General features: G+C 73.4%; 94 protein-coding genes, 5 tRNA genes and 4 pseudogenes (2 of these 103 running past the window's edge). 50 read left to right on the plus strand and 53 right to left on the minus strand.

The features are described from left to right. The 5 genes and pseudogenes from GA0070623_RS09660 to GA0070623_RS09680 form a co-directional block, all read right to left on the minus strand. Positions 1-1,876, minus strand: partial view of a phosphatidylinositol-specific phospholipase C domain-containing protein gene (locus tag GA0070623_RS09660; RefSeq protein WP_172898385.1) — the 5' portion only. The gene continues 851 nt to the left of window position 1, outside the view; 1,876 of the gene's 2,727 nt are visible here — the first part of the coding sequence; its start codon is at positions 1,874-1,876; the stop codon falls past the left edge of the window. Positions 1,877-2,339: 463 nt separating this feature from the next. Next, positions 2,340-2,450 (minus strand): annotated as a pseudogene (locus tag GA0070623_RS30345) (DUF397 domain-containing protein); the annotation flags it as partial. A gap of 125 nt (positions 2,451-2,575) precedes the next feature. Next, positions 2,576-2,803, minus strand: a complete 228-nt coding sequence (locus GA0070623_RS09670) for a DUF397 domain-containing protein (protein WP_089003987.1) — start codon at positions 2,801-2,803, stop codon at positions 2,576-2,578. 125 nt (positions 2,804-2,928) lie between these two features. Beyond that, complete coding sequence (locus GA0070623_RS09675; RefSeq protein WP_089003988.1) at positions 2,929-3,156, minus strand: DUF397 domain-containing protein; 228 nt, start codon at positions 3,154-3,156, stop codon at positions 2,929-2,931. Beyond that, positions 3,153-4,016, minus strand: a complete 864-nt coding sequence (locus GA0070623_RS09680) for a helix-turn-helix domain-containing protein (protein WP_067314839.1) — start codon at positions 4,014-4,016, stop codon at positions 3,153-3,155. Before GA0070623_RS09680 ends, GA0070623_RS09675 begins: the two co-directional genes overlap by 4 nt. A gap of 435 nt (positions 4,017-4,451) precedes the next feature. Here GA0070623_RS09680 and GA0070623_RS09685 point away from each other — a divergent pair, with 435 nt between their 5' ends. Beyond that, positions 4,452-4,709 (plus strand): DivIVA domain-containing protein, encoded by a 258-nt coding sequence (locus GA0070623_RS09685; RefSeq protein ID WP_067314837.1) that lies wholly within the window; start codon positions 4,452-4,454, stop codon positions 4,707-4,709. After that, positions 4,703-4,981, plus strand: coding sequence for a hypothetical protein (locus GA0070623_RS09690; protein WP_067314834.1), 279 nt, complete (start codon positions 4,703-4,705; stop codon positions 4,979-4,981). The genes GA0070623_RS09685 and GA0070623_RS09690 overlap by 7 nt, the downstream gene beginning before the upstream one ends. A 55-nt stretch (positions 4,982-5,036) precedes the next feature. Here the strand turns inward: GA0070623_RS09690 and GA0070623_RS09695 are convergent, their stop codons facing one another. Together GA0070623_RS09695 and GA0070623_RS09700 are read right to left on the minus strand one after the other, a co-directional pair. Further along, a complete protein-coding gene (locus tag GA0070623_RS09695; RefSeq protein WP_067314832.1) occupies positions 5,037-5,813 on the minus strand; it encodes a DeoR/GlpR family DNA-binding transcription regulator in 777 nt (258 codons plus the stop codon). A 40-nt stretch (positions 5,814-5,853) separates the two neighbouring features. Then, positions 5,854-7,901: pseudogene (locus GA0070623_RS09700) on the minus strand (beta-galactosidase). Positions 7,902-8,182: 281 nt separating this feature from the next. On the opposite strand from GA0070623_RS09700, the gene GA0070623_RS09705 reads away from it, so the two are divergent. From GA0070623_RS09705 to GA0070623_RS09720, 4 genes are all read left to right on the plus strand, one after another. Continuing rightward, positions 8,183-9,508 carry an ABC transporter substrate-binding protein gene (locus GA0070623_RS09705; RefSeq protein WP_067314827.1) on the plus strand — a complete coding sequence of 442 codons (1,326 nt, stop codon included), beginning with the start codon at positions 8,183-8,185 and terminating at the stop codon, positions 9,506-9,508. A 22-nt stretch (positions 9,509-9,530) separates the two neighbouring features. Next, positions 9,531-10,490 carry a carbohydrate ABC transporter permease gene (locus GA0070623_RS09710; protein ID WP_067314825.1) on the plus strand — a complete coding sequence of 320 codons (960 nt, stop codon included), beginning with the start codon at positions 9,531-9,533 and terminating at the stop codon, positions 10,488-10,490. Beyond that, positions 10,487-11,407 (plus strand): carbohydrate ABC transporter permease, encoded by a 921-nt coding sequence (locus tag GA0070623_RS09715; protein WP_067314823.1) that lies wholly within the window; start codon positions 10,487-10,489, stop codon positions 11,405-11,407. The genes GA0070623_RS09710 and GA0070623_RS09715 overlap by 4 nt, the downstream gene beginning before the upstream one ends. Before the next feature lie 227 nt (positions 11,408-11,634). Next, on the plus strand, positions 11,635-13,830 hold the full coding sequence (locus GA0070623_RS09720) for an alpha-galactosidase (RefSeq protein WP_089004294.1): 2,196 nt from the start codon (positions 11,635-11,637) through the stop codon (positions 13,828-13,830). Between the two features lie 168 nt (positions 13,831-13,998). Here GA0070623_RS09720 and GA0070623_RS09725 read toward each other — a convergent pair whose 3' ends face one another. Further along, positions 13,999-15,387, minus strand: coding sequence for a cellulase family glycosylhydrolase (locus GA0070623_RS09725; RefSeq protein ID WP_067310042.1), 1,389 nt, complete (start codon positions 15,385-15,387; stop codon positions 13,999-14,001). A gap of 426 nt (positions 15,388-15,813) precedes the next feature. Between GA0070623_RS09725 and GA0070623_RS09730 the strand changes: the two genes are divergently transcribed. Beyond that, the gene (locus GA0070623_RS09730; RefSeq protein ID WP_067310045.1) at positions 15,814-16,776 is read left to right on the plus strand and encodes a TIGR03557 family F420-dependent LLM class oxidoreductase; all 963 of its coding nucleotides are present in this window, start codon (positions 15,814-15,816) and stop codon (positions 16,774-16,776) included. A 478-nt stretch (positions 16,777-17,254) separates the two neighbouring features. Here the strand turns inward: GA0070623_RS09730 and GA0070623_RS09735 are convergent, their stop codons facing one another. The 6 genes from GA0070623_RS09735 to GA0070623_RS09760 form a co-directional block, all read right to left on the minus strand. Further along, the gene (locus GA0070623_RS09735) at positions 17,255-18,175 is read right to left on the minus strand and encodes an endonuclease/exonuclease/phosphatase family protein (protein WP_067310048.1); all 921 of its coding nucleotides are present in this window, start codon (positions 18,173-18,175) and stop codon (positions 17,255-17,257) included. A 10-nt stretch (positions 18,176-18,185) separates the two neighbouring features. Further along, positions 18,186-19,679: a phosphatase PAP2 family protein gene (locus GA0070623_RS09740; RefSeq protein ID WP_067310051.1), complete on the minus strand. Its 1,494-nt coding sequence runs from the start codon at positions 19,677-19,679 to the stop codon at positions 18,186-18,188. Between the two features lie 82 nt (positions 19,680-19,761). Continuing rightward, positions 19,762-20,763, minus strand: a complete 1,002-nt coding sequence (locus GA0070623_RS09745; RefSeq protein WP_089003989.1) for a YihY/virulence factor BrkB family protein — start codon at positions 20,761-20,763, stop codon at positions 19,762-19,764. Then, complete coding sequence (locus tag GA0070623_RS09750; RefSeq protein ID WP_067310103.1) at positions 20,756-21,763, minus strand: diacylglycerol/lipid kinase family protein; 1,008 nt, start codon at positions 21,761-21,763, stop codon at positions 20,756-20,758. The genes GA0070623_RS09745 and GA0070623_RS09750 overlap by 8 nt, the downstream gene beginning before the upstream one ends. A 103-nt stretch (positions 21,764-21,866) precedes the next feature. After that, positions 21,867-22,451: a Clp protease N-terminal domain-containing protein gene (locus tag GA0070623_RS09755; RefSeq protein ID WP_231932738.1), complete on the minus strand. Its 585-nt coding sequence runs from the start codon at positions 22,449-22,451 to the stop codon at positions 21,867-21,869. Beyond that, positions 22,448-22,684 carry an HTH domain-containing protein gene (locus GA0070623_RS09760; protein WP_067310060.1) on the minus strand — a complete coding sequence of 79 codons (237 nt, stop codon included), beginning with the start codon at positions 22,682-22,684 and terminating at the stop codon, positions 22,448-22,450. The genes GA0070623_RS09755 and GA0070623_RS09760 overlap by 4 nt, the downstream gene beginning before the upstream one ends. 115 nt (positions 22,685-22,799) lie before the next feature. On the opposite strand from GA0070623_RS09760, the gene GA0070623_RS09765 reads away from it, so the two are divergent. The 4 genes from GA0070623_RS09765 to GA0070623_RS09780 all read left to right on the plus strand — a co-directional run bounded on the left by GA0070623_RS09765 (position 22,800) and on the right by GA0070623_RS09780 (position 27,984). Next, positions 22,800-23,603 carry a PP2C family protein-serine/threonine phosphatase gene (locus GA0070623_RS09765; RefSeq protein ID WP_067310063.1) on the plus strand — a complete coding sequence of 268 codons (804 nt, stop codon included), beginning with the start codon at positions 22,800-22,802 and terminating at the stop codon, positions 23,601-23,603. A gap of 96 nt (positions 23,604-23,699) precedes the next feature. After that, entirely contained in the window at positions 23,700-24,530 is an 831-nt protein-coding gene (locus GA0070623_RS09770) for a universal stress protein (RefSeq protein ID WP_067310106.1), read from the plus strand. Positions 24,531-24,655: 125 nt separating this feature from the next. Further along, a complete protein-coding gene (locus tag GA0070623_RS09775; RefSeq protein WP_067310067.1) occupies positions 24,656-27,058 on the plus strand; it encodes a phosphoketolase family protein in 2,403 nt (800 codons plus the stop codon). A gap of 59 nt (positions 27,059-27,117) precedes the next feature. Beyond that, positions 27,118-27,984, plus strand: coding sequence for a universal stress protein (locus GA0070623_RS09780; protein ID WP_067310079.1), 867 nt, complete (start codon positions 27,118-27,120; stop codon positions 27,982-27,984). 127 nt (positions 27,985-28,111) lie between these two features. Here the strand turns inward: GA0070623_RS09780 and GA0070623_RS09785 are convergent, their stop codons facing one another. Further along, the gene (locus GA0070623_RS09785) at positions 28,112-30,445 is read right to left on the minus strand and encodes a heavy metal translocating P-type ATPase (RefSeq protein WP_067310086.1); all 2,334 of its coding nucleotides are present in this window, start codon (positions 30,443-30,445) and stop codon (positions 28,112-28,114) included. A 187-nt stretch (positions 30,446-30,632) separates the two neighbouring features. Here GA0070623_RS09785 and GA0070623_RS09790 point away from each other — a divergent pair, with 187 nt between their 5' ends. Continuing rightward, complete coding sequence (locus tag GA0070623_RS09790; RefSeq protein WP_067310089.1) at positions 30,633-31,643, plus strand: Acg family FMN-binding oxidoreductase; 1,011 nt, start codon at positions 30,633-30,635, stop codon at positions 31,641-31,643. A gap of 96 nt (positions 31,644-31,739) precedes the next feature. Next, the gene (locus GA0070623_RS09795; protein WP_067310109.1) at positions 31,740-33,410 is read left to right on the plus strand and encodes a sensor histidine kinase; all 1,671 of its coding nucleotides are present in this window, start codon (positions 31,740-31,742) and stop codon (positions 33,408-33,410) included. Positions 33,411-33,438: 28 nt separating this feature from the next. Here GA0070623_RS09795 and GA0070623_RS09800 read toward each other — a convergent pair whose 3' ends face one another. Beyond that, complete coding sequence (locus tag GA0070623_RS09800; RefSeq protein WP_067310092.1) at positions 33,439-34,077, minus strand: response regulator; 639 nt, start codon at positions 34,075-34,077, stop codon at positions 33,439-33,441. 260 nt (positions 34,078-34,337) lie between these two features. Here GA0070623_RS09800 and GA0070623_RS09805 point away from each other — a divergent pair, with 260 nt between their 5' ends. Then, the gene (locus GA0070623_RS09805; RefSeq protein WP_067310095.1) at positions 34,338-35,312 is read left to right on the plus strand and encodes an Acg family FMN-binding oxidoreductase; all 975 of its coding nucleotides are present in this window, start codon (positions 34,338-34,340) and stop codon (positions 35,310-35,312) included. 57 nt (positions 35,313-35,369) lie between these two features. On the opposite strand, the gene GA0070623_RS09810 is transcribed toward GA0070623_RS09805, so the two are convergent. Further along, positions 35,370-36,374 carry an NAD-dependent epimerase/dehydratase family protein gene (locus GA0070623_RS09810; RefSeq protein WP_067310099.1) on the minus strand — a complete coding sequence of 335 codons (1,005 nt, stop codon included), beginning with the start codon at positions 36,372-36,374 and terminating at the stop codon, positions 35,370-35,372. Between the two features lie 412 nt (positions 36,375-36,786). On the opposite strand from GA0070623_RS09810, the gene GA0070623_RS09815 reads away from it, so the two are divergent. Then, positions 36,787-37,311: a hypothetical protein gene (locus tag GA0070623_RS09815; protein ID WP_089003990.1), complete on the plus strand. Its 525-nt coding sequence runs from the start codon at positions 36,787-36,789 to the stop codon at positions 37,309-37,311. A gap of 61 nt (positions 37,312-37,372) precedes the next feature. Here GA0070623_RS09815 and GA0070623_RS09820 read toward each other — a convergent pair. The 7 genes from GA0070623_RS09820 to GA0070623_RS09850 form a co-directional block, all read right to left on the minus strand. After that, a tRNA-Val gene (locus GA0070623_RS09820) sits at positions 37,373-37,447 on the minus strand. 9 nt (positions 37,448-37,456) lie between these two features. After that, positions 37,457-37,529: transfer RNA gene (locus GA0070623_RS09825), tRNA-Gly, on the minus strand. A gap of 145 nt (positions 37,530-37,674) precedes the next feature. Continuing rightward, on the minus strand, positions 37,675-38,850 hold the full coding sequence (locus GA0070623_RS09830) for a hypothetical protein (RefSeq protein ID WP_157517687.1): 1,176 nt from the start codon (positions 38,848-38,850) through the stop codon (positions 37,675-37,677). 295 nt (positions 38,851-39,145) lie between these two features. Next, positions 39,146-41,578 (minus strand): tetratricopeptide repeat protein, encoded by a 2,433-nt coding sequence (locus GA0070623_RS09835; RefSeq protein ID WP_231932739.1) that lies wholly within the window; start codon positions 41,576-41,578, stop codon positions 39,146-39,148. A gap of 220 nt (positions 41,579-41,798) precedes the next feature. After that, positions 41,799-41,870 (minus strand) — tRNA-Val (locus GA0070623_RS09840). A 13-nt stretch (positions 41,871-41,883) separates the two neighbouring features. Continuing rightward, positions 41,884-41,954, minus strand: a tRNA-Cys gene (locus GA0070623_RS09845). 36 nt (positions 41,955-41,990) lie between these two features. Beyond that, positions 41,991-42,063 (minus strand) — tRNA-Gly (locus GA0070623_RS09850). Positions 42,064-42,353: 290 nt separating this feature from the next. Between GA0070623_RS09850 and GA0070623_RS09855 the strand changes: the two genes are divergently transcribed. Next, positions 42,354-42,953 carry a TetR/AcrR family transcriptional regulator gene (locus GA0070623_RS09855; RefSeq protein ID WP_067315129.1) on the plus strand — a complete coding sequence of 200 codons (600 nt, stop codon included), beginning with the start codon at positions 42,354-42,356 and terminating at the stop codon, positions 42,951-42,953. 119 nt (positions 42,954-43,072) lie between these two features. Further along, positions 43,073-46,003, plus strand: coding sequence for a M36 family metallopeptidase (locus tag GA0070623_RS09860; RefSeq protein ID WP_084261624.1), 2,931 nt, complete (start codon positions 43,073-43,075; stop codon positions 46,001-46,003). 49 nt (positions 46,004-46,052) lie between these two features. Here GA0070623_RS09860 and GA0070623_RS09865 read toward each other — a convergent pair whose 3' ends face one another. Further along, the gene (locus GA0070623_RS09865) at positions 46,053-46,925 is read right to left on the minus strand and encodes a hypothetical protein (RefSeq protein WP_231932740.1); all 873 of its coding nucleotides are present in this window, start codon (positions 46,923-46,925) and stop codon (positions 46,053-46,055) included. 186 nt (positions 46,926-47,111) lie between these two features. Here GA0070623_RS09865 and GA0070623_RS09870 point away from each other — a divergent pair, with 186 nt between their 5' ends. The 3 genes from GA0070623_RS09870 to GA0070623_RS09880 all read left to right on the plus strand — a co-directional run bounded on the left by GA0070623_RS09870 (position 47,112) and on the right by GA0070623_RS09880 (position 50,994). After that, the gene (locus GA0070623_RS09870; RefSeq protein WP_067315134.1) at positions 47,112-47,780 is read left to right on the plus strand and encodes a class I SAM-dependent methyltransferase; all 669 of its coding nucleotides are present in this window, start codon (positions 47,112-47,114) and stop codon (positions 47,778-47,780) included. 9 nt (positions 47,781-47,789) lie between these two features. Then, positions 47,790-48,962: a cytochrome P450 gene (locus GA0070623_RS09875; RefSeq protein WP_067315136.1), complete on the plus strand. Its 1,173-nt coding sequence runs from the start codon at positions 47,790-47,792 to the stop codon at positions 48,960-48,962. Positions 48,963-49,497: 535 nt separating this feature from the next. Continuing rightward, complete coding sequence (locus GA0070623_RS09880) at positions 49,498-50,994, plus strand: SulP family inorganic anion transporter (protein ID WP_172898386.1); 1,497 nt, start codon at positions 49,498-49,500, stop codon at positions 50,992-50,994. Between the two features lie 29 nt (positions 50,995-51,023). Here GA0070623_RS09880 and bioD read toward each other — a convergent pair whose 3' ends face one another. Further along, complete coding sequence (gene bioD / locus GA0070623_RS09885) at positions 51,024-51,728, minus strand: dethiobiotin synthase (RefSeq protein ID WP_067314986.1); 705 nt, start codon at positions 51,726-51,728, stop codon at positions 51,024-51,026. A gap of 61 nt (positions 51,729-51,789) precedes the next feature. Further along, positions 51,790-52,944 carry an 8-amino-7-oxononanoate synthase gene (locus GA0070623_RS09890; RefSeq protein ID WP_067314984.1) on the minus strand — a complete coding sequence of 385 codons (1,155 nt, stop codon included), beginning with the start codon at positions 52,942-52,944 and terminating at the stop codon, positions 51,790-51,792. A 407-nt stretch (positions 52,945-53,351) separates the two neighbouring features. Between GA0070623_RS09890 and bioB the strand changes: the two genes are divergently transcribed. Genes bioB through GA0070623_RS09905 form a run of 3 tightly spaced genes read left to right on the plus strand, consistent with a single transcriptional unit; the run spans position 53,352 to position 55,111 of the window. Beyond that, positions 53,352-54,347 (plus strand): biotin synthase BioB, encoded by a 996-nt coding sequence (bioB, locus tag GA0070623_RS09895; protein WP_067314980.1) that lies wholly within the window; start codon positions 53,352-53,354, stop codon positions 54,345-54,347. A 16-nt stretch (positions 54,348-54,363) separates the two neighbouring features. Next, positions 54,364-54,600 (plus strand): biotin synthase auxiliary protein BsaP, encoded by a 237-nt coding sequence (gene bsaP, locus GA0070623_RS09900; RefSeq protein ID WP_067314977.1) that lies wholly within the window; start codon positions 54,364-54,366, stop codon positions 54,598-54,600. 4 nt (positions 54,601-54,604) lie between these two features. Then, complete coding sequence (locus tag GA0070623_RS09905; protein WP_067314975.1) at positions 54,605-55,111, plus strand: GNAT family N-acetyltransferase; 507 nt, start codon at positions 54,605-54,607, stop codon at positions 55,109-55,111. 69 nt (positions 55,112-55,180) lie between these two features. Here GA0070623_RS09905 and GA0070623_RS09910 read toward each other — a convergent pair whose 3' ends face one another. Both GA0070623_RS09910 and GA0070623_RS09915 read right to left on the minus strand, forming a co-directional pair. Continuing rightward, positions 55,181-57,646, minus strand: a complete 2,466-nt coding sequence (locus tag GA0070623_RS09910) for a non-reducing end alpha-L-arabinofuranosidase family hydrolase (protein WP_089004296.1) — start codon at positions 57,644-57,646, stop codon at positions 55,181-55,183. A gap of 208 nt (positions 57,647-57,854) precedes the next feature. Continuing rightward, a complete protein-coding gene (locus GA0070623_RS09915) occupies positions 57,855-60,827 on the minus strand; it encodes a glycoside hydrolase family 9 protein (protein WP_067310868.1) in 2,973 nt (990 codons plus the stop codon). A gap of 342 nt (positions 60,828-61,169) precedes the next feature. On the opposite strand from GA0070623_RS09915, the gene GA0070623_RS09920 reads away from it, so the two are divergent. Continuing rightward, positions 61,170-61,574, plus strand: coding sequence for a VOC family protein (locus tag GA0070623_RS09920; protein WP_067310865.1), 405 nt, complete (start codon positions 61,170-61,172; stop codon positions 61,572-61,574). A 247-nt stretch (positions 61,575-61,821) separates the two neighbouring features. On the opposite strand, the gene GA0070623_RS09925 is transcribed toward GA0070623_RS09920, so the two are convergent. Beyond that, positions 61,822-62,946, minus strand: coding sequence for a GNAT family N-acetyltransferase (locus tag GA0070623_RS09925; protein ID WP_067310861.1), 1,125 nt, complete (start codon positions 62,944-62,946; stop codon positions 61,822-61,824). A 90-nt stretch (positions 62,947-63,036) separates the two neighbouring features. Next, positions 63,037-63,738 carry an ACT domain-containing protein gene (locus GA0070623_RS09930; RefSeq protein WP_067310857.1) on the minus strand — a complete coding sequence of 234 codons (702 nt, stop codon included), beginning with the start codon at positions 63,736-63,738 and terminating at the stop codon, positions 63,037-63,039. 152 nt (positions 63,739-63,890) lie between these two features. On the opposite strand from GA0070623_RS09930, the gene GA0070623_RS09935 reads away from it, so the two are divergent. Further along, positions 63,891-64,970: a phosphotransferase family protein gene (locus GA0070623_RS09935; RefSeq protein WP_067310876.1), complete on the plus strand. Its 1,080-nt coding sequence runs from the start codon at positions 63,891-63,893 to the stop codon at positions 64,968-64,970. Then, complete coding sequence (locus GA0070623_RS09940) at positions 64,970-66,181, plus strand: acyl-CoA dehydrogenase family protein (protein ID WP_067310854.1); 1,212 nt, start codon at positions 64,970-64,972, stop codon at positions 66,179-66,181. Before GA0070623_RS09935 ends, GA0070623_RS09940 begins: the two co-directional genes overlap by 1 nt. Before the next feature lie 109 nt (positions 66,182-66,290). On the opposite strand, the gene GA0070623_RS09945 is transcribed toward GA0070623_RS09940, so the two are convergent. The 6 genes from GA0070623_RS09945 to GA0070623_RS09970 form a co-directional block, all read right to left on the minus strand. Then, positions 66,291-67,337: a LacI family DNA-binding transcriptional regulator gene (locus GA0070623_RS09945; protein WP_067310851.1), complete on the minus strand. Its 1,047-nt coding sequence runs from the start codon at positions 67,335-67,337 to the stop codon at positions 66,291-66,293. A gap of 92 nt (positions 67,338-67,429) precedes the next feature. After that, positions 67,430-68,863, minus strand: coding sequence for a GH1 family beta-glucosidase (locus GA0070623_RS09950; protein ID WP_067310847.1), 1,434 nt, complete (start codon positions 68,861-68,863; stop codon positions 67,430-67,432). Then, the gene (locus tag GA0070623_RS09955) at positions 68,860-69,702 is read right to left on the minus strand and encodes a carbohydrate ABC transporter permease (protein ID WP_067310844.1); all 843 of its coding nucleotides are present in this window, start codon (positions 69,700-69,702) and stop codon (positions 68,860-68,862) included. Before GA0070623_RS09955 ends, GA0070623_RS09950 begins: the two co-directional genes overlap by 4 nt. Before the next feature lie 10 nt (positions 69,703-69,712). Beyond that, a complete protein-coding gene (locus GA0070623_RS09960; RefSeq protein ID WP_067310841.1) occupies positions 69,713-70,681 on the minus strand; it encodes a carbohydrate ABC transporter permease in 969 nt (322 codons plus the stop codon). Between the two features lie 115 nt (positions 70,682-70,796). Beyond that, positions 70,797-72,089, minus strand: a complete 1,293-nt coding sequence (locus GA0070623_RS09965) for an ABC transporter substrate-binding protein (RefSeq protein ID WP_067310838.1) — start codon at positions 72,087-72,089, stop codon at positions 70,797-70,799. A 262-nt stretch (positions 72,090-72,351) separates the two neighbouring features. Next, a complete protein-coding gene (locus GA0070623_RS09970; RefSeq protein ID WP_067310872.1) occupies positions 72,352-72,897 on the minus strand; it encodes a plasmid pRiA4b ORF-3 family protein in 546 nt (181 codons plus the stop codon). A gap of 150 nt (positions 72,898-73,047) precedes the next feature. Between GA0070623_RS09970 and GA0070623_RS09975 the strand changes: the two genes are divergently transcribed. After that, positions 73,048-73,833 (plus strand): pyrimidine reductase family protein, encoded by a 786-nt coding sequence (locus tag GA0070623_RS09975; RefSeq protein WP_067310834.1) that lies wholly within the window; start codon positions 73,048-73,050, stop codon positions 73,831-73,833. Between the two features lie 205 nt (positions 73,834-74,038). On the opposite strand, the gene GA0070623_RS09980 is transcribed toward GA0070623_RS09975, so the two are convergent. Beyond that, on the minus strand, positions 74,039-75,577 hold the full coding sequence (locus GA0070623_RS09980; RefSeq protein ID WP_067310831.1) for a M4 family metallopeptidase: 1,539 nt from the start codon (positions 75,575-75,577) through the stop codon (positions 74,039-74,041). Positions 75,578-76,021: 444 nt separating this feature from the next. Here GA0070623_RS09980 and GA0070623_RS09990 point away from each other — a divergent pair, with 444 nt between their 5' ends. The 9 genes from GA0070623_RS09990 to GA0070623_RS10030 all read left to right on the plus strand — a co-directional run bounded on the left by GA0070623_RS09990 (position 76,022) and on the right by GA0070623_RS10030 (position 87,351). Next, positions 76,022-77,782: an ATP-binding protein gene (locus GA0070623_RS09990; RefSeq protein ID WP_067310825.1), complete on the plus strand. Its 1,761-nt coding sequence runs from the start codon at positions 76,022-76,024 to the stop codon at positions 77,780-77,782. 13 nt (positions 77,783-77,795) lie between these two features. Beyond that, positions 77,796-78,944 (plus strand): exonuclease SbcCD subunit D, encoded by a 1,149-nt coding sequence (locus GA0070623_RS09995; protein ID WP_067310822.1) that lies wholly within the window; start codon positions 77,796-77,798, stop codon positions 78,942-78,944. After that, on the plus strand, positions 78,944-81,418 hold the full coding sequence (locus GA0070623_RS10000; RefSeq protein WP_089003992.1) for an AAA family ATPase: 2,475 nt from the start codon (positions 78,944-78,946) through the stop codon (positions 81,416-81,418). The genes GA0070623_RS09995 and GA0070623_RS10000 overlap by 1 nt, the downstream gene beginning before the upstream one ends. 253 nt (positions 81,419-81,671) lie before the next feature. Then, positions 81,672-82,640, plus strand: coding sequence for a hypothetical protein (locus GA0070623_RS10005; protein ID WP_067307500.1), 969 nt, complete (start codon positions 81,672-81,674; stop codon positions 82,638-82,640). A gap of 52 nt (positions 82,641-82,692) precedes the next feature. Next, a complete protein-coding gene (locus GA0070623_RS10010; protein ID WP_067307498.1) occupies positions 82,693-83,550 on the plus strand; it encodes a spermidine synthase in 858 nt (285 codons plus the stop codon). An 82-nt stretch (positions 83,551-83,632) separates the two neighbouring features. After that, positions 83,633-84,337, plus strand: coding sequence for a sigma-70 family RNA polymerase sigma factor (locus GA0070623_RS10015; RefSeq protein ID WP_067307495.1), 705 nt, complete (start codon positions 83,633-83,635; stop codon positions 84,335-84,337). After that, a complete protein-coding gene (locus tag GA0070623_RS10020; RefSeq protein ID WP_067307491.1) occupies positions 84,334-85,116 on the plus strand; it encodes an anti-sigma factor family protein in 783 nt (260 codons plus the stop codon). The genes GA0070623_RS10015 and GA0070623_RS10020 overlap by 4 nt, the downstream gene beginning before the upstream one ends. A 208-nt stretch (positions 85,117-85,324) precedes the next feature. Next, positions 85,325-85,993: a COG4315 family predicted lipoprotein gene (locus GA0070623_RS10025; protein ID WP_067307488.1), complete on the plus strand. Its 669-nt coding sequence runs from the start codon at positions 85,325-85,327 to the stop codon at positions 85,991-85,993. A gap of 437 nt (positions 85,994-86,430) precedes the next feature. Next, positions 86,431-87,351 carry a DNA-3-methyladenine glycosylase family protein gene (locus GA0070623_RS10030; protein WP_067307484.1) on the plus strand — a complete coding sequence of 307 codons (921 nt, stop codon included), beginning with the start codon at positions 86,431-86,433 and terminating at the stop codon, positions 87,349-87,351. A 112-nt stretch (positions 87,352-87,463) separates the two neighbouring features. On the opposite strand, the gene GA0070623_RS10035 is transcribed toward GA0070623_RS10030, so the two are convergent. The 3 genes from GA0070623_RS10035 to GA0070623_RS10045 all read right to left on the minus strand — a co-directional run bounded on the left by GA0070623_RS10035 (position 87,464) and on the right by GA0070623_RS10045 (position 88,750). Then, complete coding sequence (locus tag GA0070623_RS10035) at positions 87,464-87,961, minus strand: DUF1990 family protein (RefSeq protein ID WP_067307481.1); 498 nt, start codon at positions 87,959-87,961, stop codon at positions 87,464-87,466. Between the two features lie 70 nt (positions 87,962-88,031). Beyond that, on the minus strand, positions 88,032-88,454 hold the full coding sequence (locus tag GA0070623_RS10040) for an SRPBCC family protein (RefSeq protein WP_067307477.1): 423 nt from the start codon (positions 88,452-88,454) through the stop codon (positions 88,032-88,034). Between the two features lie 86 nt (positions 88,455-88,540). Continuing rightward, entirely contained in the window at positions 88,541-88,750 is a 210-nt protein-coding gene (locus GA0070623_RS10045; RefSeq protein ID WP_067307473.1) for a hypothetical protein, read from the minus strand. Between the two features lie 135 nt (positions 88,751-88,885). Here GA0070623_RS10045 and GA0070623_RS10050 point away from each other — a divergent pair, with 135 nt between their 5' ends. Both GA0070623_RS10050 and GA0070623_RS10055 read left to right on the plus strand, forming a co-directional pair. Then, positions 88,886-90,001 (plus strand): ATP-dependent DNA ligase, encoded by a 1,116-nt coding sequence (locus GA0070623_RS10050; protein ID WP_067307469.1) that lies wholly within the window; start codon positions 88,886-88,888, stop codon positions 89,999-90,001. Between the two features lie 32 nt (positions 90,002-90,033). Then, positions 90,034-91,614, plus strand: coding sequence for an alpha/beta hydrolase (locus GA0070623_RS10055; RefSeq protein ID WP_067307466.1), 1,581 nt, complete (start codon positions 90,034-90,036; stop codon positions 91,612-91,614). A gap of 126 nt (positions 91,615-91,740) precedes the next feature. On the opposite strand, the gene GA0070623_RS10060 is transcribed toward GA0070623_RS10055, so the two are convergent. Continuing rightward, entirely contained in the window at positions 91,741-92,238 is a 498-nt protein-coding gene (locus tag GA0070623_RS10060; protein ID WP_067307463.1) for a potassium channel family protein, read from the minus strand. Between the two features lie 74 nt (positions 92,239-92,312). On the opposite strand from GA0070623_RS10060, the gene GA0070623_RS10065 reads away from it, so the two are divergent. Then, entirely contained in the window at positions 92,313-92,765 is a 453-nt protein-coding gene (locus tag GA0070623_RS10065) for a GNAT family N-acetyltransferase (protein WP_067307460.1), read from the plus strand. Positions 92,766-92,810: 45 nt separating this feature from the next. On the opposite strand, the gene GA0070623_RS10070 is transcribed toward GA0070623_RS10065, so the two are convergent. The 4 genes from GA0070623_RS10070 to GA0070623_RS10085 are packed head-to-tail and all read right to left on the minus strand — an operon-like array spanning position 92,811 to position 100,455. Next, the gene (locus GA0070623_RS10070) at positions 92,811-93,551 is read right to left on the minus strand and encodes an ABC transporter ATP-binding protein (protein ID WP_067307457.1); all 741 of its coding nucleotides are present in this window, start codon (positions 93,549-93,551) and stop codon (positions 92,811-92,813) included. Next, a complete protein-coding gene (locus GA0070623_RS10075; protein WP_067307454.1) occupies positions 93,548-94,546 on the minus strand; it encodes an ABC transporter ATP-binding protein in 999 nt (332 codons plus the stop codon). Before GA0070623_RS10075 ends, GA0070623_RS10070 begins: the two co-directional genes overlap by 4 nt. Before the next feature lies 1 nt (position 94,547). Next, positions 94,548-97,232: an FtsX-like permease family protein gene (locus tag GA0070623_RS10080; RefSeq protein WP_067307451.1), complete on the minus strand. Its 2,685-nt coding sequence runs from the start codon at positions 97,230-97,232 to the stop codon at positions 94,548-94,550. A 43-nt stretch (positions 97,233-97,275) separates the two neighbouring features. Then, on the minus strand, positions 97,276-100,455 hold the full coding sequence (locus tag GA0070623_RS10085; protein WP_067307448.1) for an FtsX-like permease family protein: 3,180 nt from the start codon (positions 100,453-100,455) through the stop codon (positions 97,276-97,278). A gap of 147 nt (positions 100,456-100,602) precedes the next feature. On the opposite strand from GA0070623_RS10085, the gene GA0070623_RS10090 reads away from it, so the two are divergent. Both GA0070623_RS10090 and GA0070623_RS30940 read left to right on the plus strand, forming a co-directional pair. Then, positions 100,603-100,896: a hypothetical protein gene (locus GA0070623_RS10090; protein ID WP_067307445.1), complete on the plus strand. Its 294-nt coding sequence runs from the start codon at positions 100,603-100,605 to the stop codon at positions 100,894-100,896. A 130-nt stretch (positions 100,897-101,026) separates the two neighbouring features. Further along, a pseudogene (locus GA0070623_RS30940) lies at positions 101,027-101,110 on the plus strand (helix-turn-helix domain-containing protein); the annotation flags it as partial. 412 nt (positions 101,111-101,522) lie between these two features. Here GA0070623_RS30940 and GA0070623_RS29900 read toward each other — a convergent pair. Continuing rightward, positions 101,523-101,711, minus strand: coding sequence for a hypothetical protein (locus tag GA0070623_RS29900; protein ID WP_157517526.1), 189 nt, complete (start codon positions 101,709-101,711; stop codon positions 101,523-101,525). A 154-nt stretch (positions 101,712-101,865) separates the two neighbouring features. Between GA0070623_RS29900 and GA0070623_RS30945 the strand changes: the two are divergent. Next, positions 101,866-102,084 (plus strand): annotated as a pseudogene (locus GA0070623_RS30945) (hypothetical protein); the annotation flags it as partial. 211 nt (positions 102,085-102,295) lie between these two features. Here GA0070623_RS30945 and GA0070623_RS29905 read toward each other — a convergent pair. Continuing rightward, positions 102,296-102,451 carry a hypothetical protein gene (locus GA0070623_RS29905; protein ID WP_157517525.1) on the minus strand — a complete coding sequence of 52 codons (156 nt, stop codon included), beginning with the start codon at positions 102,449-102,451 and terminating at the stop codon, positions 102,296-102,298. 283 nt (positions 102,452-102,734) lie between these two features. Beyond that, positions 102,735-103,766: a non-homologous end-joining DNA ligase gene (ligD, locus tag GA0070623_RS10105; protein ID WP_067307441.1), complete on the minus strand. Its 1,032-nt coding sequence runs from the start codon at positions 103,764-103,766 to the stop codon at positions 102,735-102,737. A gap of 47 nt (positions 103,767-103,813) precedes the next feature. Between ligD and msrB the strand changes: the two genes are divergently transcribed. Then, positions 103,814-104,224, plus strand: a complete 411-nt coding sequence (gene msrB, locus GA0070623_RS10110; RefSeq protein WP_067307437.1) for a peptide-methionine (R)-S-oxide reductase MsrB — start codon at positions 103,814-103,816, stop codon at positions 104,222-104,224. 46 nt (positions 104,225-104,270) lie between these two features. On the opposite strand, the gene GA0070623_RS10115 is transcribed toward msrB, so the two are convergent. Next, the gene (locus GA0070623_RS10115) at positions 104,271-104,546 is read right to left on the minus strand and encodes an isoamylase early set domain-containing protein (RefSeq protein WP_067307434.1); all 276 of its coding nucleotides are present in this window, start codon (positions 104,544-104,546) and stop codon (positions 104,271-104,273) included. A 157-nt stretch (positions 104,547-104,703) separates the two neighbouring features. Here GA0070623_RS10115 and GA0070623_RS10120 point away from each other — a divergent pair, with 157 nt between their 5' ends. From GA0070623_RS10120 to GA0070623_RS10130, 3 genes are all read left to right on the plus strand, one after another. Then, complete coding sequence (locus GA0070623_RS10120; RefSeq protein ID WP_067307431.1) at positions 104,704-104,961, plus strand: Prokaryotic metallothionein; 258 nt, start codon at positions 104,704-104,706, stop codon at positions 104,959-104,961. 163 nt (positions 104,962-105,124) lie between these two features. After that, positions 105,125-105,571, plus strand: coding sequence for a GNAT family N-acetyltransferase (locus GA0070623_RS10125; RefSeq protein WP_067307428.1), 447 nt, complete (start codon positions 105,125-105,127; stop codon positions 105,569-105,571). Positions 105,572-105,793: 222 nt separating this feature from the next. Further along, a complete protein-coding gene (locus GA0070623_RS10130; RefSeq protein WP_067307425.1) occupies positions 105,794-106,909 on the plus strand; it encodes a lytic polysaccharide monooxygenase auxiliary activity family 9 protein in 1,116 nt (371 codons plus the stop codon). Positions 106,910-107,120: 211 nt separating this feature from the next. Here GA0070623_RS10130 and hemQ read toward each other — a convergent pair whose 3' ends face one another. Genes hemQ through hemE form a run of 3 tightly spaced genes read right to left on the minus strand, consistent with a single transcriptional unit; the run spans position 107,121 to position 110,344 of the window. Continuing rightward, entirely contained in the window at positions 107,121-107,834 is a 714-nt protein-coding gene (gene hemQ, locus GA0070623_RS10135) for a hydrogen peroxide-dependent heme synthase (RefSeq protein WP_067307422.1), read from the minus strand. Continuing rightward, complete coding sequence (gene hemG, locus GA0070623_RS10140; protein ID WP_067307418.1) at positions 107,831-109,243, minus strand: protoporphyrinogen oxidase; 1,413 nt, start codon at positions 109,241-109,243, stop codon at positions 107,831-107,833. The genes hemQ and hemG overlap by 4 nt, the downstream gene beginning before the upstream one ends. 3 nt (positions 109,244-109,246) lie before the next feature. Then, a complete protein-coding gene (hemE, locus tag GA0070623_RS10145) occupies positions 109,247-110,344 on the minus strand; it encodes a uroporphyrinogen decarboxylase (RefSeq protein ID WP_067307414.1) in 1,098 nt (365 codons plus the stop codon). Between the two features lie 156 nt (positions 110,345-110,500). Between hemE and GA0070623_RS10150 the strand changes: the two genes are divergently transcribed. The 4 genes from GA0070623_RS10150 to GA0070623_RS10165 all read left to right on the plus strand — a co-directional run. Next, the gene (locus GA0070623_RS10150) at positions 110,501-111,073 is read left to right on the plus strand and encodes a DUF3000 domain-containing protein (RefSeq protein ID WP_067307411.1); all 573 of its coding nucleotides are present in this window, start codon (positions 110,501-110,503) and stop codon (positions 111,071-111,073) included. A 248-nt stretch (positions 111,074-111,321) separates the two neighbouring features. Further along, a complete protein-coding gene (locus GA0070623_RS10155; protein WP_067307407.1) occupies positions 111,322-112,638 on the plus strand; it encodes a ribonuclease D in 1,317 nt (438 codons plus the stop codon). A 212-nt stretch (positions 112,639-112,850) separates the two neighbouring features. Continuing rightward, positions 112,851-114,047 (plus strand): thiolase family protein, encoded by a 1,197-nt coding sequence (locus GA0070623_RS10160; RefSeq protein WP_067307404.1) that lies wholly within the window; start codon positions 112,851-112,853, stop codon positions 114,045-114,047. After that, on the plus strand, positions 114,044-115,343 hold the 5' portion of the coding sequence (locus GA0070623_RS10165; protein WP_067307401.1) for a 3-hydroxyacyl-CoA dehydrogenase NAD-binding domain-containing protein. Its footprint extends 767 nt past the window's final position; only the first 1,300 of its 2,067 coding nucleotides appear in the window; the start codon lies at positions 114,044-114,046; the stop codon falls past the right edge of the window. Before GA0070623_RS10160 ends, GA0070623_RS10165 begins: the two co-directional genes overlap by 4 nt.

The raw sequence follows: 115,343 nt of genomic DNA on the forward strand, positions 1-115,343 counted from the left end.
GCCACCCCTCACCGAGCGCGGTGATCCCGGAATCGGGGTCGCTGTCGCTCGGGTCGTCACAGGTCGAATCGGTGTTCTCGGGGTCGTAGTCGCGGATCCAGCCGAGATCCTTCGCCGTCACGATACCGGCGTAGAAGTCCCGCCCGAGCTTGTCGTAACCCTCGTCGTCGGGGTGGGAGTCGTTCTCCAGACCGTCGTCGATCGTGAGATCATCGGTGTCCACGAGAACCACCCGCTTGCCCGCCGCGCGCAACTCGTCGACGATACGCGGCAACTGGGCGTTGAAGGCGTCGATGCGCGGTTGCAGGCCGGCCTTACCGGTCGGGATCAGCTTCGCGACGACGACCACCGCCTTCGGCGAATCCTGCAACGCCTGGCTGATCAGGTTCTTGAGCCGCTGGGGTGCCTGGGCCAGGTTGAAGTCCTGGTTCATGTCGTTCGTCCCGGCGTGCAACGTGATCACGTTCGGCTGGTACTGGGTCGCCCAGCAGACGGCAGCCGTCGCGATCTGATCGATACGCCAGCCACGGTGACCTTCGTGGGCGTTCTCGACCATCGAGCCGGTCTTCACCGAGCCGACGAAATCCACCACGTTGCTTCTGACGTGCAGCTTCTCGTAGAGCTTTCGGCGGTAGCCGTTGCCGTCCGTACTCTGCTCGCCGTAGGTGATGGAATCACCGAGCGGCATGACCCGCAGCGGCGGGAACTGGACGCCGGCGGGGGGCCAGTCCCGGTTGTAGGCGAGGATCTCGTCCAGCAGCTTGCCGCCGGGAAAATCCATCATCAGAATGCCGAAGCGCTTGAGTGCCGGCTGGCCGCCGAAGCTGTCGGGCCGGCCGGGATAGAACTCCGGGCACCGGCCGTCGGTCCCGTGCAGGCACTGGATGAGGAACTCGTTGACCCCGGTGACGCTGCCGCCCTCGGCGACGGTCCTCGGCCAGACGCTACCGCTCTTGCCGCTGGCGCTCAGGTAGTTCAGGTAGAGCGCGTCCGGCTGGTAGGGGTACTCCTTCTCGCCGGGTCGCTGCTGGTCCCAGACGCCATTGGTCCTGCGCAGGTGCGTGCGTACCTTCTCCCACTTCTCGTCGATGTCGAACATCGTGTCGATTTCCCAGTCGTCCTGGATGTACTCGTTGCCGCCATTGTTGTTGGGGTACAGGGCCTGCAATCCGTACCCGCTGAAGAGGCTGCCGTTCTTGTTGCGGAACCCGGTGAGGACGACCTTGCCGCGCACGTCGCCCAGGGTCGGGGTGGCGGCCCGGCCGTCGGCGTCGACCGACTCGTCGTAGAACAGGTCCCGGTAGGACGTGCCGGGGATGGTGTCGTTCCCGACACCGGTATAGGTCTTCCCGTCCAGATATCCCTGGAAGATCCTGGTCGCCCACGTGTCGCCGGGATAGCCGCTGGCGTCGGAACACGAGGTGCTCCCGCCGAGGCACTCGGCCTTGAGGTTCAGCAGGATCGTCTCGCCCGGGTTGGCCGCCAGGAAGTCACGGGTCCTTCCGAGTACGTCGTCGAAGTTCGCGTACTGGTAGTAGGGACCGTGGTGGACGGTGAACTTCAATCCCCCGTCGCTCTTGTCGACGCGTACCCGGATGTCGATGGCCCGGATGCCGGCGTTGTACTGGGTCGTGAGGGTCTCGCCACTCCAGCCGTGGAACTCCTGCGTCTTGGTGATCCCCGTGCTGATCGGGTCACAACTGGGGTCGATCGGGGCCGGCGGGTTCGAGCTGGACGACGAGCCGCACATCGCGAGACTGTCGTGGGTGCCCGGGATCGACATCCAGGCCAGGTTGGTCGAGCTGGGCAGCTCGGTCATCCACGTCCGGTTGGCGGGTGACGCCTCGGTGATGTCCCCCGCCCAGTCGCTTGCCATCGCCGGCCTGCCGGGGACCACCGCCACCGTCGTGGCCAGGGACAGGACAGCAACCGAGCACACGCTCATGGCCCGCGCGTACGAGCGCGATCGTGGCCGGAACCTGGCAACCGACGATCCCCGGGGATGGCGTTGTCGTGGGTGGAATGGGCCTGTGGCATGGCTGAACATGCCGGCAAATCGTGCGGTCGACTGGTTCACGGCCGCGAGGGTACGGCACCCCTCCGCCATCGCGATCTCTACTGTGGATGACGACGCGGTTAAATGCCGGATGGCCGGCCAGGCCCCGGTGCTGGCGAGGTTCGGCACTCTGCGGCAATGAGATCCCGGTCGCCTGCCCACGCTGGGTCGGTGGGTGGCCGACCACACCCGCAAGGTCGTCCCATTCACGCCAGCTTCGTGGGCTGGCCTGACCGAGCACGGCTGCCGGACGGCCGGCGGCGGCAATCGTCAAACGTTCACCTGCCACCCGGCCGGAACCATTGAGCAGTGGCCCCGCCTCCACGCAACTCCCACCGTTGCTGTCGCTCTTGGTGCTGATGTGCCAGGCGACCTCGGGCATAGCGTCGTTCATGCCAACTCCTCTGCAACGCCGTAAAGACGATCGACATGTCAACGACAACCGGCGCGGAGAGATCTTGGAAGCAAACGGCCCCCAGGAGGGCCGAAATCCTCCAAGATCTCCCCGACAGCCGACACTCAGCGAGAAGGGGCGGTGAAGTCGAACTCGCCGTCCTTGACACCGCCGACGAACGCCGTCCACTCGTCGGCCGTGTAGACGATCGTCGCCGCATCCCGCGCCTTGCTGTGCCGCACCGCCACCCGACCCGAGCCGTCGAGCAACGGCCCCGCCTCCACACAGCTTCCGCCGTTGCTCGCGCTTTTGGTGCTGATGTGCCAGGCGACCTCGGGCATAGCGTCGTTCATGCCAACTCCTCTGCAACGCCGTAAAGACGATCGACATGTCAACGACAACCGGCGCGGAGAGATCTTGGAAGCAAACGGCCCCCAGGAGGGCCGAAATCCTCCAAGATCTCCCCGACAGCCGACACTCAGCGAGAAGGGGCGGTGAAGTCGAACTCGCCGTCCTTGACACCGCCGACGAACGCCGTCCACTCGTCGGCCGTGTAGACGATCGTCGCCGCATCCCGCGCCTTGCTGTGCCGCACCGCCACCCGACCGGAACCATCGAGCAACGGCCCCGCCTCCACACAACTCCCGCCGTTGCTGTCACTCTTGGTGCTGATGTGCCAGGCAACCTCGGGCATAGCGTCGTTCATGCCAACTCCTCTGCAATGGCCCCCATCAGGGCGGTCGACTCGTCCTTGCTGAGTGCGGACTTCGACAATCGATCGTACGCATGGAGAAAGCGTTCGGCTTTGGGCGACTCCATGTAGAGCCGGCCACCGAGGGATTCGACGTAAGCAACCGCAGGGTACGGCTCGGGAAGGTGGAAGATCCAGAACGTGCCGTCGAGCCCTTGGTGGAGGGCGACCGAGGACGGCATGATCTGGATACGAACCTGCGGTAGGGCCTGGAGTTTTACCAGGTGTGCGAGCTGGTCCCGAAGAACATTGGGACCACCTACCCGGCGACGCACGACGGATTCGTCGATGACGACATTGATCGTGAGCGGTCGCTCCTTGGAGAGCACTTCCTGCCGCGAGAGCCGTAGCTCGACCCAGCGGTTGATCATCGACTCGGACGCCTCCGGATCCGCCGCGTTCCGAATCACCGCCTCGGCATAGGCCCGGGTCTGGAGCAGCCCCGGCACCAGGGTCATGTGGAAGCAGCACACCTTGTCGGCGCGGCCCTCCAGCCACGGGTACTCGATGAAGGACGAGTCGACGACGTCGCCGTAGTCCTCGTCCCAGCGGTCGGTGCGCCACACGTCCTCGGCCAGCGCCAACAGGCGGGCCCGCTCGGCGGCGTGATGGAAGCCGTAGAGGTCGAGCAGTGCGACGACGTCACCCTTGCGGATCGGCCAGTCCGCCCGCTCGTAGCGCCCGAGCGCCGACATGTCACGTTGTAGGTGCTCCGAAACGAGTTTCAAGGTCATTCCGCGTTCTTCCCGGAGGGCACGGAGTTGTTGCCCGAGCCACTGCGCACGCAGGGTCCGTATGAACGGCTTGTGCGGCATGATCCACCTCTCGAAAAAGTTGACGAGGCCCGCGAAGGAACCATTGCTCCAGTTCCAGCCCACTGGAAATGTGGCCTTCGGGTGAGGGTGATCACCGGCCCCCGGGGACGCCCGGTGCAAGCGCAGTAACCGCGGCTGTGCCAACAGCCGAGAAGGTGACGGGAGACGGCCTCGCGGGTGGCAGCCGCATACCGAATCTCGTCGGGTCTCAACATGGAGCCGCATTCGCATTCGTCTGTCGGCTCCGACCGACTTGCTGAATATCTATCACGGCGGCCGGGGTCACCGCGACCCCGTACCGCGCGACGCCTGCACATCCACGGCAGCCCGGCCGCCGTACCCGCCGAATGAGGCTGCGGTCGCCGGGCGGGGCGGCCCTGCCCGGAATTCCCCTCCGCCAGGGCCGCCCCTCCAACACCCACCAGGAGGCGACCGATGATCCGCGACGCCCGCCACGACGGCACCCTGCCGGCCCGGCTGCATCCGAGCCTGGTCCGCGACCACCAGTTCCCCACCGCCGGCTTCGCCCGGCGCGGCTTCGACCCCCGGGAGGTACGCCGGTTCCTGCACCGGCTCGCGCTGGAGTTGGCCAGCCTGCATCAGGAGGTGGCCCGGCTGACCGAGGAGAACACCACGCTCAAACGGCTGCTGCGGGACCGCCGCAGCGCCCGGGCAAACGGGGGTCAATGGTGAGCCAGGACCCGGCACCCAGCCGGGACGACGGTCCACGCTTCGTGCTGCACCTGCCCGTCACGGCCGGGGACCGGGAGCAGGCGTCGCGGTTCGCGTACGCGCTGGCGCGGTCGTTGGCGTTGGTGCCCGGGGTCGAGGTCGCCGGGGCCACCGTGTCCGCCGAGGACGCCCAGCACGTACGACGGTGGGTGTTCTGTGACCGGATGCTGCCGGGCCGGCGGCGCTGCCGGGCGCGGGCCGACCACGACGGGCCGTGCGACCCGGACCGGTGAGCCGGGCAGCCAGGCGGCCAGGCGGCCAGGCGGCCAGGCGGCCAGGCGGCCAGGGTCAGTCGACCTCGACGACGACCAGCTCACCGACCTGTTCGCCGATCTGTCGGCGGGCGTCCGCCGGCAGCCCGGCGTCGGTGATCAGCAGGTCGGCCTCGGCCAGCGGGGCGATGGTGGCGATGCCGATCGTCTCCCACTTGGTGTGGTCGGCCAGCACCACCAGGTGCCGGGCCGCGCCGATCAGCCGCCGGTTGACCGCCGCCTCCAGCAGGTTGGGGGTGGTGAACCCGGTGCGCGGGCTCATCCCGTGCACGCCGAGAAAGAGCAGATCCACGTTCAGGGTACGGATCGCCGCCTCGGCCACCGGCCCGGTCAGCGCGTCCGACGGGGTACGGATGCCGCCGGTCAGCACCACCGTCTGGTCGACGCGCGGGTTCTGGTAGAGCGCGTCGGCGACCGGGATCGAGTTGGTCACCACGGTCAGCCCGGGGACGTCGCCGAGCAGGGTGGCCAGCGCGGCGGTGGTGGTGCCGGCCGACAGCGCGACGGCCATCCCGGGCTCGACCATCCGGGCGGCCCGACCGGCGATGGCCCGCTTCTCGTCCTGCTGGCGGATCGACTTCGCGGCGAAGCCGGGCTCCTCGGCCGACCCCGGACCGGCCAGGGTCGCCCCGCCGTGCACCTTGTCGACCAGTCCCCGCTCGGCGAGCACCTCCAGGTCCCGCCGGATCGTCATGTCCGAGACGCCGAACCGGCTGACCAGGTGACTGACCCGCACCCCGCCGCGCTGCCGGATCAGCTCCAGGATGGCGTTCTGCCGTTGCTGAGCGAGCATCGGACCTCCCAACCGCGCGGACGAGGGAACGGTACGCAGGTCAGGCCGCTGCGGCCGGGGGTGGTTCAGCCGCTGGGACCGCCCCGGTCGCCGCCCGCTCCTCGCGGACCACCGCGACCTCCCCGGCGGGCACCCGCAGCGTGCCGCCGCAGGGCTGGCCGGTGAGCAGGTCGGTGCCGGTCACGTCGAGGGTCGCCTCGGTCTCGGTGTGGTTGACCACGAACAGCCAGGACCGGTCGTCGGCGCGGCGGCGGACCACCTCGACGCCGGCCGGGGCGGCGACCGGCGGCCGGACCCCGGCCCCGGCGAGCAGCCGGGCCACCAGGGCGTCGGTGGCCGGCTCGTCGAGCCGGGTGGCCAGGTACCAGGCGGTGCCGTCGCCGACCCGGTGCCGGGTCAGCGCGGGCACCCCGGGCAGTGGGCCGTCCTCGTAGGACGCCACCACCTCGGCGCCCTCCGGGTGCAGCCACTCGGTCCAGACGTCGGCGGTGGACCCGTCGTCGAGGGTGACCCGGTCGCCGGGCAGCAGCGGGAAGAATTCCTCGGTACGCACCCCGAGCAGCTCCCGGAACGCCCCCGGGTAGCCGCCGAGCCGGATGTGGTCGTGCTCGTCGACGATCCCGCTGAAGTACGTCACCAGCACCGTCCCGCCCCCGGCGACGTACCGGCGCAGCGCCTCGGCGTCGGCGTCGCGGACCAGGTAGAGGGTGGGGACGAGGACCAGCCGGTAGCCGGACAGGTCGGCCGACGGGTGCACCACGTCGGCGGTGACCCCGGCCCGCCACAGCGCGTCGTAGAGCGCCCGCATCCGGTCGGTGTAGGTGACGTCGACGCTCGGGTGGGAGTCCAGCTCGACCCCCACCAGGCTTCCCAGTCGAACAGGATCGCTACCTCGGCCTCGACCCGGCTGCCGCGTACCTCGGCCAGGGCCTTGAGGTCGGCCCCGAGCCGGCAGACCTCGTCGAAGACCTTGGTGTCCGGGCCGGCGTGCGGGACCAGGGCGGAGTGGAACTTCTCCGCGCCGGCCCGGGAGGCCCGCCACTGGAAGAAGAGCACCCCGTCGGCGCCGCGCGCCACGTGGGTGAGGCTGTTGCGGCGGAGCTGGCCGGGGGTCTTGGCGACGTTGCGGGGCTGCCAGTTGACCGCGCTGGTGGAGTGCTCCATCAGCAGCCACGGGTCGCCACCGGCGACGCCCCGGGTCTGGTCGGCGGCGAACGACAGGCCGAGGTGGGCGTTGGGGTCGGTGACGGTCAGGTAGTGGTCGTTGGCGACCAAATCCACGTCGGACGCCCAGGAGTGGTAGTCCATGTGCTTGACGCCCATGCCGACCATGAAGTTGGTGGTGACCGGCTGGCCGACCCGCCGCTTGAGCACCTCCCGTTCGGCGCGGAGCTGTGCCCGCTGCTCGTCGGAGGAGAAGCGCAGGAAATCGAGCTGCTGGGTGGGGTTGGCAAAGGTGGGCGCGGCGCGCGGCGGGTTGATCTCGGCCCAGTCGTGGTAGCGCTGACTCCAGAAGGTGGTGCCCCAGGCGTCGTTGAGCCGGTCGAGGTCGCCGTACCGCTCGCGCAGCCAGCCCCGGAACGCCTCGGCGCTGACGTCGCAGTAGCAGTGCACGTTGTGGCAGCCCAGCTCGTTGGAGACGTGCCACATCACCACGGCGGGGTGCTCGGCGTACCGGTCGGCGACCGCCTCGACCAGGGCGAGCGAGCGCTCCCGGAAGATCGGCGAGCTGGGGCAGTAGCCCTGCCGGCCACCGGGCCACAGCACGGTGCCGTCGGCGGTCCGGGGCAGCGTCTCGGGGTGCCGGTGGGCCAGCCACGGCGGCGGGCTGGCGGTGGCGGTGGCCAGGTCGACCCGGATGCCGCCGGTGTGCAGGACGTCGAGGGCGCGGTCGAGCCAGTCGAACTCGTACCGCCCGGGGGAGGGTTCAAGCAGTGCCCAGGAGAAGATCCCGACGGAGACCAGGTTGACCCCGGCCCGGCGCATCAGGGCCACGTCGTCGGTCCAGACCCGCTCGGGCCACTGCTCGGGGTTGTAGTCGGCGCCGAAGTGGATCCCGTCGCCCTGCCAGCTGCCGTGTTGCCGCATGAGAGCAGAGCGTGCCCCTAGCGGACGATCAAGTCAACACTTTCCAACACCGGTCGATTTTCCAACGTTTACCTGTTGGATCGCCTGCCAGCGCTCGGATATCGATCCGGAGCTGCCCTCTTGACAGCGCCGCACGGACGGGTAGCTTCAAGCGCCACCGGGAGTTTGTGTTTGCCCATGTTGGTTCTCGGTGGATCTATGTTGGCATTCCCGAACCACCCTCTCCCACCACCACTGACGGCCCTCGGGCGCAGCGCACCTCTTCATCCGCAGGAGGCACCATGTCCCGTCCCCGCACCCAAGCCGAGTACCTGGCCCGGCTCGTACCGCCCTCCGTCGCCGGCATCGGCCGACGCTCCCTGCTCGCCGGGGCCGGCGCGGGCGCGCTGCTCGGCACCGGGCTGCTCGCCGGCTGCGGCTCCGACTCCGACTCGGGCAGCGACAGCAAAGAGGTGTCGGTCGGCTCCAACCAGTCCGACCCGCAACCCAAGGCGGTCATCGCCAAGGTGATGGACGGGTTCACCACCGCGTCCGGCGTCACTCCCAAGATCAACACGGTGGACCACAACACCTACCAGGAGAACATCAACAACTACCTCCAGGGCAAGCCGGACGACGTGTTCATGTGGTTCGCCGGCTACCGGATGCGGTTCTTCGCCGCCAAGGGCCTCACCGGCGACATCAGCGACGTGTGGGGCAAGCTCTCCGGCTACTCCGACGCGTTCAAGAAGGCGTCCACCGGCGACGACGGCAAGCAGTACTTCGTGCCGTCGTCGTACTACCCGTGGGCGATGTTCTACCGCAAGTCGGTCTGGAAGCAGTACGGCTACCAGGTGCCGACCACGCTCGACCAGCTCACCGCTCTCAGCACCCAGATGAAGAAGGACGGCCTGACCCCGATCGCCTTCGCCGACAAGGACGGCTGGCCGGCGATGGGCACCTTCGACATCCTCAACCTGCGGATCAACGGCTACCAGTTCCACATCGACCTGATGGCCGGCAAGGAGGCGTGGACCTCCGACAAGGTGAAGAAGGTCTTCGACACCTGGAACGGCCTGCTGCCGCTGCACCAGCCGGACAGCCTGGGCCGCACCTGGCAGGAGGCCGCCCAGTCGTTGCAGCAGAAGAAGAGCGGCATGTACCTGCTCGGCCTCTTCGTCGCCCAGCAGTTCGGCGCCGACGAGCAGGACGACATCGACTTCTTCACCTTCCCCGAGATCGACCCCGCGATCGGGGCCAAGGCGCTGGACGCGCCGATCGACGGCTACATGCTGGCCCGTAAGCCGAAGTCCGAGGCCAACGCCAAGAAGCTGCTGGAGTTCGTCGGCTCGAAGGAGGCCGCCGACATCACGGTGAAGAACGACCCGACCACCCTGGTCGCTAACAGCGGCGCGGACACCAGCGGCTACACCGCCCTGCAGAAGAAGGCAGCCGAGCTGGTCGGCTCGGCCACCGAGATCGCCCAGTTCCTCGACCGGGACACCCGGCCGGACTTCGCCTCCACCGTGATCATCCCGGCGCTCCAGCAGTTCATCAAGAACCCCAGGGACATCGACGGGCTGGTCAACAGCATCGAGAACCAGAAAAAGTCGATCTTCACCAGCTGACGGCGAGAGGGGGAGGACCGTCGTGTCCGACCTGCCCCTGATCCAAGCGGATCACGCCGTGACGTCGCCGGCCCCGACCGCCCCCTCCCGGGGTGGTCGCGGCCGGCGGCTACGGCTCCTGTCCCGTACCGACCGCGTGGTCATCACCCTGATGGTGGTCGTGCCGCTGCTACTGGTGGTCGCCCTGGTCTGGCTGCCCGCGCTGGCCACCGTGGCGCTCTCCGGCACCGACTGGGACGGCATCGGCCCGCTGGGCGACATCGACTGGGTCGGTGCCCGCAACTACTCCGACGTGATCAACATCTATCCGCCGTTCGTGCCGGCGATGCAGAACAACCTGCTCTGGCTGGCCGCGCTGTTCGTGGTCGCCACCCCGTTCGGGATGTTCCTCGCCGTGCTGCTCGACAAGGAGATCCGGGGCAGCCGGTTCTACCAGACCGCGCTCTACCTGCCGGTGGTGCTCTCGCTGGCGCTGATCGGCTTCGTCTGGCAGCTCATCTACTCCCGCGACCAGGGGCTACTCAACGCCGTCCTGGGCAGCCAGACCGACTGGTACGGCGACCCGAACGTCAACATCTGGGCGGTGCTGGTCGCGGCCGGCTGGCGGCACGTCGGTTACATCATGCTGCTCTACCTGGCCGGGCTCAAGGGTGTCGACCCGTCGCTGCGCGAGGCCGCCTCGGTCGACGGGGCCTCGGAGACCAGCACCTTCTTCCGGGTGGTCTTCCCGGTGCTGCGGCCCATCAACATCATCGTGCTGGTGGTGACGGTGATCGAGTCGCTGCGCGCGTTCGACCTGGTCTGGGTGATCAACAAGGGGCGCAACGGCCTGGAGCTGATCTCCGCCCTGGTCACCCAGAACGTGGTCGGCGAGGCGAGCCGGATCGGCTTCGGCTCTGCCCTGGCGACCATCATGCTGGCCGTCTCGCTGGTCTTCATCACCATCTACCTGGCCGTCGTCATGAGGGAGAACCGGCGATGAGCGCGTCGACCACCACCCGTGCACCGGTGTCGGAGCCGGCGGCGGAGCCTGCCCCGCGCCGTCGGCCTTTACGTCCCGCCCGGGTGGTGCTGCACCTGTTCCTCGGCGCGGTCGCCGTCGGCTGGCTCTTCCCGATCCTCTGGGCGGTGCTGACCTCGCTGCGGTCCTACGAGTACACCGCCACCAACGGGTACGTCTCGTTCGGCGGCTGGACCCTCGACAACTACGTCACCGCCTGGCGGACCGCCGAGTTCGGCAAGCACTTCCTCAACTCGGTCTACATCACCGTCCCGGCGGTGCTGCTGACGCTCTTCCTCGCCTCCTGCGTGGCGTTCGTGATCGCCCGGTTCAGCTGGAAGCTCAACATCGTCCTGCTCGGGCTCTTCACCGCCGCCAACCTGCTGCCCCAGCAGGCGCTGCTGATCCCGCTGTTCCGGATCTTCACCGAGGTCCCGCTGCCCGAGTTCATGAGCGACTCCGAGCTGCTCTACGACAGCTACTGGGGGCTGATCCTGGTCAACGTCGCCTTCCAGTGCGGCTTCTGTGTCTTCGTGCTGAGCAACTACATGAAGGCGCTCCCCCGCGACCTGTACGAGGCGGCCATGGTGGACGGGGCGAGCATCTGGCGGCAGTACTGGCAGGTGACCATGCCGCTGTGCCGGCCGGCGCTGGCGGCCCTGGCCACCCTGGAGGTGACCTGGATCTACAACGAGTTCTTCTGGGCCACCGTGCTGATGCGTACCGGCGACAAGTTCCCGGTCACCAGCTCGCTGAACAACCTGCGCGGCGAGTTCTTCACCGACAACAACCTGGTGTCGGCCGGCTCGGTGCTGGTCGCCGTCCCCACCCTGGTGATCTTCTTCCTGCTGCAGAAGCAGTTCGTCAAGGGCCTGACCCTGGGGGCGTCCAAAGGCTGAGCCACCGCCCCCGCCCACACCTGACGATCTCGGTGGCCCCCACCGCCCCCGCCCACACCTGACGATCTCGGTGGCCCCCACCGCCCCCGCCCACCTGTACGCGCGAGAGCGGTATTCCTGACAGGCATAAATATGCCCCACAGGCATACCACTCTCGCGCGCTACCGACACCCCTCGACCTCACCCACAGTGACGGACGCCGGGTGCCCGCATCGGAGATGAGCGCCATGACCGATCCGACCGTGATCCACCTGCGCCGGGGCCGTACCAGCCTGGTACTCGACGCGCGCGGCCCGGGGCTGCCCCGCGTCGTGCACTGGGGGGCCGACCTCGGTCCGGTGCCCGCCGACGACCTGCCGGCCCTGGTCGGGGCCACCGTGCCGCCGGTGGTGCCGAGCAGCTTCGACGCGCCGACCGTGCTGTCCCTGCTGCCCGAGGCGAGCGCCGGCTGGAGCGGTCGGCCCGGCCTCGCCGGCCACCGCCACGGACGGGACTGGTCGACCGCCTTCCGCCTCGACGCGATCGACGTCGATGATCCGCGTGGCGACGTGGGGGACGCGGTGCGCGTAGCCCATGAGGAGGATGACCGGGGTGGAGTCGGCGCGGCGCGGGTGAGCGTGCGGGCGACGGACCCGGGCGTCGGGTTGACCCTGACCGTCGAGATCACCCTCGACCCGGTCGGGGTGCTGACCGTGCGGCACCGGCTGCGCAACGACGCCGACCAGCCCTACGAGGTACGCGAGCTGACGCCGGTGCTGCCGGTGCCGGCGGTCGCCACCGAACTGCTCGACCTGACCGGGCGGTGGTGCCGCGAGCGCGCGCCACAGCGGCACCCGTGGCCGCTGGGCGCCTGGGTCCGGGAGGGCCGGCACGGCCGCACCGGGCACGACGCCACCCTGCTGCTGGTCGCCGGCACCACCGGGTTCGGCTTCGGCCACGGCGAGGTGTGGGCGGTGCACACCGCGTGGAGCGGCGACCACGTGACCGCCGCCGAACGCCGCCCGACCGGGGAGTCCACCCTCGGCGGCGGGGAGCTGCTCGCCCCGGGCGAGATCGTCCTCGGCCCCGGCGACGAGTACGCCACCCCGCTGCTCTACGCGGCGCACTCCAGCACCGGGCTGGACGGGCTCAGCGACGTGCTGCACACCCATCTGCGCGCCCGCCCGCAACACCCGCGCACGCCGCGCCCGGTCACCCTGAACGTGTGGGAGGCGGTCTACTTCGACCACGACCTGGACCGGCTGCGGGCGCTCGCCGACCGGGCCGCCGAGGTGGGGGTGGAACGGTTCGTCCTCGACGACGGCTGGTTCACCGGCCGCCGGCACGACCGGGCCGGCCTGGGCGACTGGCAGGTCGACGCCGACGTCTGGCCCACCGGGCTGGGGCCGCTCGTCGACCACGTCCACGGGCACGGCATGCAGTTCGGGCTCTGGGTCGAACCGGAGATGGTCAACCCCGACTCCGACCTGTTCCGCGCCCACCCCGACTGGGTGCTCACCGCGCCCGGCCGGCTGCCCCTGCCGTGGCGGCACCAGCAGGTGCTCGACCTGACCAACCCGGCGGCGTACGCGCACCTGCTCGACCGACTCGACGCTCTGCTGACCGGGTACCCCGGCATCGACTACCTCAAGTGGGACCACAACCGGGACCTCACCGAGGCCGGGCACGCCGGCCGGCCCGGGGTGCACACCCAGACCCTGGCGGCCTACCGGCTCTTCGACGAGCTGCGCGCCCGGCACCCGCACCTGGAGATCGAGAGCTGCTCGTCCGGCGGCGCCCGGGTCGACCTGGAGATCCTGCGGCGTACCGACCGGGTCTGGGCCAGTGACTGCAACGACGCGCTGGAACGGCTGTCGATCCAGCGGTGGACCGGCCTGTTGCTGCCCCCGGAGCTGATCGGCACGCACATCGGCCCGGGCCGCTCGCATACCACCGGTCGGGTGCACGACCTGGGTTTCCGGGCGGTCACCGCGCTCTTCGGCCACCACGGGATCGAGTGGGACATCGGCGCGATCAGCACCGCCGAGCGGGCCGAACTGGCCGCCTGGGTGGCCCTGCACAAGCGGCTCCGGCCGCTGCTGCACACCGGACGGGTGGTCCGGCTCGACCACCCGGACCCGGCCGTGCAGGCGCACGGCGTGGTGGCCCGCGACCGCTCCCGCGCGGTGTACGCGGTGTCCCGGCTGGCCACCTCCGTCGCGCAGACCCCCGGCCCGGTCCGCCTGCCCGGCCTCGACCCGACCCGGCGGTACGCCGTCCGCCCCGCCGAGGGGGTGCCGGAGCCGGCCACGTTGCAGATCACCGCCCCCGGCTGGCTGCCCGCCGTGACGCTGGCGGGTGCGGTGCTGGCCGCGGTGGGCCTGCACCTGCCGGCCCTGCACCCCGAGCAGGCGCTGCTGTTGGAGGTCGACGCCGTCGACTGACCGGCACGGGGCGCTTGATCGACTCATCCGGGACGAAATTGCGGCATCCCCGATGGTCGGTACCGCTACCTCGCCCCGATTACCTCGCCCCCGATGAGTCGAATGAGTCGGTCACGCACGGGCGGTGGCCGGGCCCCGCAGTGCCCGGCCACCGGTAGGGCGGGGTGGTCAGCTCGCGGTGCAGGTCACCGTGGGGACCGGGTTGCTGCCGTTCCAGCTGCCGATGAAGCCGAAGGCCGTGCTGGCCCCGGCGCCGAGCCGACCGTTGTAGTCGACGTTGCGGGCGGTCACGGTGCTGCCGCTGCTGCTCAGCGAGGCGTTCCAGGCCTGACTGACGGTCTGGCCGTTGGCATAGGTCCACTTCGCGGTCCAGCCGTTGACGCCCGCGCTGCCGGCGGTCACCTTGACCTCACCCTGGAACCCGCCCTGCCACGAACCGATGACCGTGTACGTCGCGGTGCAGCCACCGGTCGCCGGCGGGGTCGTGACCGGCGGGGTGGTCGGCGGCGGGGTGGTGGTCGGCGGCGTCGTGGGCGGCGTGGTCGGCGGGGTCGTGGGCGGCGGGGTGGTGCCGGAGTAGACCGACGCCTCCTTCGCGGTCGACTTGATGCCGTTGACGCCGTTGAAGATCCGCTGGCCCCAGGTGGTCAGGGCGGCCGGGTTGAAGTTGGTGGTCATGTCCAGGTACTCCACGCCGCCGCCGTTGCCGCTCCACGACCAGCCCAGGTAGCCGATCCCGTTGGCCTGGGTGTACGACAGGATGGTGTCCTCGTCGGGGTTGCCGTCGGAGTGGTCGAAGCCGAACTCGCCGACCACGATGGGCAGCTTGGCGGTGCGGAACCGGCCCAGGTAGTCGCTGATCTCGGCGGCGGTGTCGAAGACGCCGTACATGTGGATGGAGAAGACGGTGTTCTTCTGCGGGTCGGCGGCGAAGACCCCGGCCGCGTTGTCCCGCATGGTGAACGACCAGTCCTGACCCCAGTTCGGCGCGTCCACCATGATCGTGTGGGTGAGCCCGCCGGCCCGCAGCCGCTTGATCGCGTTGGCGTTGTCGGTGGCCCAGGTGGCGTAGCCCTGGTTGCCGTACGGCTCGTTGCCGATGTTGACGATGACGTACCGCTCCTGGCCCTGCAGGGCGCTGGCGATGCTCAGCCAGTAGTCGACCGCCCGGTCCAGGGTGATCGCCCCGGCCTGCTCGCCGTAGCCGGTGGTGTCGTGCACCTCCAGCACACAGATCAGCTTGTTGGCCTTGCAGAGCGAGATGACGTTGCTGACGTCGGCAGCGGTGTTCTTGGTCCAGCGGTCGCCGCTGGCCAGAACCACCCGCACGGTGTTCGCGCCGAGCGCCTTGATGTTGGCGAAGGAGGTGGTCTGCTGCGGGTACCAGGTGTGGGCGTGGTTGACGCCACGCATGACGAACTCGGTGCCGTTGGCGTCGTAGAGCTTGCCACCGGAGACCGAGAAGCCGGCCGCGGCCTGGGCCGGCTGCCCGAAGGCGAACACGGCGGTGAGCACGGTGAGCAGGGCGACGGCGGCGACGGAGAGTCGCTTCTTCATGGGTTTCCTCAGGAAGGGTCGACCCCGTTGCCCTGGCGGGGTGGCGATGCTGGTGACGGTGGCGCTCGGCTGCAGCCCGACAGCCGCCGCCGGACTCCCTGGCCGCGTGCGGATCAGCGTAGGCCGATGGGATCGCGAAGGCAACCGGTTAAGTTGCTGGGCTGTTTCCGCCAGATCCGGTGGCGACCCACGCCGGACGCGGGTCGCCACCGGCGGCAGTCATCCCCACCACAGGATGTGACACCACCAGCCTGAACCGGTTAAGTCGGAGGCTAGACGGTGGCATCGACACCGTCAAGAGCGGCCCGCCGGACCGGTGGGCCGCCGCCGGTGGGCACCCCGTCGGGTGACGCGGCGGTAACCGAGGTTGACCGGTAGTGGGCAGGGGTATCCGGTGACGATCGTCTCCCGGAAGGAGAAACCAGGATGGTCAGCGTCGGCTACACCCTGATGTGCGAACAGACCGGTCCCAAGCAGTTGGTCGACCACGCGGTACGGGCGGAGGCCGCCGGCTTCGACCAGCTGGTCATGTCCGACCACTACTACCCGTGGCTCGACGCGCAGGGCCACTCCCCCTACGCGTGGTCGGTGCTGGGCGCGGTCGCCCACGCCACCAGCCGGGCCGAGCTGATGTCCTTCGTGACCTGCCCGATCCGCCGCTACCACCCGGCCGTGGTCGCGCAGAAGGCCAGCACCATCGGGGTGCTGTCCGACGGCCGGTTCACCCTCGGCCTCGGCGCCGGGGAGAACCTCAACGAGCACGTGGTCGGCGGCTGGCCCCACGTGCAGCAACGGCACGAGATGTTCTCCGAGGCGCTCCAGATCATCCGTCCCCTGCTCAACGGCGAGACGCTGACCTTCTCCGGCAACCACTTCGACGTCCCCGACGCCTTCGTCTGGGACCGGCCGGAACGCCCCGTCCCGATGGCCGTGGCCGCGTCCGGGCCGTCGTCGGCCGCGCTCGCCGCCGAGTACGCCGACGGCATCGTCGCCACCGAACCCGACTCCCGGATCATCCAGCTCTACGACGACGCGGGCGGCGCGGGGCAGCCCCGATACGGCCAGGTGGCCATCTGCTACGGCCCCGACGAGGCCGAGTGCCGCAAGATCGTGCACGACCAGTTCCGCTGGTTCGGCAACGGCTGGAAGGTCAACGCCGACCTGCCCGACCCGGACGCCTTCGCCGCCGCCACCCAGTTCGTCCGGGAGGAGGACGTCGCCGACGGCGTCCCCTGCGGCCCCGACGTCGACCGGCACGTCGAGGCGTTCCGCGCCTTCGTCGACGCCGGCTTCACCCACGTGGCGATCGTGCAGGTCGGCGGGGACAGCCAGCCGATGTTCCTGGACTGGGCGCAGGAGCAGCTGCTGCCCCGACTCCGCGAACTGTGACCACGGTGGCCGGTCGGGACGGGTCGACCGCCCTGACCGGCCTGGTCAACCTGGTCCTCTGACGAGAAGAACCGGGTCGGGTGCCGGCTGGGCACCCAGCCAACCCGAGGACCACCCCCACCATGCCTCACGGGAGCCGATGTAGCGCCGTAGGGCGGGACCAGACACCCCCACCTCGCCGACCTTGAGTGGATCTACCCAGCGAGACGGGCCAGGACGCCATCCAGGAGCCGAACCATGATCACATTGCGATTTTGTACACGACACGCCGAGGCGAGTACGCAAAATCGCAATGTGATCATGGCGGCCCAGCGGAAGCAGCGACCACCCCGGCAACAGTGCCGGCGGAGTGCCCCACGGTCATGGGAACGGGGAAGAACCCGTCACCAGGCGTAGCACAGTCCGTGCCGGTACGACCTCTACCCTGAAGCAGGTATGCCCGTCTGTCATATTCATGCCTGAGCGGCATGAAGACGTGTCACGGTTCCCCCATCGGGGCCGGGTCGAGGTCCAGTTCGGCGACGACCGGGTAGTGGTCGGAGGCGTATTCGGCGTCGCCGCCGCGGACCACCCGGACGGCCCGCAGTCGGGCGGCGAGCGCCGGGCCGCCGAACAGGTAGTCCAGCCGCATGCCGGAGAACTCGCCCCCGCCGCCGTACCGGGTCGGCGCGGTCAGCCCGGCCTCGCCCGACGCGGCCGCACCGCCCCACCCCGCGGTATCGGTCGGGGCGGGCGCATCGGTCGGGGCGGGCGCATCGGTCGGGGCGGGCGCATCGGTCGGGGCGGGCGGGCCGGCGGCGTGGGTCCAGAGGTCGACCAGGCCGGCGGCGAGCAGCCGGGCCACCGCCCGGGTGTCCACGGTCCGCCCGTCGCGGCGCAGGTGCCGCCGCCGGTACGCCGCCGGCAGCCGGGCCACCCGGTCGGTGTGGTCGGTGCCCGGGTCGAGGGTGTTCAGGTCACCGGCGAGCAGGGCCAGCTCCCCCGGCGCGCGGCGCACCGCCCCGACGAGCCAGCCGGCCTCGATACGCCGCCGCAGCCCGGTGTACGGGTCGAGGTGCGCGCTGAGCACGGTGAGCGGGCCGGCGGTGGTGCCCAGCTCCACCCGTTGCGCCGCGTGGTGGAACGGCCGGCGGACCGGCCCGGCGGACCGGGTCGACCACGACGGGCGGACCAGCACGGCCACCGGCTGGCCGAAACAGCTGCGGGCCAGGTGTGCTCGCATCCCCACCCGGTCGGCGAACCCGGCCAGCACGCCCGGCCGGTCGAAACCGCGCAGCTCCTGCACGGCCAGCACGTCGGGGGCCTGCGCGGCGACGACCCGGCACACCAGGTCCCGCCGGTCGGGCCCGGTACGGTCCCGGCCGCCGGTCCTGATGTTCCAGGTCATCACCCGCAGCACGGCTGACAGCTCACTCCGGCCGACCGGCCTTGGCCAGCTCGTCGTCCAGCTCGTCGACCTGCTCCGACTCGATCTCCGGCCGGTTGCCCTGGTAGACGTCGGCGTTGGGCCGGATCACCCAGTAGAGCAGGCCGATCCACAGGCCACTGAGGATGAGCGCGCCCATGAAGTCGGTCGGGTGGTGCATCCCCCGGTACATCCTGGAGACCGCCACCCCGACCGGCATGATCACGGCCAGCGCCACGAAGAGCCACCGCCACCAGCGGTCGGTCCGGACGAACACGATGATCGCGATGGCCAGCCAGAGGCAGGTGGTCGCCGCGATGTGCCCGGACGGGAAGGACGAGGTGGGCATCTGCCCGTCCAGGTTCTCCACCGCCGGGCGGGGCCGGTCCACCACCCGGGCCGAGGCGAGGAAGAGGCTCAGCTCCCCGATCAGCGCCAGTACCACGAACAGCACCGGCCGCCAGCGCTTCCAGACGGCCAGCACCAGTGGGCAGAAGACCAGCGAGACCATCAGGATGGCGTGGGTGTCGCCGAACTTGCTCCACCACCAGCTCAGCTCGGTGAGGAAGTCGGTGTGCCGGGCGGCGAACCAGCGCGGCACCTCGGTGTCCATGGTCTCGAAGACGGTGCCCTTGGCGTGGTAGCTGACGTAGCTGCCGAAGGCGTAGAGCGCGCCGAAGACGATCACCCAGCCGACCAGCAGCTCGGCGACGGACGAGCGGGGGTGCTCCAGCACGTGCTCCTCGGCCGGGGCCGGGGTGATCTTGTCACCGGCCTCCGGCTCCAGCCCCTCGGTCAGCGGCGGCACCGGCCGACCCCGCTCGCGCCGCCACAGCCGGAACGCGTACGCGGTGACGCCGAGCCAGGCCGCGCCGAGCAGCCAGCCGCCGAGCACGTCGGAGACGAAGTGCACGCCGAGCGCGATCCGGGTCAGCCCGACCAGCGCCACCAGCACGGCGACGATGGCGATCGCCGGCTTACGCCATCGGGGCGCCATGGCCGGCAGGAAGACCAGCAGCAACGCCCCGTAGGCGACGAACGAGCCGAGCGCGTGCCCACTGGGGAAGCTGTTGCCGGGGGCGCTGGCGACCGGCACGTCGACCACCGGGCGGAGCCGGCCGACCAGGGCCTTCAACGACGGATCGAGGATCAGCCCGCCCACCCCGGTCACGATCAGGTAGACCGCCAGCCGGGACTGGCGACGGATCAGCAGGGTCACCACGGCGATGGTGACCAGCCAGATCAGCACCGGTCGGCCGCCCAGGTCGGTGACCGCCTGGAGCACGGTGACCAGCGCGTGGTGCGGCGCGACGAGCCCGTTGAACCACTCGGCCACCTCGTGGTCGGCGTGGTACATCGGGCTCCACCTGAACCGGACGAGCATGAGCAGCAGCCCGAAGGCCACGCCCGCGCCGGCCACGGCCAGCAGGCCGACGACGCTCCGTTCGGCGAAATGGCCGAGCGGCCGTCGGGCCGTCGTGTCCTTGACCGCGGTCAACCCGCACCTCCCTGCGTCGACGTGGCGAGGCGCGCTGTACCCGATTCCGCCGCCGCGTACACGCCCGTCCGGTGTGGCGGGCTCAGAGCGCGGTCATCTCGCCGGTGTCGAGCAGCTCCACCCGCTCGGTCTCGGGCTCCCACAGGTCCGGCTGGGCCGGCTCCGGAGCGCCGATCCGCGTCGCCTCCAACTGGGCCGCGAAGGACAGCCCGCCGAAGAGCGCCATACCGGTGAGGTTGGCCCACAGCAGCAGCGCCATCATCCCGGTCAACGCCCCGTACGTCTGGCCGAAGCCGCCGCTGAACCTGACGTACGCGGCGAGCAGCAGGCTGGCCAGCCACCACAGGACGGTGGCGATGCCCGCGCCGAAGAAGAGCCAGGACAGGCCGGGTTGCTTGCGCCGGGGGGCGTGCCGGAAGATCACCGCCACCGCGACCACGGTCAGCACCAGGCTCAGCGGCCAGCGCACCACCTCCCAGGCACCGGCGGCGAGGTCACCCCACTCGTAGTGCCGCTGCACCGACTCGCCCATCGCCCCGCCGCCGACCAGGATCAGGAACCCGGCCAGCGCGGGCAGGCCGGCGACCACGGCGAGCACCGCCGCCCGCAGGTACTTCCACAGCGCGGGGCGGTCCCGCTCCACGCCGTAGATCCGGTTCGCGCCGCGCTCGATCTGGGCCATCGTGGTGGTCAACGCCACCAGGCCGGTGATCAGGCCGAGGGTCAGCGCCAGCTCGCCGGCGCGCTCGGTGCGGTCGCCGTCGCCGAGGAGGTCCTGTACCACCTGTTCGCTCTGCCCGGGGGTCAGCGCCAGTACGGTGTCGGCGACCACCCGGCCGCCCTCCTCGACGCCCAGGTCGCTGATCAGGCCGGTGAGCGCGATCAGGAACGGGACCACGGCCAGGCAGAGTTGCAGGGCGAAGGCCCGGGAGTGGCTGAACCCGTCGCCGTAGCGGAAGCGGATGAACGCGTCGCGCAGCAGCTGCCAGCCCCCGGGCCGGCGCAGCGTCCGCCAGGCGTCGTCGGCGGAGAGTTCGTCCGACGCCATCAACCGGGTCTCGGGGACAAGTTTGGTGCTACTCACGGCGGGCTTCCTCGACCAGCTTCTCACCGCGCTTCGCTGCGGCGTCGGCGTCGTGGGCCAGGTCCGGGTCCTGGGCCGGGCGCGGCACGCAGAGCCAGAGCGACTCGGGTTTGATCTCGGCGGTCAGGGTGCGCCCCGGCGCGATCAGGTCGCCGTCGAGCTGCCGGGGCTGGGGCCGGTTGCTGGTGATGACGACCCTGCGGGCCCGGTGGACCTCCATCCGGGGGACGCTGCCTCGTCGACGGACCAGTGCCCAGCCCATGGCGAGCCAGTGCCGCACCCGGTTGGGGGTGAGCACCGCGACGTCGAGCCAGCCGTCGTCGGGCTCGGCGTCGGTGAGCAGGCGGACCCCGCCCTGGAGCCGTCCGACGTTGGCGACCAGCACGGTGCGGGCCCGGCGACGCACCGGCGGCCGGTCGTCGATGCGGATGGTGAGCCGCATCGGCCGGTCCCGCAGGTGCTTCGCCGCTCCCATCACGTAGGCGGGCCAGCCGATCCGGGCCTTGGTGGTCTCGGAGGTGTCCGCCAGCATCTGCGCGTCGAAGCCCATCCCGGCCATCACCGCGAAGCACTGGTCGTCGACGACGCCGACGTCCAGCCGGCGGCGTCCGCGCTCGACGGCCACCTGGAGGCCGGCGGCCAGGTCGTTGGAGAGCCCCAGGTTGGCGGCGAGCAGGTTGCCGGTGCCCTGCGGCAGCACGGCGAGCTCGACGTCGGTGCCGGCCAGCGCGGTGACGCAGGCCATCACGGTGCCGTCGCCGCCGCAGGCGAAGACCAGTTCGGCCCCGGCCTCGACGGCCTGCCGGGTCTGGCCCCGGCCGGGGTCCTCGGCGGTGGTCTCGTACCAGGTCGGGGCGGGCCAGCCGGCGGCGGCGAGCGCCTCGTCCACGGTCGCGCGGAACTCGTCGAGATCGGCCACCTTCGTCGGGTTGACCACCACCGCCGAGCGCGGGGCCCGGTCGTCGCCGGCCGCCGTACGCTTCTGCTCTGCACCGTCCACGGCGTCAGTGTGCAGCACCCCGGCCCGGTCAGCGACCCGGCGACGACCGACGTTGCATTGACCGCAAACAGGTTTGAGCGGGCGGGCCGACGACCGGGCTTGCTCAGGCCGCCGTGCGGAGCGCCGACTCGACCCGTCGGCGCAGGTCGTCGAGGTCCGCACCCGCCCCGGTCAGCGCCCGGGCACCCCGGCCGCCACTCTCGCGGAGCAGGCCGAGCAGGATGTGCTCGGTGCCGATGTGACGGTGGCGCAGCCGGACCGCCTCGCGCAGGGCCAGCTCCATCACCTTGCGGGAGCGGGGTGAGAACGGGCCGCCGCCCGGCCGGTGCGTGCGCCACCGGCGGCGGGGGGCCGGGACCGCCTCGCGCAGGGCGTCCGGGCCGAAGCTGTCCTCGATCCGGGCGACGATGGCCGCGAGGTCGATGCCGATCTCGCGCAGCGCGGCGGCGTCCGCCTCGTCGAGCCCGGTCCCGCCGTCGCCGGTGGTCTGCCGCCGGACCCGGGCGCGCACGTCGTCGGGGTCGACGCCGGCCTCGGTGAGCACCCGGCCGGCGAGCCCGTCGCCGTCGTCGAGGACGGCGAGCAGCAGATGTGCGGTGCCGACGGGGCGTCGCCCGTCGGATCGGGCCTGCTCGACCGCGTCGCGGACGACCGCCCGCGCGCGGTCGGTGAACCGTTCGAACATCATTCCTCCCAGGTGCCGCGGACCGCCGGTCGCCCGGCGTGCTTCTTGTGGACCGCCTGCCGGCTGACCTCGAGCGCGTCGGCGATCTCCTGCCAGGACCAGCCCTGTCGTCGGGCGTTGTCCACCTGGACCACCTCCAGCCGTTCGAGGAGCCGGCGCAGGGCGAGCACCGCGCGCAGGCCGACCCGGGGGTCGGTGCTGCCGGCTGCCGCCGCGAGTTCCGTCGCCTGACTCATGGTGTCAATCTACGTTGACAACCTCCGCACTGTCAACCCTGGTTGACGAAACCGACCCGCGCCGACACGACGCCGGACGCCCGGTCCGGGCCGGCGACGGTGCTACCGTCCGCTGGTGTTCCGTCGCCGCACCGCCGACCAGCCCGTCGAGGCCGCCCTCCGGCTGCCCGTCGGCCGGGTCGAATGGGAGGTCGCCGGCGGTTCCGTGGTCGGCCACCGCTATCCGGCCAACTTCGACGTCGTGCACGTCGACCCGGAACTGCCGTTCGTGGCGGTGGTCGACGGCATGGGCGAGGGCGACGGCAGCCGGATCGCCGGCACCATCGCCCGAGACACTCTGCACGAGCTGATCCACGCCGGCTGGCCGGCCGTCGGCCCCCGCGGGCTGCGCGCCGCGGTCACCGAGTCCCAGATCCGGGTACGCCGGGCCGGAGCCGCCCTGGACGAGCTGGCCGGCTGCACGCTGACCGCGCTGCTCGCCGAGCCCGACGGCGAGCTGGCCTGGATCGTCCAGCTCGGCGACTCCCGGGCGTACCGGCTGCGCGACGGGCTGCTGGAGCTGGTGACCGTGGACCACACGATGGCCTGGCTCGGCGTGCTGCACGGCTGGTGGCCGGCGAACTCCCGGGAGGCGGCACACGCCCGCTACCAGCTCCTGCGCTACCTCGGCCACCCCGACCGGCCCGATCCGGACCTGCTCGGGGTGCCGCTGCGCCCCGGCGACACCTGGCTGCTGTGCACCGACGGGGTGAGCGACCAGCTCGACTACCACCGGCTGCGGGAACTGCTCGCCGAGCCGGACCCGACCCGGGCGGTACGCGCCCTGCTCGCCGCGAGCCTGGCCGAGGGTGGCAGCGACAACGCCACCGCCGTCGTGCTGCGCGTCCACCCGGCGACCCGGCCCCGCCCGTCCGACTGACCGGCTCCCGATCGGGCTCCACCGTCCGCCCGGCGCGGCTAGCGTCGGTGGGGACGGCGTGGCCGTACCGCGCGGGACGCCCGGGAGGTGAACCGGATGACCGGATCCACGGGCGGGCCGGTGGTGGTCGGCCTCGGGGCCACGCCGACGGACCTGGGGATGGTCCGGCTGGCCGCCCGGGAGGCCGACACCCACGGCCGGAGCCTGGCCCTGGTGCACGCCTTCAACTGGGAGGCCGCCCTCGCCGGCCCGTCGCTGGCCGGCAGCCGGGACACCGCCGAGGAGCTGATCGCCCGGGCCGCCACGGCCGCGAACGAGGTCGCCCCGGCGGTGCCGGTCAGCGGTGAGATCGTCGAGGGGGCACCCGTCGGCGTCCTGGTCCGCCGCTCCGAGACGGCGTTCCTGGTGGCCATCGGGGACGGCGGGATGACCGGCTGCGGACGGTGTGTCCCGGCCGATGCACCGGCCGTGCAGCTCGCCGCCCGTGCCGGCTGCCCGGTGCTGGTGGTCCGCCCCGAACCACCGCCCCCGGGGCCCGTGCTGGTCGGCGTGGACGGCTCACCCGGCTCCCGGGCCGCGCTCGACTTCGCCTTCGGCTGCGCCGCCCGCCGACCGGCCCGGGTCATCGTGGTGCGGGTGGTCGAGCCGGGACGACCCGACGGCGACGACGACCCGCTCGGCGCGCTGGTCGCCGAGGCCCGCCGGCACCACCCGGAGGTCGCGGCGGAGTGCCACACCGTCCACGGGGATCCCGGGACCGTGCTGGTGGAGCAGTCCCGGTCGGCGCAGGTGGCGCTGGTCGGCGCCCGGGGTGACCAGCCGGGGCGGGGCATGCTGGGCGAGGTGAGCCAGACCCTGCTCTACCACGCGCCGGCTCCGGTCATCGTCGTCCGTGGACTGGTTTCCGCCGTACCGGCCGGGGCATGACGTCCCCAGCGGCCGGGACCAACGGCCCTGACCGGTGAGCCCCCGAACGCGAAGACTGGATCTGCCCGGGGCGAAACGGCGCTTCCGGGTGCAGAACCCCCCGACCCGCGAGAGGCTTTGGCAGCATGGACACCGCTCTCGACCTGCACAGTCCCCTGACCGACGACGAGCTGCGCCGGCTGGACGCCTACTGGCGGGCGGCGAACTACCTGACCGTCGGGCAGATCTACCTGCTCGACAACCCGCTGCTGCGCGAGCCGCTCGCCCCCGAGCACGTCAAGCCCCGGCTGCTCGGCCACTGGGGCACCAGCCCCGGCCTCAACCTGCTCTACGCGCACCTCAACCGGGTCATCGTCAACCGTGATCTGTCGGCCATCTTCGTCACCGGCCCCGGCCACGGCGGCCCGGCCCTGGTGGCGAACACCTGGCTGGAGGGCACCTACAGCGAGCTGTACCACCCGGTCAGCCGCGACGAGCCCGGCATGCAGCGGCTGTTCCGCCAGTTCTCCTTCCCCGGCGGCATCCCGAGCCACGTCGCACCGGAGGTGCCGGGCTCGATCCACGAGGGCGGCGAGCTGGGGTACGCCCTGAGCCACGCCTACGGCGCGGCCTTCGACAACCCGGACCTGCTGGTCGCCTGCGTCATCGGCGACGGGGAGGCGGAGACCGGCCCGCTGGCGGGGAGCTGGCAATCCAACGTCTTCCTCAACCCGGCCCGCGACGGTGCGGTGCTGCCCATCCTGCACCTCAACGGCTACAAGATCGCCAACCCGACGGTCATGGACCGGATCCCCACCGAGGATCTGCTCGACCAGATGCGCGGACACGGCTACCAGCCGTACCTGGTCGCCGGGGACGACCCGACCCAGGTGCACCAGCTCCTCGCCGCCACCCTGGACCGGGCCTGCGACGAGATCGCCGAGATCCAACGGGTGGCCCGCTCCGGCGGCCACGTGGAGCGTCCCCGCTGGCCGATGATCATCCTGCGGACCCCGAAGGGCTGGACCGGCCCGACCCGGGTCGACGGCAAGCAGGTCGAGGGGACCTTCCGCGCCCACCAGGTGCCCATCGCCGAGGTACGCGACAACCCGGAGCACCTGGCCGAGCTGGAGCGCTGGCTGCGCAGCTACCGTCCGGAGGAGCTCTTCGACGCCACCGGCGCCCCGGTCGCCGAGCTGACCGCACTGCCGCCGAAGGGCGAGCACCGGATGAGCGCGAACCCGGTCACCAACGGCGGGCGGGTGCTGCGTGACCTGACCCTGCCGGACTTCCGCGACTACGCCGTCGACGTCAAGCAGCCGGGTGAGCCGGTGGTCGGCGCGGCCGGGGTGCTCGGCACCTGGGTCCGCGACGTGATCACCGCCAACCCTCAGACGTTCCGGCTGTTCGGCCCGGACGAGGTCGCCTCCAACCGGCTCGGTGCCGCGTTCGAGGTCACCGACCGGTCCTTCGACGGCCGGATCGAGACCACCGACGACCACCTCTCCCCCGACGGCCGGGTGATGGAGGTGCTCTCCGAACACCTCTGCGAGGGCTGGCTGGAGGGCTACCTGCTGACCGGCCGGCACGGCATCTTCACCAGCTACGAGGCGTTCATCCACATCGTCGACTCGATGGTCAACCAGCACGCCAAGTGGCTGAAGGTGACCCGGGGCATCCCCTGGCGGGAGCCGATCGCCTCGCTGAACTACCTGCTCTCCAGCCACGTCTGGCGGCAGGACCACAACGGCTTCTCGCACCAGGACCCGGGCTTCATCGACCACGTGGTCAACAAGAAGGCCGAGGTGGTCCGGGTCTACCTGCCGCCGGACGGCAACACCCTGCTCTCCACCATGGACCACTGCCTGCGCAGCCGGCACTACATCAACGTGGTGGTGGCCGGCAAACAGCCCGCCCCGAACTGGCTGACCATGGACGAGGCCGTCCAGCACTGCCGGCGCGGCCTGGGCATCTGGGACTGGGCCAGCACCGACGACGGTCAGGAGCCGGACGTGGTGCTCGCCTGCGCCGGTGACGTGCCCACCCTGGAGACCCTCGCCGCCGCCGACCTGCTCCACCGGCACCTGCCCGAGCTGAAGGTGCGGGTCGTCAACGTGGTCGACCTGATGCGGCTCCAGCCGTCGTCGGAGCACCCGCACGGGCTGCCGGACAACGAGTTCGACACCATCTTCACCCGCGACAAGCCGATCATCTTCGCCTACCACGGCTACCCGTGGCTGATCCACCGGCTGACCTACCGCCGGGCCAACCACGACAACCTGCACGTGCGCGGCTACAAGGAGGAGGGCACCACCACCACCCCGTTCGACATGGTGATGCTCAACGACCTGGACCGCTTCCACCTGGTCATCGACGTCATCGACCGGGTGCCCGGCCTGGCCGCCCGCGCCGCCCACCTCCGCCAGGAGATGGTCGACGCCCGGCAGGCCTGCCGCGACCACACCCGCCGGCACGGCGAGGACGACCCCCGGGTCGCCGAGTGGCGCTGGATCCGGGAGACCCAGCCCGCCCAGCTCGACGCCGAGTGACGCCACCCGACTCCCCCGGCGGGCCGACCGGTCCACCGCCCACCTGAGAGGACGAGACGATGACATCCGACGAGATCCTGGTCGGCTACGACGGCTCCGCCGACGCGGGGGTCGCCCTGGACTGGGCGCTGGCCGAGGCGCAGCGCAGCGGACGGCCCGTCCGCCTGGCGTACGTCTTCGAGTGGCTGACCGTCGCCGGGTGGGTCGGTCCCGGCGTGGCCCCCGGGGTGTGGCCGGACGACGCCGCCCGGCGGCAGGTCGAGGAGCTGGTGCAGCAGGCCGCCTCGGACGCCACCGCGGCCTGGCCCGGCGTCACCGTGCACGGTGGGGTCTTCGACGGCCCCCCCGCGCTGGTGCTGGAGGAGCGTTCCGCCGAGGCCGGGCTGCTGGTGCTCGGCAGCCGGGGCCACGGCGGCTTCACCGGCCTGCTCGCCGGCTCCACGGCGGTCTCGGTGGCCGCCCACGCGCACTGCCCGGTCGTGGTGGTACGGGAGGCGCAGGCCAAGGCCACCGGCCCGGTGGTGGTCGGCTACGACGGCTCCGAGCAGGCCCGCACCGCGCTCGGGTTCGCCGTGGAGCGGGCCGCCCAACGGGACACGGCGCTGCGGGTGCTGCGGGCCTTCGAGCCGCCGGACGACCGCTGGCGGCCCTCCGACCCGGACGCCGAGGCCCGGCTCGCGGCGGACCGGGCCGAGATCGACCAGGCCCTCGCCGGGTGGCGGGAGACGTTCCCCGAGGTGCCGGTCACGGTGGAGATCGCACCGGCCCGACCGGCCGCCGCGCTCGTCGAGGCGAGCCGGGAGGCACAGCTCGTGGTGGTCGGCAGCCGGGGCCGGGGTGGACTGCGCGGGATGCTCCTCGGCTCGGTCGGCCAGCAGCTCATCCAGCACGCGCACTGCCCGGTCGCGGTCGTCCGGGAACGCTGACCGGGCGACCCGGCGGGGCGGGCGGCCGTTGGGCCGATGTGGCGGTGATCCGACGATCTGACACCGCGACATCGGCCCCAGCGCGGGGATCGACACAGGGCGGGTGGATCAACGCGGGGCGGGTGGATCAACGCGGGGCGGGCGGGTCGGGTTCCAGCGCGAGGTAGGTCTCCTCTTCCTGGGCCAGGTGCAGGCGCAGCACCGCGTCCAGCCCGTACAGGCTGGCGAGCAGGTCGGGCACCTGGTCGGGGCGCAACCGCCCGTCCGCCCGGGCCAGGTGACCGCCGATCGCGTCCACCAGCCGGTGGATCTCCACGTGTTCCCGGCTCATCGTGGACGTCACCTCCCCGCCCAGCGGGCCGGTCAACGCCGGGTAGAGCTGCCGTTCCTCGGCGCTGTCGTGCGGCAGCACCTCGTCGGTGAGCCGGCGGTGCGTGTCGCGCAACGCCGGCAGGCACCCCTCGGCGGTCGGCCGGGTCGCCACCAGGTCGGCGGTGTCCCGTACCCGGGCGAGCACGTCCCGTACGCCGGCGTGCTGGCCCGCGTACCGGCCGAGCAGGGCGCGGGCGGCCGGCGGGACGTCCGGACGACGCGGCCCGCCGCGCAGCGCCCGCAGCGCGTTGAGGATCACCAGCACGTCGATGCCCTCCTGGAGGAAGGCGCCCGCCACCGGCGGCAGCCGGCCGGCGGCGGCGGCCAGCATCGCGAGCACCGCCAGCCCCATCCCGACGGCGGCGCTCTGCACCGCGATCCGGCGGGCGTGCCGGGCGATCTCGACGGCGTCGGCGAGCCGGTCCAACCGGTCCACGGTGATCACGGCGTCGGCGACGTCCGCCGAGGCGGTCGCCCCGGTAGCCCCCATCGCCACCCCGACGTGCGCCGCCGCCAGCGCCGGCGCGTCGTTCACCCCGTCGCCGACCATCACGGTGACGGCCAGCCGCGCCTCCTGCCGTACCCGGGCCACCTTCTGCTCCGGGGAGCACCGGGCCACCGCCTCGTCCACCCCCACCAGCCGGGCCACCTGTTCGGCGGTGCGCGGACGGTCCCCGCTGAGCAGCAGCAGCCGGGACAGCCCGGCGTCCCGCAGCCGCCGTACCGTCCGCCGGGCGTCCGGACGGACCGGGTCCTCCAGCAGGATCGCCCCCAGCGGGCCGTGGTCGTCGCTCACCCACACCGTCGACCAGCCGGCCAGCTCGGCCCGCTCCCGGGCCTGCTCCGCCCAGTCGGGCAGGTCGCCGGTGAGCTGCCCGACCCGCACCAGCCGGCCGTCGACCCGGCCGCTGACCCCGCGCCCCGGCTCCTCGGTCACCTCCGTCGGCGTGGTCAGCCGCAGCCGCCGCTCGCGGGCCTGCCGCACCAGCGCCACCGCCAGCACGTGCGGGGAGAGCTGCTCCACCGACGCGGCCAGCCGCAGCACCTCGTCCCGGTCGCCGCCGGGGCCGGCCACCGTCTCCGCCGCCCGGGGCCGCCCGGCGGTCAACGTGCCGGTCTTGTCGACCAGCAGGGTGCGGGCCCGGCCGAGCAACTCCAGCGCACCGCCGTCACGCACCAGGACACCACGGCGGGCCGCCCGGGACAGCCCGGAGACGATCGCGATGGGGGTGGCCAGCAGCAGCGGACACGGCGTCGCCACCACCAGCACGGCGACCGCCCGGACGACCTCCCCCGACCACCACCACGCCACCCCGGCCAGCACCAGGGTGAACGGCACGAACGCCGCCGCGTACCGGTCGGCGAGCCGGACCGTCGGCGCCCGGTGGGCGGTCGCCTCCCGCGCCAGCCGGACGATCCCCGCGTAGGTGCTGCCGGCCGCGTCCCGGGTGGCCCGCAGGCCCACGGCAGCGCCCGCGTTGACCACCCCGCTGGACACCTGCTCCCCGGCGGCCCGGCCCACCAGCTGCGACTCGCCGGTCACCACCGACTCGTCGAGCGTCGCCGGTGCCGCGAGCACCCCGTCGACGGGCACCACGTCCCCCGGCCCGACCAGCAGGTCGTCCCCCACCACGACCCGGTCCAGCGGAACCACCTCGATGCCCCCGTCCGGGGTGCGCCGCCGCGCCTGCCGGGGTGCCCGCGCCAACAGCGCCCGCAGGTCGCGGGTCGCCCGCCCCCGGGCGTACGCCTCCAGCGCCCGGCCGGTCGCCACCATCACCGCGATCACCGCCCCGGCCAGGTACTCGGCGACCAGCAGCGCACCGGCCAACGCCAGCACGGCGATGACGTCCACCCCGAACCGCCGCCGCCACCACTGACGCAGCACCGTCCCGACCGCCGGCACCAGCGCCCCCAGGGTCGCCGTCGCCCACACCGCGTCGGCCGGGCCGCGCCGCCCGGTCAGCCACAGCGCCGCCCCGACCAGCAACGCCCCGCCGAGCAGGGCCAGGGGCGTCCACTCGCGCCAGCGCACCGGACGCCGGTCGACCGGCCGCCGCGGAACACACTCCTGCGGTGCCGCGTCCACCTGCGGATCGTCCCAGCAGGGGGCCGGCGGGGGCCGGGAACCGGGAAACCGCAGGGCCAAAATGCCCCCGAGGGGGGACCTGCGGACCGTGCGCGGGGCCGGGTCGGCGGGCCAGGATGGAACGGTATCCCCGCCCCGGGGCCGACGGGGTGGGGCACGATGGGAAAGAGACGGAAAGGTCGTGCCGATGAGCCACCAGACGCCCGCGACGGACCGCCCGCTGACCACCGCTCTCGCGGAGGCGGCGGCGACGGCAGGTCACGCCCCCTCGGTGCACAACACGCAGCCGTGGCGCTGGCGGGTCCTGCCGGACGCCCTGGAGCTGCGGGTGGTCCGGGAACGGCAGCTCTCGGCCACCGACCCGGAGGGCCGGCTGACGGCGGTGAGCTGCGGCGCGGCCCTGCACCACGCCCGGGTGGCGCTCGCCGCCGAGGGCTGGACGGCGGTGGTCGAGCGGCTGCCCGACCCGCAGCAGCCGGACCTGCTGGCCCGGTTGACCGGCCTGACCCGTTCCGGGGGCGACCCGGAGGCGATGCGCCTGGTGCAGTGCATGCAGGTGCGGCACACCGACCGCCGGCCGGTCAGCGACGAGCCGGTGCCCGCCGGGGTGCTCGACGACATCGTCCGCGCCGCCGACGCCGAGGGTTCCCGGTTGCAGATCCTCGACGCCGACCAGGTGATGGAGCTGGCCGCGACCGCCTCGCACGCCGGCACGGTCGAGGCGGAGGACCCGCAGACCCGCGAGGAGTTGCAGTACTGGACGCACCGGGCCGGCACCGGCACCGGCCTGCCGCCGGAGGTGCTGCCGCACGACCAGCCGCAGACCACCGTCCCGGCCCGGGACTTCGGCAGCCCCGGTGACCTGCCGGTCGGCCCGGGGCACGACAAGGCCGCCGTGTACGGGCTGCTCTACGGCGACGAGGACGAGCCGGCCAGCTGGCTGCGGGCCGGCGAGGCGCTCTCCGCGCTCTGGCTCACCGCCACCCGGCACGGGGCGTCGGTGGTGCCGCTGTCCGGCGTGGTGGAGGTGGCCGGCACCCGGCAGACGCTGCGGCGCCTGCTCAGCGGCCTCGGCTACCCGTACCTGGTGCTGCGGATCGGGATCGCGGACCCGGCGCACGCCGGCCCGCCGCACACCCCGCGGCTGCCCGCCGCCCAGGTGGTCGACACCTCCGCGGTCCGCGACCAGCGGCCCTGACGATCTCGTGTCGGGCGGTCACCGGACGGTAACATCGCCCGCGTGGCCGCCAGCACCCCTGCTTCCCGCAACGAACACCAGGTCCCCTCGCTGGGGCTGAGCCCGTTGTCCCGGGTCCGGCTCGACGAGCTGCTCCAGGAGATGCTGGACCGGGTCGGCGACGTGGTGACCAGCCGGGAACGGCTGCGGGCGCTGCTCGACGCGGTGGTCGGCATCGGCACCGACCTCGACCTGCGCAGCACCCTGCAACGGATCGTGCAGGCCGCCTGTGAGCTGGTCGGGGCCCGCTACGGCGCGCTCGGTGTGATCGGGCCGGACCGGCTGCTGCACGACTTCATCACCCACGGCATCGACGCCGAACTGCACGCGAAGATCGGCGACCTGCCGCACGGGCGGGGGGTGCTCGGGTTGCTGATCGACGAGCCCCGCCCGGTCCGGATGCCGGACATCACCCAACACCCCCAGTCGTACGGCTTCCCGCCGCACCACCCGCCGATGCACAGCTTCCTCGGCGTGCCGGTCCGCATCCGCGAGCAGGTCTTCGGCAACCTCTACCTGGCCGAGAAGCAGGGCGCCCCGGAGTTCACCGAGGACGACGAGGAGATCGTCGTGGCGCTGGCCGCCGCAGCCGGGGTGGCCATCGAGAACGCCCGGCTCTACGCGCTGGCCCACCGTCGGGAACGCTGGCTGGCCGCCACCGCCGAGATCACCTCGGTGCTGCTCGGCGAGGTACGCCGGACCGACGCGCTGACCCTGGTGGCCCGCCGCGCCCGCGAGGTCGCCGAGGCGGAGCTGGCGCTGGTGCTGCTCTACGACGAGGACGCCGGCCAGTTCACCGTCGAGGTGGTCGACTCCGCCGACGGGGACACCGCGGCGCTGGTCGGCGCGCTCCTGCCGGCCGGCGAGACCAGCTTCGCCGGGTCGGTCACCGAACGTCGCCGGGAACTGCTCGACAACCTGGCCGAGGCGGCACCCTGGCCGGTGCCGGTGGTCGCCGGCCCGGCCGTGGTCTCCCCGCTCGCCGCCGCCGACACCCTGCACGGGGTGCTGGTGGTGGCCCACCGGCCCGACGCCGGCCGGGCCGCCGATGCCGACGTCACCCTGCTGGCCAGCTTCGCCGGTCAGGCGGCCCTGGCCATGGAGCGCGCCCGGGGCCAGGAGGAACGGGAGCTGCTGGTGGTCCTGGAGGACCGCGAACGCATCGCCCGGGACCTGCACGACGTGGTGATCCAGCGGCTGTTCGCCACCGGCCTGCAACTGCAGAGCGGCGCAATGCACGCCCGGCCCGACGTCGCCAAGCGGATCAACGCGGCCGTCGACGACCTCGACGCCACCATCCGGGACATCCGCCGCACCATCTTCGAGCTGCGTACCCCGATGAGCGCGGCGCTGCGCACCGAGATCCGGGAGGCGGTCGACGTGGCCGCCGGGTCGCTGGGTTTCCGGCCCGCCGTCGAGCTGGACGGCCCGATCGACAGCGCCGTGCCGGAGCCGGTCCGCCCCGACCTCACCGCCGTGCTCCGCGAGGCGCTGTCCAACGCGGTACGCCACGCCGAGGCCAACCGGGTCGCCGTCGCCGTCCGGGTCGACGCCGGCCGGGTCACCGTGACGGTCACCGACGACGGGGTGGGCTGCGACCCGGCCGCCGCCCGGGGTGGCCTGGTGAACCTGCGCGAACGCGCCGAGCGGCACGGCGGCGAGTTCGAGGTACGCCGGGTCGAGCCGCACGGCACCCAGCTCTGCTGGTCGGTCCCGCTGCGCGACTGATCGGGGCCGCCGTCGGCGCGGCGGTGGGTCAGTGGCGCTGGCCGAGCAGGCGGGTGGCGAGCACGGCGGCCTGGGTGCGGCGTTCCAGGCCCAGCTTGGCCAGCACACTGGAGACGTAGTTCTTCACCGTCTTCTCCGCCAGGAACATCTTGCCGGCGATCTCCCGGTTGGTCAGCCCCTCGGCCACGTACTCCAGGATGCGCCGCTCCTGTTCGGTGAGGGTCTTCAGCTCGCGCGGCTGCTCGACGCCGCTGCGGATGCGTTCCAGCACCCGGGTGGTGATCGCCGGGTCGAGCAGCGACTGCCCGGCCGCGACCCGGCGCACCGCGTCCACCAGGTCGGTGCCCCGGATCTGCTTGAGCACGTACCCCGCCGCACCCGCCATGATCGCGGCGAACAGCGCCTCGTCGTCCTCGTACGAGGTGAGGATCAGCCCCTTGATCGACGAGTCCACCGCCCGCACGTCCCGGCACACGTCGATGCCGTTGCCGTCGGGCAGCCGGGCGTCGAGGATCGCCACGTCGGGCCGCAGGGCGGGAATCCGTCGGGCCGCCTCCTGGGCGGAGCCGGACTCGCCGACCACTTCGATGTCGCCGCTGCTCTGCAACAGGTCGGCCAGGCCACGGCGGACGACTTCGTGGTCGTCGAGAAGGAACACCCGGATCATCCCTCGTTTCTACCCGCCCGGACCGGCCCGCGCACGGGTCGAAGGTCCCTAACCTGGCGCGTCACGCCGCCCTTCCCGGCGCGTCACGCCGGGGAGGGCGGCCCGGCGGGTCGGGACGTCCGGCCCTGCCCGGCCCACCCCCGGGTGGCGGACCGTGGAGGGGAACCACCACCGGGAACCGGGTCGGCGTCGGCCGGCCGGGGCGACGCGTTCCCCGCTCGGGGTGGAGCGGCACGAACCGTCACGGAAGGAGCACGACCATGGGCACCGGGTACACCGAGGCGCAGCTACGGGCCGCCGCTGCGGACGCCGTCCGCGCCCCCTCCCTGCACAACACCCAGCCGTGGCGGTTCCGACTGCGCGACGGCGCGATCGAGGTCTGCGTCGACCCGACCCGCCGGCTGCCGGCCACCGACCCGAGCGGCTGGGGTACCCGGATCGCCGGCGGGGCGGCCCTGTTCAACCTGCGGCTGTCCCTGGCCGTGGCGGGCACCCCGGCGACGGTACGGCTGCGGCCCTACCCGGCCGACCCGGACGTGCTGGCCCGGCTGGTCCCGGACCTGCCGCGCCGCCCCACCCCCACCGAGCAGAGCCTGTACGCGGCCATCGGCCGCCGGTTCAGCAACCGGGCACCGTTCTGGCCCGACCCGGTGCCCGCCGACGCCCGCTGGCGGCTCGGTGAGGCGGCCCGCGCCGAGCAGTGCTGGCTGGAACTGGTGATCGGGGTGAGCGCCGTCAACGCCTTCGCCGAGATCGCCCGCAGCGCCCACCGGGTGCTCGAACGCGATCCCGCCTACCGGGCCGAACGCGCCGACTGGGTGCGTACCGAGCCCGCCCCCGACGGGGTGCCGGCCCGCGCCGGAGGCCCGCAGGCCGAGCCGCAGGACCTGCTGCCGTCGCGCGGCTTCGGCGGCCGGGACCGCGCCCCCGGCCGCGACTTCGAACCGGAACCGCTGGTGGCGGTGCTCGGCGCGGCCGGCAACACGGTCGTCGACCAGGTGCTCGCCGGGCAGGCGTTACAGCGGGTCCTGCTGACCGCCACCGACGCGGGGCTCGCGGTGTCGATGCTGTCGCAGCCGATCGAGGTGTCGGGGGCTCGGGAGGCGCTGCGGCTGTCGCTGGGGCGTTTCGGCACGCCGCAGATGGTGATGCGGATCGGGTACGGCCAGCCGGGGGTGGCCACCCCGAGGCGGAGTGTGGACGAGGTGCTGGAGTTGGCGGTGGCACCGGGCTGACGATGCCGGCCCGACGACGGGTGCCGGCGACGGCACCCGGGCGGCGGTGGCGGTGGATCAGGTCCGCCCGGCGGCGGCCAGCAGGGCGGCCTCGCGTGCCGGGTCCAGGCCGATCGTCGCCCGCACCGGTCGCCCCGCGCGCGGCGGGACCGTCCCCACCCGGTCCAGCCAACGCCAGGTGTCACCGACCGTCCCGGCCACCGGGCGGCAGGTCAGCCCCGCCGCGTACGCCCGCTCGACATCGAGCTCCTGCAACCACCGGTACTCGTGGCCCGGGGGAATCCAGACCGGCAGGTCGTTCCAGGGTTCCACCCCGGCGGCGAGGATGGGCTCCGGGTCGGTCCAGCGCAGCCGGGCATCGGATCCGGTCGTCGCCACCACCTCGCTCAGCAGCTCACCCATGGTGCTGTGCCCCGGACGGCTGACCACGTTGAACGCGCCGCCGACACCCTCGGCGGCCCGGTCCAGCGCGAAGGCCGCCAGGTCGCGGACGTCGACGTACTGCACGGGCAGGTCGGCCGGGCCGGGGGCGAGGACGTCGCCACCCCGGGCCACCCGCCGCAACCACCACGGCAACCGGCCGACGTCCTCCCCCGGCCCGAGGATCAACCCGGCCCGCAGCAGCAGCGCACGCTCCCCGAACACCTCCGTCGCGGCCCGCTCACCGCCCGCCTTGCACCGGGCGTAGTCGTCGTCGCGGGGGTCGTCGGAGGCCGCTTCCACCACCGTCGCCTCCTCCCCCGCCCCGGCCGGCACCGGCATGGCGTAGACGGAGCAGCTGGAGACGTAGGCGTAGTGCCCGGCGGAGCGCAGTGCCCGGGCGGCGTCGCGTACCGCGCGGGGCATGCCGTCCCAGGTGTCGACCACCAGGTCCCAGTCGCCGCCGGCCAGCGCGGCCAGCCCGTCCGGCGCGGTCCGGTCACCCCGCAACCGGTGTACGCCCGGCGGAGGGTCGCCGTGTACGCCCCGGTTGAACATCGTCACCGTCCAGCCCCGGCGTACCCCTTCGGCCACGATGGCGGAGCCGACGAACCCGGTGCCGCCCAGCATCAGCAGTCTCATGCGTCCCACCCTGCCGGCCCGGGACACCGATGGGGCGCCCTGTTCACCGGTAGCGGATCTGCCATCGGCAGAACCCGCCTCCCCGCCGGCCACCGGATCGGCGGGAAAGGTCCGGAGGACGGCTGACTTCTCGGACACCGGTATGCCGCTCAGGCATATTCATGACGCCCAGGCATAAGGCTCTCCGGGCCACCTGACCCACCGGCCCCGCAGACCACACCGGGCCCCGGCGGAACCACCCGCGACCGACGGCCCGGGCAGGGCCTGCTACCAGGCTCGATCCGGCAAGCACCGATGGAATGACCCGGCACCCGCGGTCGTTACACCCTCTGTACGACCGCAGCAGGACCCCGCCCGGCAGGTCCCACCCCCGCACGAGCGCCCGACGTGGTGCCCACGCCCCGACTCCGGCATCGCCGCCGGCCCGCTGAACCTCACCGACACCCCCACCATCGACACCCGGCCCGTGGCCGTGGTGCAGGCCGACAAGCCGGCGATGGACAAGCTGATCCCGCACGGGGTGCAGGGCGACCAGTCCCGCATCGACCTCGACGACGAGCAGACCGCCAACGCCAAGGCCATCATCGCTGCCACCAAGAAGACCGGCATGGACGAACGCGCCGCCGTCGTGTCCATCGCCACCGCCCTCCAGGAATCCAAGCTGGAGAACCTCGGCCACCTCGGCGACCGCAACGACCACGACTCCCAGGGCCTGTTCCAACAGCGCCCCTCCTCCGGCTGGGGCACCGTCGAGCAGATCACCGACCCCGAGTACGCCACCACCGCGTTCCTCAAGGGCCTCAAGCAGGTCGACGGCTGGCAGGACATGCCCCTGACCAAGGCCGCCCAGACCGTCCAGGTCTCCGCCTACCCCGACCACTACGCCCAGTGGGAACAGCAGGCCGCCGACCTCGTCACCCAGCACTGGAACAGCTGACCCACACCGCACCGTCACGACGAAGGCCCCGGCTCAATGAGCCGGGGCCTTCGTCGTGCTCTGGTGGGCGATACTGGGTTTGAACCAGTGACCTCTTCCGTGTCAAGGAAGCGCGCTCCCACTGCGCCAATCGCCCGTGGTCGAGAGCGGACGACGGGATTCGAACCCGCGACCCTCACCTTGGCAAGGTGATGCGCTACCAGCTGCGCTACGTCCGCGTGCCGCCCGGTTTCCCCGGCGACGCCCCGAACTCTACCCGATGGCAAGATCGCTCGTCCGGCGGCCCCACCCCGAAGCGGGACGCGGGTGGAACGCGTCCCGCCCCGGCCGGTCAGCCGCCTGGGCGGTGCCGGGTCAGCCGGTCTAGCGGTACAGGATCAGCGAGACGTTCGCCCCGTACTGGATCGGGTAGCCGAGCGGTATCGACAACGTCTCGCCCAGCAGTGGCGGCGGGGGCGGCGGAGGCGGGCGACGCCACCACCAGAACAGCCACCACCACAGGCCTCTGCCCCACCAGCCCACGAAGAAGTAGTCCTCGGAGGTGAGCGCCGAGATCGGTCCCCCCGGGCTGGCCACACCGGGGCCGGTGGTGACGGAGTCCTGCCACCCGCCGGCCAGGTTGGTCACGATCCGCACGGCACCGGCGGCGTCGGCGAAGAACACGCCGGTCGGGCCGTTGGCGGGACGGGTCACGGTGAGCCGGGCACCGACCGGCACCACGCCGCTCGCGGACACGGCCACCCGGTTCCACGGGTCGGGCAGGCCGCCGCCCGCCGGGGTCACCTGCCAGAGCCGGCCGTCCAGTCCGGCGTAGTACGCCTGCACGTCGCCGTCGGTCAGCGCCGCCACCCCGCTGCCGGCCGCCGCGACACCGGACGGGCCGATGGACGACGTCTGCCAGCTGCCGTTGGTCCGGCCGAGATGGCGCAGCCCGCCGTCGGAGCCGACGAAGAACGCGCCCGGCGCGCTGGACTGCCACGAACCGGCGAGCACCGCGCCCGGCGGGGCGACGCCGGTCGCCGAGAGGCGCTGCGGCCCGCCCCCGGGGCGCACCACCCGGTTGTACGAGGTGCCGTAGACCGCGCCGTCGACACCGACGAAGAAGACGTACACGTAGCCGTCGGGGGCGGTGAACGCGGTCAACCGGGTTCCGGGGGTGGCGAGGTTGCCCGCTCCGTCGCGGTAGACGGAGATGGCGGAGGTCGCGGAACTGGTCACGGCAACGACCAGCCCGCCCTGGGTGCCGACGGTGAACACGGCGGCGTTGCCGTCGGGCTGCCGGACGGCGCTGACGTCGGCATCGGGCGGGGCGACCACCGTGCTGCCGAACGGGGTGACGCCGGTGGCGGACGCCAGGTAGAAGCGACCGTCCCGACCGACGGTGAAGCCTACGACCTGTGACGTCGCCGCCTGTGCCGTCGCCCGGGGTGGCGCGGCCTGCGCCGCCGGTACGCGTGGCACACCGACCGCGGTGGCGACCAGCGCCAGCGCCATGCCGGTGGCCACCACGCGGCGGCGTCCGATTCTGTTGGGGATCACGGTTGTCCTTTCGGTGGACGGGAAACCATCGCCTCCAGGTTCATCGTCCGACGGCCACTTAGACAACGACATCGGTGAATTTAAAAACTATTAGTGAAGTGCGCCGAAAATCGTTGACCCGAGCGCCCGAAGCATGCAGCTCGGGGCATTACGCCTGTTCAAGCCAGGGTAGATCGCGTCCTTTCCGGAGGCTCCCCGGAAGGGGCGCCCGGCACACCCGCGCCACCTGCCACAATTACCTCCGACCCTTTCCGGGTTTCCGGGAATTCGCCGGACAGGAGAATGCGGGGCACCGTTACGGGGCAGGTTGCGCCTCGCCGAGCCGCTGCCGGAGCTGGGCGGCGTCCGGGTGGCCGAGCCGGTCGAGCACGTCGAGGGCCTGTCGCCAGGCGACCCGGGCGGCGGCGTCGTCGGCGGCGGCCCGGTGACTGTCGCCGAGGTGCATCAGGGTGACCGACTCGTAGTACCGTTCGCCGGTCTCCTGCCACAGCGCGAGCGCGTGCCGGTAGCAGTCGAGGGCGTCGCGGTGCCTGCCGAGCTGGTGGTGGGCGAAGCCGAGGCTGTCCCAGGCGTGCGCCTCCCAGTACCGGTTGCCGGTCTGCTGTTGCTGCGCCAGCGCCCGCCCGCAGTAGTCCAGCGCGCGGGCGTGGTCGCCGAGCTGGATGTGGTACCAGCCGATGTTGTTGAGCGCGTTGGCCTGCCCCTGCGCGTGACCGGCGGCGGCGAACAGGCGGTGCGCCCGTTGCGCGTGGTCGAGGGCACGCCGGTGGTCGCCCTGGCGTTCCGCGAGGATGCCGAGGTTCAGCTCGGTACGCCCGCCACCGACCCCGTCGCCGAGTTCGGCGTACAACCGCAGGGAACGCTCCAGGTGGTCATGGGCCTGGTCGTACCCACCCAGCCGCAGGCAGGCGACGGCCCGGTTGCGGTGGGCGCGGGCCTGACCGTCCCGGTCCCCCGCCGCCGTGGCCGCCCGCAGCGCCACCTGCTGGGCGTGGGACTGGTCCTGCCAGGCGCCCACCCGGTCGAGGTAGGTGTTGACGCTCCACGCCAATTGCCAGGCGTGGGTCGGCAACCCGTGCTCGGCGGCCAGGTCGATCGCGGCCAGCAGCGCCCGGTGTTCGGCGGCGAGCCACGCCCACGCCTCGTCCCGGTCGGCCGGTACCACCGCCGCCGTGCCGGGGGACGCCGCCGGCAGCGCGATGTCGTCGCGGTGCTTGTGCAGCAGCAGAGCGGCGGCGTAGGCGGTGTGCAGGTAGTGGTCGAGCAGCCGGCGCAGCGCCGCGTCCCGGAGCCTGGCGGAGTCGGTGGCCGTCGCCAGCTCGACGGCGTACGCGCGCAGCAGGTCGTGCAGGACGTACCGGCCGGGGGTGTGTTCGGTGAGCAGGTTCGCCCGGGTCAGCACCGCCAACGGCCGGCGCACCTCGGCGGTGGACACGGCCAGGAGGCTGGCCGCCGCCGCGACGGACACGTCGGGGCCGGGGTGCGTCCCGAGCACCCGGAACAGGTCGGCCGCCCCCGGTTCCAGCCCCCGGTACGACCAGGACAGCACCGCCCGCACGTCGGCGTTGGCCTCCCCGCTGCTGAAGGCGTCGAGAGCGCCCCGGGTGGCGGTCAGCTCGGCGGCCAGCCGGGCGAGGCCGAACTCCGGGTAGGTGGCGGCCCGGGCGGCCACGATGGCCAACGCCAGCGGCAGCCCGGCCGCCGCGGCGACGATCCGGTCCACCGCCTCCGGCTCCGCCGCCACCCGGTCCCCGCCCAGCCGGCGGGACAGCAGCTCGCGTCCCTCCGCCGGGGACAGCAGGCCCAGCCGCAGCGGGCGGGCCCCCTCGGCGGTCACCAGCCCCGGCAGGTGGTTGCGGCTGGTCACCAGCACCAGGCAGCCCGGTGAGCTGGGCAGCAGCGGACGCACCTGGTCGGCGTCGTGGGCGTTGTCCAGCAGCACCAGCATCCGCCGGTCGGCGAGCAGGCTGCGGTACAGCGCGGCCTGCGCCGCCAGCGCCGCCGGGATGCGCTCCGGGGGCACCGCGAGCGCCTCCAGGAACCCGGCCACCGCCTCGGCCGGGCTCAGCGCGGGCGACTCGGGGTCGTACCCGCGCAGGTCGACGTGGAGATGGCCGTCCGGGAACCGGTCGGCGACCTGGTGTGCCCAGTACACGGCGAGGGCGGTCTTGCCCACCCCGGCCGTCCCGACGATGGTCGAGACGGGCACGGTGCCCGGCGGACCGGGCGGCTCGGTGAGCAGTGCGGTGAGGGCGGCCAGCGGCGCGGACCGGCCGGTGAAGTGCCGTACCGCCGCCGGTAGCTGCCGGGGCACGAACGGAACCGGCCCGCCCGGACCGGCGGCCGGTGCCGCGGACCCGGCGCTGTCCGGCCGGCCCCGCTCGGCGCGGGCGGCGGCGAGCCGGTCGTCGGCCCGCGCCGCGTCCGCCGCCCCCAGCATCCGCCAGTACGCCGCCTCCCAGCGGGTCGGGTCGGTGAGCCCGGGGGGCAGCCGGATGCCGCTCTGTTCGGCGTACGCGACGCAGGCGCCCAGGTAGTCGGCGACGAAGTCCCGGTCGGGAAGCGACTTGGCGTTGAGCTTGTCACTGAGGGTGGAACGGGCCAGCGGCCTGCCCCGGCGGGCGGCGACCGCCACCAGCGTGTTCAGCGACGGACCGCCGGCGAGCTGCCGTAGTCGCCGCAACTCCTCGGCGAACGCGCGCAGCGCGTCCCGACCGGTCTCCCCCACTGCACACCCACCCGGCGTCGCGACGTCCCTCGGCAGAACCGGAGCCAGGATAGACATCGTATCGACGCAGAACGATCGTCTCCCACGAGCCGGGAGGGGCCGCACGGACGGGGTTCCGGCTCCGGCCCTACGAGCGGGTGCCCTCGCCCGGCCGGCGGCGTCGGGAGGGGAGAAGCAGTAGGGCCGCCTCCCGACTCGGGAGGCGGCCCTACTGACCGTGTGGGCGATACTGGGTTTGAACCAGTGACCTCTTCCGTGTCAAGGAAGCGCGCTCCCACTGCGCCAATCGCCCGTGCCTGTTACCGAGGTGGGGACGGGATTTGAACCCGCGTACACGGCTTTGCAGGCCGTTGCCTCGCCTCTCGGCCACCCCACCGAGGTTGCCCCCGTCGAATACGTGGCGGCAGCTCCGAGCGGACGACGGGATTCGAACCCGCGACCCTCACCTTGGCAAGGTGATGCGCTACCAGCTGCGCTACGTCCGCGTACCCCCGGGCTCACCCGGTGACGGATGGAAACTCTAGCCGAGCGGTCGGACCGATGCCAACTCGGGCCGCCCGACGGCGCGTCCGGCCGACGCGCGGGTGTGCGCCACCACCACCCGTAGAGCATCCTAGGAGGTTGGGTCGCCAGCCCGGGCCGCGCCCGCCGGCCCCGGTCGCGGTGGGACACTCCCGACGCGCCGACAGCGTGCTGTCCGGCTTCCGACTCCGACCTGCCCGATCGGGCGGCTCGGTAACTCCCTGTGCTCGTGTTGATAGGTTACCGTAGCGGCGTGACGAGACGTGCCGCCGCCGATGTCCGCCTGGATTCCCTGCTGCGCACCGCGTGTGACGTGATCGTCGAGCGTGGACTCGCCAACACCCGCACCGCCGACGTGGCCGCCGCCGCCGGAGTCAGCCAGGCACTGGTCTTCTACCACTTCGCCACCAAGGAACGGCTGCTCGCCCAGGCCTTCGCGTACGCCGTCGAGCAGGAGCTGGCCCGGCTCGACGCGGTGCTCCGCGCCACCACCCCGCCGCTGACCAAGCTCCGGCGCATCCTGCGCCTCTACACCCCCACCGGCCGCCCCTGGACGATGTGGATCGACGGCTGGGCCGAGTCGCTGCGCACCCCGGAACTGGAGAAGGTCTGTCGCCGGCTCGACCTGCGCTGGCGGCAGGACCTGGCGGCGGTCATCTCGGCCGGGGTGGCCGACGGGACCTTCGACTGCGCCGACCCGGCCGGGGCCGCCTGGCGGATCAACGCGGTGATGGACGGGCTCGCCGTCCAGCTCGCCGTCCACCAGCGGGTCATCTCCCGTCGGCAGTTCGGTGAGTGGATCCGGCTGGTCACCGCCCGGGAACTGGGCCTCGACCCGGTCCAGCTCGTCTGAGTCGGGCACCCCGAGGCCATTGCCTCCGTCGGGCCGGCCTGGTAGTCACGTATTCGCATGCGTACCCACGCCTGCCTCGGGCCGGCGTCGCGCCGGACCCGCTCCCACAAGGAGGTTTCGTGCCCAGACCGGAGTGGACACCCCGAACGAGCCGGCTGCGACGCCGGCTCGTTCCCGTATTGGCGACCACCGCCGTGGTCGCCGCCCTGCTGCCCGGCGGGGGCACCGCCACGGCCGCACCGGGCGGCACCGCGACCCCGGCCCCGGGCCGCTCCGGCTCGTTCGCCGACGACCGCCACCAGGCCGCCGACGTCGACAACCGCACCGGCACCGTCACCCCCGACGCCCGCCAGCGCGGCCTGGCCCGGGCCGCCGACGTCCCGGTGCGGTGGAACCGGTTCGGCACCCCGCACGCGCTCGGCCCGGCCCGGCTCGCCACCGGCCTGCCGGCCGACCCGGAGGCCGCCGCCCGGCGCTACCTCACCACGCAACGTGACCTGTTCGGGCTGGACGCCGACGCGGTGACCGCGCTGGACCGGGTGCTGGTCCGGCGGATCGGCGACGGAGCGGTGGTCACCCTGCGGCAACGCTTCGGGGATCTGCCCGCCGGCCACGACGGCCTGGTGACCGTGGCGGTCGCCGACGGCACCGTGCTCTCGGTCAGCTCCTCGCTCTCCCGCGACTCCTCGGCCCCCGCCCCGGCCACCCGCACCGCCGAGCAGGCGTACGCCGCCGCCCTCGCCGACGCCGGCCTGGACGCCGCCGGGGTGGCCAGCCACCGGGTGCGCCAGGTCGCCGTGCCCACCCCGGTCGACGGCAACCGGGCCGCGTACGAGGTGACCCTGATCGGCCGGGACGGCGACCATCCGGCCGCCTTCACCACCTACGTCGACGGGATCAGCGGGGCGGTGCTGGTCCGCGAGGACCTGGTCGACTTCGACTCCGACAACCCGAGCTGGGCGGTCTACCCGGCCACCCCGCCGCAGGACCTCGCCCCCGGGGAGGACCCCCGGGTCCGCTGGTGCGCCAGCCCCGCACCCGACTGCGTCGCCGCCTTCCGCGACCCGGCGAGCGGGCAGCCCTGGGACGTCGACCTGGCCACCGGGACGCCCACCGGCACCACCCGGGGCAACTCCGCCAACACGGTGGTCTCCTGGGGGGCCGGCAGCCCCATGGTCAACGCCCCCGACCGCCCGGACCGGCGGTACGAGTACCCGTTCACCGACCAGTGGCACCAGTCCCGCTGCAACCCGGCGGCGTTCACCTCCGCCCAGCGCAACGACGCCGACGCCGCCACCGCCAACCTGTTCGCCATGCACAACCGGATGCACGACTGGGCCTGGCACCTCGGCTTCACCGAGGCCACCTGGAACCTCCAGGCGGTCAACGTCAGCGGCGCCGGCCTCGGCTCCGACGCCGAGCAGGGGCGGGCCCAGCAGGGCGCGCTGAGCGGCAACCGGAACAACGCCAACCAGTCCACCCCGCGCGACGGGCTGCCGCCGAGCACCAACATGTACCTGTGGCAGCCGCAGGCCGGTGGGCCGTACCCGCCGTGCGTGGACGGTGACTACGACATGACGGTGATCGGCCACGAGTACACCCATGCGATCACCAACCGGATGATCGCCGGCCCGGACACCGGGATCGGCGGACACCAGGGCGGGGCGATGGGCGAGTCGTGGAGCGACCTGCTCGCCGCCGAGTACCTCTACGAGCACGGGCTGCGCGCCCCCGGCGAGACGCCCTTCGTCACCGGCGGTTACGTCACCGGCAACCTGGTCAGCGGCATCCGCAACTACGACCTGAGCCGCAGCCCGCTCAACTACTCCGACGTCGGCTACAACACCGGCGGCCCGGCGGTGCACGCCGACGGGGAGATCTGGGGCGCGACCAACTTCCGGATCCGCGCCGCCCTGGTCAAGAAGTACGGCCTGGGCACCCCGACGCGGCAGCTCGACTGCGCCCAGGGCCGGGTGGCCGCCGGGAACTGCCCGGGCAACCGGCGCTGGGTGCAACTGGTCTTCGACTCGTTCCTGCTCCAGGCGGCCAGCCAGGTCAGCATGCTCGACATGCGGGACAACCTGCTCACCGCCGACCGGCTGCGCTTCGGCGGGGCCAACCAGGAGCTGATCTGGGCCGAGTTCGCCCGCTCCGGGATGGGCCGGGACGCCGCCACCGTCGGCGCGGCCGACACCGACCCGACGCCCAGCTTCGCCAGCCCGGCCGGGGGCAACGCCACGCTGACCCTGCGCACCCGGGGCGACAGCACGGACGCCCCGGTCCGGCTCTACGTCGGCGACTACGAGGCGCGGGCCACCCCGGTCGCCGACACCGACCCGGCCACCCCGCTACCGGCCACCTTCGAGGCCGTCGCCGGGACGTACCAGGTGCTGGCGGTCGCCCCGGGCTTCGGCCACCAGCGCCTCGAGGTGGTCGCCAAGGCGGGCCAGCAGGGGTACGTCGACCTGCGGCTCAGCCGCAACCTGGCGTCCACCGCGTCGGGGGCGACGATCGCCGGTGACGGGGTGAACCTCGACCGGATCGGTGACGACACCGAGGCCACCAACTGGGCGTCGCTGACCGGGGTCGCCGGCAGGCAGGTCACCGTGACCCTGCCCGGCGGCACGCCGCAGCCGGTGCAACGGGTAAACGTCAGCGCGATGCTCCGCCCGGCGATCACCGGGGACGCCGACCCCGGTGCGCAGAACGCGCTGAGCGCGCTGCGGTCGTTCGCGGTGTCCACGTGCAACGCGACCACCACGGACTGTGCCGACCCGACCCGCTGGACCCGGATCTACACCAGCGCCGACGACGCGTTCCCGGGCGGGAAGTACCGGGCCTACAGCCGGGACATCATCCTGCGGTCGTTCCGGGTGTCCAGCACCGTCGCCACCCACGTCCGGCTGGAGGTGCTGGCCAGTCAGTGCACCGGCGGGCCGGCGTACGCCGGCGAGCAGGACGACGACCCGGCGACCCGGACCGACTGCGCGACCGCCAGCCCGGCGCGTGACCAGGTGCGGATCGCCGAGTTCCAGGTGTTCGGGAAGTGAAACCCGCCGGGGCCGGGTGGTGGCGCCACCCGGCCCCGGCGGCCCCCGATCACCGTCGGACGGTGGTCCAGCGGACCGGGCGACGGACCGGACGGTCGTCGCCGCCCTCCACCCCGTCGGCCGCGGTCCGGGTGAGCTGCCGCAACCGCATCAGCAGGCCGACGCCGAGGAAGAGCAGCAGCCCGCCGAGCAGGAAGGCCGCCTGCACCACCCCGAAGCCGCCGCTCTGGTTGGCCGACCGGTTCGCCGCGGCCGGTGGCGGCACCTCGGCGAGGGCCTCCTCGGTCGGCTCGGCCTCCTCCGTCGGCTCCAGCACCTCCTCGGTCGGCTCCGGCGACGCGGTGGTCGGCTCGGGTGCCGCCGTGGTGGGCGGTGGCGCGGTGCCGACGACCTGCCGGGTGGCGCTCTGTCGGGCGAGCAGCCGCAGGTTCGGGTCGTACGCCTCGGCGGCCATGGTGATCCGGCCGCGGGTGACGTCCTCGGCGAAGGCCACCCGGTAGGTGGCGGTCACCGTGCGGTCCGGGCAGAGGGTGCCCGGGTCGAGCTGCCGGTCGGTCAGCCGGGCCACCGCACCCTCGGTCCGGATCTCCAACGGGAACGACCCGGTCTCCTCCACCCGGTCCATCTTGACCTGGTCCAGTCGCAGCCCCTGCACCGAGAGCACCATCGACCAGCGGACCTTCACACACCCGCCGTTGCCCTTGCGGGACACCACCGCCGAGACCGTTCGTACCTGGTCACCGGCGGTGAACTCGTCCGGCAGGCCACTCAGCTCGGTGGCGAAGCGGTCCGCCGCCGAAGCCGGTGCCGGCCCGGCGAGCCCTGTCCCCGTGAGGCAGGCCAGCACCGCCCCGACCCGTAGCGCGTTCCGCCACACCATCACCACCGCCTCGTCCTCCCGTCGGTCTTGTCCACTCGCCACGCTATGAGGAGGATGGGGAAGCCGGTAGACGGGCGTGTTCGCGCCGATCGGCAAGTGCGGGGCGGGTTAACACCGACAGTGGTGAACCGGTCACGCCCTCCCCACGACACGCCGGGAACCGGTGTGGGGAAGCACCCGTCTGCGGGTGGTGCGGGGGTGCCGGCCGGCGACTGACATCCTGGGCGGGTGTCCGAACTCTCCGCGGCCTTCGTCCGGCTGCACGCCCGGCTCACCCCGGTCGCCTTCGTCCCCGAGGTGCGGTTGCACCAGGCCGACGAGCCGATCGGCCTGTGGGAACTGACCGAGGGCGAGTTCCGCAGCGCCCAGCCGCCGCCGTTCTGGGCGTTCGCCTGGGCCGGCGGGCAGGGGCTGGCCCGCTATGTCAGCGACCATCCGGAGGTGGTCGCCGGCCGCCGGGTGCTCGACCTCGCGTCCGGCTCCGGCCTGGTCGCCATCGCCGCCGCGAAGGCCGGCGCGGCGGCCGTCCGGGCGGTGGAGATCGACGAGCGGGCCGTCGCCGCCGTCGCCCTCAACGCCGAGGCCAACGGGGTACGCGTCGACGCCGAGCTGGCCGACGTCCTCGACGCCGACGCCGGGGACGCCGAGGTGCTGCTCGCCGGGGACGTCTTCTACAGCGAGGCGATGGCCCGGCGGGTGCTGCGTTTCCTGCTGCGGGCCGCCCGGTCCGGTGCCCGGGTGCTGGTCGGCGACCCGGGCCGGGCGTTCCTGCCCCGGGAACGCTTCCGCGAGCTGGCCGCCTACGACGTGCCGGTGCCGGTGGCGCTGGAGAGCGTACGGGTGAAGCGCACCACGGTCTGGGAGCTGGATCCCGCCCCGCCGGGGGCCGCCCGCTAGCGTGTCCGGGTGCTGTTCCGGAGCTGGGAGGCGTCCGACGTCGAACCCTGGCCGGACGTGGCCACGGTGGTCGACCGGGTCGGCGGCGCCCACCTGGTGGTGACCCGGCACGCGCTGGTCCGGCAGGTGCTCGCCGACCCGGTGACCTGGCGGCCCGACAACGCCCTGGACGCGGTGACCCCGATCCCGGTGGCCGCGTTGCGGGTGCTCACCGGGCACCGGTTCCGGTTGCCGCCGACGCTGGCGAACAACGCCGGCCCCAGCCATCCGGAGATCCGCTCGATCGTCGCCGAGGCGCTGCACCCGACCCGGGTGGCCGCCCAGCGGCCGTGGCTGACCGCGCTGGTCCGGGAGCGGACCGCCGGCATCACCGCCGCCCTGGCCCGTGGGGAACCGGTCGACCTGCACGCCCGGCTCGCCGCCGACCTGCCGCTGCTGGCGCTGGCCCGGCTGGTCGAACTGCCGGACGCCCCGGTGAGCGCGGTGAAGTCCTTCGCCCGGGCCGCGCTGGAACTGTTCTGGGCACCCCTGGACGCCGACCGCCAGCAGACCCTGGCCGCCGAGGTGGGCCGGTTCCACGCGGTGCTGCGGGAGTTCGCCGGTGCCGGCGGCGGGTTGGCCGCCCGGCTACGCGCCGCCGGGCACTCCCCGGACGTGGTGGTCGGGGCGCTGTTCTTCCTGCTGGTCGCCGGCCAGGAGACCACCAGTCAGTTCCTCACCCTGCTGCTGCACCGGCTCACCGGCGAACCCGCGGTACGCGCCGGGTTGCGGGCCGGCACCGTCGCCGTCGCCGACGTCGTGGAGGAGGGCCTGCGGCTGGAACCGCCGATCGTCACCTGGCGACGGATGGCCGCCACCGACACCACGCTGGGCGGCACACCGGTGCCGGCGGGCAGCTCGGCGCTGCTGTGGCTGGCCCACGCCGGCCGCGACCCCGAGCTGGTGGCCGACCCGGCCGGGTTCCGCCCCGGGCAGCGCGGGTCGCGCCGGCACCTGGCCTTCGGGGCGGGGGCGCACCGCTGCGTGGGCGCGCAGTTGGCCCGGCTGGAGGCGGCGGTGGTGGTCACCGAGGCGGCACCGCTGCTGGACGAGGTGACGGTGGTCCGCGCGCCGTGGTGCCCGGACAACCTCACCTTCCGGATGCCGGACGCGTTCGTGGTGCGCCGCACCCGCCTGCCCTGAGCCCCGGCCCGCGTTCCGGACGCGTTCGTGGTGCGCCGCACCCGCCCTGAGCCCCCGGGCCGTCTTCCCGCCCGACGGCGGGTGTCCCGTCGATTGCTCCCCGGTCTGCCGATGTTCGCCAATCGCCCCGCCACCTGCCCGGACAGGCGTAACCGCTGCTCACCCCCGAGGGTTGAACCCGACGTGACGCCCCGCGCCACACCACCCGGGAGGTCAGCGTGCACCCCAACCCAACCCCCCGTTCCCCCAGCCCTCTCCCCTCCCTCCCCTCCCTCCCCTCCCTCCCCCCTCCACCCCCGCCCCCGCCCCCGCCCCCGCCCCCGCCCCCGCCCTCCCGAGTTGATCAAGAGGTTTTAGTCAGATCAAAGATCAACAGTGGCCTAAACCTCTTGATCACCGGGGCGAGCCGGGCCGGGGCGAGCCGGGCCGGGGCGAGCCGGGCCGGGGCGAGCCGGGCCGGGGCGAGCCGGGCCGGGGCGAGTTGGGGCGGGGCGAGCCGGGGCGGGGCGAGTTGGGCGGGGGGTGGATCGTGGGGGTGGGGGTGAGGTGGTCGGCGGTTCGGGCCGACCTGCCGGCGTCGCTCGTGGTGTTCCTCGTGGCGTTGCCGCTCTGCGTCGGGATCGCCGTCGCCTCCGGCGTACCGGTCGAACTCGGCCTGGTCACGGGGGTGGTCGGCGGGCTGGTGGTGGGGCTGATGCCGGGCAGCAGTCTCCAGGTCAGCGGGCCGGCGGCGGGGCTGACCGTGCTGGTCGCCGAGGCGGTGGACCGCTACGGTCTGGCCGGTCTCGGGACCATCGTGCTGGTCGCCGGTCTGCTCCAGATCGGGCTGGGCCTGCTGCGGCTCGGCCGGTGGTTCCGGGCCATCACGGTGGCCGTGGTGCACGGCATGCTCACCGGGATCGGTCTGCTGCTGGTCGCCGGCCAGCTCCACGTCCTGGCCGGTGCGGACACGCCGCCGACCGGGATCGCCGGCCTCACCGGGCTGCCGGCCGTGGTCGGTGCCGTCACCGGCTCCGGTACGGCACGGGTGTCCCTCGCCGTCGGTGCGGCCACGCTCGTACTCATGCTGCTCTGGGACAGCATGCCGCGCCGGCCGGGCCTGGTCCCCGGGGCGTTGGTCGCCGTGGTCGCCGCGGCCGGGGTGAGCGCCATCCTACGGCTGCCGGTCGACAGGATCGAGGTGGCGGGGCTGCTCGCGGCGATCGAGCCGTCGTTCGGGCACTGGACGGCCCTCACCGATCCGGGGCTGCTCGCCACCATCGTCACGTTCGCGCTGGTCGCCTCGGCGGAGAGTCTGTTCAGCGCGGCGGCGATCGACCGGATGCACGACGGTCCGCGCACCGACTTCGACCGGGAACTCGTCGCCCAGGGAACCGGCAACACCGTCTGCGGCCTGCTCGGTGCGTTGCCGATGACCGCCGTCATCGTGCGCAGCTCCGCCAACGTGCGGGCCGGCGCGCGGACGAAGGCCTCCCGGGTGCTGCACGGGGTGTGGCTGCTCCTCTTCGTCGCCGCCGTACCCGGGCTGGTCGGGCTGATCCCGATGCCGGCGCTCGCCGCCGTGCTGGTGCACGCCGGGTGCAAGCTGCTGCCGTGGCGGGTCCTGCCCGAGCTGTGGCGGGAGCACCGGGGGGAGGCGGTGGTGCTGGTGGTGACCGCCGCCGCGATCCTCGGCACCGACCTGTTCACCGGCGTCCTCGTCGGCCTCGGGCTGGCGGTGGCGAAGACCGCCTGGGAGACGTCCCACGTGCGGGTCACCGTCCACGACGACGCCGACCCGGTGCACGTGGCGATCAGCGGGAACGCCACCTTCCTGCGGTTGCCCACCATTCTCACCACGCTCGACGGGCTGCCCGACGACCGGAGGGTACGGCTGGACCTGGCTGGCCTGCGGCACGTCGACCACGCCTGCCGGGCCGCCCTGGACACCTGGATCGAGACACAGAACCGCACCGCCGACGTCGGCGTGCAGGTGGTCACCCCCCGGCCGGCGCCGGACGACCGGCCGCGACCGGTACCGGCCGCCGACTGAGGTCGTCCAGCGACGCGGCAGGGGAACGCTCAGCCGGCGTCCTCGGCCCAGGCCCGCCAGTCGTCGAGCACCCCGTGCAGGTCGGGGGTGAGCCAGCCCGGGGCGGACCGGCGGAAGACCCCCGGGTCCATCGCCCCGGCACCGGTCGGCAACGCGCCGAGCAGGTTCGGCACCAGCTCGGTCAGGTTCGCCCAGTGCACCAGCTGCGGCTCCGCCGGCCAGGCGCCGATCACCACCCCGGCGGGGACCGCCCGACGTTCCAACGCCTCCATGGTCAGCGCGGTGTGGTTGAGGGTGCCGAGGCCGGCGCGGGCCACCACCACCGCCGGCGCACCCAGCGACACGGCCAGGTCGGCGACGGTCCACGCCTCCCCCGACGGCCGCAGCCCCATCGGCACCAGCAGCCCGCCGGCCCCCTCGACGAGCACCAGGTCGTGCTTGTCGACCTCGGCCCGGATCGCGTCGACGGCGGTGTACAGCTCCAGCGGCTCCAGCCCGGCGACCCGGGCCGCGGCGAGCGGGGCGAGCGGGTCCGGGTAGCTGGCCAGGGTGCGGCCGGTCAGCGGGGCGGCCAGGCGGGTCACCGCGTCGACGTCGCCGGGATCACCGGTCGCCGTACCCGTCTGGCCCGGTTTGACCACCGCGACCCGGAGCCCGGCGGCCTGCGCGGCGGCGGTGATCGCCGCCGTCACCACCGTCTTGCCGACCTCGGTGTCGGTCCCGGTGACCAGCACCGCGCCCTTCCACCCGCTCACGGGGTCACCCGACCCGGTGAGCGCGGGGCGCCGGTCACGCTCACGGCAGCACCTCCGGCTGCGGGGCACACTCCACGATGGTCTCCAGGGCCTGCGCGAAGGCCTCCCGGGTCACCCCGGCCGAGAGGGTGAGCCGGAGCCGGGAGCGGTGGTCCGGGGTGGACGGCGGGCGGAAGCAGCCGACCGCGACCCCCCGTCCCCGGCAGGCGTCGGCCCAGGCGGTGGCGGCCTCCGGGCCGGGGGCGGTCACCGACACCACCGCGGCGTCGGGGGTGGAGACGGTCAGCCCGGCCGCGCTGAGGCGACGTACCGCGTACCGGGCCCGGTCGGCCAGCTCGGCGCGCAGGTCGTCGGCGGCCCGGGCCAGTGCCACGGCGGCCCGGACCCCGGCGGCGACCGCGGGCGGCGGTGCGGTGTCGAAGATGAAGGTCCGCCCGGTCTCCACCAGGTGCCGGACGAACTCGGCGGGAGCGGCGACCACCCCACCGGCACCGCCGAGCGCCTTGGACAGGGTGGCGGTGACCACCACGTCCGGCGCACCGGCGAGCCCGGCGGCGGCCACCGCGCCGGCACCGGCCGGGCCGGTGACGCCGAGCCCGTGCGCGTCGTCGACCAGTAGCAGCGCGCCGTGCCGCCGGGCGACGGCGTGCAGCCGGGCCAGCGGGGCGAGATCGCCGTCGACGGAGAAGACCGACTCGGTGACCACCACCGCCGGGCGACCCGGCGCGGCGGCGAGCGCGGCGGCCACCGCGTCGACGTCGGCGTGCGCGGTGACCACCGTCTCCGCGCCGGAGATCCGGCAGCCGTCGATCAGCGAGGCGTGGTTGTGGGCGTCGGAGACGAGCAGGGTACGCGGGGAGACCAGGCCCCGGACGGCGGCCAGGTTGGCCAGGTAGCCCGAGGAGAAGACCAGCGCCCGTTCGACGCCCAGCCAGTCGGCCAGCTCGTCCTCCAGCGCGTGGTGGGGGTCGGTGGAACCGCGGACCAGGCGGGAGCCGGTGGCCCCCAGCCCGTAGCCGGAGAGTGCCCCGGCGGCGGCGGCCACCACCGCGGGGTGGGTGGCCAGGCCCAGGTAGTCGTTGCCGGCCAGGTCGACCATCGGATCACCGGCGGCGCGGGGGCGCAGGGTACGGGTGAGCCCCGCCTTCGCCCGCAGCTCGGCGCGGCGGTCCAGGGCCGCCAGCCAGTCCGCCACCGTCATCGCCTCCCTCCACCACTCGTGCCGCCCACCCGGCCGGGTGCGCCACCGTCGGCCGAGCGCCCGCCGGGGCCTACCGTCGACCGACCGGACGGCCCGCCGACGGCCGCCCGGCGCGTGTCGGCGGCGGGCGGCGACGTTGCCGTCGCCGGCGAAATTACCACCCGCCGGGCGGGCACCGGCGTGGCGCGGGCTCGCCGCACCGATGCCCCGGAGCCGGCGACCGGACCGGCCGGCGGACCTCCACCCGCGCCGGCGACCGGACCGCCGCAGTCCGCCACCGGCACCGCCGGAGCCGCCACCTGGCGCCGCCGGGAGGCCGCCGCCGGGCCGGGCCGGGGGTGGGCCACCGCCCGGATGCGCGGGCGTTTCCCGGCCCGCACCGGCCTTGTAGGGTACGAGCCATGCCAGAGATCCTCGACCAGGCCCGGACCCAGGTGCTGGGCGACGGCGTCGGCCTCGACCAGGCCGGTGTCCTCGCCGTGCTGAACCTGCCCGACGAGCACGTCTCCGCCGCCCTCCAGCTCGCCCACGAGGTGCGGATGCGGTGGTGCGGCCCGGAGGTCGAGGTCGAGGGGATCGTCTCGCTCAAGACCGGGGGCTGCCCGGAGGATTGCCACTTCTGCTCGCAGTCCGGCCTGTTCACCTCGCCGGTCCGGTCGGTCTGGCTGGACATCCCGTCGCTGGTCGAGGCGGCGAAGCAGACGGCGGCGACCGGGGCGAGCGAGTTCTGCATCGTGGCCGCCGTGCGCGGCCCGGACGACCGGCTGATGAAGCAGATGCGCGAGGGGGTCGCCGCGATCCGGGCGGCGGTCGACATCCAGGTCGCCGCGTCGCTCGGGATGCTCAGCCAGGAGCAGGTCGACGACCTGGTCGAGATGGGTGTGCACCGCTACAACCACAACCTGGAGACCTGCCGCTCGTACTTCCCGAACGTGGTCACCACGCACTCCTGGGAGGAGCGCTGGGAGACCCTGCGGATGGTCCGCGAATCGGGCATGGAGGTCTGCTGCGGGGGCATCCTCGGCCTCGGCGAGACGGTCGAGCAGCGCGCCGAGTTCGCCGCCCAGCTCGCCGAGCTCGACCCGCACGAGGTGCCGCTGAACTTCCTCAACCCGCGTCCGGGCACCCCGCTCGGTGACCGCCCGGTGGTGGAGGGCCGCGACGCGCTGCGGGCCATCGCCGCGTTCCGGCTGGCCATGCCGCGCACCATCCTGCGGTACGCGGGCGGCCGGGAGATCACCCTCGGTGACCTGGGCACCCGGGACGGCCTGCTCGGCGGAATCAACGCGGTGATCGTCGGCAACTACCTGACCACGCTGGGTCGGCCGGCGACCGCCGACCTCAAGCTGCTCGACGAACTGAAGATGCCTGTCAAGGCGCTCTCCGCCACCCTGTGAGGCGACGATGACCGACGTGGGTGACCCGACCGCCAACGGCCGTGCGGCGGAGTCCGCCGTACTGACGTCGGCCGCGACCTGGTGCGACCGCTGTGGTGCGGACGCCACGGCGGGCCCGCACCCGGGGTGCGCGACGGCCCGGGTGCTGGAGCCGCCCCGCTACTGCGGGCGCTGCCGACGGCGGATGAAGGTGCAGGTGCTGCCGGTCGGCTGGTCGGCGGTCTGCGTCGAGCACGGCGAGATCCGGGGCTGACGGCGTGCTGCGGGGGCGGACGGTCACGCTGCGGCCGGTGACGGAGGCGGACGTGCCCGCCCTGGCCGCGATCCGGGCCACTCCGGAGGTGCGCCGCTGGTGGCGCGGCGACGACGACCTGGCCGCGTCGGTGCGGGCCGACCTGGCCGACGACACACTGGTGGTCTACGCCGTCGAGGACGCCGGCCGGCTGGTCGGGGCGATCCAGTGGTACGCCGAGCCCGACCCGGACTACCGCCACGTCAGCCTGGACGTCTTCCTCGACCCGGCGGTACGCGGCACCGGGCTGGGCGGGGACGCGATCCGCACCCTGGTCCGGCACCTGGTCGACGAGTACGGCCACCACCGGTTCACCGTCGACCCGGCGGCGGCGAACACGGCGGCGATCCGGGCGTACGCGAAGGTGGGGTTCCGGCCGGTGGGCGTCATGCGCCGCTACGAGCGGGGCGCGGACGGGCGCTGGCACGACGCGCTGCTGATGGACCTGCTCGCGGAGGACCTGCCCGACTGAACCGAACGGGCGTGTCCGGCACCCGCAGGTGCCGGACACGCCCCGGTCGTTGCGCGTGCGGAGGTGCGCCTAGCGCTGGAGGGTCAGGACCCCCGGCCGCCACGGCAGCAGGTTGTAGTCGGTGTTCGCGTTCGGGTCCTTGCCCTGGTAGAGCAGTTGCAGGTTGCAGGCGTCGATGGTCTTGGTCTGGTCGGGGTTGGTGCGGACCAGGTCACCGTGGCTGATGTCGTTGGTCCACGTGGCGCCGCTGTTGGCCTTGCCGGCGAAGGGGTTGCTCTCGCTGGTGGCCTGCGGGGTCCACGAGCCGCCCAGGCTGCTGGAGGTGAACGAGCGGAAGTAGCGTTGCCCCTGGCTTCCGATCGCCTCGACGATCATCAGGTACTGGTTCTGGCCCTGCACCTTGTAGACCTCGACGCCCTCGAACAGGTTGTTGGTCGAGTCGGTCATGATCGTCGTGTAGCTCGACCCGAAGCTGCCCGGGAAGTTCCCGATCGGCATGCTCGACCGGTAGATCTTGCCGTTGTCCCCGGCGAAGAACAGGTACATGTTCTGGTCGTCGCCGATGAGGGTCTGGTCGATCACCCCGTACGGGGCGTCCGGCAGGGTGGCGGTGGACAGCGTCTGCGCCGAGGACCAGCCGTTGGCGTTGGTCGGGTCGCTCGACGTCTTGTAGCTGAACGAGGTCGGTCCCCACTGGTACGCCAGCACCCAGATGTTCTTCGGGGCGAAGTAGAACAGGGTGGGCGCCACGGTGCCCTGGCTCATCCCGTTCTGGCTGGCCGAGGCCATGTCGGACCAGTTGGTGAAGGTGCCGAAGTTCATCGAGCTGTACTGGCCGCTGCTGTTGACGTACGAGCCGTAGACCAGGTGCTTGCCGTTGTAGACGACGTTGGTGAAGTCCTTGAGCGAGACCCAGCCGTTCTTCGGGTTGGTCAGCGCGCCGGTCGACGACCACCGGTAGGTCGACGGGAGCGCGCAGCCGCCACCCGGGGGCGGCGTGGTGGTGGGCGGCGGGGTGGTGGTCGGCGGCGGGGTGCTGCCCCCGAAGTCGGTGCGCCACTGCTGGTTGGTCTGCCCGTGGCAGTCGTACAGCTGGACCTGCTGGCCGTTGCCGGTGCCCCAGACGTCCAGGCAGCGGCCGGACTGCACGCCGGTGATGGTGCCGTTGGCGTTGACGTTCCACTGCTGGTTCGCCCCGCTGTTGCAGTCCCAGATGATGATTCCGGTGCCGTTGGCGGTACCCGCGCCGTTCGCGTCCAGGCACTTGGTGCCGTAGACCCGCAGCTGCTTGCCGCTGGTGTACGTCCACTGCTGGTTGGACTGGCCGTTGCAGTCGTAGAGCTGCACCCGGGTGCCGTTGGTCTGGGTGGAGTTCGGCACGTCGATGCACCGGTTCGACGCCACGCCGACGATCCGTCCGGCACCGCCGCTCGGCGGCGGGGTCGTGGTGGGCGGGGGCGTGGTGGGCGGGCCGGTGGTCGGCCCGGAGGTCGGCGGGGCCGCGTTGAGCGCGTTGAGGACCGAGTTGTACGCGGCCTTCTTGTTGCCGCCGCCGTCGAACAGCAGCGGGCTCTCGTTCGAGCGCCAGGAGTCGCTGTCGCGGACGCCCCACACGGTGATGCCGATGCAGCGCGGCACGTTCAGGCAGGCCTGGGTCAGCCCCGCGTACTGGGTGGTCGAGGAGTTCGTGACGTCGACCTCGGTCAGCGCCACGTCCACGCCGAGGGCGGCGAAGCTGGACAGCGTGGTCTGGAAGTTGCTCGGCAGCGAGCTGCCGCCGGTGAAGTGGGTCTGCAGGCCGACGCAGTCGATCGGCACGCCCCGGGACTTGAAGTCCTGGATCATGCGGTAGACGCCCTGCGTCTTGCCGTACGACCAGTTCTCGATGTTGTAGTCGTTGTAGCAGAGCTTCACCGACGGGTCGGCGGCCCGCGCGGTGCGGAACGCCACCTCGATCCAGTCGTTGCCGGTGCCCTGGAGGTTCGACGACCGGCGGCTGCCGTCCTCGTTGAACGCCTCGTTGACCACGTCCCACGCGGCGAGCTTGCCCTTGTAGTGGCCCATCACGCCGTTGATGTGGTCGATCATCGCCTGGCGCAGGTTGCTGCCGCTCAGGCTCTGCATCCAGCCGGGCTGTTGCGCGTGCCAGGCCAGGGTGTGCCCCCGGACCTTCAGGCCGCGCTGGGTCGCCCAGTTGTAGATCTGGTCAGCGGAGTTGAAGTTGAACTGACCCCGCTGGGGCTGGGTCGCCTCCGGCTTCATCTCGTTCTCGGCCGTGATCATGTTGAACTCGCGGCCGGCGATCGTGCTGTACGTCGAGTCGCCGAGCCGGCCGGCAGCGATGGCCGTGCCGAAGTACCGGCCCGACTGCGCGGCGGCGGCGCCCAGCGTGGTCGCGGCGGCGTTCGCCGACGGCATCATCACCGCGACGGCTGCCACCGTCACGACGCTGACCGCGCCGGCGAGCAGCGCCCGGACGGCGGGTGGTCGCCGTCGCCGGCTGCCGCCGTGGTGGACGGACGGGCTTGTTGCCATCGTGGCCTCCTTGCTGGCCAACACCCGGACCGTCGGGACGGGACGGCCGGACGTCTGGGTCGTTAAATCTAGTGCCGTCGATGTTTCCATCAGACACCGGCCTGAACAAAGATGTTTCGGAAAAGTTTCGGAACATTTTTGGTCGGCACGGCCCGACGCGACGTGGCCGGTCACCCAGGGTGGGGTGCCGGCCACGTCACGTGGATGGTCAGGAGACCGTGCAGGCGGCCCCGTTGAGGGTGAAGCTCGTCGGCTTCGGGTTGCTGCCGGTGTGGGTGCCGTTGAACCCGATGCTGGTGGACGCGCCGGGGGCGAGCGCCCCGTTGTAGCTCATGCTGGTCGCGGTCACCGCCGCCCCCGTCTGGGCGAACGTCGCCGACCACCCCTGGCCGACCTTCTGACCGCTGGTCGGGAAGGTGAAGGCCAGACTCCAACCGGTGAGCGCGGTCGTGCCGGTGTTGGTGATGCTGATGCTCGCGGTGAAGCCGCTGGTCCAGTCACTGGTGGTGTAACCGACCTTGCACGACGAGGCGGGCAGGGTCGGGGTGGGGGTGGGCGTCGGGGTGGAGGTCGGCGTCGGGGTCGGCGTCGAGGTGCCCGGCAGGGTCTGCACGGTGACGGTCTTCGACGGGGTGGACGGGTTGCCGGCGGCGTCCACCGCCACCACGTAGAACCCGTACGACGTGTCCGGCGTCAACCCGGTCACCTGCTGGGTGGTGCCGGCGCCCGTGGCGACGACGAGGTGCGCCGGCCAGGAGGTCTTGTAGACCCGGTAGCCGGCGACCCCGACGTTGTCGGTGGACGCGGTCCAGCTCAGCGTGACCCCGTTCGCGCCGATGTTCGACGCGGTCGGGGTGCCGGGCGGCGTCGGCCCGGTGGTGTCCGAGCCGGTGCCGGCCGGGGTGGCCACCGCGAGCGCCGACGACCACAACGAGCTGTTGCCGGCGCCGTCGCGGGCCAGCACCGAGAACCGGTAGTTGCTGGCCGGCGAGAGCGTGGTCAGGGTCAGGCTGTTGGTGGTGGTGCGGAAGGAGGAGCGCACGTCGCTGCCGACCGGCTCCATGGCGACGTCGTAGCCGGCCACGCCGCTGCCACCGGTGTCGGTGGACGCGGGCCAGGTCAACGTCAGGCCGGTGGGCGTGATCGCGGAGGCGACCGGGGTGCCGGGGACGGTGGGCGGGGTGGTGTCGGTCGGCGTCGAGGTCGGCTCGTCACCCCAGACCCGGGTGGTCCCGGCGTACAGCGGCACCTTCGGGTTCGGGCCGGCGGTGGCCTGGTACGACGGGTCGTTTGTCGGATCCCAGGTGCCGCCCTCCGGTACGCCGATCTTGAACTGCACCTCCATCCGGTGCTGCGACTGCCCGGCCGGGGCGATCGTGTAGCCGGTGCAGTCCACCTCGACGTACCAGATGTCGCCGGAGAGCTGCCTGGCGGTCGACGGCGACGGGCACCCCTGGGTGTAGCCGGAGGTGACCTGCACGGCGGTGCTGCCCTCGGGCCGGAAGTAGTAGCGGAACTTCCCGTTGGTCAGCGCCCGCGCCGGGAACGCCGACTTGTTGTAGACGACCGCCTTGAGCCCGGTCGCCCGGGGCTCGGCCTGCATCACCGTGGTCTCCACGGTCAGCTCGGGGATGTCCGGGGTCTCCGCGGTGGGGAAATTGGCGAGCGGGGTGCCGCCGTACTCCTGGGAGAGCCGGGCCAGCGCGGAGGTGAAGCCGGCGTTGTAGTCGGTGGCCACCTCGTTCATCACGTAGTCCGACCGGCTGTCGGTGTAGGCGTCGTTGGCCGCCGACGGGCCGCCGACCAGTGCGCCGTAGAGCACGTGCCGGGTCTCCACCGGCACCGTCTGGCTGTCCCACCAGGAGCCGTGGGCGGTGCGGTGGTGCGGGTTCTTCGGCGCGTTGGCGCCGAACCCGATCATGTAGCTGGACTTGCGCGGGTTGTCACCGAGCGCGTAGTTGACCTGCCGGACGGCGAAGTCGTGGAACCGGGCCTTGCGGGTGGCGTCGGTGGTCTTGTCGCTGTAGACCAGCGCGGCGAAGCTGGTGTTGGCGGCGTACCGCAGCGCGCCCCAGGAGTCGAGGACGGCCATCCCGCCCGGCGAGTAGGGCACCTTCTGGCCGTTGACGCCGACCGTCCAGTAGTCGAGCCACCGGTTGGCGTCGTCGACGTACTTCTGCTTGCCGGTCAGGTTGGCCAGCAGCACGTACGCCCCGAACTGCTTGTTGTCCCAGGCGATCGTCCACTTGTAGGACCGGGTGGTGGACTGCGGCTCGGTGCCGAGCTTGTCGTACTCGCTCTCGGCCTTGGCCAGGTAGGCCGCATCGCCGGTGGCCCGGTACAGCCAGATCGCGCCCCAGACCAGCTCGTCCTGGTACCCGCTCCACGACTTGTAGAAGCTGGTCGCGTCGGTGATGCACTCGTGGTAGCTCTTACGCACCGTGTCGGCGAACGTGTAGAGCTGCTTGGCATGGGTGAGCAGCTTGTCGGCGTAGGCGGCGTCGGTGGGCCGGAACACCATCGACGACGCGGCCATCGCCGCCGCCGTCTCCCCCGCCAGGTCCGCGCCGCCACAGCTCGCATCGATCTTGTACGCGGGCCGCGCCATCGGCAGCACCTCGGCCGGACCCCACCACTTGTGGTCGTCGTCGCCCTTGCCCACCTGCCCGTAGAGCACGTTCGCCGACGGGTGCGCCTTGATGAAGTAGTCGTTGACGAAGCGCAGGTTGTTCAGCAGCGGGGTGAGCTGGCCGGCGGCGACGTACCCGTCGCGGTACTCGACCGCGCCCCAGGCGAGCATGGTGGCGCTGAACGCCATCGGGAAGCCGAACTTCACGTGGTCACCGGCGTCGTACCAGCCACCGGTGAGGTCCACGCCGACGTCGGCGCCGTCGGTGAGCGCGGAGTCACCCCGCCAGGAGACCCGGTTCCAGGACGGCTTCTTGCCGGACTGCTGCGCCTCGTAGAACAGCAGCGACTTCTGCAACGCCTCGGGGTAGTTGAACATGCCGGTGCCCGCGACGTCGGCGCGGTCGGCCGTGGCCGGCGCAGCCCCCGCGAGGGACGGGAGCGTGCTGATGGCGAGGGCCAGACCGCTGGTCAGGGCGGCACCGGCGGCGAGCAGGCGGCGGAGCCGGGGCCGGCCCCCGCCCGACCGGCCGGGCCGGTTCGGGTGCTGCATGGGCGGAACTCCTGTCGATAGGGGGGTGCCTCCGGCGGCCCCACCGGACGCGGGGACGGGGCGTCGCGGTTGGTGGGGCCGCCGGAGGCGGGTGGTGGTGGGGGCCGAAGGAGTCGCGGGAGCGCTCCCATGGACGTGCGCCAATGTAATCACTGTGTCACGGGTTTGTGAAGGGGCCGGGCACGACGAAACCCGGCGGACGCTCGGGCCACCGCGACCCGGTCCCGCACCCGGAGCGCCCGTCGCACCCGGTCACCGGGCGGGTCACCCGGACCAACCCGGGTCGGTCCGGCACCCCCGGTCGTCCGGCCACCGCGCGGTCACGCGGACTAACCTGGGTCGATGTCGATGATCGAACAGGTGTCGTTGGGGGTGGCCGACGACCGCCGCGCCGGCCGGTTCTGGGCCGCCGCGCTGGGCTACGTCCGTCGTCCACCCCGCTACCCGGGAGACGAGTGGATCGTGGTGGAGCCACCGCCCGGCACCGCCGGGGTGGCGCTCGCCATGGACGTCAGCGAGAGTCCGGTGTCCGAGTTCCCCCGCACCCACCTCGACCTGGATGCGGGTGACCGGGACCTCGACGAGGAGGTCGACCGGCTGATCGGCCTGGGTGCCGGTCGGGTCGACTGGCCGTACTACCCGGCCGAACCGGAGCCCGGCCAGCTGCCGTACGTCGTCCTCACCGACACCGAGGGGAACCGGTTCTGCGTCTCCGGGCACCGCCGGGCGGGCACCCTCTTCGGCTGATCACCGCCCCGACCCGGCACACCGGCCACCCGCCGGGCCGCTGGCCGAGCCGGCACGCCGGTCACTCGCCGAGGCAACCCGCCGGCCCGGCCCGCCGGCCACTCGCCGGGGTGGCCCCGCACATGGGCAGGGCCCCCGCACCGGGGGCCCTGCCTGTGCACCGTCCTCCGCATCGGAGTTCGGCCGTGCACCGGATGGAATGCCCCCGCCCGGTGCCGTACGGGTCGTCTTCAGATCTCGGCGGAGGTCAGCGCACCCCACCGCCGGGGTCGGTCCGCCGGGGGCCGCCCACCGTCGCACCGGCCCGTGGGGACGCGTCGGCGACCGGACCCTTGTCGGCGCGGGCGACCAGGGGAACGGTCACGGTGAGCAGCGTGCCGTCCCGCTCGACCGGCGCGGGCCGACCCAGCCGGGCCACCGTCCGGACCATCGGCGTGTTGTCCGCCTGGGTGTGCAGGACCAGCGCCGCGTACCCGGCCCGCTCGGCGTGGGCCAACAGCCGGCGCAGCAGCGCGGTGCCCAGGCCACGCCGTTGCCAGTCGTCCCGGACCAGCAGCGCCACCTCCGCCTCGTCACCCTCGGCGAGCAGGTTGGCCAGCGCGACGACCGACTCCGCCGCCCCGCCGGAGCCGGTCGTCGTGGCCACCAGGGTCAGCCCCCGGGTCGGTGCGAGCAGCCGGCGCAGCCGGCTCGGCGAGGGCAGCGCCGCCCCGCTCAGGTACCGCCGTTGCCGGCTGTGCGCCGAGCAGCCCTCGTGCAGCTCCACCACGCCGGCCAGATCGTCGGCGGTCGCCGGCCGGATGGCCAGCTCCGCCCCGTCGGGCAGCACCAGGGTCACCCGGTCGGCCTCCCGCCGGGTCACCGCCGCCGCCAGCTCCACCAGCGCCTGCGCCCGGGCGTACTCCGCCGGGGTGAAGCTCGGTGCCTGCCGGCGCAGCTCGTACGAGCCACCGGCCGGGTCGGTCAGCAGCATGGTCGTGGTGCCGACCGCGTCGTGCGCGACGGCGGGCGTCGGCCGCCAGGTCACCTCGTCCAGCCCGAGCGTGGTGCGGAGCACCTCCCCGGCCTGCTCCGGATCCCGCACCAGCCGGGTGGCCAGCCCGAGCGCCCGGGTCGGCTGGTCGACCAGGCCGCGCGCCTCGCTGCGCGCCACCCAGCAGTCCCGGCCCCGACCCCGCTCGACGGCGGCGACCAGATCCGCCTCGCCGAGCGCGTCCGGCGCGTCGACGAGGAAGTCGTCCACCGCGCCGACCTCGGTGGTGTGCACCTGCACGGTGAGGATGTTGACCCCCCGCAACGCGAGGCTGGCCGTGAGGACCGACAGGTAACCCGGCCGGTCGTCCACGGTCGCCCGGATCCGCCACAGCGCCATGTCCACTCCCTTCCCTACCGGTGAACCCTGCCCGGCGCCTGTTGCCGTGGCGTTGCCCGGCGGTGTCGCACCGGGAACCGTTCGCCCAGGTCAGGTGACGGTGGTCACCGAACGCGGGCCGACCAGGTCGAGCCGGTCGCCGAGGATCACCGCGCTGGCCCGGACCAGCTGGGCGAGCCGGTCCACCTCGGTGGCGTGGAACCCGGCGGCGGTCAGCGGCTCGGTGTGGTCCCGGGCGACCACCAGCACCAGCCCGGCCCGGCCGAACGGCGCGATCGCGTAGTGCGTGCCGTCGGCCATGGTCAGGGTGCGGGCCCGCAGCGGGGTCACCTCGGGCAGCCGGGGCGGCTCGGGGGCACGCCAGCTGGCGTGCCCGACGGTCGCCGTCCCGCCGCCGGCCCGCGAGGCCCAGTCCACCGGTACCACGGCGGCCACCGCCCAGTCCGCGGCGAGCAGCCCGGGAACCGCGTCGACCAGGGTGGCCACCCCGTCGGTGGGGTTCGCCGCCACCTGGGCGAGCAGCTCGGCGTCCTGGCCCGTGGTGGTCGGGGCGCCGATCGCCCGCCAGACCCCGTCGACGCGCACCCCGGGGATGGCGGCGAGCCCGGCGAGCAGGCCCTCCACCCGGGCGGCACCCGGCCACACCACGGTGAAGTCGTCGACCGCCCGGCCACCGAGCCGTTCCAGCACCACGACCTGGACGATGTCGGCACCGGAGACGCCGAGCGTGCGGGCCACCTGGCCGAGTGTCCCGGGTCGGTCCGGCAGGGTCACCCGAACTCTCAGCAACATGTCTGTCCCTCCGCTCGGCGGACCGGCCGCACACGGCCGGCAGGCTGGTTCCCAGCCTGCCGGTTGACCATTTCGCCCCTGTTGCCGCGGCATGTCCCGGGCGGAAAATCGCTGACCTTGACAACCCGGCTGAGCTGCCATCAACTATGCGGATGACCGAGCCGGCCGACGCTTCCCCCGGCGGCACGGCGCCGGCCGGGTCGCCGCCGGGGCTCGACCTCGACCGGCTCGCCGGCTGGCTGGCCGTCCACCGGCCGGAGCTGGCCGACGGGCCGCTGCGGGCCAGCCTGGTCACCGGCGGCAAGTCCAACCTGACCTACCTGCTGAGCTGCGGTGCGCGGGAGGTGGTGCTGCGTCGCCCGCCGCTGGGGCACGTGCTGGCCACCGCGCACGACATGGCCCGCGAGCACCGGGTGATCTCCGCGCTCGCGCCGACCGCCGTGCCGGTGCCCGAGGCGCTGCTGCTCTGCGCCGACCCGGCGGTGATCGGGGCACCGTTCTACCTGATGCAGCGGGTGCCGGGCGAGGTGCTGCGCAGCCGGGCGCAGACCGACCCGCTCACCGACGCGCAACGCCGCGACCTGGCCTGGGCGATGATGGACACCCTCGCCGCGCTGCACACCGTCGACCCGGCCGGGGTGGGGCTGGCCGACTTCGGCCGCCCCGAGGGCTACCTCGGCCGGCAGGTGCGACGCTGGGCCGGCCAGCTCGACCGGTCCCGCAGCCGGGAGCTGCCCGGGGTGGACGAGCTGCGCGACGCGCTGGCCGCCTCGGTGCCCGACGGGGTGAACGCCGGCCGGATCGTGCACGGCGACTTCCGGCTGGACAACCTGCTCACCACCGCCGACCCGGTGTCGGTCCGGGCGGTGCTGGACTGGGAGATGGCCACCCTCGGCGACCCCCTGGCCGACCTGGGGCTCCTGCTGACCTACTGGGACGTGCTCGGCGACAGCGACCTGGCCGAGGGCAACCCGGTCGCCGACGGGCTCGGCCCCCGAGCGGGTTTCCCCACCGGCCGCGAGCTGATCGACCGGTACGCCGGGCGCAGCGACGTCGACGTGGGGCCGCTGCACTGGCACCTGGCCCTCGGCTGTTTCAAGCTCGCGGTGATCTGCGAGGGCATCCACTACCGGCACACCCTCGGGCAGACCCTCGGCGGTGGGTTCGACCGGATCGGCGACATGGTGCCGCCGCTGGTCGCACACGGTCTGCGCGCGATCGGGGAGCACTGATGGACTTCGGGTACGACGCACGCACCGTCGAGCTGCGCGAGCGGCTCGGCGCGTTCCTCGACGAGTGCGTCCTGCCGGCCGAGCCGGTCCACGCCGAGCAGGTCGCCGCGGCGGGTGACCCGTGGGCGCGCTCCCCGGTGCTCGACGGGTTGAAGGCCGAGGCCCGTCGGCGCGGCCTGTGGAACCTCTTCCTGCCCGACCCGCGCTACGGCGCCGGGCTGACCAACCTCCAGTACGCCCCGCTCGCCGAGCTGACCGGGCGCAGCCCGCACCTGGCCCCCGAGGCGGTCAACTGCGCCGCCCCGGACACCGGCAACATGGAGCTGCTGGCCGAGTTCGGCACCGAAGCGCAGCGCGAGCGGTGGCTCACCCCCCTGCTGGCGGGCGAGATCCGCTCCGCGTTCTGCATGACCGAACCGGAGGTCGCCTCGTCCGACGCCACCAACATCGCCACCCGGATCGTCCGCGACGGCGACGACTACGTGGTCGACGGACGCAAGTGGTGGTCGTCCGGGGCGATGGACCCGCGCTGCGAGATCTTCATCGTGATGGGCAAGACCGATCCGACCGCCGAGCGGCACCGCCAGCAGAGCATGCTGCTGGTGCCCCGGGACACCCCCGGGGTGCACGTCCGCCGGGGGATGACCGTCTTCGGCTACTCCGACGCCCCGCACGGTGGCCACGCCGAGATCGACTTCACCGGCGTCCGGGTGCCGGCCGAGAACCTGATCGGCGTCGAGGGGGCCGGGTTCGCCATCGCCCAGGCCCGGCTCGGGCCGGGCCGGATCCACCACTGCATGCGGCTGGTCGGGATGGCCGAGCGGGCGCTGGAACTGCTCTGCCGGCGGGCCAACCAGCGGGTCGCGTTCGGCCGGCCGCTGGCCGAGCAGGGTGTGGTCCGGGAGTGGATCGCCGAGTCCCGGGTGCGGATCGAGCAGGCCCGGTTGCTGGTGCTCAAGACCGCCTGGCTGATGGACACGGTCGGCAACAAGGGCGCGCACACCGAGATCCAGGCCATCAAGATCGCCACGCCGGCGATGGCCGAGTGGGTGATCGACAAGGCGATCCAGGGGTACGGCGGCGCGGGGGTCAGCCAGGACACCCCGCTCGCCGGGCTCTGGGCCCAGGCCCGCACCCTGCGGCTCGCCGACGGCCCCGACGAGGTGCACCGGTCGTCCCTGGCCAAGCGGGAACTGCGTCGCTGGTCCTGACCCGGCTACCCCGGCCGGTGCGCCGGCCTACCTGTCGGCGCGGTCGGAGCCTGCGGGCGGAGACGGCGGCGGGTGGGGCGAGCGCGCCCGCCGGAGCTGTCGAAGCGCTTCAGGTGGAGGCACGCTGAATCAGCTCGGTGTCCAGCAGCAGGTGCGGGGTGGGCACGTCGTCGCCCCGGATCCGGGCCACCAGCAGCCGGGCCATCTGCCGGCCCATCTCCTCCACCGGCTGGAAGACCGTGGTCAGCGGCGGATCGGCCTGCTGGGCGACCGGGGAGTCGTCGAACCCGATGATCGCCACGTCCTCGGGCACCCGGCGGCCCGCCTCGCGCAGCGTGCGCAGCGCGCCGAACGCCATCAGGTCGGAGGCGACGAAGACGGCGTCCAGCTCGGGGCAGGCGTCCAGCAGCCGCCTCATGCAGGCCGCGCCGCTGCCCTCGCTGAAGTCCCCGTACGCGATCATGCGGGGGTCGAGCCCGCCGATGGTGGCCTCCACGGCCTCCCGGTAGCCGACCAGCCGGGCCAGGCCGACGCCCATGTCCTGGGTGCCGGCGATGGTGGCGATCCGCCGCCGGCCCCGCCGGGCCAGGTGCTCGACGGCCTTGCGGGCGCCACCGACGTTGTCGACGTCGACGAACCAGGACGGCCGGGCGCCGGGGCGCAGCATCCGGGCCGGTCGACCGCCCAGCACGGTGGGCAGGTCGCGCTCCTCCAGCAGGGTCGGCAGCGGGTCGGAGTCGTGCAGCGAGAGCAGCAGGACCCCGTCGACGTGCTGGTTGGTCAGGTGGTTCTCGACCCGTTCCCGTTCGATCGGGGACTGCACCATGGCGAGCCAGAGTTGCAGCGGCGTCTCCAGCAGCCCGGAGCTGACGCCCCGGACGATGCCGGCGAAGAACGGCTCGGTGAAGACCCGCTCCCCCGACTCGGAGACCACCAGGGCCACCGAGTCGGTCCGCTGGGTCACCAGGGCGCGTGCCGCCCGGTTCGGGACGTACCCCAGCTCGGCGATGGCCTGTTGGACGGCGGCCCGCGCCTCCGGACTGACCTGGGGTGAGCCGTTGACCACCCGGGAGACCGTGCCCCGCCCGACACCCGCGCGAGCGGCGACCGCGTCGAGGGTCGGGCGCCCGAGTGACCGGGTGCGTTGCGTTGTCATCGTCTGCTCCTCCGACGTCGGACGGTCCCCGCCGGCCGCCCCCGGGGGCGGGCGGCACGGCGGGGCCGTCCGGAATACTGGCTGGCCTCTGCCTATTGTGCGGCCAGACCGTTGCGTCGGATCACCTCGGCGTACCACCTGGCACTGGACTTGGGGATACGGACCTGGGTGTCGTAGTCGATCCAGACCATCCCGAAGCGCTTGGTGTAACCCCAGGCCCACTCGAAATTATCCATCAGCGACCAGGCGAAGTAGCCCCGCAGGGGCACTCCTGCCGCAATCGCCTCGTGCGAGGCCCGCAGGTGGGCGTCGAAGTACGCCAACCGGTCGACGTCGTCGACCTGACCGTCCTGCACCGTGTCGACGAACGCCGAGCCGTTCTCGGTGACGTAGAGCGGCAGGTCGGTGTACTCCTCGTGCACCCGGCGCAGCGTCTCCACCAGGCCCGGGGCGTCGATCTCCCAGTCCATGTCGGTGACCGGCACCCCCCGGGTGACGAACCGGACGTCCTCGCTGCCCGGCCAGCAGGACGGCGCCCGCCAGTACTTCTCCGGCTCCTCGCCGGGCACCGGCGCGGCCACCACGTGCCGGCTGTAGTAGTTGATCCCGACCAGGTCCAGCGGAGTGGAGATGATCTCCAGGTCGCCGTCGCGGACGTGTCCGAAATCGGTCACCTCGGCCAGGTCGGCGACCAGGTCCTCCGGGTACGACCCCCGCAGCATCGGGTCGAGGAAGAACCGGTTGGCCAGCCCGTCGATCCGGCGGGCGGCGTCCACGTCGGCGGGCGCGTCGCTGGCCGGGGTGACCGGGTAGAGGTTGACCGTGACGCCGAGCTGGGCCTGCGGCAGCGTCGCCCGCAGGGCCTGCACGGCCAGCCCGTGGCCGAGCATGAGGTGGTGCCCGGCCCGGACCGCGTCCGCCCCGTTGGAGCGGCCGGGGGCGTGCGCCCCGGAGCCGTAGCCGAGGAAGGCCGAGCACCACGGCTCGTTCAGCGTGGTCCAGTACTTCACCCGGTCACCGACGGCGTCGGCGACCAGGGAGGCGTAGTCGGCGAACCGGGCGGCGGTGTCCCGCACCGGCCAGCCACCGAGATCCTCCAGCGGCTGGGGCAGGTCCCAGTGGTAGAGGGTGAGCCACGGCTCGATGCCGTTGGCCAGCAGCTCGTCGACGAGCCGCCGGTAGAAGTCCAGGCCCTCCTGGTTGGCGACGCCGGAGCCACCCGGCTGCACCCGGGGCCACGACACGGAGAACCGGTACGACTTGAGGCCCAGCTCGGCCATCAGCCGGACGTCGTCGGGCATCCGGTGGTAGTGGTCGCAGGCCACGTCGCCGGTGTGCCCGCCGACCACCCGCCCCTCGGTGTGACTGAACGTGTCCCAGATCGACGGGGCCCGGCCGCCCTCGGCGGCGGCCCCCTCGATCTGGTACGCGGCGGTCGCCGCGCCCCACAGGAAGCCGGGCGGGAAGGTCGGTTCCGGCCCCTGGTCGAGTACGCCGACGGCGGGCGGGTGGGTCGGGTTGCTCACGACTTGACGGCACCTTCCATGATGCCGCCGATGATCTGGCGGCCGAACAGGATGAACACGATCACCAGCGGCACGGTGCCGATGGCGGTCGCGGCGAACACCTGCGAGTAGTCGGTGTAGTAGGCGTAGGACAGGAACGCCAGCGACACCTGCAGGGTCGGGTTCTCGGGGGTGAGCACGGCGTACGGCCAGAGGTAGGAGTTCCAGGTCTCCATGAAGGTGAGCAGGCCGAGCACGGCGGCGGCGGGGCGCAGCGCCGGCAGCACGATGTTCCAGAAGATCCGGAAGGTGCTGGCGCCGTCGACCCGACCGGCCTCGATCAGCTCGTCGGAGATGGCCTGGATGGCGTACTGCCGCATCATGAACACGCCGAAGGCGCTGACCAGGAAGGGCACGGTCACCGCGAAGAGGGTGTCGTACCAGCCGAGGTCCTGGATCATGCCCCAGAGCGGGATCAGGCCGAGCTGGGTCGGGATCATCATGGTCACGATGATCGTCAGCAGCAGGGCGTTACGGCCCCGGAACCGCAGCTTGGCGAAGGCGAACCCGGCCAGCGAACCGGTGATCACCACCGAGACGGTGACCACCGCGGAGACGATCACCGAGTTGAGCAGACCGGTGAGGAAGTTCGCCGCCGGGTTGTCGAGCACCCGGCCGAAGTTCGCGCCGAACTCGCCGGCCGGGGTGAACGGCGGCGGCACGTCGTTGATCTGGTCGAGGCTACGGGTGGCGATGACCACCATGTAGTAGAAGGGGTAGACCGAGAAGAGCACCGCGACGACGAGCGCGATGTAGAGCAGCGGACTGGTGCGCCAGAGGCGCTGGGATGCCTTGTTCACGGCGTGGTCCTCACTTCACCGAACGGCGGACGAGCAGGAAGTTCACCAGCGAGACCAGGGCGATCATGACGAACATGGCCCAGGCCACCGCGGCGCCGTAGCCGGCGGAGCTGAGGTTCTCGATGCCGAGTTCGTACATGTACATCGCCAGGGTCTGGAACTCGCGCTGGTCGCCACCGATGATGTTGCCGTTGCCGAAGACCAGCGGCTCGGTGAAGAGCTGGAGTCCACCGATGGTGGACAGGGTGACCACGAAGACGAAGGTCGGGGTCAGCATCGGCAGGGTGATCCGCCAGAACTGCTTCCACTGGTTGGCGCCGTCGATCGCGGCGGCCTCGTAGAGGTCCTTCGGGATGGCCTGCATACCGGCCAGCAGGATCAGCGTGTTGTAGCCGGTCCACCGCCAGTTGACCATGGAGGCGATGGCCGTCCAGGAGCTCCACTTCTGGGCGTCCCAGTCGACCGCGTCGACCCCGACCAGGCTGAGCATCCAGTTGATCAGACCGAAGTCGCGCTGGAAGAGCATCCCGAAGACGATCGCCACCGCGGCGACGGAGACCACGTTGGGCATGAAGATGGCCATCCGGAACAGCGTCCGGGCCCGCAGGAAGGTGCGGTTGAGCATGGTGGCCAGGAAGAGCGCCAGGAGCAGCTGCGGGATCGTCGACAGGATGAAGATGCCGAACGTGTTGATCGTGGCGTTCCAGAAGTACTCGTCGGTGAACAGCCGGGTGTAGTTGTCGACCCCGATGAAGGTGTGGTCGCCGATGAGGTCCCAGTCGTGCAGCGACATCCAGGCGGTGCGCAGCATCGGGTAGAACCCGAAGATGCCGAAGACCACGAAGAACGGCGCGATGTAGAGGTAGGGCGAGAGCTTCAGGTCGAGGCGGTTCAGGGTGATCGCCCGGCTGCGCCGCCGGGGAGGTGTGGGGGGTGGTGCGCTGGGCGACGGCGGCGCCGTCGTGGCCGAGAGGCTCATGCGGGGTCCTTTCCCGGCTCCGGCGGGGCCGGTGAGGCGGGCGGTACGCGGAACGGGACGCCATTGGTGGCGCCCGGGACATGCCCGGACGCCACCGCCGGTGGTGGTGCAGTGATCAGAAGGCGCCCTGGGTCTTGGCGTCCTTGAGGAACTGCTCCCAGGCCTTGTCCTTGGGGGACTGCCCGTTCTCGTACGAGCGCAGCGCCGGCTCGAACGCGTTCTCCTTGACCGCCTGGTGCTTCGGGCCGAGGTGCAGCGGCTTGATCTTCTCGACGCTCTCACCGAAGATCTTGCCGGTCGGGGCACCGCTGAAGTACTCGTTGGTGTAGCTGGTGAACTCCGGGTTCTTCAGCGCCTCGAGGTTGGTCGGCAGCGGGCCCTTGAGCTTGAACGCCTCGACCTGGCTCTTCGCGTTGGTCAGGTACTCGGCGAGCTTGGCCGCTTCCTTCTGGTACTTGCTCTGGGCCGGCACGGCGAGCCAGGAGCCGCCCCAGTTGCCCGCGCCGCCGGGAACCGGCGCCAGGTCCCACTTGCCCTTGTTCTCCGGGCCGGAGTTGTCGGCGACGATACCGAGCATCCACGACGGGCAGAAGGTGGCCGCGAAGGTGCCCTGCTTGAAGCCGGCCGACCACTCGGGCGACCAGGTGGCGCTCTTCGCGGAGATCTTCGCGTCGGACATCGCGACGGCGGTGTCCCACGCCGTCTTCACCGCGGCGCTCTTGTCCGCGATGACGTTGTCCTCCTTGTCGTAGAACAGGTCACCACCCTGCTGGACCATGACCGCGCTGGCCGCGGTGGTGGCGGAGTCGATCATGCCCTTGTTGGTGGCCGCCCGGTACTTCTTGCCGGTCTCGATGAAGGCGTTCCAGTCCGGCCAGAGCGCCGCCACCTGGTCCCGCTCGGTCGGCAGACCGGCCTCTTTGAACAGGTCCTTGCGGTAGCAGACGCCGAGGCTGCCGACGTCGGTGGGCAGGCCGATCAGCCGCCCGTCCGCCGCCTTGCCCAGCTCCCACTTCCACGGCAGGTATTCCTTGCTGTGGTCGGCCACCAGCGGCGTCAGGTCGGCCCAGTTGGCCGGGTTGGTCTTGAACTCGTTGAGGATGCCCTCTTCGAGCGCGGTCACGTCCGCCGCGCCCTTGCCGGTGGCCAGCGCCCGGACCACCTTCGGCCGGTACTCGTTGAGCTGCGCGGTCTTGCGCAGCTCCACCTTGATGCCGGTGTCCTTCTCGTACTGCTTGACGATCTCGTCGTAGCCGAACTCACCGAAGGTATCGACGACCAGCTTGCTGGGCTTTTCGCCGGACTGCTTCGGCTCGTCGTCCTTGCCGCAGGCCGCGAGACCGCCGATGGCGGTGACCGCGGCCAGGGCGGCGACCGCGAAGCGGTTACGCCGCGTGGTGACGCTCATCCTGACCCCTTTTCGATGGTGAGGCTGGGTGGTGTGTGGTGGGAGGTACCGCTGCACGTCCCGGGCCGGTCCGACGTCCACCGCCGGTCCGTCGGAGGTGGTCTCGGGTGATCCGCACCACGCCCTTGGGAACGCTCCCATGAGATTGCCGGGAGGTGTCGGGGGTGTCAATAGACCGTTGGGAGCGTTCCCAGATCGTTACCAGCTATGGCGTTTATCCCACTCCGTACGATGACCGGCGTCCGCTCCCGCCCGCGTGGGGTCAGCAGAAGCGGCGCAGCAGGACGGTGGCCCGATCCGGGTCGAAGGCCTCCGGGTCGTACCGTCCGCCCACCCAGTCCCGCATCGCGGCGTGCTCCCGATGGTGCGGATCGGTCAGCGCGGCCAGCAGCAGCGCCTGCCCGGCAGGTCCGCCGACACCCTCCGGCGGACCGGCCCGCTCCCCCGCCGGGCAGCTCGGATAACGCTCGCCCGGGTCGGCGGCGAGAACGTCCTCCACCACCAGCTCGTGCTCCCACCAGTCACCGAAGTCGTAGACGTAGCCGAACCGGCTGCCCAGGCCGGCCACCGCGTCCAGCCGGGTGTCCAGCTCGTCGCGGACCGCCGGCTCGGCGTCCGGGTCGGGCTCGCCGTACGGCACCCCGTCGATCTCGAACGAGTGCAGGCGACAGTCCCGCCAGCCCATGGCGTGCTGCACCACCCGGTGCAGCCGGTCCAGGGTGTACCCGCCGGGGACCAGCACCCGCCGCCAGATCGGCGGGTGGAACCCGGTGAGGGACACCTTCAGCTGGAAGATCCGACGTGGCATGTTGACCCCTCCACCCACCGCATAGGCTGCCCGCATGATCTGTCGAGCGTGCCGACGACAGCGGCACGACGAGTGCCCCGGTCGGCAGTGGTGCGACTGTCAGCACCGTACCCCCGTACCCACCCCGGTGGTCACCGGTCCGGCCGGCGGATGAGCGACGCAACGCCGATCCGGCGGATCTGGCCCGCGCCGGCCAGCGGCCCGCTCGACGACGCCGCGCTGACCGCGCTCTACGCCCGCGCCGACGACCCCCGGTTGCGGGTCAACTTCGTCGCCAGCGCCGACGGGGCGGTCACCCTCGACGGCTACTCCGCCGGGCTTTCCGGGCCGCCGGACAAGCGGGTCTTCGGGCTGCTCCGGATGCTCTGCGACGGGTTGCTGGTGGCCGCCGGCACGCTGCGGCACGAGGGTTACCGGGCGGTGCGGCTGAGCGAACCGCGCCGGGCCTGGCGACGCGCGCACGGTCTGGCCGAGTACCCGACCCTGGTGGTCGTCTCCGGGTCGCTGCGGCTCGACCCGGCCCAGGCCGCCTTCGCCGACGCCCCGGTACGCCCGGTGGTGCTGACCACCGGGACGGCCGTCGCGCCGCCCGGCCTCACCGCCGTCGTCGACCTGGTCCGGGTCGGCCGGGACGCCGTCGACCTCGCCGCCGGCCTGGCCGACCTGCGCCGACGGGGTCTGGGGCAACTGCTCTGCGAGGGTGGCCCACACCTGTTCGGCGCGCTCACCGCGGCGGACCTCGTCGACGAGCTCTGCCTGACCGTCGCGCCGGTGCTGGCCGGGGCCGGTCCGGGACGGATCACGGCCGGTCCCGGCAGCACGCCCCGGTCGCTGCCGCTGCGGCACACGCTGGCCGCCGCGGACGGCGTGCTCATGCTGCGGTACGCCCGCGACGAGCCGGGTCCGCCGCCCGCCGGTGCCGCGCCCGCCGGCTGACGTCGCCGCCGGTGCCCAGGGTCGCGCCCGCCGGCTGACACCGCTGTCGACCGGGCCGACCAGCAGCCCGCCGGGCACGGCTGCGGCAGCCGGCCGACCGCGCCGCACACGGCGAGGGGCGTGGGCACACCGGTCGGTGTGCCCACGCCCCTCGGACGACCGGGCCGGTGCCGACGGAGCAGGAGCCGTCGACACCGGCCGGGGATCAGCTGACGCTCACGGCCGCCCAGGCCGCGGCGACCGCCTTGTACTCGGCGCTGGTGCTGCCGTAGAGGTCGGTGGCGGCCGACAGGGTCGCGGTGCGGGCGCCCTTGTAGTTGGTGGTGGTGGTCATGTAGCGGGTCAGCGCCCGGTACCAGATCGCCCCGGCCTTGGTGTTGCCGATCCCGGCGACCGTGGTGCCGTTGCAGGTCGTGCTGGTGCCGTACGACGAGGTGCCGCTACCCACCGCGAGCAGGTAGAAGAAGTGGTTCGCCACGCCCGAGGAGTAGTGCACGTCCAGCCGGCCGACCGAGCTGCTCCAGCAGTCCGCCGAGCTGCCGTCCTTGGAGGGCTTGTCCATGTAGCGCAGCGGCACACCGCTGCTGCGCAGCTTCTCGCCGATCAGGTAGTCGCCCGGGTCCTTGGCGCTGGCCGCGGAGAACTCGACCAGGGTGCCGAAGATGTCGCTGGTGGCCTCGTTCAGGCCGCCGGACTCACCGCTGTAGCGCAGCCCGGCGGTGTTGCTGGTGACACCGTGGGTCATCTCGTGCCCGGCCACGTCCAGCGAGGTCAGCGGGTACCAGCCGGAGCCGCCGTCGCCGTAGGTCATGCAGAAGCAGGAGTCCTGCCAGAACGCGTTGGCGTAGTTGCTGCTGTAGTGCACCCGGCTGTACGCGCCGACGCCGTCGTTGCGGATGCCGTTGCGGCCGTGCGCGCTCTTGTAGTAGTCCCAGGTCTTCTGCGCGCCGAAGGCGGCGTCGGCGGCGGCGGTCTGCCGGTTGCTCAGGGTGCCGTCACCGAAGACGTTGGTGGTGCTGGTGACCAGCGTCCCGGTGCCGGTGGTACGGCCGTTCAGGTCGTAGGTGCGGTGGTTGCCCCGGGCCGGGTCGGCGAGCTGGTAGGTGCTGCCCGACTGGGTGCTGCCGACCGAGACCGTGCCGGAGTGGAACGTGTTGCCGGTGCCCTCCCGCTGCACCCCCTCCCAGGAGTCACGGACCGCGCCGGTGGTGGCGTCCACCAGCACGTGCAGCTCGCTGGGCGTGCCGTCGGCGTGCGTGCCCCCCACGACCACCTCGTAGGCGAGGACGGTCGCGGTGTCGCCCGCGTCGAAGACGAGCTGGGCGCCGGCGACCGAGCGGCCGGTGGCGGTCGAGGCGGCGTAGGCGATCTTGCCGGCGGCGGCCTCGCTGAGCTTGGCCTTCGGGGCGCGCTGCGGGGCGTCGGCGAGTCGGTGGGTCGCGCCCTGCCAGGAGTCACCCTTGCCCAGGTGGACGACCAGGTCGCCGCCGAGCACGGGCAGGCCGTCGGAGTAGCGGTTGAGCCGGACGTGCTGGGTGCCGTCGGCGTCGGTCACCACGCCGCGCGGGGTGAACGTCTGCCCGTCGGTGGCGAGGCCGGCCTCGGCGTGGGCCTCGAGCTGGGCGACCGCGCGGGCGAACGGGTCGGCGGGGGCGGGGGCGGCGCTGGCCGCGGTGGGCACCGTGACGGCGGTGGCCAGGAGAGCGGCCGTGGCGAGGCCGCTCATCAGGGGGGTTCGACGCATCGGGATTCTGCCTCCACAGGGACAGTCGGGGGGGTGCCGACTGACGGCGACCCGGCGGCGGTGGACCGCGGGTCGGCCACGTGTCCGCAGGTTACGGACGTGGCGACCGACATCGAAGGACAGAAGATCCTCGATGCCGACTGTGGCTATTCTGAGCCCAACCGGCCGCTTTCTGTCACGACCAAGGTGAGGAATTTTTCGGCGAATTTCCGAAGGGGGCCGCCACCTGGCGAAACACTGTCACCGACAGCCGGTGGATGAACCGTCGGTGACCGCCCGCTCCCCGGCGGTCACCGGAAGCGGCGTCGACGTCGCCACCCGCCGGGCCGGCGGTCCGGCCCGGCGGGTGGCGCACGCCGCGTCGCGTGGCAACCTGTCGCACTCCTCGGGCAGGATGCAGGGCGTGCGCCCTGACCGAGACGACCAGCTGACCGGAGCCCGCGGATGACCGACGACCGGATCGACGGCCGGATCGACAGCCCCGGCGAGCCCGTCGGCCGGGTGCTCGGCACCGCCGACGCCACCCCGTTGCAGTTCTGGACGGCCGTCTCCCCCGGCAGCTACCTGCAGCTCGACGACGTGGTGGTCACCCGCCGCGAGCTGCCCGACCGGGAGCCGGTCACCATCGCCGGGGTGGTCACCCAGGTCCGGGCCCGGCACGAGGGTGCCCAGTTCGAGTCGGACGTCTTCGCCATCGCCGACGGCACCCTCCCGGCCCAGGTGCAGGAGGCCGCCGAGATCACCACCACCCGGGTCGACCCCGAGCTGTACGTGCCGCCCGCGCCGGGCGCGACGGTGCACCGGGCCGAGGGCGACGCCCGGGCCCGCGCGCTGCACTTCGACCGGATGGAACGGCGGATCCCGATGGGGATGGGCCGCGACGGCGTACCGGTCTACCTCAACGCCGACTTCCTCGACGGCAGCCGGGGCGCGCACGTGTCGATCTCCGGCATCTCCGGGGTCGCCACCAAGACCAGCTTCGCCACCTTCCTGCTCTACTCGGTCTTCCGCTCCGGGGTGCTCGGCGGCGACGCGGTCAACGCCAAGGCGCTCATCTTCAACGTCAAGGGCGAGGACCTGCTCTTCCTCGACCACCCCAACGCCCGCCTCGACGAGCCCACCCGGGCCGCGTACGCGAAGCTGGGGCTGGCCGCCGGGGCCTTCCCCGACGTGCGGGTGTACGCCCCGCCCCGGGTCGGCGACGCCGCCGGCACCCCCGACGTGAGCAGCCGGCTCACCGGCGTCGACGCCTTCTACTGGACGCTGAGCGAGTTCTGCGCCGACCGCCTCCTGCCGTACGTCTTCGCCGACGCCGACGACGAACGCCAGCAGTACACGATGGTGGTCCACTCGGTCACCGCCCACCTGGCCCGCCACGCCCAGCCCGCCGACGGCGGGGTCAGCGTCGACGGGGTGCGCCTCGGCTCCTACGCCGACCTGGTCGACCACGTCGTCGAGCAGCTCAACGACGACGAGACCCGGGGCGACTGGGCCGGCAGCGCGGTCGGCCTGGGCACGGTCAACGCGTTCGCCCGCCGGCTGATCGGCAGCAAGAAGGACCTCGGCCGGCTGATCCGGGGTGACCTGGCCACCCGCCGCCCGCACGCGATCAACACCGCCGAGAGCGCCCAGGTCACCGTGGTCGACCTGCACAACCTCCCGGACCGCGCGCAGCGCTTCGTGGTCGGTGTGACGCTGCGCGGCGAGTTCGAGCGCAAGGAGAAGGCGGGCACCGCCAAGCCGCTGCTCTTCGTCGTCCTCGACGAGCTGAACAAGTACGCCCCCCGGGAGGGCTCCTCCCCGATCAAGGAGGTGCTGCTCGACATCGCCGAGCGGGGCCGCTCGCTCGGGGTGATCCTGGTCGGCGCGCAGCAGACCGCGAGCGAGGTGGAGCGCCGGATCGTCACTAACTCGGCGATCCGGGTGGTGGGGCGGCTCGACCCGGCCGAGGCGTCCCGCCCCGAGTACGGCTTCCTGCCGCCGGCCCAGCGGCAACGCGCCCTGCTGGCCAAGCCGGGCACGATGTTCGTCAACCAGCCGGACATCCCGGTCCCGCTCTGCCTGGAGTTCCCCTTCCCGGCCTGGGCGACCCGGGTCTCCGAGGCCGGGCGGGCCCCGTCGGAGACGCTGCGTTCGATCACCGGCTCGATCGACCCGTTCGCCGTGGTCGGCTCCGGTGGCGTCGACGACGACATCCCGTTCTAGGGGGCTGGCAGCCATGAAGATCCTGCACACCTCCGACTGGCACGTCGGCAAGGTGCTCAAGGGGCAGTCCCGGGCCGAGGAGCACAAACAGGTGCTGGCCGGGGTGATCGAGATCGCCCACGCCGAACGCCCCGACCTGGTCATCGTCGCCGGTGACCTCTACGACACGGCCGCCCCCGGCCCGGAGGCCACCCGGCTGGTCACCCGGGCGCTGACCGCGCTGCGGCGGACCGGGGCGGACGTGGTGGCGATCGGCGGCAACCACGACAACGGACAGGCCCTCGACGCGCTGCGCCCCTGGGCGGAGGCGGCCGGCATCGTCCTCCGCGGCGCGGTCCGGGAGAACCCGGCCGAGCACGTCATCGACGGCGTGACCGCCGAGGGGGAACGCTGGCAGCTCGCCGCGCTGCCCTTCCTCTCCCAGCGGTACGCCGTCCGCGCGGTGGAGATGTACGAGCTGACCGCCGCCGAGGCCACCCAGACGTACGCCGACCACCTCGGCCGGGTGCTGGCGAAGCTGACCGAGGGCTTCACCGAGCCGGACCGGGTGCACCTGGTCACCGCCCACCTCACCGTGGTCGGCGCGAGCACCGGCGGCGGCGAGCGGGACGCGCACACCGTCCTCGGGTACGCGGTGCCGGCCTCGGTCTTCCCGGGCACCGCGCACTACGTGGCCCTCGGCCACCTGCACCGGTCGCAGCGGGTGATCGGCCCGTGCCCGGTCCGCTACAGCGGCAGCCCGCTCGCCGTCGACTTCGGCGAGCAGGAGAACGTCTGCTCGGTGACCCTGGTCGAGGTGAGCGCGACCTCGGCCGCCCGGATCCGGGAGGTGCCGGTGGCGGCGGCGGTGCCGCTGCGCACGGTCCGCGGCACCCTCGCCCAGCTCGCCGAGGCGACCCCGCCGGAGGGCTGGCTGCGGGTGTTCGTCCGCGAGCAGCCCCGGGCCGGCCTGCGGGAGGAGGTGCAGGAGCTGTTCCCCCGCGCACTGGAGATCCGGATCGACCCGGAACTGCTGCCCGCCCCGGGCAGTGGCACCCGGGTCGCCCAGCGGGCCGGCCGCTCCCCCCGCGAGCTGTTCGCCGACTACCTGGGCAGCCGGGGCCACGACGACGACGGGGTCCGCGACCTCTTCGACGAGCTGCTGGAGGAGGTGGAGCGCTGATGCGACCGATGCGGCTGGACCTGGCCGGCTTCACCGTCTTCCGCGACGAGACCACCGTCGACTTCACCGACGCCGACTTCTTCGCCCTGGTCGGGCCGACCGGCTCGGGCAAGTCGACGGTGCTGGACGCGATCTGCTTCGTCCTCTACGGCTCGGTGCCCCGCTGGGGCGGTGCCCGGGGGCTGGCCAACGCGCTGGCCCCCTCGGCGGTGGAGGCCCGGGTCCGGCTGGTCTTCGAGTCGGCCGGCGACCGGTACGTGGCGACCCGGGTGGTCCGCCGGGACGGCCGGGGCGCGGTCAAGACCGCCAACGCCGGCTTGCAGCTGATGCCGCCCGGGTTCGACATCACCAAGCTGGACACCGGGCTCAGCCCGGAGGACCTGGGCGAGGTGCTCGCCGGCACACCGGCCGAGATGGAGCCGGCCGTGCTGGACGCGGTCGGGCTGCCGTACGAGCAGTTCACCTCCTGCGTGGTGCTGCCGCAGGGGCAGTTCGCCGACTTCCTGCACGCCAAGCCGGCCACCCGGCAGCAGATCCTGGTCAACCTGCTCGGCCTCGGGGTCTACGAGGACGTGCAGAAGCGGGCCACCGAGCGGGCCGGGCAGGCCGAGGCGAAGCTGACGGCGGTCGCCCGGGTGCTCGACGGGTTGACCGACGTCGACGACGCGACGCTGGCCGCCGCGTCCGCCCGGGTCGACCGGATCCGGGAGCTGTCCGGGGCGGTCGCGGCGGCCGTACCGGAGCGGGACCGGGCCCGGGCGGCGGCGCGCGAGGCCACGGCGACGCTGGCCGCGCTCGACGCCGACCTGGCCGGGCTGGCCGGGGTGCGCGCCCCGGCCGGGGTGGCCGAGGTGGCCCACGCGGTGAGCGCCGCCCGGGAGGCGGTCGACGGGGCGGGCCGCGCGGTGGCGCTGGCCGAGGAGCAGGAGGAGAAGCTCCGCGGTGAGCTGGCCGGCGCGGGTGACGAGAGCGCGCTGCGGCTGCTGCTGCGGGCGTACGCCGACGCGGAGCGGTTGACCGGCGAGGCGGACACCGTCCGGGCGGCGCTGGACGCGGCCCAGGCCGACCACGACCGGGCGGTGGCGGCGCTCGGTGCGGCCCGGGAGGCGGCGGTGCGGGCCGAGGCCGAGTTGGAGGCGGCGTTCCGGGCGCACGAGGAGGCCAAGGCCACCGACCAGGCGGTCGCGTTGCGGGCGCACCTGGTCGACGGCGCGACCTGCCCGGTCTGCGAGCAGCCGGTGCCCCGGGTGCCGGCGGTGCCGGCCGGCTCGGCGGTGGCCGCGGCGACCGCCGCCGGCAAGGCGGCCCGCGCGGCCAGCAAGGCCGCCCAGGCGCTGGTCGACGAGCGGGACGCGGCGGCCCGCGAGCGGGACCGGACGCTGGTGCGGATCCGCACCCAGCACGACCAGTTGCGCGGCCGGCTGACCGAGCTGACCGGCCAGCTCGCCGGCGCGGCCACCCCGGCCACCCTGCGCGGGCAGCTCGCCGAGCACGCCCGGCTGCGGCAGGCGTTGGACGAGGCCGCGGCGGCGGTACGCACCGGGCGGGACGCCGCCCGCCGGGCCCGGGGGGCGGCGGACGCCGCCGAGGAGCGGCTGCGGGCCGCCTGGCGGGACTTCGACAGCGCCCGGGACGCGCTGGCCCGGTTCGCTCCGCCGGCCGCCGACCGGGACGACGTGGCCGACGCCTGGACGACCCTGGTCGACTGGGCCGGCGCGCAGGCCCGGCGACGGCAGGCCGAGCGGGACGGGCTGGTCGACGCGGTGCACGCGGCGCAGTCGGCCGCCGGGGCGGTCGAGGAACGCCTCGGTGACCTGCTCGACGCCGCCGGGCTGCGCCCCGCCGACGACCCGGCGCAGGCGGTCGCGGTGGCCGCCGAGCGGGCCGAGGCCGACCTGCGGCGGATCACCGAACGCCGTGCGCAGGCGCACCAGCTCCGGGAACAGCACGCCGAACACGAGCGGCAGGCGCGTACCGCGCGGGCGCTGGCCGGGCACCTGCGGGCCAACAACTTCGAGCGGTGGCTGCTGGCCGAGGCGCTGGACCTGCTGGTCGACGGAGCCTCCCGGATCCTGCGGGAGCTGTCCCAGGGGCAGTACGACCTGGTCCACGACAAGGGCGAGTTCTTCGTCGTCGACCATCATGACGCGGGGCTGCGCCGGGGGGTGCGGACGCTGTCCGGCGGGGAGACCTTCCAGGCGTCGCTGGCCCTGGCGCTGGCCCTGTCCGAGCAGCTCGCCGGGATGTCCACCACGGCGGCCAGCCTGGAGTCGATCGTGCTGGACGAGGGGTTCGGCACCCTCGACGCGGCCACTCTGGACATCGTCGCCGCCACCCTGGAGAGCCTGGCCGCCCGGGGTGACCGGATGGTCGGCGTGGTCACCCACGTGCCGGCGCTGGCCGAACGGATCCCGGTGCGCTTCGAGGTCCGCAAGGACGCCCGCACGGCCCACATCGAACGGACCGGCCGGTGAGCGCGAGGAGTGCAGCGCAGCGGAGCCCCGCAGTTCGCGAACGAACGGACCGACCGGTGAGCGCGAGGAGTGCAGCGCAGCGGAGCCCCGCAGTTCGCGAACGAACGGACCGACCGGTGAGCGCGAGGAGTGCAGCGCAGCGGAGCCCCGCAGTTCGCGAACGAACGGACCGACCGGTGAGCGCGAGGAGTGCAGCGCAGCGGAGCCCCGCAGTTCGCGAACGAACGGACCGACCGGTGAGCGGGGCGGTGACGTGACCGGGCCACAGCTCTTCGTGGACGCCTGGGATCCGTCCTACGGGGCGTCGTTCGAGGCGACCCCGGGTGGGCCGGCGGCACCGAGCAGCACCCAGGTCGACGCCGAGGTGGAGCTGCCGGCGGCGGACTGGCGGGCGATCGGTCCGCGCCCCGGGCTGGCCGCCCCGGACGTGGTGCTGCTCGTCGACGGGGTGCGCCGGATCGACGCCAGCGTGTGGACGGCCGAGGAGGACGGTGCCTCGTACCCGGGGATCGCCGCCTCGTACGCGGCCGGGGTGGTCCGCTGCGACCTGGAACGCGGCGCGGCGGAGCTGGCCGGGGCGCGGGTGGGCCGGGGCCTGTTCACCGCCAGCCCGTCGGCGCAGGAGGTGCGGTGCGGGCAGGTGCGCTACCCGGTGCACCGGGTCGGCGGCACCGGTGAGCTGAGCAAACTGCCGGCGGCGGTGCAGGCCCCGCTGACCGCGTTGGAGGTGGCCGTCTCCGACGCGGTCCGCACCGACGGGGACCTGCTGGTGGTGGACGGTCCACTGCGGGCCCGCCGGCAGTTGCCGCGCACCCTGGGGTACATCAAGACCCAGCACAGCCAGTACCTCGACGCCCGGCTCACCGCCGTGGTCACCGCTCTGGGCTCCGGGCAGCGGTCCCCGGTGTTCCGGCTGGGCACCAGCTGGGGCGGCTGGTCGTGGTACCTGCGGCTGCCGGTGGCGGCGGGCTCCCCGTGGGCCGGCATCGTCCGGCTGGAGTGCTCGCCCGACCTGCCGCCACCCGAGGCGATCGCGCTGGCCGACCTGTCCCTGGTCACCCTGCCCCGGTTCGCCTCCTCGCCGTACAAGGACCCGCGGGCACCGCAGAACCTGGTGCCGATCGCCGGGTTGGAGCGGCGGCTGCGCGGGTTGCTGGGCGACGCCCGACTGTTGCACCGGGCGTTGACCACGGCCACCCGCAGCGGTGGGGCGGCACGCTGATGCGTCATGATCGTGCGACGTCGTCGGGTCACGGTCACCGGGGAGGCTGCTGATGGGCCGCCGCCGTGGCGACGACCGGATCGTGGTGCCGGTGGACACCGGCCGGGCCGAGCTGGTGCCGGATGCGGACCGGCCCAGGTCGTGGACGCTGCTGCTCGACGACGCCCCGCAGTCACACGTGGATCTGGCCGACCCGACGCACCTGGAGTTCGAGTACGTCCGGCGGCTCGGCGCGGCGCTGGACCTGATCGCCCCGCCCGGCGCCCCCCTGCGGGTGCTGCACCTGGGCGGTGGCGCGCTGACCCTGCCCCGGTACGTCCAGGCCACCCGCCCGGGGTCGACGCAACGGGTCGTCGAGGTGGACGGCGCGCTGGTGGAGCTGGTCCGCCGGGAACTGCCCTGGCCGGCCGACCCCCGGCTGCGGGTGCGGGTCGCCGACGCCCGCGTCACCCTGGAGTCGAGCCGGGACGCCGGGTACGACGTGGTGGTCGCCGACGTCTTCGCCGGTGCGCGTACCCCCGCGCACCTGACCAGCGCGGAGTACGCCGGGCAGGTGGCCCGGGTGCTCTCCCCCACCGGCTGGTACCTGGCCAACCTGGCCGACGGGCCGCCGTTGCGGCACAGCCGCGCCCAGGTGGCGACCGTCCGTTCGGTGCTCCCTCGGGCCGCGCTGGTCGGTGACGCGGCCGTGCTGCGCGGGCGGCGGCACGGCAACCTGGTGCTGATGGCGGGGCGGGTGGAGCCACCGGTGCCGGAGCTGACCCGGCGGGCGGCCGGGGACTGGTTCCCGGGCCGGGTGCTGGCCGGCGACGAGCTGGACCGGTTCGTGGCCGGCGCGGCGGTGGTAACCGACGCGGACGCCACCGGCTCGACGCCGCCCCCGCCCGGAATTTTTTCGGTCCGCCGTTGATCCGCCGGCAAGAGCGGTCCGTATCAACGGACGGCGCCCTCCCCGTGGGCCCGCTGATGTCGGTGGACAGCAGGAGGTCTGGATGAGTGCGGTCGCGGCCGGCTTGCACGGAGAACTGGTCAGGCCAGGGTGGATGTTCGCCCGGGCGCAGCCGCAGTCGCGTGCGTCGAGGTCCAGCCGGGGGGTCGACGCCGGCCCCACCGATCGCCAGAATGGCCCGGTGACTCCGCGACCGGCGCCCGGACGGCACCAGGCCCCGGCCACCACGCCGGAGGCGAGCCACTCCGACCAGCTGGTCCGGTTGCTCTACGCTGAGCACGCCGGCCCGTTGCTGATGTTCGTGATGCGGTTGACCGGTGGTGACCGGCAACGCGCCGAGGACATCGTCCAGGAGACGCTGCTGCGGGCCTGGCGCAACGCGCACCGGCTGGGGGTGCAGGGTCAGGGTTCGCTGCGGCCCTGGCTGGTCACGGTGGCCCGGCGGATCGCCATCGACGAGCACCGCAGCGAGCAGGCCCGCCCACCGGAGACGTACGACCGGGATCTGACGGCGTTCGCCGAGGCGGACAGCACCGACCGGGTGCTGCGCACGATGACGGTGGCGGACGCCCTGCGCACGTTGAGCCAGTCGCACCGGGAGATCCTGGTGGCGACGTACTTCCGTGGTCGGACGGTGCCGGAGGCGGCCGAGGAGCTGGGCCTGCCGCTGGGCACCGCCAAGTCGCGGGTCTACTACGCGCTGCGCGCACTGCGCACGGCCCTACAGGAGAGGGGGGTGACGGAATGAGCCGGGCCGATCACATGGACGTCGCCGCGTACGCGCTCGGCGTCCTGGACGTGCAGGACACCGAACGGTTCGAGGAACACCTCGCGACCTGCTGGGCCTGCGCCGCCGAGTTGGAGACGATGGTCCCGGTGGTGGGGCTGCTCTCCGACATCGACGGCGAGACGATGATGGCGATGGAGCAGACCGCGACGGATCCGCGGCTGCTGGACCGTACCCTGGTCGCGGTCCGCACCCACCGGCGCAAGGCGCGGTTCCGGCAGGTGCTGTCGATGGCCGCCGCGGTGGTGGCGGTCGGCGCGCTCAGCGGTGTCGGGGTGGCCACCTTCGGCGGTACGGGCGGCGGTGACGGCCCGGTGATCGCCGAGCCGAGCCGTTCCGCGCCGGTGGACGGGCCGGCGAGCCCGCAGCCGACCCGGACGGGTCCGGCGGTGGGTGGCACCGAGATCGAGGGCGACCAGTTCGACGCCACCGACGGCAGCACCGGGGTGAAGGCCACCATGTGGCTGGACAGCAAGGAGTACGGCACCTGGATCGGGTTCAACCTGACCCGGCTGCCCGGTCCGCGTACCTGTCGGCTGGTGGTGATCCGCAAGAACGACACCACCGAGGTGATCTCGACCTGGGCGGTGCCGGGGACGGGTTACGGCACCACCGCCAACCCGCAGAATCTCCAGCTGGAGGCGTCCACCTCGGCGCCCCGGGGGGAGATCGCGAAGTTGCAGGTGCAGTCGGTGGACGCCAACGGCGTGGCGAGCCCGCTGGTCACCGTCGTCCCCTGAGTCGACGACCGCCGAAACGGCGTCCCACCCGGTCCGGGTGGGACGCCGTTTCGCGTTTCCGGCCCGGGGACCGCCTCTGCTGGCGCATACGTACGGCCCGCCGGAACGGTTCAACGAGTCAAATGTGAAATGGCCCACTGTCGATTGTTCAACCTTGACAGTGGACGCTCCGTACTACTCGGTGAACCGCCAAGAATGAGGAGGGCACGTGGCAAAGATCAAGCGGACGACCGTCATCGTCGCGAGCGCGGTGGTCGCACTTACGGCCTGCGCTCCCGCAGGTTACGACGGGGCGAACTCCAGCGTCGCCGAGCCGGTCGCCGTCGCCGCGGCCGAGCCCACCGCGTCGGTCGAGCCGGACACCTCGGCCTCGCCCGGCGCACCCGGCGCCTCGGGTGCCCCCGCCGCCGACCAGGCGCCGCCGCCGGCCAACGTCCAGTTGACCGACCAGCTCGTCGGGAAGAAGATCGCCCGGATGGGCAAGGTCGTGGTGGACCAGGAGGGCTTCATCCTCTACCGCTTCGACAAGGACTCCGACGATCCGCCGTCGTCGAACTGCGTCGACAAGTGCGCCCAGGTCTGGCCGCCCGCGCTGACCGACGGCAACCCGCAGCTCCAGGGCGTCTCCGACGACAAGGTCGGCACCGTCACCCGCCAGGACGGCACCCGTCAGATCACCATCGGTGGCTGGCCGGTCTACCGCTACATCGGCGACAAGAAGGCCGGGCAGTGGAAGGGCCAGGGCGTCGGTGGCACCTGGTTCGTGGTCGACCCGAACGGCAAGAAGAACCTGACCTGCCTGCCGACCGGCACCCCGAAGGCGGTCGCCCCGCCGGCGGCCGGTGACTCGAGTGGCGGCGGGGACTACACCTACTGATCCGGTAGTCAGCCGAGACACGGTGGCCGGTCGCAGCCGGGGAGGGCGTGACCGGCCACCGTCACGAAACGGGACCGTCGACGTACCGGCAGCGTCCGTACGGTCCGGCCGCGACGCCGGCCCACCGGCCGGCGTCGCGGCACCACCTGCCGGAACCTCCCCCACCAGCCCCCGGAGCGGACGTGGGCGGTGCCGCGCCACACGCCAGCGGGCGCGGCACCGAAGGTCCCCCCAACCCCGCACCCAACGGTCGCTCGGGCGACCGGTCCGTCCCGGGACGGAGACACCGCCGACGTGCAGGGCGTCGGCGGTGTCGTCCGTTTCCGCCCCGGTCGCCGCACCCCGGTCGGCCCGCTCCGGTCGGCCCTGCCCCGGCGGGCACGGGACACCGGCCGGGGCAGGGCCGGTGCCGGCCCGGAGCATGGCACAGTGTCGGGGTGACCTGGGACGAGCCGGCGGCACGCCGGGTGCTGCGACCGCCGGCCGACTACCGGCTCACCGCCTCCGTCCGGGCGCTCACCTTCAGCCCGTACGACCCGTGTGCGCGGATCGCCGCCGGCACCCTCTGGTGGGCCACCCGCACCCCCGCCGGGGCGGCCACCCTGACCCTGCGCCCCGAGGGCGGGGAGCTGATCGCCGAGGGCCACGGGCCGGGCGCCGACTGGGTGGTCGAACGGGCCGACGCGATCGCCGGTCTGCGCGACGACCTGACCGGGTTCGCCGAGCTGGCCGCCGCGCACCCGGTGGTGGCCGAGCTGGCCGCCCGGCACCGGGGACTGCGGATGCCCGCCACCGGTCAGCTCTTCCCCCGGGTGCTCCGGGCGGTCTTCGAACAGAAGGTCACCGGCCAGGAGGCCTACCGGGCGTACGCGGCGACCGTACGACACTTCGCCGAGCCGGCTCCCGGACCGTTCGGGCCGCTGCTGCTGCCGCCCGACGCGGCCAGCGTGGCGGCGACACCGTACTGGGTGTTCCACCGGTTCGGGGTGGAGCAGCGCCGGGCCGACACGCTACGCCGGGCCGCCGCCCTGGCCGACCGGCTGGAACGCTGCGCCGACAGCGCCGAGGCGACCCGGCGGCTCACCGCGATCCCCGGCATCGGCCCGTGGACCGCCGCCGAGGTGGTCCGGATCGGGTACGGCGACCCGGACGCGGTCAGCGTCGGCGACTACCACGTGCCGAACACGGTGGCCTGGGCGCTCGCCGGGGAGGCCCGGGGCGACGACGCCCGGATGCTCGCCCTGCTCGCCCCGTTCCGGGGGCACCGGGGCCGGGTCTGCCTGCTGCTGGCCGCCGCCGGCATCCAGGCACCCCGGTTCGGTCCCCGGATGCCGGTCCGCTCCTTCGCCCGCTTCTGACCCCGGTCTCCCCCACCGCTCCGGGCCGGCCCGGGCCGGCAGCCGGTGGGTCCGGTCGGAGCGGCCACCGGCGGAGCCGGGCCGGGCGGCTACCGGCGGGGCCGGTGACGGGTCACCGGCAGAGCCGGCGCAGGGTGCGGGCCAGCCGGTGGGCGTACCCGTGCTGGACGGCGCGACCGGCCGGGCCGGCGGCGGCCAGGTACCACCGGTCCGGGCGGCTGAACGCGGTGACCTCGAAGCTGACCCCGCCCTCGACGTCGCAGCGGACCAGGAACGCCTCCTCGCCGCGTTCCGGATGGCCGGGCAGGGTGCCGTAGCCGAAGCCGGCCTCCCGGTCGCCCTCGACCGTCCAGACCACCTCGCACGGCCCCCACACCCGCAGCGGCCCCACCCCGAGCCCGGGGGTGACCCGCACGCCGGGCGCGGCCCGCAGCGCGTCGGTACGCATCCGCACCCCGGCCGCCCGGTGCAGCCGCCAGCTCAACACGGCCTCGGCGGCGACCATGAAGCTGCCGGGCGGCATCGGGGCGGTGTGCCGCAGGTGGTGGTAGCCCGCCGGCAGCGGCCCTCGTCGGGTCGCGCCCACCTCGGAGTACGTCAGCTCGGACATCCCACCTCCCTGGGGGTCGCCCCCAGCCTAGGGCCGCCGCTGCCGACCGGCGACCCGGCCGGCCGGCGACTCAGCCGGCCTCGCAGCGCCGCCGGAGCCCGTCGGCCTCCAGCCGGAGGTAGCGGCGCACCAGCCGGCCGCCGAGCCAGCCGGTCAGCCCGGCCAGCGGACCGGTGAGCACCAGGACCAGCTCCACCCGGACCCGGCCGTCGGGCAACGGCACGATCCGGTGTTCGCCCCGGCTGCGTACCCCGGGCGAGGTGGACTCCCAGACGAAACAGCGGGGCGGGTCGAACGCGGTGACCCGCCAGTACGTCGGACGGAGCCGGGGCTGCTCCAGCCGGGCGGTCGCGCCGAGCGCCAGCGGGCCGGCCTCGCCCCGGCGGGCGGTCCGCACCGAGGCGTTCCACTCCGGCCAGCGCTCGACGTCGGTCTGCACCGCCCAGACCGTGTCGATGTCCGCGTCGATCTCGGTCGTGGTCTCGAACCGCATGCCGCCTCCGTGGCTCCACCGGCGGCGCCCGCCGCACCGCCCGGGTCATGACGAGGCTGCCGCAACGATCGTGACCGGTCCACCCTTCAGCCGGTTTCGCGCAGGTCGGCCAGGTCGAGCGGGGTGTGCCGGTGGAGCAGCGCCACCAGCTCGGCGACGGTGGCCGCCTCGCCGAGCACGTTCTTGCCGCCGCCGAAACTGGCCGGGTAGCGGTGCACCAGCCGGTACCGGTGCCGGCCCCGGACCAGCTCGACGGTGACCCGCCAGCGCCCGCAGCATCCACACCGCAACTCCACCCGGCGACGGTAGCTCCGAGCTGCGCGGACACCTCCCGCAGCCGGAGGACGAGCGGGTACGGACGGGACACGCCGGCCGGGCACCGACGGTGATCCGGCTCACCACTGTCGGTGGCGTCTGGTTGACTGGTCGACGTGGACCTGCCGATCAACCCCCCGGTCGAGCCGATGCTGGCCAGGAGCGTGGCCCGCCTGCCCACCGACCCCGGTCTGACGTACGAACCCAAGTGGGACGGTTTCCGCTGCATCGTGTTCCGCGACGGCGACGAGGTCGAGCTGGCCAGCCGGGGCGGCAAGTCGATGACCCGCTACTTCCCCGAGGTGGTGGCGCAGGTCCGGGCGCAGCTACCCGAGCGGTGCGCGGTCGACGGCGAGTTGATCGTGATCCGGCGCGACGGGCCGGGCGGCCAGCCCCGGCTCGACTTCGAGCAGCTCGCCCAGCGGATCCACCCGGCCGCCTCCCGGGTCGCGCTGCTCGCCGAGACCACCCCGGCCGACTTCGTCGCCTTCGACCTGCTCGCCCTCGACGACGAGTCGCTGGTCGACCAGCCCTACCCGACCCGCCGGGAACGCCTGGTGCGGGCGTTGGCCGGGGTCCGGCCGCCGGTGCACGTCACCCAGGTCACCACCGACGCCGAGACGGCCCGGCGCTGGTTCGAGGTGTTCGAGGGGGCCGGGCTGGACGGGTTGATCGTCAAGCCGGCCGACCTGCCCTACCAGCCGGGCAAGCGACTGATGGCCAAGGTCAAGCACGCCCGTACCGCCGACGTGGTGGTCGCCGGGTTCCGCTGGCACAAGTCCGGGCCGGTGGTCGGTTCGCTGCTGCTCGGGCTCTACGACGACGACGGGGTGCTGCACCACGTCGGGGTGAGCGCGTCGTTCACCATGGCCCGCCGGCAGGAGCTGCTCGACGAGCTGGCCCCCTACCGGGAGGGGGTCGACGGGCATCCGTGGGTGCACGGCGACCACGAACGCGGCCAGCGCATCCCCGGCGGGGTCAGCCGCTGGACGGGCACCAAGAACCTCGACTGGGTGCCGCTGCGGCCCGAGCTGGTGACGGAGGTCGGCTACGACGCGATGGAGGGCGACCGGTTCCGGCACACCGCCCGGTTCGTCCGCTGGCGGCCCGACCGCGATCCCCGCTCCTGCCGCTACGACCAGCTCGACCGCCCGGTGCGGTTCGACGTCGACCAGGTGCTCCGGGGCGACCCGGCGGCGACCGTGCCGCCGCAGGGCGGCAGCCCGGCGTAGCCTGGCTGTCACACGATCATGGAGGCTCGCTGGTGACCCGCACTGCCCACCGGATCCGTCGGATCCGGCTCACCCTGGCCGGGCTGCTCGCGGGCGCGCTGCTCGCCACCGGGTGCACACTGCCGGCGTTCGCCCCGCGCGCCGAGGACTCCGCGGCCTCGGCCCCCGGCGACACCCCCGCCTGGCGGGCCTGCCCCGAGGTCGCCGACGACCTGGTCGGCCGGGGCGCTCCGGGCATGCGGTACGAGTGCGCCCGGATCGCCGTGCCCCGCAACTGGGGCACCGGGACGGGGGCGACCGCCGGGCCGGGCAGCGGCGAGACCTTCGAGATCGCGCTGCTACGGGTCCGCTCCAGCAAGCAGCGGGACCGGATCGGCTCCCTGGTGATCAATCCGGGCGGGCCGGGCGGGTCCGGCGTGGACACCGCCGTCTACCTGTCGTTCGGGCCGTCGTTCGGCGGGCTGCCCACCGCGGTCACCGACCGGTTCGACATCGTCGGCTTCGATCCGCGCGGGGTGTCCCGGTCCAGCCCGGTGAAGTGCATCTCCGACGCCGACCTGGACGCCAGCTTCGGCTACGACCCCGACCCGCGCAGCCAGCAGTCGTTCGACGGCTACCAGGCGCTCAACCGGCGGATCGGCCGGGGCTGCGGCGACCGCTACGGCGACCAGCTCCCGCTCTACGGCACCGAGCAGGCCGCCCGGGACATGGACGCCGTCCGGGCCGCCGTCGGCGACGACAAGCTCACCTACCTCGGCTACTCCTACGGCACCCTGCTCGGCGCGACCTACGCCCAGCTCTACCCGCAGCGGGTCCGGGCGCTGGTGCTCGACGGCGCGGTCGACCCGCGGCAGCAGCTGGTGGCCGGGTCGGAGAGCCAGGCCCGGGGCTTCGAGCGGGCGTTCGACAACTTCGACCGGTGGTGCGCGGCGAACGCCGCCCGCTGCCCGATCGCCCCGGACGCCCGGGGCGCGGTGACCTCGGCGATCGACAAGGCGAAGGTCTCCCCGGTACGCGGGGCCGACGGGCGCGAGGCGACCTCGGGCTGGGTCTTCTACGCGGTGATCTCCTCGCTCTACACCGAGTCGGGCTGGCAGGAGCTGGCCCGCGCGATCGACCGGCTCGACGAGGGCGACCCGGCCGAGGTGTTCAAGCTCGCCGACGCGTACGCCGGGCGGGGCGAGGACGGGCACTACTCCAACCTCTTCGACGCCAATCTGGCCGTCAACTGCGCCGACGAGACCGAGAAGCCCTCCGTCGCGCAGATCCGCGACCTGCAGTCCCAGTGGCGGCAGAAGTACCCGCTGTTCGGCCCGGCTCTGGCGGTGGGGATGTTCGGCTGCGTCGAGTGGCCGGGCGGGCGGGATCCCTACCCGACCGGGCCGGCCGTCGGGGCGCCGCCGATCGTGGTGGTGGGCACCACGGGCGACCCGGCCACCCCGTACGAGCAGACCGCCCGGTTGGCCGACATGCTGGGGGTCGGCCGGGTGCTCACCTGGGAGGGCGAGGGACACACCGCGTACCCGCAGACGAGCTGCATCACCGCGGCGGTGGACGCCTACCTGATCTCGCTGACCGTCCCTCGGGAGGGGCTGCGCTGCCCCGCCGGCTGACCGGCGCGGCCGGTGGGCCGCCGGCACCGACCGGTCGGCGAAGGGCGTAGCGGCCGATCGGCGACGCTCGCATCGCCCGGTCGACGGTGGTCGCGACGGCCGATCGGCGACGCTCGCGACGGCCGGTCAACGGCGGTTGCGGCGGCCGCGCAGCCGTTGCCGGACGAGGGTCGCGTGGTCCGGTGGGGCCGGGGCGGGCGGCAGGTCAGGCAGCACGATGCCCTGCCGGGCGGCCAGCTCCTCCAGCAGCGCCCGCATCCGGCGTACGTCGTTCTTCAGCTCCTCCTGCTCGACATGCTCGAACGCGTCGTCGTCGACGATGAGGCGGCTGGCGAAGTGCGCGGTGATCAGCGGGATGACCAGCAGCACCATGGTGGAGATCAGCAACGCGGCCAGGGTACGTCCCTGCCAGCTGGTCGGCGAGATGTCGCCGTAGCCGACGGTGGAGGCGGTGACCACGGCCCACCAGACGGCGTCGGCGGCGCTGCGGTGCTCCACCTGGCCGTAGATCACGCCGGCCACCACGATCATCAACAGGTACGAGGTGATCAGCGTCCGGGGCGAGTTGGCGAAGTACACCAGGCCCCGGTAGACCCACCGGAAGGGCAACAACAACGGCTCCATGCCGCATCATGCTGCCCTCCGGCCGCCACCTCCGCCCATCGATCGACCGGGATCGTTGTGACAGGCTGCCGGCCATGACCGACGTGATCCTCCGCGAGGCGGTCCGGGCCGACCTGCCCACCATCCTCGCCCTGCTCGCCGACGACGTGCTCGGCCGGACACGCGAGCACCCGGAGGTGGACGAGGCGTACGAACGGGCCTTCGCCGACATCACCGCCGACCCGCGCAACCAGCAGGTGGTGGCCGAGCGCGCCGGTGAGGTCGTCGGCTGCCTCCAGGTCACCTACATCCCCGGGCTGGGGCGGCACGGCACGGAACGGGCGCTCGTCGAGGCGGTCCGGGTCCGTGCCGACCTGCGCGGTCAGGGGGTGGGCGAGACGATGATGAGCTGGGTGGTCGACCAGGCCCGTCGGCGGGGCTGCGGATTGGTGCAGCTCACCACCGACAAGTCCCGCACCGGGGCGCACCGCTTCTACCAGCGCCTCGGCTTCGTGGCCAGCCACGAGGGCATGAAGCTCACCCTCTGACGACCCGCGCCGGGCCTGCGGCGACACAGCCCGGTCGGCCCCGGGTCAGCCGTCGACCAGTCGGCCGTCGCGCAGGGTCAGCGTCCGGTCGGCCATCTCGATCAGGGCCGGGTCGTGCGTGGCGACCAGGGCGGTCATCCCCCGGGCGTGTACCACCGCGCGGAGCAGGTCCATGATCGCCCGGCCGGTCTCGGAGTCGAGCTGACCGGTGGGCTCGTCCGCGATCAGCAGGTCGGGTTCGTTGGCCAGGGCACGGGCCACCGCGACCCGCTGCTGTTGCCCACCGGACAGCTCGTACGGGCGCTGTCGGGCGTGACCGCCCAGACCGACCAGCTCCAGCAGCACGGCCACCCGCTGTTCGCGTTCCGCCGCCGCGACCCGGGCCAGCCGCAACGGCACCCCGACGTTCTCGGCCGCCGACAGGATCGGCACCAGCCCGAAGGTCTGGAACACGAAGCCGACCGTCCCCCGGCGCAGCCGCAACAGCTCGGCCTCACCGGCACCGGTCACGTCCTGCCCGGCCACCCGCACCCGGCCGCTGTCCGGCCGGTCCAGGCCGCCGACCAGGTTGAGCAGGGTGGTCTTGCCGGCGCCCGAACGACCCCGCACCGCCACCAGCTCACCCCGGTCGGCGGTGAAGGACACCTCCTGGACGGCGTGCACCGCGTGCCGCCCGCGGCCGAACGTCCGGCTCACCCCCTCGACCCGTACCACCTCGTCGGTGACCGCCCCGGCGGCCCGGACGACCGTCGTGTCGGCCCGGACGGCGGGAACCTGCTCGCTCATACGTCACTCCCCTCCTGCGCCGGCGTCCGGTCGCCGGGGCGGACCTGCACGTGGTCCGGTTCGAGGTCGAGGCGGACCCGGTCCCGCAGCGACAGCGCCGCCACGAAGGAGGCCGGTAGCTGCATCCGGCCGGTCCGGTCCAGCACCGCGTACTCCTCGCTGACCAGCTCGGTGCTGCCGTCGGCGCCGATCCGCGCGGTCCGGCGTACCTCCGAGGCGGTCCGGCCGTCGCGGATCGCCACGGTCCGGCGGACCTGGTCGGCGACGGCGTGGTCGTGGGTGACCACCACCACGGTCACGCCCAGCTCGGCGTTGATGGTGCGCAGCGCCGCGAAGACCTCGGCACCGGTCGCCTCGTCCAGCTCACCGGTCGGCTCGTCGGCGAAGAGCACCTCCGGGTCGTTGGCCACCGCCACCGCCACCGCGCAGCGCTGCTGCTCACCGCCGCTGAGCTGGCCGGGACGCCGGTCCGCGCAGCTCCCCACCCCGACGAGTTCCAGCAGCTCATCGGCCCGTCGCCGCCGCGCCGGGCCGCCACCGCCGCGCCGGGCCAGCCGCATCGGCAGCTCCACGTTCTCCCGGGCGGTCAGGTACGGCAGCAGGTTCCGGCCGGTCTGCTGCCAGACGAACCCGACGGTGTGCCGCCGGTAGCGCAACCGACGGCGGGCGGAGAGCGCCAGCAGGTCGTAGTCGGCCACCCGGGCGATCCCGGCGGTGGGGGTGTCCAGCCCGGAGAGGATGTTGAGCAGGGTCGACTTGCCCGACCCGGAGGCCCCGACGATCGCCACCAGTTCACCGCGGTCGATCACCAGGTCGAGCCCCTGGAGGGCGACCACCTCGACCCCTTCGGTCTTGAAGATCCGGACCAGGCCGTCGCAGACGATGTGCCCCCGCAGCCGGTCCTGCCCACCGGCCCGTTCGGCCGCCCGTTCGGCCGCCCGGCGCTGCAGCTCCGCCAGGTCGGGCACGACGGGATTCTCCGCGGTCGTGGTCATCTCAGTTCTCCTCTCCGAGCCGGAGCACCTCGCCGAGGCGCATCCGACGGTTGTTCAGGGTCTCCACCGCCAGGGCGAAGCCCAGCGCGACCGCGCCGAGCCCGACCGTGGCGGCGACCAGACCGGGCGCGAAGCCCACCCGTACCGCCGCGCCGCTGGTGAACGCGGCGAGCCCGAACAGCGGGGTGAGCAGCACCGGCAGCAACACCCCGACCAGCGCGCCGGTCAGCACCGACACCCCGACCAGCGGGGCCAGCTCCACCAGCAGCAGTCCCCGCCACTGCCGGCGGGACAGGCCCAGGGTGCGCAGCCGGGACAGCACCGCACCCCGGGCGCGGGCCCCGGACAGCACGGTGAAGGCGATGGCGAGCAGCGCCAGCACCCCGCCGGCCACCGCACCGGCGGTGAATCCGAACGCCAGCAACCCGTTCGCACCGCCGCCGCCCAGCCGCAGCCGGGTCTGCGACCAGGTCTCCACCGCCACGCTCCGGGGCCGTTCCCGGCCGGTCACCGCGCCGCCGGTCTGGTAGCGCTGCTGTCCCTCGTCCCCGGCCTGACGCAACAGCCCCACGTCGAGCCGGTCGCCGGCGAGCAGGAAGCCGGTGGGCACCGGTGGACTGTTCCGTGCGGGCAGCGCCTGCCAGGGCAGCACCACGTACCGGTCGGTGTCCGGTCGGGCCAGCGGGAAGTCGGCGACGGTCCGGGCGGGCGTGAACTCGTACCGCTGGCCCTGCACGGTGACGAAGGCGGACCGCAGGCCGGCGGCGGACAGGTCGGCGGCGACCGCCGGGGAGACCACCGCCGGCAGCGGACCGGCGCCCGGTCGGGCGTCGCGCAGCGGGCCGGGCACCGGGACGTCCCGGCCGGCGGCCCGCACGGTGCGGTCCAACCCGGGGCCGTCGACCAGCAGCACGCTGGTGTCGCGCAGCCGGGAGTCGGTGCCGTCGGCATCGGTGGCCAGCCGCTGCGCCGGCTCGTCGGCCAGCCCGGCGACCGCCACGACCCCGGGCAGCCGCTCCAGCGCCGGGCCGGTGTCGGGGGCGAGCCGGTCCCCCCGGATCAGCGCGTCCGCCGGCACGGCCCGGGTGGCGACGTCGTCCCGGGTGCTCTCGATGCCGGTGGCGACCACGGCGCAGAACGCGGCGGTGGCGACCGCGAGCACCACCACGACCAGCGGGGTGGCCGCCGCCGCCCGGCCGGCACGGGCCGTGCCCAGGAAGGCCACACTTCCCCGGGTACGCGCGGCGAGCCGCCCGGCCAGCCGCACCGGCCACGGGTACAGCCGCAGCGCCAGCACCGAGACGGCCACCGCGACCAGCGCCGGCACCGACACCAGCAGGGGGTCGATCTCGCCCGGGGTGAGGCCCCGCCGCCGCAGCAGCACCACCGCGAGCCCGGCCAGCAGCACCAGCGCGGCCTCCGTGGTGGCCCGCCGGGCCGACGGCCGCAGCCGGCCCAGGTCCCGCCGCCCGGTGACCCCGGACGGTACGGTCAGCGTCGCCACCGGCAACGCCAGGGTGACCAGGACGGTCGCGCCGACGGCGAGCGGCCCGGTGCCGCCCGGCGTACCGGGCAGCAGGGTGCCGAGCAGCCAGCCGAGCCCGGCGGCGGGCGGGACGACCAGCAGCGACTCGGCGAGGCTGCGCCGCAGGCCGGTGCCGACCCCGCCGCCCCGGGCGCGGATCAGCACGAACTCGGTGCGGCGGCGGCGCACGGCCGACGCGGCGGCCAGCACCACCAGCCCGGCCAGGGTGGCCAGCACCCCGGCGGCGATGACGGCGAGCACGGTCCGCGCCGAGTCGACCGCCCGGTCGAACGCGCGCAGCGGAACGTCGATCCCCTGGGTCACCTGCGGGAAGGCGTCGGCCCGGGCGAGCCGCTGCACGCCGTCGACGAACCGGTCGATCCGCCGGACGTCGATGGCCGCCGCGTCGAGCCGGTACCGCCAGCTGAACGACACCGCCCGCCCCTCGGCGGCCAGCCGGTCCAGCGCGCCGATGGCGACCACTCCGACCAGGACGAACGGCTCGGCGTCCCCCTCCGGCTCGATCACCTGCAGCACCGCGGGCAGGGCGTCCCAGCTGCCGTCGGCCGGGTCGACGGGACGGAACAGCCCCACCACGGTCAGCGGGACGGCCGGCTTCCCGGGGTCGGGGGCGGCGAGCAGGAGCCGGCTGCCGACCCGGAGCTGGAACCGGGCGGCGAGGTCGGCGGGCAGGACGACCTGCACCGGGGCGTCCCCGGCGGCCGACCCGTCCGGCCAGTGCCCGTCGACCAGGGTGGCCGTCGCCTCGATCCCGGGCATGGCGCGCAGGCCCAGCTCCACCAGGTGGTCGCCCCGGGTCAGGTCGGGGCCGGTGACCTGCTCGGCGGTGGTCTGCGCGGTGTACCAGCGGTCCGCCACGGCGGCCCGGACGTCGGCCGGCATCTGCTGCTGGAGCACGTCGAGCTGGCCCGCCTGGCTGCTCGCCGGTGGAGCACCGAGGAAGGGCGGAACGGTGTACGTGAGGTCGCGGCGGCCGGCGGGCTCGGCGGCGAGGTGCTCCCGCAGCCCCTGCTCGGCCAGCCGGTTGACCACCCTGGGCACCCCGCCGACCAGCAGGACGATCACCACTGTCAACACGGCCAGCAGCAGGAACTGCCCCCGGTGGGCGCGTACCCGGCGGATCACGGCGCCGATGCTCATCGCTGGTCCTCCCCCGGGCGCGGCGGCCCGGTCGTCGGTGTCCTCACCGGTCGTCCCCGCCGCGCAGCCGGGCGACGGCGACCCGCTGCCGCAGGCCGGCGGCCATCACCGCGCTGCCCGCCAGCGCGGCCAGCAGCAGCCCGGCCACGGTCACCCCGATCGGGGTCCAGGCCAGGGCGAACACCGGCTCGGGCACCGGCCGCCCGGCGGCCGGGGTGAGCACCACCAGCGGCGCCATGGTGGCCCCGACGGCCGCGCCGAGCAGCAGGCCGACCCCGACGCCGATCCCGGCCAGGAAGGTCTGCTCGGCGAGCAGCGCCCGCGCCAGCAGCCCGGGTGACGCGCCGAGGGTGTGCAGCACCGCGAACTCGCCGACCCGGTGCCGGGCGGTGGCCCAGACGTCCACCACCAGGCCGACCAGGGCGAGCAGCACCGAGCCGAGGGCGGCGGCGAGCAGCCCCGTCCGGGCGCCCTGCCAGTACGGGTCGGCGGCGGCCACCACGGCGGCCTGCCGGCGGTCCAGCAGGGTCACCGCGGGCAGCGCCGCGGCGGCCCGGGTCGCCTCGGCCCGGCCGGCGGGGTCGACCCGCAGCCACCACTCGGGCACCGGCCGGACGGTGCCGGAGTCGCGGATCAGCCAGTCGGTCGCGGCGGGCAGGTCGAGCAGCACCCCGTCCCCGGCGGTGGCGGGCAGCGCGGTCACCTCGCCGACCAGCCGGACCGGCAGCGACACCCCGGACAGCGCCAGCACCACGGTCTCCCCGGGGCGCACGTTGAGCGCGGCCCGCACGGCCGGGGTCATCAGCGCCGGCACGGCGGCGTTCGGGCCGTCCGGCACCACCGCGAAGCGGGACGACGGCTGGAACGCGTACCGGCCGCCCGCGACGAGCCCGACCTGGTGGTCGGCGGTCAGCCCGGCACCGGTGACCGTGACGGTGCTCTGCTCGGCGGGTTCGGCGGCGACCACCCGCCACCGGCCGGTCAGCGCGACGGGGGTCGACCGGGTGTCCGGGCCGACGGCGCGCAGGTCGCGTACCTGGAGCGCGTATCCGCTGCCGGCCGCGTCCCCGCCGTCGGCCTCGAAGCCGACCAGGCGCAGCCCGCCGCCGGCCGGCAGGTCGACGGTGAACGCGACGGCCCGCCCGTCGCTGCCGGCGCTGGCCGCCGGCAGCCGGTAGGCCAGCCCGTCGTCGCGGGTGAGCAGCACCGCCACCGCGATCCGGTGCGGGCCGACCGGCTGCGCGACGGGGGTGCGGACGGTACCGGCGAGGCGGCCGGCGGCGGCCGGCAGCGGCACCCCGGCGGCCGGTCCCCGGGCGGCGGCCAGCGGGGGGAACAGCTCCCGGGCGGGCCGGTCGGCGAGCCGGTCGCTGAACGTCACCACGTCGGCAGCGTGCGCGGTGTCCAGGCCCAGCACGGTGGCCTGCCGGTCGTCCCGGCCGACCCGGACGTCGTCCCGCCAGGCCGGCAGCGCCCGGTCGATTCCGGGCAGCGCGGCGAGCGCGGCGGCCCGGTCGACGGGGGCGACCCCGGTGCGCTCGACCAGCCGCAGGTCCGCGCCGACGGTGTGGTCGGCCTGGTCCGTCTGGGACCGTTCCCCGGTGGCGACGAGGGACCAGGCCAGGGTGCTGCCGCCGACGGCGAGGGCGAGCAGCAGCACCGGTCCGGCGTGCGGACGCCGACCGGCCTGCCACATCCCGAAGATGGTCGCGGTCCACGGTCGCCGGTCGACGAACCGCTCGGCGAACCGGGTGGCCGGCGGGAGCAGCCGCAGCGCCACCACGGCTCCGGCCAGCACCCCGAGCGTCGGGGCGGCCACCAGCAGCGGGTCGACGCCGAGGTCGTTGCCGGCACCGGCCAGCGGGGAGGAGTAACTCCGCAGCTGCACCCAGGCCAGCACGGCGAAGGCGACCAGGGCCAGGTCGAGGCCGGCTCGGCTGATCGTGCCGGTCCGGTCGGGCCGGGACCGGGCGGCCAGGTCGCCCACGTAGCTGTCCGCGCCCCGCAGGGTGGGCGCGACCATGGCGACGAGGCAGCCGACGGCGGTGGCCAACGCCACCGCCCAGACCCCGCCACGGCCGGCGCCGGCCAGGTCGACCGGACCGTCGGCGGCGAGCCGGTGCAGCGCCCCACCGGCGAGCAGCGGCCCGAGCAGGGCGGCCGGGACGACCACCAGGGTCGCCTCCCGGGCGGCCAGGCCGGCGAGTTGGCGGCGGGCCGCGCCTCTCGCCCGCAGCAGGGCGGTCTGGGCGCGGCGGTCCTCGTGCAGCAGGGCGGCGATCAGCACCAGCGCGTACCCGCCGAGGACCACGATCAGCAGCAGCGGGGTGGCCAGGGCCGAGCGGCCGGCCAGGTCGGCCCGGCCGATCCGGTCGATCAGCCGGTCCAGCGCGGTCACCGCCTGCGCGGAGGAGCCCAGCCCGGCCGCCTCGGGGACCTCGGTCGCGGCGGTGGTGATCGCCCGGCGCAGCGCGGGCAGCCGGTCCGCCCCGACGGCGGCCAGGTCGGGGGCGACCACCCAGGCGGCGGAGACCGAGCCGGGGAAGGTGGCCGCGAAATCGGCCGGATCGAGCACGAACGGCCCGTGGGCGGCGTCGGCCTCCGCGGTGGTGCCGAGCCCGGGGGCGAGCCGCCAGTACGGGTCGGCCGGGTCGCGGGGCCGCCAGGTGCCGGAGATCAGCACCTCGGTACGCCGGTCGGCGCTGCGGTCGCGCATCGGCACCCGGTCGCCGGCCTTCAGGCCCAGCGCACCGGCGGCCCTCTCCGGCAGGGTGGCCTGGAGCGGGCCGGCCCCGGGGGTCGGCCAGCCGCCGTCGACGAGGTCGGCGTGCCGGGGCAGGTCGTCCAGGGTGGCCAGGGTGGCGAAGATCGGGTCGGTTCCGGTGCGGACGACGGGGCCGAGGTCGCCGGTGAGTTCCCGGCCGGTGCCATAGCGGGCGGCGACCACCCGGATCGGAGTGCCCGCGAGGGCGGTGCGGAACCCGTCCCGGACGGCCCGGTCCCGGTCGGCGTACTCGGCCGTGTCGCGCCCGCCGGAGCCGCTGACCAGCAGGCTGCGTTCCTCGACGGGGGCGGCGGTGACCAGCGCCCGCTGGCCGGCGTCGACGGCCCGCCGGTTGTAGTCGGCCAGCCCGGTGACCAGGGCGACCGCGACCAGCGCGGCGGCCACCGCCGCGAGCAGCAGGCCGCGGGCCTCGCGGGCCCGCCTCCACACCAGCTTCATCGTGTCGCCTCCCCGGGACCGGCCCCGGGTCGGGCCGACGGAGAGCAAGAGCGCCGACCCGACGGGAAAGGTTGGCACCCGTTACGTGATCGTTACTCTGACGCCCCCTGGTTGGCCGGCCGGTGGTGATCTGGTGGGATCGGCGGCATGGAAACCGCGCTCGTCCTGTCGACCGTCGCCCTCGTGCTGGCCCTGCTGGCGCAGTTCCCCCGCCGGGACGACCGCGGCGCCGTGTCGTTCCGGCTGACGGAGATCGAGCGGCGGCAGCGGCTGATCATGGATCATCTCGGCATCGTGGACCGGGGGCCGGCGCTGCCCGGGGTGCGGGAACACCTGGCCCGGGGCGACAAGATCAAGGCGATCAAGGCGTACCGGGAGGCGACCGGCACGGATCTGCGTACCGCCAAGGAGGCGGTCGAGGCGATCGCCGCCGGCCGCTGACCGGGCCACCTCGAGGGCAAACCGCGACGTCGCCCCGCTCCGACTCGAGACGTGCGATTATCGCACCATGGCCGGGGAGCAGCAGGACTGGCGTCGCATCGGTGAGCAGGTACGGCTGGCCCGCCTGTCGATGGGCGTGTCACAGCAGGAGCTCGCCGACGGGGTGGGCCTCGACCGAACCATGCTCGCCAAGATCGAGGCCGGCACCCGACGCCTGGACGGCGTCGAGCTGGCCCGCCTGTCCCGCATGCTCAAGGTGTCCATGGAATACCTGATCGAGCCCCGACCAGCGGTGCTGTCGCACCGGACCGCCCTGTTGACCGAAGAGACCGACACCGCGGCCGCCCGATCGTCCGAACGGCTGGAGATCGCTCTGGTGCAGTGGCTGCACAACGTGCAGCAACTCGTCGACCTCGGCGTGCTGCGCAGCGGACCACCACTGCGGTACCCCGGCACGGTGGCGTCCGAAGCCGACGGGCGGACTGCCGCCCGGTGGCTACGACAGGAAACCGGCCTGGGGACCGCACCGATCGACAGCATCGTGAACCTCTGTGAGCGGTCCGGGCAGTGGGTACTCGTCACCGACCTACCGGGTGACGGCGCGTCGCTCGTCGTAGTCGGCCCGCTCAGTCCTTCGTCAGCTCCGGTCGGTGCTCGCGGATCCACGCCTCGACGTCGGCCTTCCGCCAGACCTTGCCCATCGCCAGCACGGCTACGGGTTCCGGGAAGTTCCGCTGGTTGGCGATCACGGACGCGCGCTGCCGGGAGACGTTCCCGAGCATCGTCCTGATCTCCGACACGCCAACGAGGTCCACAGGTTGACGATGGCAGCATGAAGCCCACTCGACTCCGACAACTACGCAGACTGTTGACACAGACAACGAACAGCACGACGATGGCGTGGTGACCAAGCCGAACCTTTCGCCTGTTCATGACCGGAAGCCACGGCCCCGGGCCGCCCACCAGCCGATGCGTCCGCTCTGGCGGTGCCGGACGTGTGCCGCACCCTGGCCGTGCCAACCCGCCCGACTACTACTGACCAGGGAGTACCGACGGGACCGGGTGGCGCTCTCGATCTACCTGGCCAGCCAGTTGTTCGAGGCCACCGCCGACCTGGTGCGGCTCAACCCGCACCCGGCCCCGTCCCCGACGGAACTGTTCGACCGCTTCCTGGCCTGGACGGCCCGGCCACCCGCCCGAGCCGCGAGCGCACCCACGCCAGCCGACGAGCACGGTCCGAACCCGGGCCGCAACCCGGGCCCGAGCCCGGAACACGAACCGGAACCCGCTCCGGGACCTGAAACCCACCCTGGAGCGGAATGCCGATCCGAGGCCGAAGCCGACCGGATGCCCACACCGGCCGCGAGTGGGGATCGTGGGGACGACCGGGTTCCGGAAGCTATTTGACGAGCAGGGTCAGCAGTCCGGTGAGCGCGACGAGCACCGCCGCCACCCCGGTGAGCACGGCCGGCAGGATCTTGAGGTATTCCAGGATCACCGAATGCTGGCCCCGGGTTCCGCCGATCCGCTGCGTTTTCCTCGTCGTGGCCGCCATGGTGAAACCCCTGTCCGGTACGCGTGCCCGGTCGGATGCGTCGGAGCCGGTCGACCCCACCATTGACCGAGGGCATATGCCCTGGTCATACGAGTGCAGCCACCTTCCGCGCAGCCCACCTTTCATATTCGACCGTAGGCGCGACAACGGTACGAGCGCAATCATCAGTACCGGAAAGAGTGCGGAGGAAAGCAATTTTCACACGTGGGAGTGGCATCGTACGCACACGATTCGCACCCCCTGGCGGCACGTCGGGATAACGACGACCGCCGGCATTCCGGGCTCAGTCGGCGGGATCGCCCGCCGGACGCTTCGCCCGGCTCGGCTGGACCCGTTTCGGCTCCCCGGGCATTTTCGGATGGTCCGGTGGATAGGGCAGGTCGCCCAGCCCGTCCGCGGCGTCCCGGTCCGCCCAGTCGAGCAGGGGCGTGATGTCGAACGACACGTCGTCGATGCCCGCGTGCGGGTCACCCCGCTCGGCCAGCCGGGCCGGCACCGTACGCAGGTCGAAGTCGTCCGGGTCGACGTCGGGCAGCTCGTCCCAGCCGACCGGGGTGGAGACGGTGGCCCGGGTGTTGGCGCGCAGCGAGTACGCGCAGGCGATGGTGCGGTCCCGGGCCATCTGGTTGTAGTCGACGAAGACCCGCTGCCCGCGCTCCTCCTTCCACCAGGCGGTGGTGACCAGCTCGGGGCGACGCCGTTCCAGCTCCCGGGCCAGCGCGATGGTGGCCCGGCGGACCTCGGTGAACGTCCAGCGCGGGGCGATCCGCAGGTAGACGTGCAGCCCACGGCCGCCGGAGGTCTTCGGCCAGCCGGTGACGCCCAGCTCGGCGAGGATGCCGCGCAGCTCGGCGGCGGCGGTGGCCGCGTCGGCGAAGTCGGTGCCGGGCTGCGGATCGAGATCCACCCGCAGCTCGTCGGGGTGGTCGACGGCGGCGGCCCGCACCGGCCAGGGGTGGAACACCACGGTGCCCATCTGCGCGGCCCACGCGACGTGGGCGAGGTCGGTCGGGCGCAGCTCGTCGGCACCCCGCCCGCTGGGGAAGGTGATGCCGACCGTCCGCACCCACGGCGGCACCCCCCGGGTGGGCACCCGCTTGGAGTAGAAGGCCTCCCCCTCGATGCCGTCGGGGAAGCGTTGCAGGGTGGTCGGCCGGTCGGCCAGGGCGCGCATGATGCCGTCGCCGACCGCCAGGTAGTAGTGGAAGACGTCGGCCTTGGTGAAGCCGCGCTCCGGGAAGATCACCCGATCCGGGCTGCTCAACCGGACCGTCCGCCCGGCCACCTCGACCTCGGTCGCCGTCGCCTTCGCCATGGCGCGACCATATGCGATGCCCCCGACATCCGACGTACGGTTGACGGGTGAGTCTTGACGAGAACGAGCTGCCCCGCACCGAGGACGAGTGGCGGGTCCGGTTGACCCCGGAGGAGTTCCGGGTGCTCCGCGAGGCCGGCACCGAGCGCCCCTGGACGGGCGAGTACGTCGACACGAAGACCCCCGGCGTCTACCACTGCCGGGCCTGCGGGCTGGAGCTGTTCTCCAGCGACACCAAGTTCGACTCGCACTGCGGCTGGCCGAGCTTCGACGACGCCATCCCGGGCCGGGTCAAGGAGATCCAGGACCGCAGCCTCGGGATGGTCCGCACCGAGATCCGCTGCGCCCGCTGCGACAGCCACCTGGGGCACGTCTTCCACGGCGAGGGCTTCACCCCGAAGGACACCCGGCACTGCGTCAACTCGGTGTCGATCCGCCTGGAGCCGCAGCAGGGCTGAGCCGTCAGCAGGGCCGAACCGGGTACGGCGGAGCCGGCCGGTGGCGTCAGAGCAGCAGCAGGCTGCCCTCGTCGTCCACCCGGTCGGCGGAGGAGTCGTCGAGCCAGACACCCCCGGTGCCGAGATAGCGGAACCGGTGCTCGCCGGGGCCGAGCCGGACGGTCACCGTACGGGTGCCGTCCCGGCGGGCCACCAGTTCGTGCCGGCCCGGCTGCCAGTCGTTGAAGCAGCCGACCACGCTGACCGGGCCGGGCGGGGTGTCCCGGGGCAGGCAGAAGGTGACCCGGGTCTGGGTGCCGAAGAGTTTGCTGCGCTTGATCACGTGATCCTCCCGGGGTCGAGGCGTCCTACCGGGTCCAACGCCCGACACGCCGGGGCGAAACGCCGTCCGAACCGATCAACCTGGGGCATTTCGCCCCGGACTGCCGCCGTCTGCCGCACGCTGGGGGGCAATGGTTCCGAATCGGGGGGTACGACAGGTGGCTACCTGTGAGGTCTGCGGCAACGACTACTGGATGGCGTTCGAGGTGCGTACGGTCAGCGGTGACGTGCACACCTTCGACTCCTTCGAGTGCGCGGCGCACAAGCTCGCGCCGATCTGCGAACACTGCGACGTGAAGATCATCGGGCACGGCGTGGAGGTCGGCGGCCGGTTCTTCTGCTGCGCGCACTGCGCCCGCGCGGTGGAGGCCCTGGGCGCCGAGATCCGCGACGCCGTCGGCGCCCGCCCGGCCTGACCTGACCCGACCGGGCGACCGACCCGGCCCGTCACGGCCCAGCCAGCCCGTCACGAGCCAGCCCCGTTGCGAGCCAGCCCCGTTGCGACCGCCCCAGCCCGTCACGGTCACGACCGAGCCAGCCCGTCACGACTGCCGGAGCGGGTCCGCCTACCATCGCGGGATGGCACCGCACCCCGTCGACGTCCAGGTCGCCCGGTTCGCCGACCTGGACCCGTACACCTTCCACGACCTGCTGCGGTTGCGCATCGACGTGTTCGTGGTGGAGCAGGACTGCCCGTACCCGGAGCTGGACGGTCGGGACGTCGAGCCGGACACCCGGCACGTCTGGCTGGCCCGCGACGGCGTCGTCCTGGCGTACCTGCGGATCCTGGCCGACCCGGGCGGCGTCGCGCGGATCGGTCGGGTGGTGGTCGCCCCGACGGCCCGGGGCGGCGGTCTCGCCGGCCGGTTGATGACCGAGGCGCTCCGGCTGGTCGGCGACCGGCCGTGCGTGCTGGCGGCGCAGGCCCACCTGGCCGGCTTCTACGCCGGGCACGGCTTCACGGTGACCGGGCCGGAGTACGTCGAGGACGGCATCCCGCACCTGCCGATGCGCCGGGAGAGCTGACCGGTCCACGACCGGGGGACGAGACGGCGCGGCGTAGGACCGGGCGGGAGCGCACGGGAGCACCGGGGGACGGCCCGCCACCCTCACCCTGACATTGACGGATAACTCTTTCTTGTGCAAGCCTGCGTGAGTAGCCGTCGTGGGAGCCGCACAGCAGGCACGGGAGGGGCAACTCCTGGCCGTCCGGGCGTCGTTCGACCGACCCCTCACCTCGGAGGCTCCATGTCCACCGTCCTACGCAGACGACCCACCGCCATCGCGGGGTCGCTGCTCACCGTCGGCGCGATCATCGCGCTGCTGCTCACCACCGCCCTGGCCAACTCGGCGTCCGCGCACGGCGCGGTGGTGAACCCCGGGTTCCGCGCCTACAGCTGCTGGGAGCGCTGGGGCGCCGAGTTCCAGAACCCGAGAATGGCCACCGAGGACCCGATGTGCTGGCAGGCCTGGCAGGCCGACCCGCAGGCCATGTGGAACTGGAACGGCCTGTTCCGGGAGGGTGTCGCCGGCAACCACCAGGGCGCCATCCCGAACGGCCAGCTGTGCAGCGGCGGCCGCACGCAGAACGGCCGCTACAACGCCCTGGACACCCTCGGCGCCTGGAAGACCACGTCGGTGGCGAACAGCTTCCGGCTGAAGTTCTTCGACCAGGCCAGCCACGGGGCCGACTACATCCGGGTCTACGTGACCAAGCAGGGCTTCAACGCGCTGACCACGCCCCTGGGCTGGAGCAACCTGGAGCTGGCCGGGCAGATCGGCAACACGCCGGCCTCCCAGTGGGACAAGGACACCGGCGGCGTGTCGATCCAGATCCCGGTGAACGCGCCGGGTCGTACCGGTCGGCACATCGTCTACACCGTGTGGCAGGCCAGCCACCTGGACCAGTCGTACTACCTGTGCAGTGACGTGGACTTCGGTGGCGGCACCAACCCGACCACCCCGCCGCCCACCACCGCGCCGCCGACCACCCCGCCGCCCACCACGGCGCCGCCGACCACCCCGCCGCCCACCACCGTCCCGCCGACCACGCCGCCGGCGACCGGTGGTTGCACCGCGACCTACCGGGTGACCTCCACCTGGAACGGCGGGTTCCAGGGTGAGGTGGACGTGACCGCCGGCAACTCGGCGATCAAGGGCTGGACGGTGAACTGGACGTACTCCGGGGGCCAGCAGATCAGCCAGGCGTGGAACGCCACGCTGACCAGCAGCGGGTCTGCGGTGACCGTCCGCAACGTCAACTACAACGGCGCGTTGGCCGCCGGCGGGAAGACCACCTTCGGCTTCCTCGCCTCGGGCACCAGCGGCACCAGCCCGACCCCGGTCTGCACCGCGACCGTCTGACCGGTCGGCACAGCACAGCACACGCAACAACAAGGAAATAGTGGCCTCCCGCGCGGCGGGAGGCCACTATTTCCATGATCGGGCACGATCATGACCGCCCGGGCACCGCGACCCGACCGACCGGGCGGGGCAGGGCAGGGCGGGGCAAGGCGGGGCGGGGCAAGGCGGGGCAGGGCAGGGCAGGGCAGGGCAGGGCAGGGCAGGGCAGGTGTCAGACCAGGCAGTTGACGATGTCGGCGACCGAGCGACGCCGGCCGGTGTAGAACGGGACCTCCTCGCGGACGTGCCGGCGCGCTCCGGAGGCGCGCAGGTCCCGCATCAGGTCGACGATCCGGTGCAGCTCGTCGGCCTCGAAGGCGAGCATCCACTCGTAGTCGCCGAGAGCGAACGAGGCCACCGTGTTGGCCCGCACGTCCGGGTAGCCGCGCGCCATCTTGCCGTGCTCGGCCAGCAGCTCCCGCCGCTCCGCATCCGGCAGCAGGTACCACTCGTAGGAGCGGACGAAGGGGTAGACGCACAGGTAGGGGCGGGGGGCCTCGTCGGCGAGGAACGCCGGGATGTGGCTCTTGTTGAACTCCGCCGGCCGGTGCAGTGCCAACTGCGACCACACCGGGGTCAGCGCCCGGCCTAGGGTGGTGCGGCGCAACCGCAGGTAGGCGTCCTGGAGGGCGTCGCTGGACGACGAGTGCCACCAGATCATCACGTCCGCGTCGGCGCGCAGCCCGGCCACGTCGTACACGCCCCGGACCACCACGTCCTTGCCGGCCAGCTCCTCGAAGAGCGACTCCACCTCACCGGTGACGTTCTCCCGCAGCGCCGGCAGCGCACCGGTGGCCCGGTACACCGACCACATGGTGTAGCGGACGGTGGCGTTCAGCTCCCTGAGCCGGGCCGCGTTGGTCTGCTCGGTGCTCTGCTCGGTCATGGACCCGATCCTCCCAGTGCTTCGATGATCTCCCCGGCCGCGCTCTCGCCGGAGCGGACGCAGACCGGGATGCCGACCCCGTCGAAACCCGCGCCGGCCAGCGCCAGCGTGGGGTGCGACGCGCGCAGCGCCGCCCGGACGGCGGCCACCCGGTCGGTGTGGCCGGGCGGGTACTGGGGCAGCGCGCCACCCCAGCGCTGCACGTGACCGGCGACCGGCGCGGGCAGCGCCACCCCGAGCACCCGGGTCAGCTCCCGGTGCACGGTGGCGAGCAGGTCGTCGTCGGTGAGCTGGAGCGAGGTCTCCTCGCCGTACCGGCCGACGGAGGCGCGGACCAGGGCCAGCCCGTCCGGCGCGGCCAGGTGCCCCCACTTGGTGGTGAAGAAGGTGGACGCCTTGATCAGCAGCCCCTCGGTGGCCGGCACCAGGAAGCCGGAGAGCCGGGGCAGGGCCGGCTCGGGCAGCGCCAGGGTGACCAGCGCGACGCTGGCGTAGTCCAACCCGCCGACGGTCGCCGCCTGCGCCGCGGCGAACCCGGCGAGCAGCCGGGCGGCGGGCCGGGCCGGCACGGTGAGCAGCACCGCGTCCGCCTCGACCTGCTCGGGGTCGCGGGTCGGCCCGACGGTGAGCCGCCAGCCGTCGCCGGTGGGGGTCAGCTCACGGACCGCCGCGTTGCGACGGATCGTCGCACCGCTGGCCGTGGCCGCCGCCTCGACCAGGGTGCCCAGCCCGCCGGCCAGGGTGCCGAAGACCGGTGCGCCGGGCGCGCGGGGCGCGGCGGCCTGCGCGGCCCGGACCGCGCCGACCAGGGTGTGTTCCACCCGGGCCGTCCGGGCCAGCGCCGGCATGGTGGTCACCAGGGACAGGTCGTCGGCCCGGCCGGCGTAGACGCCGCCGAGCATCGGGTCGACCAGCCGCTGCACCACCTGGTCGCCGAACCGGGCCCGGACCAGCGCGCCGACCGAGACGTCCTGGTCGGCGTCGAGCAGCGGCCGGCCGCCGTCGCGGTCGGCGTCCGCCGTGGGCTCGGCGACCGCCGCCACCGCCGCCAGATCCCCGGGTACGCCGACCAGCGTGCCGCCCGGCACCGGGCGCAGCTCCCCGTCGACCACCAGCGCGGCCTGCCCGACGGTGGGGTGGACGATCCGCCCGGCCAGGCCGAGCCGGCGGACCAGGGTCACCGCGGCGGACTCGCCGCCGGCCGGATCCCGCATCAGGAACGACTCCGCACCGAACTCCACCGGTCGACCGGCCAGCTCACCGGTGCGCAGCTTGCCACCGAGCACGCCGGACTGCTCGTACACGGTGATCTCGGTGCCGGCGGGGGCGCGGTCGCGCAGCCGGACCGCGGCCGCCAGGCCGGTGATCCCGCCGCCGACCACCGCCACCCGCCATGGCCGTGCCCGCACCGCTCAGCCCTGCTCGGCCCGGTGCGCGGAGACCTCGTGCACCAGCGCGACCACCCGGGTCAGCACCTCGGGGTCGGTCTCCGGCAGCACGCCGTGACCGAGGTTGAACACGTGACCGGGGGCGGCCCGGCCCTGCTCGACGATCCGCCGGACCTCGGCCTCGATCACCGGCCAGGGGGCGAACAGCACGGTCGGGTCGAGGTTGCCCTGCACCGCGCGGTCCGGACCGATCCGGCGGGTCGCCACGTCCAGCGGGGTACGCCAGTCCACCCCGACCACGTCGGCCCCGGCCTCCCCCATCGCGCCGAGCAGCTCGGCGGTGCCCACCCCGAAGTGGATCCGGGGCACCCCGGTGCCCGCGAGCCCGGACAGCACGGTGGTGGAGTGCGGCAGCACGAACCGGCGGTAGTCGGCCTCGGACAGCGCGCCGGCCCACGAGTCGAAGAGCTGCACGGCGGAGACCCCGGCGTCGACCTGGACCCGCAGGAACGCCAGGGTCACCTCGGCGAGCCGGGCGCAGAGCGCGTGCCACAGCTCGGGTTGGCCGTGCATCATCGCCTTGGTCCTGGCGTGGGTACGCGACGGCCCGCCCTCGACCAGGTAGCTGGCCAGGGTGAACGGGGCGCCCGCGAAGCCGATCAGCGGGGTGTCGCCCAGCTCGGCGACGAGCAGCCGGACGGCTTCGTCCACGTAGGACACGTCGGCGCGGTCGATCCGGTGGATCCGTTCCACGTCCTCGGCGGTACGGACCGGCTCGGCGACCACCGGCCCGGTCCCGGCGACGATGTCCAGGTCGACGCCGGCCGCGGCGACCGGGACGACGATGTCGCTGAACAGGATCGCCGCGTCCACGCCGTGCCGGCGGACCGGTTGCAGGGTGATCTCGGCGACCAGGTCCGGCCGGCGACAGGAGTCGAGCATCCCCACGTTGGCCCGGATCTCCCGGTACTCCGGAAGGGACCGGCCGGCCTGGCGCATGAACCAGACCGGGGTATGCCCGACGGACTCCCGGCGGCAGGCCCGGACGAAGGTCGAGTCGGCTGGCCCGCCCCGGCGGGATTCTCCGTCTCGGGCGGCAGTGCCCGTGGTGTCGATGGTCATCACCGCAATCGTGCCACGCATCCGGTCGACACGGACGGGCAGCGCCGCCTTTTGTGACCCGCGCCCCGCCCGGTCGGCGGTCGAGCCGCGTCGACCGGCTGCCGCTTCGGCGTGCCGTCCGGGCAGGCGGCGACGCGGCGGCATAGGCTGCCGGTCATGGCCCCCCCGATCGCGCTCCCGGAGACGTTCGCCCGCGCGGTCGCCGGCCTGCGGTCGGTCACCCCCCGGGAGGAGATCGTCCTGGAGGAGGTCGGCGCTCCGCAGCGGCTCGCCCCGTACGCGTTCGCCCTCTCCGCCACCGTGCTGCGCGACCAGGACGAGGTGGCCGACGGACGGCTGATCCTGCTGCACGACCCGGCCGGGCACGACGCCTGGCAGGGCACCCTGCGGCTGGTCACCTACGTGACCGCCGAGCTGGAGGTCGACCTGGCCGCCGATCCGCTGCTGCCGGGGGTCGGCTGGACCTGGCTCACCGACGCGCTGGAGGCCTACGAGGCCCGGTACCGGGCGGCCGGTGGCACGGTCACCCAGACGGTGTCGACCCGGTTCGGCGAGTTGGCCGGGCCGCCCGCCGCCGGGGACGTGGAGATCCGGGCCTCCTGGACGCCGCTCGGCGACGACCTGGCCGCCCACCTGTCGGCCTGGTGCGCCCTGCTCGCCTCCACCGCCGGGTTGCCGCCGCCCGGGGTCACCGCGCTCTCCGAGCGCCGTCCGGCCGGCGCGGCCTGACCGCCTCCGGGCCGCCGGGCGACGCCGCCCGGGGACGGTCCGGCGGACCGGATTCCCGACCACCCGCTCGTGCGACACGCCCGGCCACAAGTAGATGTCCCGGGCACCGGGCGGACGTCCCGGGCCAGAACGAATGTCCCGGGCGCGAGGTGGGTGTCCGTGCTGTCCGGCCCACTACCGGACACCGGGACGACACACACCGGACCGGCTGCGCACACCTTGTCGCCCCGGCGCACTAGGGTTGCCAGGTGACCGACGAACCACCCCTGCGCCGTCGGGCCGCCGAAAGCCGCACGGCAGACGTTCCGCCCCCGGCCCCCACGGAGCCGGCGGACCCGGGCACCGAGCAGCCCACCGGCGGGCCCGTTCCGCTGACCGCGCCCCGCGACGGCACCCCTCAGCCGGTGGCGACCTCCGCCGAGCTGGCAGAGGTCGTGGCCCGCTTCGCGGCGGGCTCCGGTCCGGTGGCCCTGGACGCCGAGCGCGCCTCCGGCTACCGCTACAGCCAGCGGGCCTACCTGGTGCAGCTCCGCCGGGCCGGGGCCGGCACCACGCTGATCGACCCGTTGCCGCTGCCCGACCTGAGCACCCTCGACGAGGCCATCGGTGACACCGAGTGGGTGCTGCACGCCGCCAGCCAGGATCTCGCCTGCCTGGCCGAGGTGGGGTTGCGCCCGCGCCGGCTGTTCGACACCGAGCTGGCCGCCCGGCTGGCCGGCTTCGAGCGGGTCGGCCTGGCCGCGCTGACCGAGCAGCTGCTCGGCTACACACTGGAGAAGCACCACTCGGCGGCGGACTGGTCCACCCGGCCGCTGCCCGAGTCGTGGCTGACGTACGCCGCGCTGGACGTGGAGATGCTGGTCGACCTGCGGGACGCGCTGGACGCGGAGCTGGACGCGCAGGGCAAGTCCCCGTGGGCGGCGGAGGAGTTCGCCGCGCTGATCGCCTGGTCGGCCCGGCCGCCACGGGTGCGGGCGGAGCCGTGGCGGCGGACCTCCGGCATCCACCGGGTACGCGGGGCACGGGCACAGGCCCGGGTCCGGGCGCTGTGGTACGCCCGGGACCAGATCGCCGTCCGCCGGGACGCCGCGCCCGGTCGGGTGCTCCCCGACTCGGCGATCATCGCCGCCGCCGAGCTGGACCCGAAGGACGAGAAGACCCTGCTGACCCTGCCCGGGTTCGGCGGCCGGTCGGTGCGCCGGCTGGCCCGGTCCTGGTTGACCGCGCTCGACGAGGCCCGCCAGCTGACCGAAGACGCGTTGCCGGTCACCCCGACGGTGGAGGGGCCGCCCCCGCCGCACCGGTGGGCCGAGCGCGACCCGGTGGCGGCCGGTCGGCTGGCCCGCTGCCGCGAGGTGGTGGTCCGGGTCGCCGGTGAGCACCGGCTCCCCCCGGAGAACCTGATCACCCCCGACTCGGTCCGCCGGCTGGCCTGGCAGCCCCCCGAAGAGATCACCGTGGACACCGTCACCGAGGTGCTGCGCGGCTACGGCGCGCGCCGGTGGCAGCTCTCGCTCCTGCTGCCCGCGCTCGCCGAGGCGCTGCTGCCCGCGCCCCGGGCCTGAGCCACCGCCCCGCACCGCCGGCGACCCGGGTGCGCCGCCACCACCGGCGCACCCCGCCCGCGAGTGTGGGGTGGGCCACACCGGGGGTGGTGACGGCTGTGGTTACTGGCGAGTAGCATTCCTCGGGAAACGCCAGTGCCGGCCGACCCTCACCCGGCCCGCGCCGCCCCCGCGGCGCGTCGGCCGGGTCGTGGTCGATAAGGAGGCTCCAAGTGCCCCGAGAAGTTCGGGACGTCGTCTTCGTCGACGGTGTCCGTACCCCGTTCGGCAAGGCGGGTGGCATGTACGCCAACACCCGCGCCGACGATCTGGTGATCCGCTGCATCCGTGAGCTGCTGCGCCGCAACCCCCAGCTGCCCCCGGAGCGGGTCGAGGAGGTGGCCGTCGCCGCCACCACCCAGATCGGTGACCAGGGCCTCACCATCGGCCGCACCGCCGCCCTGCTGGCCGGGCTGCCCAAGACCGTCCCGGGCTTCGCCGTCGACCGGATGTGCGCCGGCGCGATGACCGCCGTCACCGCCGTCGCCGGGGGCATCGCCATGGGCGCGTACGACATCGCCATCGCCGGTGGCGTCGAGCACATGGGCCGGCACCCGATGGGCGAGGGCGTCGACCCCAACCCGCGAATCGTCGCCGAGAAGCTGGTCGACCCGTCCGCCCTGGTGATGGGGGCCACCGCGGAGAACCTGCACGACCGGGTGCCGCACGTCACCAAGGAGCGCGCCGACGCGTTCGCGCTCGCCTCGCAGGTCAAGACCGCCAAGGCGTACGCCGACGGCAGGCTCCAGGCCGACCTGGTGCCGGTGGCGATCCGCGACGACGAGGGCGGCTGGGGCCTGGCCACCGCCGACGAGGCTCCCCGGGAGACCTCGCTGGAGAAGCTGGCCACCCTGAAGACCCCGTTCCGCCCGCACGGCAGGGTCACCGCCGGCAACGCCGCCGGGCTCAACGACGGCGCCACCGCCAGCCTGCTCGCCGACGAGGCCACCGCCCGTGAGCTGGGCCTGCCGGTCGCCATGCGGCTGGTGTCGTACGGCTACGTCGGGGTCGAGCCCGAGGTGATGGGGGTCGGCCCGATCCCGTCGACCGAGAAGGCGCTGCGGATCGCCGGCCTGAGCATCGACGACATCGGCCTGTTCGAGCTGAACGAGGCGTTCGCCGTGCAGGTGCTCGCCTTCCTCGACCACTTCGGCATCGCCGACGACGACCCCCGGGTCAACCCGTGGGGCGGCGCGATCGCCATCGGTCACCCGCTCGCCTCCTCCGGCGTACGGCTGATGACCCAGCTCGCCCGGCAGTTCGTCGAGCACCCCGAGGTGCGCTACGGCCTCACCGCCATGTGCATCGGCATCGGCATGGGCGGCACGGTCATCTGGGAGAACCCCAACTGGGAGGGTGCAGACAAATGAGCCTCAGCGCACCGAACGAGGTCGTCACCCGGGCGCTGCTGCGTCAGGTGACCGTGCCGGGGCTGGACCGGCCCGCCGCCCTGATCACCCTGGACAACGGCCTCGACCACACCAAGCCGAACACCTTCGGCCCGGCCGGGCTGGCCAGCCTCGACGAGGCGATCAGCGCCGCGCTGGCCGCGGACCCGGCTTTCGTGGCGGTCACCGGCAAGCCGTACATCTTCTGCGTCGGCGCGGACATCACCAGCCTGCCCGCGCTGGCCGACCGGGAGCAGGCGCTGGAGATCGGCCGGCTCGGCCACCGGGTCTTCGCCCGGCTCCGGGACGCCGCCGTGCCCACCTTCGCCTTCGTCAACGGCGCGGCGATGGGCGGCGGCCTGGAGCTGGCCCTGCACTGCCACTACCGGACGCTCTCCGGCGGCGCGGCGGCGCTGGCCCTGCCCGAGGTCTCCCTCGGCCTGGTCCCCGGTTGGGGCGGCACCCAACTGCTGCCCAACCTGATCGGCATCCCCGCCGCCACCCAGGTGATCCTCCAGAACCCGCTGACGCAGAACAAGATGCTCAAGCCGAAGCAGGCCGCCGAGCTGGGCATCGCCGACGTCCTGCTGGAACCGGCCGACTTCCTGGAGCGCTCCCTGGAGTGGGCCGCCGGGGTGGTCCGGGGCGAGGTCACCGTCACCCGCCCCGAGGTCGACAAGGACATGTGGGCGGGCGTGCTGTACTTCGCCCGGCAGACCCTCGACCAGCGGCTGCACGGCGCGGTCCCGGCCGCGTACAAGGCGCTGGACCTGCTGGAGACGGCGAAGGACGCCGACTTCGCCACCGGCACCGCCGCCGAGGACGAGGCGCTGGCCGACCTGATCTTCTCGGAGGAGCTGCGCAGCGGCCTGTACGCCTTCGACCTGGTGCAGCGGCGGGCCAAGCGGCCGGCCGGCGCACCGGACAAGGGCCTGGCCCGGCCGGTCACCAAGGTCGGCATCGTCGGTGCCGGCCTGATGGCCAGCCAGCTCGCGCTGCTGTTCGCCCGCCGTCTCCAGGTGCCGGTGGTCCTGACCGACCTGGACCAGTCGCGGGTGGACTCCGGCGTCGGCTACGTGCACACCCAGATCGAGAAGGCCGTCAGCAAGGGCCGGATGGACAAGGGCACCGCCGCCAAGCTGTACGGCCTGGTCTCCGGCTCGGTCGACAAGTCCGCCTTCGCCGACGCCGACTTCGTCATCGAGGCGGTCTTCGAGGACCTGGACGTCAAGAAGCAGGTCTGGGCCGAGCTGGAGAAGATCGTCTCGCCGGAGGCGG

The organism is Micromonospora rifamycinica (assembly GCF_900090265.1).
Taxonomy (GTDB): Bacteria; Actinomycetota; Actinomycetes; order Mycobacteriales; family Micromonosporaceae; genus Micromonospora; species Micromonospora rifamycinica.

What these genes read in the sequence shown, in the direction of transcription:
- GA0070623_RS10070 (WP_067307457.1), bottom strand. Translation starts at nt 93,551, where the DNA reads ATGAGCGAGCAGGTTCCCGCCGTCCGGGCCGACACGACGGTCGTCCGG.
- hemQ (WP_067307422.1), bottom strand. Translation starts at nt 107,834, where the DNA reads ATGACCGAGCAGAGCACCGAGCAGACCAACGCGGCCCGGCTCAGGGAG.
- ligD (WP_067307441.1), bottom strand. Translation starts at nt 103,766, where the DNA reads ATGGCGAAGGCGACGGCGACCGAGGTCGAGGTGGCCGGGCGGACGGTC.
- GA0070623_RS09940 (WP_067310854.1), top strand. Translation starts at nt 64,970, where the DNA reads ATGGACTTCGGGTACGACGCACGCACCGTCGAGCTGCGCGAGCGGCTC.
- hemE (WP_067307414.1), bottom strand. Translation starts at nt 110,344, where the DNA reads ATGACCATCGACACCACGGGCACTGCCGCCCGAGACGGAGAATCCCGC.
- bioB (WP_067314980.1), top strand. Translation starts at nt 53,352, where the DNA reads ATGCCAGAGATCCTCGACCAGGCCCGGACCCAGGTGCTGGGCGACGGC.
- GA0070623_RS09970 (WP_067310872.1), bottom strand. Translation starts at nt 72,897, where the DNA reads ATGCCACGTCGGATCTTCCAGCTGAAGGTGTCCCTCACCGGGTTCCAC.
- GA0070623_RS10010 (WP_067307498.1), top strand. Translation starts at nt 82,693, where the DNA reads ATGGGCCGCCGCCGTGGCGACGACCGGATCGTGGTGCCGGTGGACACC.
- GA0070623_RS09725 (WP_067310042.1), bottom strand. Translation starts at nt 15,387, where the DNA reads ATGAAGAAGCGACTCTCCGTCGCCGCCGTCGCCCTGCTCACCGTGCTC.
- GA0070623_RS09685 (WP_067314837.1), top strand. Translation starts at nt 4,452, where the DNA reads ATGATCCGCGACGCCCGCCACGACGGCACCCTGCCGGCCCGGCTGCAT.
- GA0070623_RS09680 (WP_067314839.1), bottom strand. Translation starts at nt 4,016, where the DNA reads ATGCCGCACAAGCCGTTCATACGGACCCTGCGTGCGCAGTGGCTCGGG.
- GA0070623_RS10040 (WP_067307477.1), bottom strand. Translation starts at nt 88,454, where the DNA reads ATGCGGTTCGAGACCACGACCGAGATCGACGCGGACATCGACACGGTC.
- GA0070623_RS09930 (WP_067310857.1), bottom strand. Translation starts at nt 63,738, where the DNA reads ATGTTGCTGAGAGTTCGGGTGACCCTGCCGGACCGACCCGGGACACTC.
- GA0070623_RS09730 (WP_067310045.1), top strand. Translation starts at nt 15,814, where the DNA reads ATGGTCAGCGTCGGCTACACCCTGATGTGCGAACAGACCGGTCCCAAG.
- GA0070623_RS10090 (WP_067307445.1), top strand. Translation starts at nt 100,603, where the DNA reads ATGGAAACCGCGCTCGTCCTGTCGACCGTCGCCCTCGTGCTGGCCCTG.
- GA0070623_RS09920 (WP_067310865.1), top strand. Translation starts at nt 61,170, where the DNA reads ATGTCGATGATCGAACAGGTGTCGTTGGGGGTGGCCGACGACCGCCGC.
- GA0070623_RS09705 (WP_067314827.1), top strand. Translation starts at nt 8,183, where the DNA reads ATGTCCCGTCCCCGCACCCAAGCCGAGTACCTGGCCCGGCTCGTACCG.
- GA0070623_RS10000 (WP_089003992.1), top strand. Translation starts at nt 78,944, where the DNA reads ATGCGACCGATGCGGCTGGACCTGGCCGGCTTCACCGTCTTCCGCGAC.
- GA0070623_RS09760 (WP_067310060.1), bottom strand. Translation starts at nt 22,684, where the DNA reads ATGAGTCAGGCGACGGAACTCGCGGCGGCAGCCGGCAGCACCGACCCC.
- GA0070623_RS10130 (WP_067307425.1), top strand. Translation starts at nt 105,794, where the DNA reads ATGTCCACCGTCCTACGCAGACGACCCACCGCCATCGCGGGGTCGCTG.
- GA0070623_RS10080 (WP_067307451.1), bottom strand. Translation starts at nt 97,232, where the DNA reads ATGAGCATCGGCGCCGTGATCCGCCGGGTACGCGCCCACCGGGGGCAG.
- GA0070623_RS09935 (WP_067310876.1), top strand. Translation starts at nt 63,891, where the DNA reads ATGACCGAGCCGGCCGACGCTTCCCCCGGCGGCACGGCGCCGGCCGGG.
- GA0070623_RS09670 (WP_089003987.1), bottom strand. Translation starts at nt 2,803, where the DNA reads ATGAACGACGCTATGCCCGAGGTCGCCTGGCACATCAGCACCAAAAGC.
- GA0070623_RS10065 (WP_067307460.1), top strand. Translation starts at nt 92,313, where the DNA reads ATGACCGACGTGATCCTCCGCGAGGCGGTCCGGGCCGACCTGCCCACC.
- GA0070623_RS09755 (WP_231932738.1), bottom strand. Translation starts at nt 22,451, where the DNA reads ATGATGTTCGAACGGTTCACCGACCGCGCGCGGGCGGTCGTCCGCGAC.
- GA0070623_RS29905 (WP_157517525.1), bottom strand. Translation starts at nt 102,451, where the DNA reads ATGGCGGCCACGACGAGGAAAACGCAGCGGATCGGCGGAACCCGGGGC.
- GA0070623_RS09915 (WP_067310868.1), bottom strand. Translation starts at nt 60,827, where the DNA reads ATGCAGCACCCGAACCGGCCCGGCCGGTCGGGCGGGGGCCGGCCCCGG.
- GA0070623_RS09715 (WP_067314823.1), top strand. Translation starts at nt 10,487, where the DNA reads ATGAGCGCGTCGACCACCACCCGTGCACCGGTGTCGGAGCCGGCGGCG.
- GA0070623_RS10125 (WP_067307428.1), top strand. Translation starts at nt 105,125, where the DNA reads ATGGCACCGCACCCCGTCGACGTCCAGGTCGCCCGGTTCGCCGACCTG.
- GA0070623_RS09790 (WP_067310089.1), top strand. Translation starts at nt 30,633, where the DNA reads ATGAGCCACCAGACGCCCGCGACGGACCGCCCGCTGACCACCGCTCTC.
- GA0070623_RS10075 (WP_067307454.1), bottom strand. Translation starts at nt 94,546, where the DNA reads ATGACCACGACCGCGGAGAATCCCGTCGTGCCCGACCTGGCGGAGCTG.
- GA0070623_RS09770 (WP_067310106.1), top strand. Translation starts at nt 23,700, where the DNA reads ATGACCGGATCCACGGGCGGGCCGGTGGTGGTCGGCCTCGGGGCCACG.
- GA0070623_RS09945 (WP_067310851.1), bottom strand. Translation starts at nt 67,337, where the DNA reads ATGACAACGCAACGCACCCGGTCACTCGGGCGCCCGACCCTCGACGCG.
- GA0070623_RS09960 (WP_067310841.1), bottom strand. Translation starts at nt 70,681, where the DNA reads ATGAGCCTCTCGGCCACGACGGCGCCGCCGTCGCCCAGCGCACCACCC.
- GA0070623_RS10015 (WP_067307495.1), top strand. Translation starts at nt 83,633, where the DNA reads ATGAGTGCGGTCGCGGCCGGCTTGCACGGAGAACTGGTCAGGCCAGGG.
- GA0070623_RS10020 (WP_067307491.1), top strand. Translation starts at nt 84,334, where the DNA reads ATGAGCCGGGCCGATCACATGGACGTCGCCGCGTACGCGCTCGGCGTC.
- GA0070623_RS10150 (WP_067307411.1), top strand. Translation starts at nt 110,501, where the DNA reads ATGGCCCCCCCGATCGCGCTCCCGGAGACGTTCGCCCGCGCGGTCGCC.
- GA0070623_RS09690 (WP_067314834.1), top strand. Translation starts at nt 4,703, where the DNA reads ATGGTGAGCCAGGACCCGGCACCCAGCCGGGACGACGGTCCACGCTTC.
- GA0070623_RS09910 (WP_089004296.1), bottom strand. Translation starts at nt 57,646, where the DNA reads ATGGCAACAAGCCCGTCCGTCCACCACGGCGGCAGCCGGCGACGGCGA.
- GA0070623_RS10035 (WP_067307481.1), bottom strand. Translation starts at nt 87,961, where the DNA reads ATGTCCGAGCTGACGTACTCCGAGGTGGGCGCGACCCGACGAGGGCCG.
- GA0070623_RS09925 (WP_067310861.1), bottom strand. Translation starts at nt 62,946, where the DNA reads ATGGCGCTGTGGCGGATCCGGGCGACCGTGGACGACCGGCCGGGTTAC.
- GA0070623_RS10085 (WP_067307448.1), bottom strand. Translation starts at nt 100,455, where the DNA reads ATGAAGCTGGTGTGGAGGCGGGCCCGCGAGGCCCGCGGCCTGCTGCTC.
- GA0070623_RS09800 (WP_067310092.1), bottom strand. Translation starts at nt 34,077, where the DNA reads ATGATCCGGGTGTTCCTTCTCGACGACCACGAAGTCGTCCGCCGTGGC.
- GA0070623_RS09675 (WP_089003988.1), bottom strand. Translation starts at nt 3,156, where the DNA reads ATGAACGACGCTATGCCCGAGGTTGCCTGGCACATCAGCACCAAGAGT.
- GA0070623_RS09805 (WP_067310095.1), top strand. Translation starts at nt 34,338, where the DNA reads ATGGGCACCGGGTACACCGAGGCGCAGCTACGGGCCGCCGCTGCGGAC.
- GA0070623_RS09775 (WP_067310067.1), top strand. Translation starts at nt 24,656, where the DNA reads ATGGACACCGCTCTCGACCTGCACAGTCCCCTGACCGACGACGAGCTG.
- GA0070623_RS09990 (WP_067310825.1), top strand. Translation starts at nt 76,022, where the DNA reads ATGACCGACGACCGGATCGACGGCCGGATCGACAGCCCCGGCGAGCCC.
- GA0070623_RS09980 (WP_067310831.1), bottom strand. Translation starts at nt 75,577, where the DNA reads ATGCGTCGAACCCCCCTGATGAGCGGCCTCGCCACGGCCGCTCTCCTG.
- GA0070623_RS09810 (WP_067310099.1), bottom strand. Translation starts at nt 36,374, where the DNA reads ATGAGACTGCTGATGCTGGGCGGCACCGGGTTCGTCGGCTCCGCCATC.
- GA0070623_RS09780 (WP_067310079.1), top strand. Translation starts at nt 27,118, where the DNA reads ATGACATCCGACGAGATCCTGGTCGGCTACGACGGCTCCGCCGACGCG.
- GA0070623_RS09695 (WP_067314832.1), bottom strand. Translation starts at nt 5,813, where the DNA reads ATGCTCGCTCAGCAACGGCAGAACGCCATCCTGGAGCTGATCCGGCAG.
- GA0070623_RS10060 (WP_067307463.1), bottom strand. Translation starts at nt 92,238, where the DNA reads ATGGAGCCGTTGTTGTTGCCCTTCCGGTGGGTCTACCGGGGCCTGGTG.
- GA0070623_RS09995 (WP_067310822.1), top strand. Translation starts at nt 77,796, where the DNA reads ATGAAGATCCTGCACACCTCCGACTGGCACGTCGGCAAGGTGCTCAAG.
- GA0070623_RS09975 (WP_067310834.1), top strand. Translation starts at nt 73,048, where the DNA reads ATGAGCGACGCAACGCCGATCCGGCGGATCTGGCCCGCGCCGGCCAGC.
- GA0070623_RS09720 (WP_089004294.1), top strand. Translation starts at nt 11,635, where the DNA reads ATGACCGATCCGACCGTGATCCACCTGCGCCGGGGCCGTACCAGCCTG.
- GA0070623_RS09965 (WP_067310838.1), bottom strand. Translation starts at nt 72,089, where the DNA reads ATGAGCGTCACCACGCGGCGTAACCGCTTCGCGGTCGCCGCCCTGGCC.